Raw genomic sequence first — 115,343 nt, 5'->3', positions numbered from 1 at the left:
GACAACATATGGATCTTCTTATGCGATTCTTCGTGTAAACCTACCTGCTCAATCACTTTGTCAACCCGTTGCTTTATATTTGATAACCGATAAGTACTGGCAACGAACTGAAGAAATTCGCGAACATACATATCTGAATATAGAGGTGTATTTTCTGGCAGATAACCCAAGACCTTCTTCACTTCTATCGGTTGCTTTTGAGTGTCGAAGCCTGCAACTTCAGCCAACCCAGAGGTGGGTGATAAATAACAAGACAGCATTTTCATAGTGGTTGACTTTCCTGCCCCATTCGGCCCTAAAAACCCAAGGATTTTTCCGGGACTAGCCTCAAAACTGATAGAATCAACGGCTCGTTGTTTGCCGTATGTTTTTGATAGTCCGGTAACTTTAACACTCATACCCAAAAGTAAGTAAAACCTTGAAAATCCTTCAAATCGATACTTAAGTTAATTCAATTGATTTTTGCACACTTTTGGCTAAGTTTGCATCACTATGGCAAAAAACAATAACGACGAGCAATTTAAAAATGTTATTTCACACGCTAAAGAATACGGTTTTGTATTTCAAAGCAGCGAGATTTATGACGGACTAAGCGCTGTTTATGATTACGGACAGCTAGGCGCTGAATTAAAAAACAATATTAAATCTTATTGGTGGAAAGCCATGGTACAAATGCATGAAAACATTGTAGGAATTGATTCTGCAATCTTTATGCATCCAAAGATCTGGAAAGCGAGTGGCCATGTTGACGGTTTCAACGATCCAATGATCGACAATAAAGATTCTAAGAAACGTTACCGTGCAGATCAATTACTAGAAGATAAGATCGCACGATATGAAAAGGATGGTAAATCGGATAAAGCTGCAAAGCTCCAGGCAGACATGGATGACGCGCTTAAAGCAGATAACCTTCCTTTGTTGAAGACATTAATTGAAGAACACGAGATCGCTTGTCCGGTTAGCGGCACAAGGAACTGGACTGATGTTCGTCAATTCAACCTGATGTTCAGCACTCAGTTTGGCGCAATGGCGGAAGGTTCTGATGAAGTTTACCTTAGACCAGAAACCGCGCAGGGAATATTTGTTAACTTCCTTAATGTACAGAAGTCGGGAAGAATGAAAATTCCTTTTGGGATTGCCCAGATCGGTAAAGCCTTTAGGAACGAAGTGATTGCCCGTCAATTCATTATGCGTATGCGTGAATTCGAACAGATGGAAATGCAATTCTTTGTTCGCCCAGGTGAAGACCAGAAATGGTTTGCCTACTGGAAAGAGGCACGTTTGAAATGGCACCTTGCACTTGGCACATCACCAGAGAAATACCATTTCCATGATCACGTTAAATTGGCACATTATGCCAATGCTGCTACCGACATTGAATTTGAATTCCCATTTGGGTTTAAAGAAGTAGAAGGTATCCACAGCAGGACAGATTTTGATTTATCACAACATCAGGAGTTCTCTGGTAAGAAGATGCAGTATTTCGATGCTGAACTCAATGAGGATGGAAAACCATATGGTAATTACATTCCATATGTGATTGAAACATCGATTGGACTTGACCGGATGTTCCTTCTTACCATGATCAATGCTTTTGAAGAGCAGGATCTAAGTACAGATGAGAAACAAGACAGCAGGACGTTATTGAGACTACACCCATGCCTAGCACCTATAAAGGTCGCTATTTTCCCTCTGACCAAAAAAGATGGGTTACCGGAAAAAGCCCGTGAGATCATGAACAGCCTGAAACTGGACTTTAACTGCATCTATGAAGAAAAAGATGCAATTGGCAAACGATACCGGAGACAAGATGCGATTGGTACGCCGTTCTGCCTAACAATTGATCATCAAACACTGGAAGACAATACCGTAACCATTCGTCACCGCGATACCATGGAGCAACAACGAATAGAGATTAGCGAGCTGCAATCTTTGATTGAAAGCAAAACGAGCTGGAAGAACTTACTTCAATAATAAAAATGATTAAAGGTCTGAACGCTCAAAGGTTCAGACCTTTTACTTGCGTATCAAATGTTGGTCTGCTGTTTGTATTAAAACCTGCAGAAATACGTTATGCGCATATGAGATTAACAGATCTGATACTCCTTCTGGTCATTCCTTTTTTATCAACTCCAAATAGTATAGAAAAGTCCAGACCCCAGGAGACATGGACAAAAGAAGAGCTCAGAGCAGCAAACACCGCTGGAGATGCCAAATACCTTAGCGCTGAAGAGAAAGATATGGTGATCTATATGAATCTGGCAAGGATGGATGGAGAGAAATTCTTTAACACCTATTTTCAGGATTATCTGGAGCAACACAATAAGCAGATGACTAAGTACAGCAACTACAATGAGCTTAAGATCAGCAAAACTGATAAGTACTACCGGAGTTTGGAAGAGGATCTAAAAAAGGTAAAGGGAATGACTGCTCTTTGGCCGGATGAAGCGATGACCTGGGTTGCAAAACAACATGCTAAGGACATGAACAAGAATAATTACGCTACTCACAATTCTTTGGATGGTCGCACGGTAAAAGACCGGATTGGTAAAATGTACCCACGTAAGGCTTGTGGCGAAAACCTTGCTTTCGGGTACTCATCGGGATTAGCCAACATTTGTATGTTACTGTTGGACAGAGGGGTGCCAGATCTTGGACACAGACAAATTATACTTAATGACGACTATAAATTTAATTTCATTGGCGTAAGTATACAGCCGCATAAGGGATATAAATACTGCTCTGTTACGGATTTTGTGGCACTACCGAGATAATAATTTAGTACATTCGTAGTTTAACATCAAGAATGCGCAAAGCTTTATTAAGACTAATAGACTTTTTTTATCCTCCATTCTCACGCTGGTTAACACCACATACTTTTAGGTATTTAGTCTCTGGAGGATCGACGGTTGTCTCGGGAATCATTACTTATTACATTTGTTATAATTGGATTCTAAAACAAACGGATATACGAATTGACATCCCTTTTCTTCCTAACTTAATAACTGCACCTTCCGCAGCCTTAGCGATGGAGACAATCATTACCTTCTGTATTGGTTTCCTTTTAAATAAGTACCTGATCTTTACCTCTTCTGACTTAAAGGGCAGGGTTCAGTTGTTCAGATACGCTTCTGTTTGGGTTACTAACGTTTTATTAACACTTGCATTACTTAAACTTCTGCATGAAGGGCTGGGCATCTATCCTACCGTCGCCAAAACGATAATTTCACTCCTGCTTGCCGTATACAGTTACTTTTCCCAAAAATACTTCACATTTAGAGTGAAAAAATAAAAATCCTTATCTTGCTGAACTAACTAAATTATTACAGCATGAGCAACTTTAATGATTTCAATAATCCGCAAGTTGCCAATCTACCTAAACACCTGCGTCAATTTATTGTCGAACAGCAATACGAAAACTATACCCCTGTAGATCAGGCAGTATGGCGATATGTAATGCGCCAGAATTACAGTTATTTGAAACAGGTTGCTTACTATCCATATATTAAAGGCTTAAAGAGAGCCGGATTGAGCATTGAACACATCCCGCGTCTCCAAACCATGAATGACAATCTTGGAAAGATTGGTTGGGGAGCTGTTACCGTGGATGGCTTTATTCCACCTGCCGCATTTATGGAATATCAGGCTTATCGTGTTTTGGTGATTGCAGCAGATATCCGCCAAATCAATCACATCGCGTACACTCCTGCGCCTGACATTATACATGAATCCGCAGGTCATGCGCCAATAATTGCCGATAGCGATTACAACAATTACCTGAGTTATTTTGGTTCGATTGGTACAAAAGCCATGTTCTCTTCCAAAGATTTTGAATTATATGAAGCAATACGAACGCTTTCGATTTTAAAGGAAGCAGCAGGTACTTCAGAAGAAGAGATTAAAAAAGCCGAGCGACACCTTAAACGCGTTTCGGAGGATATGGGTGAACCTTCGGAAATGGCATTGCTGGGCAGATTACATTGGTGGACCGTCGAATATGGATTGATTGGGACCTTGGAAGAGCCCAAGATCTACGGCGCCGGTTTACTTTCCTCTATAGGGGAAAGTGCTTCCTGTATGCAGCCAAACGTCAAGAAGTTATGGTACAACAAATACACCGTAAATTACCCCTACGACATCACTAAAACACAGCCGCAGCTGTTTGTGACGGCTACCTTTCAAAATCTGATTGACGTTCTGGAGGAATTTGCTGAGACCATGGCATTCAGACGAGGAGGTTCAGAAGGATTAATTAAAGCCATCGAATGTAAGAACCCCGCAACAGCAGTTTACAGTTCTGGTCTGCAGGTCACAGGTACATTCACAGACCTTGGTTTGAATGCGGCAGACGAGCTCACTTATCTTAAGACGACCGGACCCTCTGCTCTTGCGCTAAACGGGAAGCAACTTGAAGGTCATGGCAAGACCTACCATAGCTCTGGGTTCTCATCGCCTGTGGGCAAGTTAAAAGACCAGGAGACCCCTTTAGAAGATTTTAACGAACAGGAATTGGCCGGGGTGGGCCTGATGATTGGCGAACGCACCGAGATCACTTTTGAAAGTGGAATTAAAGTGAAGGGCGTCGTTCAGCAGCTGCTCAAACATGATCAAAAGATCCTAATTATCACCTTTGAAGAATGTACAGTGCAGGAACAGAATGGAAACCTATTGTTCCTACCAGATTGGGGCACCTATGACATGGCAGTTGGCGAGCGCATCACATCCGTATTTAATGGAGCAGCAGATAAGGATGCTTATGAAGATATGCTCTACGTTAGTAATCAGCAGACAAGGCATATTGCCTACGACGCAAAAACTGTAGAATTGCATTGTATTTATGCCAAAATAAGAGCAATAAGGGAAGGTCTGGAAAACACATCCGAATTACCTGAGTTGTTTAGCACTGTCAAAAGTAACTACAGACAGGATTGGTTAGCCGCATTGGAAATATTGGAAATTCTACATCACAAAGATCTATTGCCGCTATTGAGAAGAGAGATCCGCAATTATTTGGAACTAAAGGCCGGTAATGAGAAAGACTATACAAAGTTAATTAATGACGGACTGCATGTTATTGCCAATCCGGTTAGCCAGTTAATTACGCTGGAGGATGAGCACTCAGATACGGTCGATTAAAGAAATACAGATGAATATAATAATTACAGGAGCAAGCAGCGGGATAGGTTTTGAAACCGCTTTAGAATTGACACTAGATACTCAAAATACGGTCGTTTGTATCGCAAGGACTGCTGAGAAATTGCGGAAGCTTTTGGAGATCGCCAAAGGGATTACACCAGACTGCACTTTGCTGCCGGTTGAGTTTGACATTGTGAACGACGATTACAACGCCTTAGTGCCCTTTCTGAAGGAGCGATTAGGAACAGTTGATATTTTAATAAATAATGCCGGTAGCCTGGTCAACAAACCTTTTCTGGAAACTTCAGCTGCAGATATGTGGCAGATGCTGGAGAGCAATGTTATGGGACATTTTAATATGATACAGCATGTGGTTCCATTAATGGGTTCCGGTAGTCACATTGTAAACATTGGAAGCATGGGTGGTTTCCAGGGGAGCGTTAAATTCTCCGGCTTATCTGCTTATTCTTCCAGCAAGTCGGCGTTACACACTTTAACGGAATGTCTGGCTCAGGAGCTGGTAGAAACCGGGATAAAAATTAATTGTCTGGCTCTTGGATCTGCACAAACTGAAATGTTGGAACTGGCCTTCCCTGGGTATCAGTCACCGGTTATGGCTTTCGAAATGGGTAAATATGTAGCTGATTTTGCCAGGACGGGGCACCGGTTTTTTAATGGAAAAACATTACCGGTAGCAGTATCCACACCCTAGAAGTTTTCCACATTTTTGTCAGTTCAATTATATTTTCAATACCTTGGACTAATTGATATGAAGAAAACATTAATTTTATTCAGTCTGATTGTTACTAGTTTGTCCGTGGCGAAGGCCCAGACCACTATACCAGTTCAGTATCAGGAGATGGTTAATAAGCTAATTCGTCAGCTCCCTGAAAAGAAAGAAAAACAGGAAGAAATCCTGACTACAACACCCAATAAACTTCTTGAATTTGCAAAGACTATGTTGGGTATTCGTTACCGAACCGCTTCAAGTAGCCCATCCAGAGGTTTTGATTGCTCAGGCTTTGTCAACTATGTATTTAGCAACTTTGGCTTTAAAGTACCAAGGTCATCAAGGGACTTTGCTGCCAGCGGTGAAACTAAGAAGCTTGAAGATGCAAGAATTGGTGACGTTATTCTTTTTACCGGCACCAATAGCAGCTCACGCACACCAGGCCATGTTGGCATCGTATATTCTATCGATGGAGATGAAGTAAAGTTCATTCACTCCTCTTCTGGCCGTGCTAAAGGAGTAACCATTACCAGCCTTGATGAAGGTTTTTACAAAAAGCGTTTCCTGAAAATTGTTAGCATTCTATAGCAGCAAAAACATTTAAAGCAATACAACTTTCAAAGCCAGTTCAAGTTCACCTGTTGTTAAGAAGTGTTTTGCCAGTTCATGTAACTCGCGCGTTCTGTTATCCGCGTCCCCGATTGTTGCATCAAGCACTTCCTTCACCTCAGGCCTGGTCATAACATCATCCACTTCATCTGCCGAAGGCAAAGCATCTACATTACCTAACATCCCAAGATCATTACCAGTTAATACCATAGAATTCCTTACCGCATGTGGTAAAGCATCAACTCCTATCCCTAACGTTGTCAGTGGTTTTGGAACCTTAAATAGATTATCTTTTGTTACCCTGCAGTACCAGTCACCGCCGAGTCTGGCCACCAGGTCAATCTTCTCCTGATCTATCTTGCCCTCCAGGTCCAGAATGTCTTCATGGATGTGAATGAGCTTAATTTCTGCCAACACCAGGTTTCCTGCACCGGGGTTATTACCAAGATTGATCACTTCGTTAACCACACATTCAAATTGTACAGGTGCCTCTGCAACCCGTGGGGGCTTTACTAATTGCGAAGGCAACATGGTGAAGCCAGACTTCTCAAACTCATTTACGCCTTTTGCATATTCGGTACTAGCAAGGCTCATCTGTTGAACCATGGAGTAATTGACTATATTGATCACACATTCTTTTACCTCCAAAACGTTCTCTAAGCTGTGCTTGGTAGTGTTATCCCTCACACGTCTCGCCGGAGAAAATATGCAAAGTGGCGGGTTAGTACTAAACATATTGAAAAAACTATAGGGACTTAAGTTCACCTGACCGTCCTTGCTTATAGTTGTTGCGAAACAAATAGGCCTCGGTGCAATTGCATACTGTAAATAGTTTTGCAGCTGAAGGGGACTAAGATCAGCAGTTTCAAGTGTTAACATCCTACTTCCTACTTCTTTAAGGCTAAAATTGAGAAGCTACTATCGGCTTTGTTGATGATGTTTGTAAGCACTCCTAAACCCGTGACTTCCATCTCAACGATGTCTCCTTCTTTCAACCATTGCGGATGGTAAGCAGGGTCATTTAACAGACCGGTTCCGTTAAGCTCCAGAAAGCAACCAGTACCAACAGTTCCAGACCCGATGACATCACCAGGTAAGATGTCAACTCCGTAGGCACAACGTTCAATGATCTCAGCGAAAGTCCAGTCCATATCAGCCATATTGCCCGAAGAGACGCTTATTCCATTCACGGAACAGGACATCTTCAGATCATAAGCTTTACCGATATGGCCATCTTTAGCGGTGGTTGCGTATTCTTCCAGTTCATCAGGCGTGACCAGCCAAGGGCCAAGAATTGTGGAGAAATCTTTCCCTTTAGCAGGACCGAGATTTAACAGCATTTCTTCTAACTGTAAGGTTCTTGCAGACATGTCGTTCATAATCATGTATCCTGCAATGTAATTATCTGCCTCAGCAGCAGTGATGTTTCGTCCCTTCTTGCCGATGACTACCGCAACTTCCAACTCAAAGTCTAGTTTTTGAAAGTGATCAGGCATACATTCCACATCCCCCGGCCCCTGAATCGCATTGTGATTTGTAAAATAAAAGACAGGATACTGGTCGAATTCCGGAATCATTTCTACTTTGCGATTTCGCCTGGCTGCTGCAACGTGCTGGCGAAAAGCGTATGCGTCGCGACAGGAAGTTGGATGCGGAACAGGCGCCATTATCTCAAAGAAGGCTTCTTCTTTCGGTTCGATCTCCTTCGACTTGATTTGGGAATCGATCTTTCTTGCCCTTTCCATTAAGACGTCTGAATCTTTTAAAAAGTCAGCCATATTATCTGGCAGTTGTTTGTCGCAGGAATTAAGATTGTAGATATGACCATGTACAAAGACACCCAGGTGCTCTGTATCCTCTGTTTTATAAGATACAAGTTTCATAATGAGTTAGATTTAGGTTGTTTCAAAGCTAGATAAATTTGTAACAAGAACCTATAATTCCTTGTTTGCTAGATTATTTACCTAAATTAGCAGTCGCAAGAAAGCATGACGCCATATAGCAACACATATCAAGATCAAATAGCGAGACAAGCCTTGTCTTCATTCAGGTATGCTATGCTGTCTAAGCTTATCTTTGCGCAATATTCCTTTCTTTAGCCAGTTTTTGGCCCTTTTATTAAAATGCTTTCCGCGTTTTAAAATACTCCCTGTTTTTTATTAGTTCAAAAAATAATTCACCTGCGCTTATGCCTATATATCATACGTTAGGATCCATACCTGCCAAGCGACATACGGTTTTTCGTAAACCAGACGGAAACCTGTATGCAGAGGAACTGGTATCCACAGAAGGGTTTTCTAGTTTGTATTCTTTGGTTTATCACTGCTATCCCCCAACAATTGTAAAATCCCTGGGAACGCCTTATTCTGTAGAACCCACAATTGCGCGGGAAAAGCATTTGAAGCATACGAGTCTTATCGGTTTTAACATCAAGCCGGAAGACGACTACTTAGAAAGCAGGAAACCAGTACTTGTAAATAGTGATCTACACATTTCTCTGGCAGCGCCCAGGAAGTCAATGACGGATTACTTCTACAAAAATAGCCAGGCCGATGAAGTGATCTTCATTCACAAAGGATCGGGCACACTTAAGACAGGCTTTGGTAACATCACGTTTAAATATGGCGACTATCTGGTGGTGCCAAGAGGTACGATCTATCAATTTACATTTGATAATGAGGACAACCGCCTGTTTATTATCGAAAGCTTTAGCCCTATCCGAACACCAAAACGTTACCGCAACCAATATGGTCAGCTCATGGAACATGCCCCCTATTGTGAGCGTGATATCCGCAGGCCCTCCGACTTGGAAACGCATGACGAGCAGGGAGACTTTAAAGTACTGATAAAGAAACAAGGCTTAATCTACCCATATACCTATGGTACCCATCCTTTTGATTTTATAGGCTGGGACGGATTTCACTATCCCTGGGCGTTTTCAATACATGATTTCGAACCCATCACTGGTAGGCTACATCAGCCACCTCCGGTACACCAGACTTTTGAAGGGCATAACTTCGTGATCTGCTCTTTCGTTCCACGCAAGTACGACTATCATCCATTGTCCATCCCGGCGCCTTATAACCATAGCAATGTGGACAGTGATGAGGTCCTTTATTATGTTGATGGAGATTTTATGAGCAGAAAGAGTGTGGTTAAAGGCCAGATTACCTTGCATCCCGGCGGTATTCCTCATGGCCCTCATCCAGGGTCTGTGGAAAAATCCATTGGAAAAGAAAGTACGGATGAATTAGCGGTGATGATAGATCCTTTCAAACCATTGATGTTAACCGACTACGCAGTTGCGATTGAAGATGAGTCTTATTACCAATCATGGTCTTAGCTCTGGTTAACATAAAAAATAAAACAAGCATAGTAAACTAACGATAAACATGAGTACACAAACATTTGCAGAGAAGATAAGTAAGGCTCCAGATTTCTTGCCTATTAATGGCACGGATTTTATTGAACTGTATGTAGGAAATGCAAAACAAGCTGCCCATTATTACAAAACTGCGTTTGGTTTTCAATCATTGGCATACTCGGGACCGGAGACCGGCGTTCGCGACAAGGCTTCCTATGTGTTGCAGCAAGGAAAGATCAGGCTTGTGCTTACCTCCGGTCTCAAGTCGGACGGTGTTATTACCGAGCATGCCAAGAAGCATGGAGATGGTGTAAAGGTGCTTGCGTTATGGGTCGATGATGCTTACAGTGCGTTTGAAGAAACTACGAAGCGGGGTGCAAAACCATATATTGAGCCCTACACTTTGACCGATGAAAATGGAGAAGTGAAAATCTCTGGAATTTATACCTATGGTGAGACGGTCCATATGTTCATTGAAAGAAAGAATTACAGGGGGGCTTTTTTACCAAGATACCAGCCTTGGATTTGTGATTATAACCCCGCTGAAAGCGGACTACTTTATATAGACCACTGTGTAGGAAATGTGGGATGGAACAGGATGGATGAAACAGTTAAATGGTATGAAGAAGTTATGGGTTTCGTAAATATTCTATCATTTGATGATAAACAGATTAACACAGAATACTCTGCATTGATGAGTAAGGTGATGAGTAACGGAAACGGCTTTTCGAAGTTTCCGATAAATGAGCCGGCAGAGGGTAAAAAGAAATCACAAATAGAAGAGTACCTGGAATATTATGAGGGCGAAGGGGTGCAACATATTGCGGTGGCGACGAAAGATATTTTGTCGACTGTAAAAAGCTTGAAAGCTCGAGGGGTTGAGTTTTTAAGTGCACCTCCGGAAGCTTATTACAACATGATGCCATTAAGAGTTGGCGAGATTGATGAAGAGATTGAGCAGCTTAAAGAATTAGGTATTTTGGTAGACTGCGACGAAGAGGGCTATCTATTACAAATATTTACAAAACCTGTCGAAGACAGGCCAACGCTATTTTTTGAGATCATCCAGCGGAAGGGTGCACAGTCTTTCGGAGCTGGAAATTTCAAAGCGCTGTTCGAATCGTTAGAACGCGAGCAAGAGTTAAGGGGTAATTTATAACCTCTTATTCATTTGAAAACTGGGGAGGGCAACTATTGGTTTAGCTGCCCTCTTTTTTATTACAAAAAAATGGTTATTTTAGAATTTGATCAGCTGAGACCGCGATGATAAATGTTACCGACCGAGTAAAACTTTTTCTACTACGTAGCAAGGAAGCATTTGCGTTATTTCAGAAGAATGATCCCCTTCGACTGGCGGGAGCTACCGCTTTCTTTGCCAACTTTGCTTTACCTCCGATCTTGTTGATTTTGATCAGATTGTTTGGGTTCTTTTTCGACAGAAGAATATTTGCAACAAGATTATTTGAACGGTTAGGCGGCATTCTTGATGAACGTAGTACCACTCAGATCAGGCAGACACTTAGAAACATCATAGGTATTGACCATAAATGGTACGCAACCTTGATCAGTTTTGTATTTTTCTTATTTGTAGCCACTACACTTTTTAATGTTATCAAGAATTCCATGGATCAGATTTGGTCTATAGGCATCAGTGATGAATCGGGATTCCTATTTAGGTTGAAATTACGTGCCCGATCAATGGTCATCATCTTGCTAGCGGGGATGCTTTTTTTAACAGGCTTCATGACTGATAGCATTCAGGCATTTATTGGCGGGTATATCAATAACAGCGTTCCAACTTTTGCCAGGATCTTCTTTATTGTATTAAATCAGCTATTATTCATATTGATCGTTACCACATGGTTTACGGTACTTTTCAGGTTTTTAACGAATGGTAGACCAAAATGGATTGCAGCTGTTAGAGGAGGATTGCTAACCGGTATTCTCTTTACTATTGGGAAATACATTTTGCGAATTATGCTGCCGCTGAGTGGAATAGGAAATATTTATGGTGCATCAGGATCAATTGTCCTGATTATGCTTTTTGTCTTTTATTCTTCCTTCATATTTTACTTCGGCGCTTGTTACGTTAAAGTATTAAGCGATTCGAGAGATACTCCTATTCGCCCTATCAAGGGAACTTATAATTACGAGATCAAAGAAATAGTTAAAGACGTTTAGGTTTTAGAGACACTATTATTATTAATAAAAAAGGCGAACCATATATGTTCGCCTTTTTTATTAATAATAATAGTAAAATTAGAAAAGTCTGTAGGCTAATCCAATCGTAAACAAACTCAGTTTTGTATCGTTGTAACCGTCTTTACCGATCTTAGACAAGCCTTGTTCGAATCTTACATCGATACCAAGCTTGCTCACATCTAAACCGGCACCAAATTGCCAAGCAAAATTCTGTCCTTTAAAGTCTCCAGCCAATGCGCTCCCTGCGGCAGTTTTAATGGTCTGCTCGTCATCCAATATGAAAGACACCACTGGACCAGTATTTAGCCTTAACCCAATACCCGCAGCTCCAATCTTGGTACCGATCAAGATTGGCACATCCAAGCTTGTAAACTTTACAGTATTCTCAGCACCTGCATCATTTTTTAAAGTGGTATTCTTTCCGCTCAGGTATAGCTCTGGTTGTAAGTGAATTCCCGCGGCACCGATACGTGTCCAAAGACCAACATAATAACCCGCGCGGTTATCACTGCTAAATGTATTTTCAGTACTTAGCTTAGACAGATTTGTCCCGGCCTTTAACCCGAACTGGAAGCTCGGCACGATCTGACTGAAACCAGTCAGTCCAGAGCATAGCAATATTGCTGATAGGATTAATTTTTTCATGTTGTAATGTTTTATATTATAAATATTAAGTGAAAATATGAATTTTAAATTTCAAAAGTAACTATCTGTTAATTTATATAACAAACCTAAAGCTACAACCAAGTGATGAGACATAAAAAAACCAGGATTAAAACCCTGGCCTTATAAAACTAGAAATGGAACTATTGCCCCGTGGCTTCATCGATCGCCTGTTGTTCCTTTAAAGCATCCACGTTGTTTTTCGATCCGAAATTATCTGTTTTCTCTGCGAAGTAGTCAAGGATACTTTTTATCGTGTCCAGGTTATCCGCTACCCTTTGGTGCATATCAGGCAAATCCTGGTCCAGCTTCTTGTCACTCAGTTCTATATTATCTACCTCAATCTTGCCAAGCTTTTGTATAATTGCTTGTTGTGAGTGTTGTAAGTCTTCTAATTCTCTTACAATCTTCTCCATGAGTTCAAACTTCTTTAAAGTATCCATATTCGTGTTTTTAGTTAGATTAATTTTATAGTTACGTCTTTAGTTGTCCAATTATCTTGCCAACATAGAATGAATAATAGAAAATGGCTTGATAAAGGTTGATAATGAAATGAAAAAAGCGAAATTTGGATAATACCTAAATAACTAATACTTTAGTTATTTACTATAGTCAACCTTATGAAAAAGATTATACTATTTATTTTTGCCTTTACATGTATTCAGACCCTGAGGCTACAGGCGCAAAGTACCTTAGACAATGCTAAACTTTTGGATCTATATCAGACCCAACGGTATACAGAGGCGGCAGCTTACCTGCTCACCGTCTACAAGGAAGACACTCAAGATCCAAAAGAATTGTCTCAATTGGCTTATGCAAATCTAATGGCCGCTAAACTTGGGGATGCAGAAAAAAGCTATCTTAAATTGTATGCGCAACAACCAACAAATCTTTCAACGCTGTTTAGTCTCGCTAATATTAGCATTAGAAGAGGGATTGATGAAAAGGCCAAAGGATATTACGAGGAGATTTTGAAGTTGGACAGCACAAATTTCAATGTCTATAAGCAGTTGGCTTACTTGAATAAGGGCGATATCAATACCGAAAAAATAAAATATCTACGTAAAGCGAATGCTTTGAATCCTACTGATGCAGATGTTGCCTTCAGCCTTTGTGAAATATATTTCAAGATGAACTTTTTTAGTGGAGCTGATAAGATTTTGCAGCCGGCCCTCGCAGCTGATAGCACTAACCTTCAACTGTTGAAGATGAAAATGCCCATTAGCATGGCCAATAAAAAGTATGATGAATCTATTTCAACCGGTTTCAAGCTGTTGAGTTTCGGAGATAGCTCGACGTTCGTACTTAACAATTTGGCTAAGTCCTATTTTCTTAAGCTCGACTACCAAAATGCATTGAAGTATTTCCTGATCATCAACGACAAATCGTTCGATAATGAGGGACTATACTATAATATCGGGTTAAGCTATCGTGGGATTAAAGACTATAAAAACGCCGCGCCGTACTTCGATAAAGCCATAAAGGAGGGGATTTCTAACAAAATCGCATCTTACTATGGGCTCTTAGGTGATTCTTTTGAAGAGATCAATAGAAATGAGGAGGCCAACTCGGCCTATAAGCGTGGGTTGCTTTTTGAAAACAATGGGAGTTTATTGTACAACATCGCCCTGGTGTATGAGACGAAACTGAATGATAAAAAGAATGCCGTTAATTATTATGAGCAATACTTGAAAAGCATTAATGCGAAGGAACACCCTAAGCTAGTCGTCTTCATAAAAAACAAGATTACTGAATTAAAAAAGTGATCAGCGCCTGCTCAAAAGGCGGATTAACGCTTGAACAGTTTCGCTACATACTTGCCAATGATATCGAACTCAAGGTTGACCACGTCATTTTGAAGTATATCCTGAAGGTTTGTATGTTCATGAGTGTACGGTATGATAAAAACAGAAAATTCATCGTCTGCAGAATTAACGACAGTTAAGCTAATTCCATTAACGCATATCGAACCTTTCTCCACCGTTACGTTACCAGGGCCCAGGTCATATTTGAACCTATATTCCCAGCTTCCATCAAGTTCCGCCCGTTTAATACAAACCGCTGTCTGGTCAACGTGACCCTGAACGATATGTCCATCCAAACGACCATTCATTTGCATACAACGCTCCAAATTAACTTTGCTGTTTAGCTTCCAGTTGCCGAGATCTGTTTTTCGCAGCGTCTCGTCAATCGCAGTAACGGTATGACTTCCATTTTCCATGGCAACTACTGTAAGACAAACTCCGTTATGAGCAACGCTTTGATCAATCTTCAATTCATCGCTGATGGCAGATTGGATGGTGAAACTAACGTTGGTACCCTCCCGGGTGATAGCTGAGATTTCTCCCAGGGTTTCTATAATTCCTGTAAACATATATGTTAAAACTTCAATCTGTTCTTTCTCCACTTACTTTCAGCCAAGGGATGAGCTACAGCAACATTACTTTTTGGCATTTTAAAAGCCATTAAGGCCACGATTGCAGCAATGATCGTTTCTTCAGGATCCTCAGAAACTGGCCTTTCCGCATTAAAATACTTACCTACAAAATGAGTGTCGAAGTCCCCGCTTCTAAAAGCTTTATGCTGCATCACAAATTTCCCGAAGTTAAGCGTGGTTTTGATACCGGTAATGTCATATTCATCAATCGCCCTGATCATTCTTTCAATCGCCTCCTCTCGGTTGCTGCCAAAAACAATTAGCTTGGAAATCATGGGATCGTAGTAAATAGGGATCTCCATTCCTTGTTCGAAGCCATCATCCACACGAACGCCATTTCCTTTAGGCGTTCTATAGGTTTCTAAAGTACCAATATCTGGTAAAAAGCCATTTTCAGGATCTTCAGCATAAACCCGAAGTTCAATGGCATGACCATTGATTTTCAAATCTTCCTGCTTAAAACTTAAAGCTTCTCCACGGGCTATCCTAATTTGTTCTTTAACCAGATCCAGTCCGGTGATTAATTCAGTTACAGGATGCTCAACCTGAAGTCTCGTATTCATTTCAAGAAAGAAGAAATCAAGATTTTCATCTAGTATAAATTCCACGGTCCCTGCCCCCACATAGTGAACTGACTTTGCTACTTCGACCGCACAAGCGCCCATCTCTGTCCGCATTTTAGCAGTAAGTATACTTGATGGTGCCTCTTCCACTACCTTTTGGTGTCTCCGTTGAATGGAGCACTCGCGTTCGAACAAGTGGACAATATTTCCATGGGTATCTCCAAGTATCTGGATCTCTATATGTCTGGGTGAGGAAACGAACCTTTCTATAAATACGGCGCCATCTCCGAAAGCTGAGACGGCTTCACTAACTGCCAGCTGCATCTGCTCTTCAAAATCTTCTTTTGTGTTTACAATGCGCATCCCTTTACCGCCCCCACCGGCTGCTGCCTTGATCAATATTGGAAAGCCGACTTCAATAGCACGCAATTTTGCTTCTGCGACATCCGAAATTGCCTCATCAGTTCCGGGAACCATAGGGATGTTATGTTTAAGAGCTGCTGCCTTGGCTGAAAGTTTATTACCCATGATTTCCATAGCCTCTGGAGTTGGGCCGATAAGTATCAGGCCAGCTTCTTTCACCATTCTTGCAAATTTCGCATTCTCAGAAAGGAAGCCATAACCCGGATGAATGGCTTCAGCACCCGTCAATCTGCAAGCCTCAATTATGTTTTCACCTACTAAATAGGATTGATTCGAAGGTGCAGGGCCGATGCAAACCGCTTCATCAGCATATCTGACATGTAGGGCCTCCCGATCAGCATCCGAATAAACGGCGACGGTACTAATTCCCATCTCTCGCGCAGAACGCATAATTCTTAATGCGATTTCACCCCGGTTGGCAATCAGGATTTTTCTCATCGGAGATTTTTTATTGTTTCTAAAGCAAAATCAATCATTTCGGCATCAATTCCAAGGTGGGTAACCATTCTAATTGTCTTTTTACTTGTTGTACCGCAAGCAATGCCTTTGGCCGCAAATTGCGCCACAATCTCATCAGCTGAATAATTCGGAGTGACTTCAAAGATGACAATATTTGTTTGAACAGGCATTACGGAAGCAACGTAGTTGGTCTCGCTTAAGGCTTGAGCGAGTAAAACTGCATGTTGATGGTCAAATTTCAGTCGGTCAACATGATTGTCCAGCGCATAAATACCTGCTGCTGCAAGATATCCTGCCTGCCTCATTCCCCCACCGAAAGCCTTTCTAATCTTAACTGCTCTTTTAATTGTTTCTTTAGATCCAAGCAAGACAGAGCCGACAGGAGCGCCGAGGCCTTTAGACAAACAAACGGAGATACCGTCGAAGTGTTTGCCATAGTTTTTAGCGCTGTCACCTGTAGCTGCCAATGCGTTAAAAATCCTGGCTCCGTCCAAATGAAGCTTTAATCCCTTTATATTACAAAGTGTATGTATTGGCTCTATCTGCGACAGGCTGTAACAAGATCCCCCACCTTTATTCACTGTGTTTTCTAATACAACAAGCGTTGAATTGGGATAGTGAATATTGTCGTCATTAATCTCCGGTTCAATAAGTTCAGGTGATAGAATCCCCCTGGGACCATTCAGTAGTCGAACGGATGCCAGAGAATGGTACGCAATTCCACCACCTTCATAACGGTATACGTGTGCAGACTGATCACATATGACTTCATCCATGGGCTCGGTGAAGCACTTTATTGCGATCTGGTTAGTCATTGTTCCTGAGGGACAAAACAGCCCTGCTTCCATACTGAACATATCCGAAAGCTTAGCCTCCAGTGCAGACACTGTTTCATCTTCTCCAAACACATCATCCCCTACTTTTGCAGTCATCATAGCCTCGAGCATTCCTGGTGTTGGCTTGGTTACTGTATCACTTCTAAAATCAACTTTTATGGCCATAAATTAATACTAAACACAAATATTCGTATTTTTTGTTTAAAGCTAGAGTCTCTAAAATAAAAACAGCGTAAATAGTTCTTTTTTTAAGCTGTGGATGCACTTATTCACCCTTTTTGTTTGTGTAAAAGGAAAGAGACAATTATTAATTTGGATTTTAAAATAACAAGTGTATTTTAGCTTAGTGTTTATTTAACAATATGGTAACACAAAAACGGCGAGCCATGCGTTCGAAACAGCCCTTTAAACACGATTAAACTTATAAAAACTTAAAACAACCAAAACTAAAAGACGACATTTATGAAAGAAAACCATGTTCAGGCAATAGGATTATTGACTTTTATTCAAAAATCTAAGTAAGATGATAGTTATTGCAGACGGTGGCTCTACCAAAACAAATTGGTGTTTAATTAACGAGGCGGGCAGAAAAATTCTATTTAACACAGAAGGTTATAATCCATACTTTTCGAGTGAAGAATACATTGTTGAATCTTTGAATAACTCTTTACCGGATCATCTGGAGAAAGAGAAACTTACTGAGGTTCATTACTATGGCGCAGGCTGTTCTACAGATGCGAAGCGTAAGATCGTTTACGACGCCATGAAACAAGTTTTTTCAAACGCAGATGTAAAAATTGGACACGATCTTTTGGCATCTTGCAGAGCTTTACTTGGCGACGAACCTGGTTTTGCAGCCATTCTAGGTACAGGCACAAACAGTTGCTTGTATGATGGCACCGAGATTAGCCTTAATATTGATTCCCTGGGATATTTCCTTGGTGATGAGGGTAGTGGTTGCTTTATCGGTAAAAGAATCCTTTCTGATTACATGAAAGGATATATGCCAAAAGGCTTAAGAGAAAGTTTTTATGATAATTTCGCATTAACTAACGAAGATATATTCGATAACATCTACAACAAACCACTTCCGAACCGTTTTTGTGCAGGCTTTAGTAAATTCTTGTACGACTTTAAAGACAGTTACGAAGACTATACGTACTCAACAATTGAATATGCATTTACTGCATTTTTCGAGAATCTTGTTGTTCATTATCCGAACTACAAAGACTATAAATTAAACTGTGTAGGTTCGGTGGGATATAGCTTTAGAGATATCTTAAGTGTTGTCGCTGACAAATATGAAATGGGTATTGGGAAGATCATCCGCTCTCCTATAGATGATCTTGTAAATTATCACTTGAATACATCAAAGAAATAAAAAGGATTTTTAATTCAAATGCCCCCAAACAGTTAGACACTGATCGGGGGCATTTTTTATGAGCCATAGTTCGGTTAGAAAGATATTTCTTTTCCAAATAACTTGGCATATCGCCTTTTGTCAAACTTATATAGTGTAGCAGCACGAAAGGATACACCTTGTTGCTTTTCTTCGAGATCTTTAAGTACTCCAAAGCTGAGCATCTTCTTCCGGAAGTTACGCTTGTCCAATTTCTTGTTTAAAATAACTTCGTAAACATTCTGTAATTGCGTAAGCGTGAATTTCTCAGGTAACAGTTCGAAAGCTATTGGTTGGTGTTTGATTCTCCTTTTAATCTTTTCAAGACCGGTTTCAAAGATCTTTTGATGATCAAATGCAAGTTTAGGCAGATCTTTTACATCTATCCAGTTGGCCTTTTTTGCATAAGTACTAATTGGTTTCACTGCCTTATCTCCTCCAAGCCTCAACAAAGCATAATAAGCGATGCTGACTACCCTACCTTGCGGGTGACGGTTAACATCACCAAAAGTATAATACTGTTCCATGTAGATGTTGCTCAAACCGGTAAGCTCATTTAATATCCTGGCAGCAGACTGATCCAAACTCTCGTTTTCGCCAACGATATTCCCCGGTAAAGCCCACCAGTCTTTAAATGGCTCTTGATTCCTTTCAATCAGCAAGATCTTCAATTCTCCTTCATCAAATCCAAAAACGACACAGTCAATGGAGAATGTGGAATTAAACTTTGGTAAAACTTCGCTCAAAATAGTTAGTATTTATAATTTATTAGTTCTCATTCTCAGACCTCTTTCCAATCTTACAAATATATACCGATTCTTCAGAATCAAATTATAGATTCGGTGAGAAAAATAGTAATATAATCCTGAAAAAGGTAAAATACATTTAATATCCTTGCCCGCTAATTACAAAAAAAATACACTTAAAATTACTTAGTGTAAATATTACACCTTATATTCGTATATAAATTATGAAGCCAAATATTAAAAATATTGCTGTACTTACTTCAGGCGGCGATGCTCCTGGAATGAACGCCTGCATCAGAGCGGTAGTTCGGACCGGAATATATAACGGAGTGAATATGTTTGGGGTTTTGCAAGGATACCAGGGACTAATAAATAACAATATTATCCCGATGGATGCAAGATCCGTTAGTAACACGATACACATGGGTGGCACCATTCTTAAAACTGCCCGCTGTTTAGAATTTAAAACAGACGAAGGAATGGAAACTGCCTTTAAAAACTTACAATCAAGAGATATAGATGGCTTAGTTGTAATTGGTGGTGATGGAACTTTCACAGGTGCTCAACGGTTTGGTCAGAAGTTCGGTGTTAGAGTGATGGGTGTTCCAGGAACTATAGACAACGACCTTTATGGATCTGACTTCACCTTAGGATACGACACCGCGATTAATACCGTTATTGAAGCAATAGACAAGATCAGAGATACGGCTGACTCACATGACAGGTTGTTCTTTATCGAAGTAATGGGCAGAGACTCCGGTTGTATTGCTTTAAGGAGTGGGATTGCAAGTGGTGCGGAAGCAGTTTTATTGCCCGAAAAAGAAACCGGCCTTGACGAATTGATCGCACAGTTGGAATCAGGAGCTTCAACTAAAAAATCCTCAAGTATCGTAATTGTATCTGAAGGAAATAAGCTTGGTGGAGCATATGACATCGCAAAGAAAGTTAAAGAGCGCTTTAATCATTATGATACAAAAGTGACTATATTAGGTCACCTTCAAAGAGGCGGTAGTCCAAGCAGCTTTGACAGAATATTAGGAAGCAGACTTGGGTTTGCGGCAGTAAATGAATTGTTAAAAGGTAATACCATGCAAATGGTTGGCCTGAGGGGTAACGAAGTCGTTACTACAGGAATTGAAGAAGCGTTGACAAGGCACTTTTTTAAATTAGAAAGTGATTTATTAGAAATGACAAAAGTATTGTCTATATAAATATTAATGATAGCAGTAGTATACAGCGGTTCGAAAACGGCTTTCTGGAAGATCGCCAGAGATGGAAAAACCATCGCTGACTGTACTATGCCCGGCATTAATCCATGCTTTAACGACCAGAAGGCTATTCTTCAGTTTTTAAACAAAAAAGCAACGCTGATTAATCACGCCGAAAGCATTAAAAAAATCTATGTTTTCGCTGCGGGTGCTTCTTCTAAAGAACGCAGAACCGAATTAGCAGAGACACTGGGCTTATTTTTTAAGAACAGCAAAATCAAAGTTAGGGACGACCTCTACGGAGCGGCAATTTCTGCCTGTTATAATACTAATGGTATAGTAGGTATTCTCGGAAGCGGTTCAAACTGTTCTTATTTTGATGGCAAAAAGTTAGAAAAGAACAACTTCGGACTAGGCTTCGTTCTGGGAGATGAAGGTTCTGCAAATTGTCTGGGAAAGATTGTTCTTAAAGACTTTATGCAAGGGAAATTGCCGAAAGATCTTCAAACAAAATTTGCTTTAAAATACAATCTAGACAGACCTCAAGTATTAGATAGAATTTACAAAAAGCCAATGGTACAACAGTTCCTGAGCTCCTTCTTTGACTTTTACCTTGACCATCGTGATCATCCATATATCGCTGCCATTTTAAACGCTGCGTTTGAGAATTATTTTAAAACTTACCTTTTGCCAACGTTAAAATTACACCCTGGCAATGCCATTCATTTTGTAGGCATTGTGGCAGGAAACTTTCAGGAAGAGCTTAGGGTGATCGCTCAGAAGCATGGACTGGAAATTACTTCGATTACAAAAGAACCTATATACAATCTATTAAATTACTATTCAAATTAACAAAATGAGCAAAATTGGAATCAACGGCTTTGGCCGTATCGGCAGACTGGTATTTAGAGCTGCTTTAAAAAGAGGATTAGATGTTGTTGCAATCAATGACTTAGTCGAGCCGGATTACATGGCTTATATGTTGAAATACGACACTACTCACGGTCGTTTTGATGGCACTATTGCTGTTGAAAACGGACATCTTGTTGTTAATGGTAAAACTATCCGTATTACTGCGGAAAGAGATCCTGCTAACTTGAAATGGGATGAAGTAGGTGTTGAAACGGTTATTGAATCAACTGGTTTATTCTTGACTCAAGTTGATGCTGAAAAACACATCACTGCGGGTGCTAAAAGAGTTGTTCTTTCTGCTCCGGCGAAAGATGATTCTATCCCTACCTATGTAATGGGTGTTAACCATGATAAATTAACTGCAGATCAAACTGTAGTATCTAACGCGTCATGTACTACAAACTGTTTAGCTCCAATTGCTAAAGTATTAAATGACAACTGGGGTATTGCTGAAGGTCTAATGAGTACAGTTCACGCAGTAACAGCAACACAAAAAACTGTTGATGGTCCGTCTGCAAAAGACTGGAGAGGTGGACGTGGTGGTTTCTCTAACATCATTCCTTCTGCAACAGGTGCTGCAAAAGCGGTTACTAAAGTTATTCCTGAATTAAAAGGAAAACTAACAGGTATGGCTTTCCGTGTCCCGGTAGCAGACGTTTCAGTAGTCGATCTAACAGTACGTTTAGAAAGACCTGCAACTTACCAACAAATTAAAGATGCCATGAAAGCTGCTTCAGAAGAAGGACCTTTGAAAGGTGTTCTAGGATATACTGAGGACGAAGTTGTTTCGTCTGACTTCATCGGAGATGATCATGCTTCAATTTTTGACGCAAATGCAGGTATTGCATTGAATGATAACTTCGTGAAAGTTGTTTCATGGTATGATAACGAATGGGGCTATTCATCAGCTTTAGCGAAATTCGTTGAATACTACGGAAACTTAAAATAAAACCCGTTCATACAGGTTTATATTTGGTTAGATAAAGGGATGTTCGTGGATACGACATCCCTTTTCAATTAACGGCTGTCGGTCAATGTCAAAGATTATCTGAGATGTTATCCAGCCAACGGCCATGGCAATATTAACATCGTTCTGTCAAGTCTACCTTTAGCCTGAACAAGAGCTTTTACATTTAGAGCTAATCTCTACGCCTTTTTCGCTTCAAAATCAAGGCTGTAACCAGCGACACAATAAGACCTACGGGCAAAATTTCCATGTAAGTGGTAAGCGCAACACCTATTGGCGTAGCATACCAGTCCTTAAAAGTTTCAATCTGACTGCGAACACCAGCCACTTCTGCCGGAGTCATTTGGCTTACTTTAGCGGGGCTTAACTGATAGGCAGCTAATTTTTCAATAAAATCCGGAAAGAAATTGTAATAGGCAACCATCCACCCGATAACGTAAAGAGTTGAGGCAATCAAAGCCATGTATAAGGACATCAGAAAAGCTCTCCCAAAGCTAATTATGCCACCATGATGCTTGTCCCGGTAATTCTTTACACCTACGAAAATGAGGGAGAATGACAACAGCATGGCGGTATAACCCAACAGCATACTACCATCAAAGGAATTTTTAGAATAACAATATGCGATAGAGAACGACATAAAAGTAGCTACGCATATCCCCGATATCAAGCCGTAGACCAATACATTTTTTTTCATAGTATTTTTGTTAATGTTTAGACAGCAAAAATGAGTAATAGCCACAGCATCGGGATCATACTTTCAGGTGATTTTGATCTAATAACGAATCACAACGCTAAAGTATTAGGGTATAATGTTCAGCCTTCTTGCAATTTCAACCGCTTGCGTACGTCGCTGTACATCTAGCTTTTGAAATATTTTAGACGAATGTGTTTTAACGGTATTTAAAGATATAAAAAGTCGCTCTGCAATTTGCAAATTACTCAGTCCATCCTCCATCAATTGTAAAACTTCTAACTCACGCTTACTAAGACAGAGTCTCGAAACCTCAGCTTCGTTTAATACGAAATGATCTGTTTTAATTAAGACCTGCTTTTCTACCACAACGGTAATGGTTTTAAGGCTGGTTAACTTGTTGGCCAACCAAATACCCAACCCGGTAAAAAGTATAGCAAGAGCACCTGCATACATCTCAACGGTGTGGTCAATAACCACCATCCTCCATTCCAGCCACTTCATCATAAGCAACAGTATAGCCAGGGATGTCCCATAAAGCAGAATAGATCGGTTTCGCACTAAAAACTTGAATGTCATTAAACCATTTAATTTTGTGTTTTAAAAATAGCAGAAAATAAGGAGGTTTAAAAATAAGTAAATTAATGCTTTACGTTATTTAATGATGCACAATTCATCAAAGATTATCAAGTAATGTACCTGCTACAATGTTGATAGATTTAAGTATTTCAAGGTAACGTCTAAGTACACGGAGTGATGCTCTTAGATTTCATAAAACGGTTTAAACACCACATCTTCAATGCTAACCTGCAGCTGTGAATCTTACACTGTATTACATTGGTTTTAGGTGTCAGCGTGAACCTGCCAAGCCCGTAACTTGAAGATGAAACAAAAGTTAGTATTATAAAATAGAACGTGTACTTGCTTACCCTAGCAATTTACCTTTAAGCTAATATTGAAGCAGCTAGTACAGCATAGAGAATGAAGTCTCCGAAAATGAAGCTATAAATCCAATTATTTAGACTGTAAAGCCAAGCACTTAAAACGGTGAAGAGAAAACTGGATTACTAAATCAAATATAAGGTAGGAGATTAATACGAATAACCTGAACACTGCTACTAGCAGTGTAATTAATAAGTCTCAGCACCCTTGACCAGTCGCTTATTAACGTATGCGGCGGCAACTATCATGGCCATACCAAACATTATGGACACATCAGCCAGATTGAAAACGCCTGTCTGAAAGATAACAAAGTCGATATGCAGAAAATCGGTAACTGAGCCAAACACAATTCTATCGTAAAGATTACCAATGCCACCGCCTATCACAAAAGCTGCTCCTATTATGGTTAATTGGGACAGCTTTGACTTGGTCATGATGAAATACAGTCCCATTAACAACACAATTGCTGGAAGAATAATTAATAACGTGAATTTAAAAAACTCCGGAAGCAAACTACCTAAACTTAAAAAAGCACCTGTATTCTCTACTTTCGTCAGGGTGATATTATCTATGTAGACTTTAATATTGTCATAATAACCAATTTCCTTCCGTACGATGTTCTTAGAAATCTGATCGCAACCTACGTTGCAGACTACAATCAGTAGAATTGCAAGCTTAGTAATGCCGGTACTCAATTTCATAGCAAAATTATTTTAGCTAAACTTAGCTAAAATAATTTAAAACTAATCTCCACTAAGCGTTAGGCTAGCTGGTCCTTAGGTTGGCAAACTGATAGCTCTCCGCCACCTGTGCTTTTTCCTTAATCTGAGTAAAAGCAACCTGCACATCATCTTGAAGCTGAGTGATTACGTTTCTGGCTTTGCTATAAGAACATTGATAAATATCATGTGCATTCTGCAATTTGCCAGCTTTAGTATGTTGCCTGCTAGTTTTGTAATTATGGAGTTCAGAGTGTACTGTTCGTTCCACTTTACCGATTTTTAGCGTTTTCGCTTCGAACAAAATTACCCAATCATCGAAGTTGGCATACTTTGCTAAAGCAGTATTCAAATCGTTAACACGACCTTTAGTATCGCCTGTACATGCAACTTTAATCAATTTCCCCTTTAGAGAACCAGCAATATATACAAAACCTACTTTATGTTCTACCAATGCTGCTGCAACTTTACCGGGATCGCACTGCGGACAAAATCCAGCGATGGTTCTTAAACGGTGTGTTGGTTCATTCTCGCACTCCTCAGTATTAACAGCTATAACAGCATCAACTTCAGACATTTGTGCTTTTAAATCATCTGACATCCCCTCGCCTTTGGCGTCAAATAATAGCTCGTAAGAGACTTTGTGTTTTTTAAAAAACTCTTGTTGCTCCTTCGTAAGCTGGTCTTTTGTAATCATTTTATAAAATTACACATATTTCTTGGGTTAAGGTTAATGTAGATGTAAGTATGAAGCTATTAGTAGCTAAGACTTGGCTTAAGTAATGGGAGTATCACCATTCAGACTTAGTCCACACCTTGTTCACACCAAACCCACAATAGGGTACCTTTTCGTGAACAATGTGTGTCTAAAGTGGGTTCAATGTGAGGACTGGCCTGCACTAGTACCTTATTCCATATCAGGTCTGCCTTATCCCCGACTGTTATTGCAATATATAATTTTATTATTAATTAACTTACTACATTGTACCTCAATTATTTAATTAATTATTAATCTTAAAAAAATGGGAAAAATTAAAAAAGGTATTCTTGGTGGAGTATCAGGAAAAGTAGGTGCCGTAGTTGGCGCGCATTGGAGAGGAATCGATTATTTACGAGGAATTCCGAAATTACAGACAAAGCCGAGAACGGAGGCACAACATGCCCAAGCTTCTAAGATGACGCTTTTGCGGGGCTTTTTATTAGGTATTGGAGACGTTGTAAAAAAATGTTTCCAAAATTTTACCGAATACACAGAAATGAATGCGGCGCTGTCTTATAACATGATCAATTCTATCGCTGGAGCCTATCCAAACTTCGAGGTAGATTTCCCTGAACTTGTTTATTCTAAGGGCGAGCTTCTCGGCTCCTGGAGTCCTAAAGCGATTTCAAAAGCGGCAAACCAGGTAACAGTAAGTTGGAAGAACAGACCGTTTTCCACCTTGAGCCTAGCGGATGACAGTGTAATAGTGATTATGTATTGCGTCAAAACCGAAGAATTTCACATTTTTGATGTAATCGGTACGCGTTCGGACAAATCGGTAACACTGGCTGTCCAAGAAGATGTGAGTGGCAATACTGTCCACTGTTATGTTAGTTTCTATTCTAAAACGCGTAAAGTGTCATCTACCAACGAATACATTGGTGAGATCCTTGTAAACTAGCCTCCTTAGTTGAAGTACATAAGGGGCAATAGGCGCCCCTTATGTTTAAACATTAGAATAAAAGGTTGCATTATACCAATTTATATGTAATTTAATTTCTATGAAAAAGCTTTTATACCTGGTTGTCATTGCCTTACTAGGGAGTTGCACAGCAAATGTCTCTGTAGACAAAGTTTACATGCCACATCTGATAAATCCAGGAGAGACTTTCAATGAGTATCCGTCAGAAAAAGACAGTGCCATCACATTCAATATTCATGAAGAAAAAGAAGGAAAGGCAGTGGGTGCAAATCCAAAGGTTTGGTATGATGTAAAGTTTGGAGATACGATCGTTAAGATCCAGCCGAACAAAGCAGACCCTAATTATACGAACGGAAAGTTTATTCGCGGTAAGTTTATGAATACTCAAAAGACATCGTTGTTGGTTCAAATTGCAGATGGTTTTGATTTGCGGGCAAAGTTTTATTTGATTGCATTAAGAAATCATCAGCTAAGTGTGACGGAACTACGACGGCCTACAAAGAAAGAAGGGGACTTAAATTTCATTGGTTTAATCCAACTTGGAAGCGAAGGCTATTTGATAAATAACGATTTTTTAGTTTCTCCGGTCACCTCCAAGGTGTATTTTTTAAAGCGGGAGCAGCCAGATGAGCGCATTCAAGGACAATATTTATTAAAATCTCCAGATAAGGCAACGCTGGTTTTCATGAGACCTTCTTCATTGTATCAGGTGAATTATCAAAACGATGAGTCTTTGACCGTACCTTTCAACTTTGATGCGACTGAACCTGGCTTATATATCTATATACAGGAGAATTATGTTTGGAAGTCCAGGAAACCCGGACTTAGCTTTCTAGTGGAAGACAAGAATACGCTTGCAACAAATTAAATACGCAGGCGATTTGATTTGGATATGTCAGCACATCAATTAACTTTGATAAAATAAATTATCAGTTTAATATTAACCCCTTAATCAAATATAAATTCAAATGAAAAATTTATTCTATGCTTTGGCCTTATCAGCCTTCCTTTTTAGCTGCAGCAGCAAACATGAATCAGTAATTGTTCCACGAGTTCTTACAGAAACGGAACGTTTCAATTCTTACCAGGAAGGAGATGCGCTATTTATAATGAAATACGGAACTGAAGATCGGGTTAAAGATGAAAAAGAGGGCCAGGGAGAATTTAACATAAAATTTAGAGATACTACTATTTATATACAAACGAACGCGTCTGATCCTGCAGCGAAAACAGACAAATTCGCTTTCGCTCAATATGTAAACACTCAAAAAACTACAATACTTGCACAGGCTGCAGGTAAAGAAGGTGCAACAGCGCCAGTTTACCTCATTAGTTTGAATGAAAATAAAGTTGAGGTCATCAGTCTTTCACGTCCATCAAAAGGTGCACAAGACAAGGAATACACTCAAGGCATGATTAAAGTAGGCAAAACCGGATACATTATTAACAACGATTACTTTGTAACTAATGTAAATGCAAAAGCATATGTACTAAAGAGACAAAATCCAGATGAGAGAATTCAAGGAACTTATTTTAACCTTTCTCAGGATAAGCAAACACTTGTATTCTTAACAGCTAATTCTTTATATCAGATCCATTACCCAACAAATCAGGTCAACACACAAGTATTGCCTGCAGATAAAAGTACAACTCCAGACCTGGCTTCAGTTTACATCGCATCCAATTATAAGTGGGTTGTTGATAACAAAATAGCTTTTCTTAGGAAAATTGGAGATAGTAACAAAGTGGTAGACATCTCTTCGTTCAAGTAAATTTAACACCGACGATTCGTATATTAGTTTTCGAAAACTAATATTCATGAAAATATCTCATAAGTTGCCGCTATTGGCAATGTTAGCAATTTTTGCCGCTTGTAACGAAAGCGGCAAAAATTCTTCTACTGCTATATCCGATTCCTCGACCAATGCTCTGCTTGTTAAAAGCGAGCTCCCATATCAAGCTCCTCCATTCGATAAAATTAAAGACAGTGATTTCAAACCGGCTTTTGAAGCGGGAATGAAGGAACACTTATCTGAAATTGACAAAATAGCTTCCAACCCAGAGGTGCCTTCATTCGAAAATACGCTCGTGGCGCTAGAAAGATCCGGCCAAACTTTAAGTCGCGTCAACAACGTATTTAATACGCTAACCGGGGCTAATACAAATGAAGGCTTGCAAAAGCTGCAGGAAGAGGTGGCACCTAAATTGGCTGCTCATCAAGACGCCATTTATTTAAACACAAAGCTTTTTACGCGCATAAAGGATATTTATACAAAAAAGTCCACCTTGAAACTAGATCCGGAGTCTGCTAAACTCATTGAATATTATTATCAAACTTTTGAATTAGCCGGCGCGAAACTAAGTGATTCAAATAAAACCAGTCTAAAAAAGCTAAACGAGCAGGAGGCATCACTAAATGCCAAATTCTCAAATCAATTGCTCGCAGCTGCTAAAGCCGGAGCAGTACTTATTTCGGATAAAGCTGAGCTGGCAGGAATGTCTGAAGGCGACATCAATGCTGCCGCACAAGCAGGCAAAGACAACAAACAAGATGGCAAATGGATGTTGAAGCTACAAAACACGACACAACAGCCATTGTTACAAAGCTTGAACAACCGTACTACCAGACAGAAATTATTCGACGCATCAATTAACCGCGCAGAGAGAGGTGATGCTAACGATACGAGACGAACAATTGCTGAGATCGCTAAAATCAGAGCGCAAAAAGCGAAATTGATGGGCTTCGCCAACTATGCGACCTGGAAACTTCAGGACCAAATGGCGAAAACTCCTGCAGCTGTTGAAACATTCTTCGCCAAGCTGGTTCCTTCCGCAACTGCCAGAGCGAATGCAGAAGCAGCAGACATCCAGTCTGTGATCAACCGTCAAAAGGGAAATTTCAAACTTGCGGCATATGACTGGGACCATTATGCTGAACAGGTTCGTAAAGAGAAGTATGACCTTGATGAAAAGGAGATAAAGCCTTATTTTGAATTAAATAGTGTATTAAAGGATGGTGTATTCTTTGCAGCAACCAAACTTTATGGCATTACTTTCAAGGAGCGCACCGATCTTCCGGTTTATCAAGAAGATGTGAAGGTGTTTGAGCTATTTGAAGAGGATGGAACGTCAATTGGGCTTTTTTACTGTGATTTCTTTAAAAGAGACAACAAATCTGGCGGTGCCTGGATGAGCAATTTAGTGGGCCAATCCGGCTTGTTTGGCACTAAACCAGTCATTTATAACGTGTGTAACTTTACCAAGCCGTCGAAGGGGGAGCCTGCGCTGATCAGCTTTGATGATGTAACTACCATGTTTCATGAATTTGGACATGCATTGCATGGTTTCTTTGCAAGTCAAAAATACCCGAGTCTATCTGGAACCAGCGTTGCAAGAGATTTCGTTGAGTTTCCTTCTCAATTTAATGAGCATTGGGCGATGGACCCTTTGATTTTCAAGAACTATGCGAAGCATTATAAAAGTGGCCAGTTGATGCCACAGGTTTTAGTCGACAAAATTAAAAAGGCCTCTGCATTCAATCAGGGGTACTCTCTAACAGAAACCTTGGCCGCAGCGGCGTTAGATATGCAATGGCATAAACTTACCGCAAATGATCCACTGCAAGACGTTAATAAATTTGAAACGGCTGCATTGGCTAAAACGGGGTTGGCATTGTCATATGTTCCGCCAAGATACAGGTCAAGTTATTTCCTGCACATTTGGGCTAACGGCTATGCAGCTGGTTACTATGCTTATTTATGGACAGAGATGCTCGACAATGACGCTTATTCATGGTTTGAAGAGAACGGTGGATTAAGCAGAGCTAACGGTCAGCGCTTTAGAGACATGATTTTGTCTAGGGGTAATACAGAAGATTATGGAAAGATGTTTAGTGATTTTAGAGGGCACGTACCTGACATTACGCCAATGCTAAAGAACAGGGGCTTGCCTACGAAGTAGGGAGTGTTGTCGAGATTTTAGTGTTTTGGCAAACCCATTGAAGTGGCATTGACGGGTCATATAACGCCATCCTGAATTTATTTCAGGACCTCGGCAAGCGATGCCACCCAGCCCGAGGTTGCGGCCTACGCCCCAAGGACGGGGTAGGATAACCTGTCATTGGTAAGCGGCAACTTTCCGGCTTCTCCCCCACCACTATTATGATGATCATGATCTGAATGATCCTTATGTGTGTGGCTCTCTTCAGGCCCGTTTAGGTCTGCATTGCTATTTTGCGTCATTTATTTCAAGCCAATGGCCATCAGGGTCTTTAAAATAGATCTGTTTTACACCGTCAACCCTGGTTGTAACAGTGCTCGCCTTACCCGGCCAGTCTTCATAATGGACTTTTCTAGCATTTAGATTTTTAACGAAATCCTCTACGGAAGCTACGCTAAAGCACAAGTGCTCATTCTTATCGTGCTCATTCCCTGTCTTTGCACCCTGGATAAGGTGCAGTTGACCCGCAGGACCGAGTGTAAACCAGGTATGGCGGTTGTCTTTAAAAGGCTCAGGAATTTCCTGGAGATTCAATACATCTTTGTAGAATTCAGTTGCCTTCTTAAGATCGGCTACATAAACAGCGATATGGTTTAAAACGGTTACCTGTTTCTTATTTTCGGTTTGAGCCATAGCTTTCTTAGCTGGAGACATAATTATTAGAATAAGGGCGATAAAGAATGCTTGTTTCATCATTAGTTTTAGGATTTCTTAAGCAAGATCGTCAAAATCCTCGGTATTTGACTTCTGTCATTATCATCAAAATATTCATCTAACGCAACCAGCTCAAGTCCGTGTTTCTTGCCGGCAATGATGAAGTCGGATACGTTATGATTGAAGCAGTCAACCACCTGCTGATCGCCTTCAACTGTATCGAATCTGGCTTTTGTGCCCGTATACTGTTTAAAGGGATGTAGTTCACCAATATATACGTACCCTCCCTGATTCAATGATTTACCAACTTCATTGAAAACATAGTCCAGGTTTTCAATGTGTTCCAGTATAAGACTGAAGGTCACTAAATCATATAAACCGTCTCTAAAGTTCCATTTACGAGTGATGTCGGCTTGTTTAAACTGCACCTTATTCGACGTAAACTTATCTTTAGCCCTTGCAAGCATCTGGTCCGACAAATCAACTGCTGTAATTTGCACTGCTTTATCAATCAACCACTCCGTATTTTTACCGGTACCACAACCAATCTCAAGCACCTTGTTAAATGACACCGTAGTTAATGATAGTTTAAGTGCAAGACCTTCCAGATCACGAGTTTTATTGTCGTTCGTATCGTATTGCGCCGCCCAGATATTGTAAGCTTGTTTCGTATTCATATTAACACAAACTTACATGATTTCGGCTATTACTTTAAAGAATTTTCCAGGAGTTTTAGTGACTATCCTCTAATTGCCTCCGTAATGAAGTAGACATTCAGGATCAAATAGGCAGCTAATAGCGTAAGAGACGAGATCCTATCAAATTTGTTAACTGAGCCAAGCTTCCCTCGCTTTATTAGTCTTAAGGAATAGGCAGTAGATATAATTACCACAAGTATGAATACGAGTGTTATTCCATGCAGGGTATCAACTAAAGTGAATGTTGTGGTCTCAGGCAACGAACCGTCGATGATATACTTGTTGCCAATAACAGCGAAAAGTGAGCCTACGCTAAGACCGAACCTGGAATCAATGCTGTCTGAGTGTATATAGAAGCACATAAATGCAATGAAGAATGCCACATACATCCCTAAAAACATCTTTCCAAAGATACCCAGCGCATCCCTGCTGATCCCAACACGAACTTTGAAATTGCTGTACTCAGTATGTGGGACTTTAATTGATGTATCTCCAAATGCCGTTTCATAAACCTTGGTACCTGTAGAGACCTTCAGGCTGTCTATATTCCAACCGCGAATGGTGAAACGCGGGTCATACTGTTTGCCTAAAGTGTCAGGCACAAATATCAGAGATTGAGAATCATATTGTGAGTTCTCAATAGATAAACGCAAGATCTGGTGATCAAAGGGGAAATTGTCTATCGACCATGAATCTTTCATCAGGCACTGGATTTTCATCAATAGATAAACTTCAGTACCAGTGCTATCAATCGTTGAAAAGGATTTGGTAACCGTTTTGGCTTGAGGAATCTCCAGGTTTTCTACAAAATCAAACTCTCTATTTTTATACTTAAGCCATAGCCAAAAGTCTACCGTATATTCCTTTTCTTTGAAATCGATATCATGAATACTTGTGACATAGATTCCGCTTCTAACAGTATCTGGCAAAGTCTCTTGCCCAAACAGGTTAGCGGCGAAACAAATGACTTGCAACACGAACAACAGGGAGAATACTTTAAGTTTTTTCAAGAGAATAGCAGTGCTTTAGACAATACTATAAAGATATGAAAATAACTCCAAGCCAGCTACCCTTTGAAAGCCTCAGAAACAAGTTGATAGGATCTTAGCTTGGCCTCATGATCGTAAATATGTGAACTGGCCATTACTTCATTAACTTGCGTCTGGTCTAAAAACCGTTGAAGGTCTTCCTGTATAGTCGCTTTGCTTCCAATAAATGTACAGGCAAGCATTTGGTTGGCCTGAGCTTCTTCATAAACATCCCATACCTCATCCATGTTATCAACTGGCGGCTGTAACAGCATGCGCTTGCCGGTTACAATACCTCTAAACAACTGGAATAAGGATGTGGCCAGTTTATTCGCCTCAGCATCGGTATCTGCAGCTACAACGTTTACACAAGCAATAACATAGGGCTCAGATAACTGTGCGGAAGGTTTGAAGTTATTGCGGTAAATCTCTATTGCCGTCAAGAATTGCGCAGGTGCGAAGTGACTGGCAAACGCATAAGGCAAGCCAAGCGCCGCCGCAAGATGTGCGCTGTCAGTACTGGATCCCAGGATCCAGATCGGTATCTCCAAGCCCTCGCCTGGAATTGCTCTAACACTACTTTTAGCATTCTCAGCAGAAAAGTACTGCTTTAATTTTAATACATCCTTAGGGAAGTCGTTCGCTGCGTTGAATCTTTCGCCTCTGATGGCCATTGCTGTAACCTGGTCAGTTCCAGGTGCTCTTCCTAAGCCCAGGTCAATACGTCCGGGAAATAAAGATTCCAAGGTGCCGAATTGCTCCGCGATCACTAAGGGGGAGTGATTAGGAAGCATAATGCCCCCAGATCCTACCCTGATCGTTTTAGTACCACCGGCGATATGTCCGATGACTACTGACGTGGCAGAGCTGGCAACGCTGATCATGTTGTGGTGCTCTGCTAACCAATACCTATTGAAACCCCAGTTTTCTACATGCTGTGCAAGGATTAAACTGTTTTTAAATGTATCTGCTGGTGTTTTGCCTTCGATAACAGTGGCAAGATCTAATACTGAATATGGTGTGTTGCTAAGAAGTGCTTTCATGTTACAATTATGAAAGCAAAATTACAGCCTATTTGTGCGAAACCGCTTTTATGGAAAGGATATGACTTTAAATACACTTTTTCCTATCTTGGCAATCCCAAACCAAATAGAATGAGATTTATAGTTCGTCTTCTCTTAGTTAATCTTCTAACAATAACAACTTTTTTTGATGTTAACGCACAGGCGCAAAAAGCAGTTATCCCAGGAGACTTTGCAGACCCATCCGTTATCAGAAAAGGAAATCAGTATTTTGCTGTAGGAACTTCCTCTGAGTGGGCACCTCATTTTCCCATTTATACCTCTTCGAATTTAAAAGACTGGAAACAAACTGGTTATGTATTCGATAAGGCACCTGAGTGGACATCAGGTTCGTTTTGGGCCCCTGAGTATTACTTTCATAACAATACTTACTTCATCTATTATACAGCCAGACGTAAAAAAGACAATGTATCTTACATTGGCGTCGCTACCTCTACCTATCCTGACCGCGGTTTTAAAGACCATGGGGCGATCATTGAATATGGTAAGGAGGCAATAGATGCCTTTGTATACAATGAGAACGGACAGCTGTACATTACTTTCAAAGCCTACGGCCTTGATGACCGTCCAATCGAAATCCTAGGCAGCAAGCTTTCTGCTGATGGTCTTAAACTGGAGGGTGAGCCCTTCACCTTGTTTAAGGATGATAAAAAGATCGGCCTGGAAGGACAAAGCATAATTAAGAAAGATGGCTTCTACTACTTATTCTATTCTGCTGGCAACTGCTGTGGAATCCAGTGCGATTATAATGTGAGGGTTGCGCGGTCGAAAGATTTTAAAGGCCCTTATGTTGATTTTGACAAGAACCCGATCCTACAGGAGAATGCCGATTGGAAGTGTTCAGGTCACGGAACATTTGTTAATACTCCGGCAGGAAAGACATTTTATTTATACCATTCTTATCATAAGACAACAACCGTTTATACTGGTAGACAGGGAATGCTGGCAGAGCTAACCTGGCCTGTTGCTGCTGGTTGGCCTGTGTTCAAAGCGGCCAGTGCTACCTCCGGAACTGATGCAAACAGCAATGTAAACGATGACTTCTCTGCTTCGAAACCATCTCTAGCGTGGCAATGGGATTTCCGTAACTCTAGTCCTGTTTTAACGCAGAGCGCTGGAAATTTACTGATCTCTGGAAGCACTAAAGCGAGCAATAATTCTGGAATCGCAATCACGAGGCGTCCAGTTTCAAACAGTTTTGAAATGGTTACTACCCTTGTTAATGAAAACGCCGCTCAGAAAGGCTTAGTTTTTTACGGCGATGCAAACGCTTCCATCGGTGTTGGTGTAGTTGGTTACAAAGTTGAATTCTGGAAAGTTCAGGACAACAAGCGTTCGGTGATCTCTGATGCTACAATTTTAGCTAACGCTATGGTATCACTGAAACTGACAGTACAGGCGGATCTTAGCTGTAAGGTATTTTATAGAACCGGTAATGCGCCATGGAAAGAACTGGCAGGTCCCGAAACACCTAAAGTCAGTTTCTTGACACAATGGGACAGAAGCCCCCGTATTGGTTTAAACTTTAAGGGAGGAGAAGATCAGAACGCTGTTTTCTCGGACTTTATGATATCCTATAAGTAGCTCAGGTACCAGAAGAGCCATTTTTGCAGCTGACGATCAGCTTTTTTGCGCTGGTGGAATTTACGTTATCAGCCGGGATCTTTTGCAACCACGCTATAGCAGCTGCCTTATTGCCTTCTTTGATGAAACTTAATGCAACGTAGTAAGCCGCATCAAACTTGAACCTTGTTTCGCCTTTATGAAGATTCATAAATATCGTTCTTGCTTCATATTCCTTTCCCGTTTCCACGAGGGTGATGGCAAAATAATAAGACAATGATGGATTTAGCGGATTGAGCATATATTCTTTCTGCAACAATTTCCTTGCTTTTTCGTAATGACCATCATTAAATAATTCGGCACCTTTCGCAATGTTTTCTTGCGCATCAGAACCTGGTGGAGGAAGCGGCATTGTTCTGCTTATCGCATATTCTTTATACAAATCAGAGGACCAGGGCGACCAGATCAGCAGGCCAAGCTGCAATAGTATCCCGCAAATAATGAAGTACTTGAGATATGGGTGTAAAAAAGTTTTTTTTGTAGTTGGAGGTGGTGTCGACAAAACTGGCTCAGCCGTTATGTTCAATGAGCGCTTTGAACTTCTATAGTCTTCCAATGCCTGTCTGAGTTCAGCGTTATCCTTGATTTTAGATTCAAATGAAATCATTTCCTGCATTTCCATATTCCCTTCCAGGTAACGCGCAACGGCTAGGGTATGTTCTTGTTTCATTCGAAAAAACGGATTACTTTCCTTGTTTTAATATCACTGCAGCCAAAGGAGGAATATTGAGCGAAATAGAATATTCTCTGCCATTGCATTCTTGATTTTCGGGAAGCAACAAACCTTTGATCAGCTTGCCACTGCCAAAAAACTCTTCCGCGTCTGTATTAAAAATCTCTTTCCATTTCGCTTTAAAAGGTAAACCAATCCTGTAATTCTCCCTGTAAACAGGTGTCAAGTTTAAGATCACAATCAAAGTGTCTTTAGCTTTTGTGCCTTTTCGTTGATAAACAAATATGGAATGCTGGGTATCGTCTGCATTAATCCATTCGAAACCCTCATGAGAAAAGCTATGTTCAAAAAGCGCTGGCTCAGACTTATAAAGCTTGTTTATTGCCCTCACCGTAGTTTGCATACCGAGGTGTGGCGGATGTTGCAAGAGATGCCAATCCAGTGAATTTTTAAAATCCCACTCGTGAGTCTGCGCAAATTCATTTCCCATGAACAACAGTTTTGTACCTGGTTGTGTGAACATATAAGCATATAGAACGCGAAGGTTTGCAAACTTCTGCCATTCATCTCCTGGCATTTTATAGATCATAGACGACTTACCGTGCACTACTTCATCATGCGAGAAAGGAAGCATGAAGTTTTCGCTGAATGCGTAGGTAATACTAAATGTAAGCTGATGATGGTGGTGCTTTCTATTTAAAGGATCATTCTTGAAATATTTCAAAGTATCGTTCATCCAGCCCATCATCCACTTCATACCAAAACCAAGGCCTCCTGCATGCACGGGATGAGTGACACCGGGGTAGGTACTACTCTCCTCGGCAATGGTATGTACGCCTTCAAAACTGCCATAAACAGCTTCGTTCATGTCCCTAAGAAACTCTATTGCGCCCAGGTTTTCTCTACCACCATGTATGTTCGTTCCGGCATCGCCAGCTTTCCTGGAAAAGTCATAGTATAGCATAGATGCTACGGCGTCTACCCTTAAACCATCCACATGAAATTGATCAAACCAATAAATCGCATTACTAATTAAGAAAGAACGGACTTCATTTCGGTCGTAGTTAAAGATGTATGACTTCCAGTCGGGGTGAAAGCCCTTTCTCATATCGGCATGCTCATATAAATGAGTTCCGTCAAAATTGTAAAGGCCGTGCGCATCGCCGGGAAAGTGAGATGGCACCCAGTCGAGGATTACTGCTATATCATGTTTGTGTAGCGCTTCAATAAGAAACATTAACTCCTCAGGAGTGCCGTGTCTAGAGCTAGCGGCAAAGTAACCGGTGATTTGGTAACCCCATGATGGATAGTAAGGATATTCCATCACAGGCATAAATTCTACGTGAGTAAAGCCCATATCCAAAATATAGGGCACTAAGCTTACAGCAATCTCTTTGTAGGTCAGCACACGCTTAGGATCGCTAGGATCACGCTGCCATGAACCTAAGTGGAGTTCATAAACAGACATCGGTTTGTTTAAAGCATTTAGCTTCGGCCGTTTCTTCAGCCAGGGCTTATCCTTCCAAACGTAGTTACTATCCCAAACCATCGACGCAGTTTGTGGAGGAAGTTCCCAGCGTTTAGCATAGGGATCACCTTTTTCCAGTTCTTCTCCGTTGAAACCTTTGATGGCATATTTATAGACAGCACCCTTCCTGACACCCGCTATAAAGCCTTCCCATATTCCAGAATCATCCACCCTCTTGTTCAGATAATGGGCATTCTTATCCCAGTTGTTAAAATCACCCACCACGTTTACTTCCTGAGCATTCGGAGCCCATACGGAAAAATAGGTCCCTTCTACACCTCCCACCTTAATCAGATGGGAACCGAATTTCTCATATAACCGAAAGTGCTTTCCTGAGATAAATAATGCAACATCAAATTCACTAAACAGGCTATGGGCAAGCACTTTCATTAGTTGTATATTTTTATAATTATAAAGTTCTTATTGGATTTGAATCGTAAGCTACCACGATCATCTAACGTGAAATCTGTTATTTCTTTATCATCAACAGTGACTTTATTTGCCTTAAACGGCATGCCAATAATGTTGTAATTATAAAGTTCATAATTTGGTGTATACAAGCCTGCCTGGCTTTGTTCTATCACCAAATTGGTTTCTGATCCTTTTACCGTAAACTTTTTCTCCGAATAGATATCCTGCTCATAAGCAAAGGTGTCACCATGATCCTCGTATAAAAACGAATTGACTTCGTAGTCTGAAAAGTATACGTTCAACATCACTTCGTCAACCTCCTTCTCACCTACATATTGCATCACCGGATACTCTGGAATTACAGAACCGGCTCTAACAAATAATGGCATATGGTCAAGCGCTGCCGCGATATTGTATTCATTTTCTCCAGTGAGCACCTCGTGGGTCCAGAAGTTAACCCACGTTCCTTTTGGCAGATACACCATGCGCGAGGTCGCTCCTTGCTCCAAAACCGGGCAAACCAATATCTTATCTCCGAAGGTGAATTCATCCTGACGGAAGCTGTTACTGATATCTTCCTGCTCCAGCATTACCAATGGTCTGAGGATAGGGAACCCATAACGGTGGTGCTCCCAGAATACCGAATACAGATAAGGCATTAAGCGGTATCGCAGCTCTATATAGGTTCTGTTGATACTTGTAAATGGCTCTCCGAAGCTCCAAGGTTCACGCTCAGAAGTATCTCCTGCAGAGTGCGCTCTCATAAACGGAGAGAAAGTACCCAGTTGTATCCATCTGGTAAATAATTCAGCATCTGGTTCTCCGCTAAATCCACCGATATCAGTACCAACAAACGGAACACCAGAGATGGACATCCGCTGACATTGTATGTTTCCAAGTTTGAGGTGCTCCCAGGTAGCTACATTATCTCCTGTCCACACACATCCATAGCGCTGCATACCAGAGTATCCGGCACGAGTAATCGTAAATGGACGTTTGTTACGCATTAATTTCTTAAGACCGTCGTAAGTGGAGCGGACCATCTGCATACCGTAGACATTGTGTGCCTTACGGTGAGAACCTCTAAAACCATCGTAATTGTGCCTAACGTCGTTAGGGAACGTTCCAGAACCGAATACTGCCGGCTCGTTCATATCATTCCATACCCCCGCAACGCCAATTTCTACCAGCTCTTTGTAAAGATTTCCCCACCATTCCCGGACGGCTGGATTAGTGAAATCCGGAAACTGGCACCTGCCTGGCCACACATGACCTTCCATAAAATAATCATCACTCCGGCGACAGAAAAAGTTATTCTCTTTTCCTTCCTTAAATACCCAATAGTTATCGTCGACCTTAATTCCCGGGTCAATCATCACCACGGTCTTAAAGCCATCGTTCGCTAACTCCTTGATCATTCGCTTAGGATCAGGGAAGTGCGTTTTATTCCAGGTAAAACAGCGGTAACCATCCATATAATCGATATCAAGATAGATGGCATCGCAAGGAATGTTTCTTGACCTGAAGCCTTCAGCGATCTCTTTTACTTTTTTCTCAGGATAATAGCTCCAGCGACATTGATGATATCCCAATGCCCATTTCGGCGGCATAGGGTGTGTACCGGTTAAGGTTTGATAACGCTTAACCACGTCCATCATGTGCGGTCCGTGTATGTAATAATATTGTAGCTCCCCGCCATCAGCCCAGAAGCTCGTTTTTCCATTGTCCTCTTTTGCAAAGTCGAAGTAAGAGCGGAATGTATTGTCGAAAAATATACCGTAAGCAGCCTTATCATGAACACCAGTATAGAATGGGATAGTCCGGTATAATGGGTCCTGTTCCCAACCGAAAGAATAGGCATCTGTATTCCAGTTCTGGAACTGACGGCCACGTAAATTCATATTCCCTGACTTATCTCCAAGTCCGAAGAAATTTTCTTCTTGCTGGCATTTCTTAGTTGCGTAAACATAATAACCGCCAAAGTCTGCGTTTTCTTCCCAGTGCATTGCAACAGCATCTTCGCTCATGACCATTTCACTTAGGTTATCAACGAATGAGATGTGGAAATCTGCTTTCCGGATTTTGCAGGTAATGGTATTAGTAGACACGGCGTAGCTGTCTTCCAGCTCTTCCAGTTTAAAAGTTGTTACTTTCTGATCTACGACAGGTACTGCATAAGAAAATTCATCCAGGAAAACACTATGTGGTGCCAAACGGACCCTTATGATCTCATCACTGACTACCCTCACTTCTACTCTTGCCCTACCGTCTCCAAAAAAGAACTTATTGCCATCTGCGACAACCGTTTCGACACTGCCGAGGTACTCCTTTACAATCGGCTTTAAATCGGTAACCGGATTGTTTAAATGTTGAACAACTTCGTCCGCTGCCTCCTGCTTATTTGTTATCGTATTATTGTCTTTATTATGATCTGTGATCTCTTCCATGAAAATCTCTTAAGTGTATATCTCTTTTGGATTGCCTAATTCGTATCTAAAGTGTTAAAATTTCCAGTAATACCAAAGGAATATCGAAAGATTAACCTTTTTATACAAGAAAGGCCCTGACGATTGCGCCAGAGCCTTTCAATATCATTTAATCAACCTAAGGGTTGAAAGTGAGGCCAACGTAATACAGTGCCCCTACAGAAGGGTTACCGTAAGAAGTATAGTAGTATTTGTTAAGTATGTTCGATCCACCTAGCTTAAGCATTGTTTTAACTGAAGGTATTTTCAGGTTGATCTGAGCATCCACTGTTCCAAAGGCAGGAACGTCTCCAGAAGAGAAGGAAGAGTTCCAATAGAAAGCATCTTGCCAGCGGTAGTTAACATTGAAACCTACATTTTTAACAATCTCGCTATTACCTAATCCAAGGTTATAACGCACTGTAGGTGTATTAAAATCATTGATGTAAGTTGTAGGCAGATCACCGATCTCATTGTAGGAAACGTTACCGCTTAAATTGTAGTTCGAGATTCTGTAGTCCAGTCCAAATGCAGCACCATATGAGGTTACTTCACCCTCAGCGTTTACGGGAACACCGAATTTTGGAAAATCAGTACCGTTTCGTTGGTAAACGTCAACTGCAGTAATGAAGTTTTTGTACTTGTTATAATAACCATAAGCATCGATCAACAGATTGCCTCCCAGCAAACCTTTGTATCCGATCTCATAAGCTTGTACACTTTCGGGTTTTACTCCTTCAGGATCAAATTTATATTGTTGTAATAGCGCAAAATTAGGCGTACCGGTGGCAACCGAAGATTGGAAAGCTCTGTAACTTACATCAGTAAATGCAATGTTATCAGTCAATAAGCCATACTTATTCAAACTGCCGGGCAAACCACCAATTAAACGCTGGCGACCGCCGGCAACTGATAAGTCAATGTATTGGTTTTGTGTTGTCGGATTACGGTAACCTGTTTGATAGGAAACGCGAATGTTGTTATTAGGAGCTACTGTAAACACACCAGTTACTCTTGGAGTAAAGCGACCTTTAAAGTTGTCGTTCTTGTCATACCTCCCTGCAACGGTTAATTTCAATTTGTCCTCAAACAACTTTTTGCCTACCTGCGCAAAAGCGCCGTATTCTCTGATGTTGATTTCGTTATTTAAATCATCGAAGATGGTACCGCCTGACCTTAATTGATACAATCGGTAAGATCCTCCAACTTGAAAATCTACGACATTATTTAGAGCGTTTGAGAAGTTATACAATCCTTCATAATGATAAAGGTTGGTTTTATCATCGAATTTAGCACCTGCGCCAGAAGAAATAGTACTGTTAATGATACCATTTTTCACATTCTCGAATTGAGGAGTACCTGGTACCAGGCGACCTTGATCCGCAAAACCGCGAGCAGTGTTGTGTGAAGTCGCCTCATCAGCACCTTGCGCACGCGCATTAGAATAAGCCAATGCATACTGAGCAAACCAACCCGATGTAGGGTTATTAGCAGGACCAGCACTCGGGCGATAGGCCTCGTTTATGAATGAGCCAAGGATAGACGAGATATACGAATCACCTGAACGTTCTTGAGTAGTATAGCCTCTTACGAAGAAGTCTTCGCCTTTCAGCTCTAGTTTGTATTGTCCGATACTAAAGTTCTTTAAAGAGTAACGATCGGAACCGGTGTAAACCGAAGTTCCCGTTCCCCAGCTTGCGTGAGCGATTGCTTCTATGGTAGAAGTGAGTTTGTAGTGCATCGCACCAGATGCTTTCAAAGATTGTGTATCATAGTCAACCAGATTCACTTCATTGTAACCTGTTCTTGATACATCTTGAGAAGGCGTAGTTCCTTTCGCCAAGCTGTACAGAACTGGAAGATAAGGAAGTGCAGGGCGCAAATTTGGGTTTCCACCAACAATAGCTGCCAGTTGAGGGTAAGTGGCACCCGATCCGATCAACTGGTTAAACGCTGCGAAGCCAGCAGGCGAGGCTGTAGCAAACCCGCTCGCAAGACCTAATGCTACCGTTCTTAGATTGATATTTGTCTCATCGCCGTAAACGTTTACACCGTCGTAATTAGGATCTGTTTGTCTGTTACCAGCTTTGAACGTGCGCGCATTCCTATCAAAGTTATCGTAGTTGCTTGCTTGCCAATCTTTAGCTTGTAGGAACGAGAAGGTTCCTTTTATAGCAAATCTGTTGTTCCAGGCTTTAGCCATACGAACGTCGAATTGTTTATACTCCTGATTCCCCGTGTTGTCATCATTTACATGATTGATCCCTGTTTTAACCTGGAAGCTTGCACCCTGATAGGCAAATGGGTTTTTAGAGTTCATTAGCATTGTCCCATTAATACCTCCGGCACCATATAACGCAGAGGATGCACCTGGTAACAGTTCCACATTATCTACATCAAGATCATTTAAACCTATAATATTCCCAACGGAAAAATTCAAGCCAGGAGCCTGGTTGTCCATTCCGTCAACATACTGGTTAAAACGAGTATTTCCATTGGAGTTGAAGCCCCTTGTATTTACTGATTTAAAAGTCAAACTTTGAGCACTTACCTCCACACCTTTCATGTTAGTTAAGGCATCATAGAAGGACGGTACAGGGAGTTCCCTTAACGTAGCCTGGCCCATTCGCTCGATCGAAACAGGTGATTCCAGAATCCGTTCAGGAGTACGCGAAGCAGATACAACTACCTCCTGCCCCAGAATGGTAGCAGACTCCAACTGGAAGTCTACATTTGAAGCGCTACCACTAACCTCTTTCTCAATTTGAGTAAAACCAACGTAGGTGATGACGAGTGTAAAAGGAGTTTTTTCTGTCGTTGTTAGTGCGTATCTGCCTTGATTATTAGTAGCAGTACCTGTCACTTTACCCTTGACAGTTATGCCTACGCCAGGCATCGGTAAATTCGTGGCTTTGTCCCTGACTGTTCCACTTATTGTTACACTTTGTGCTTGTGCTATTACCATTGTAAAACACAAAAATAGAAGCGTAAAAAAGGCTTTGGTAAACGTTTTTATCATACCGGATGAATATAAATGGTTAATTAAATTCTAAATCTAAAACAAATAATCAATTATGCAAATTGACTAACGCTTATTATTATTTACATGGATTCAAAATATTTAAAAACTATAAGTTTTATAGTAAATTGCAAGACCGAATTCCTTACCTACTGATCTTGGCAAAGCACTTAATTTAGCAACAATGAATAAAATAAAAGCCATCATAACCATTGTAATACCTGTTTTATTAGCCTTTTCTCTCAATACTAAGTTCGGTGATGCGCCTCCTCTCCTAAAGTTTCTAAACCCCTTTTCAGGATTCTGGCAAAATGCCGAAAGACTTACTGCCCACAAGAACAGTCAAGTTGTCTTAAAGGATACCAGGCAAGACGTTCAAATTGCTTTTGACGACCGCATGATCCCACATGTCTTTGCAAAGAATGATCATGATCTATATTATGCACAAGGGTACATTACCGCTATGCATCGACTTTGGCAAATGGATTTCCAAACGAGATATGCTGCGGGAAGACTATCTGAGGTTGTCGGTAAGAAAGCAATCGAACTGGATCGTTATCAACGTCGGATGGGGATGGTTTATGGCGCAGAAAATTCTTTGAAAGGGATGATGGCTGATCCCCAGTCTAAAGAAATGGTACTTGCTTACACGGCAGGTATTAATGCATACATCCATTCTCTATCGGCTTCAAAACTTCCGTTAGAATACAAGCTCCTGGATTTCAAGCCAGAAGACTGGACTCCAATCAAATGTGCCTTACTATTAAAACAGATGTCGGCTGTTCTTGCCATGGGTTCGAATGAATTCTACATGACCAACATCAGAAAGAAATTTGGTACTGAGGTACTTAAGGATCTATTTCCAGACTACCCTTTTAAGGAGGACCCGATTATCCCGGCAGGAACAAAATGGGACTTCAACCCGCTGCCTATCCCACAAGCGCCGCAGCCATTCGCAGAAGAGACCGTTAAAAATGTTATAACCAAAGAACTTGAGGAAGGTATCGGTAGCAACAACTGGGCCTTGTCTGGTCAAAAAACTGCTTCTGGTTCTCCAATATTGGCTAATGACCCACATCTGGATCTGTCACTTCCGTCTATCTGGTACCAGATCCAGCTTAATGCACCGGGAATAAACGCTTATGGCGTTTCGCTGCCGGGTGCCCCGGGGATCGTTATCGGATTCAACCAGAACACCGCCTGGGGCGTCACAAACGTAGCTGCTGACGTTTTGGATTTCTATCAAATAAAATTCAAAGACAATTCTCATAAAAGCTATTGGTATAACAACAAATGGAATGATACTAAAGTACGTTATGAGAAGATTGTTGTGCGAGGTGGTGGAACAGAGACAGACACCGTATTCTATACCCATCACGGCCCGGTAGTTTACACCCAAAAACCGGAGAATTTTAGCAAGTCTACGAACGTGCCAACAGGCAACGCGCTTCGCTGGATTGCACATGATGAGTCGAATGAGTTAAAAACGTTTTACCTCATGAATAGGGGAAAAAACTATGCAGATTACCGCAAAGCACTGACCTATTATTCCGCACCAGCCCAGAACTTCATCTTTGCTTCTTCAGAAAATGATATCGCCATTACCGCAAATGGTCGTCTCCCGTTAAAGTACAAAGACCAGGGTAAGTTCATATTAGATGGCACAGATCCTAAAACCGACTGGCAGGGATGGATACCAGCGGCTCAAAATCCAACGGTAAAAAACCCTCCAAGACAATTCGTAAGCTCAGCTAACCAATCCTCTACTAATCAGAGCTATCCCTATTATATCAATTGGGAGTTTGCCCCTTACGAACGTGGGAAACGCATTAACGACCGCCTTACCGCAATGAAAGGCGCAACAGCAGATAGTATCAGGTTAATGCAAACCGACAACTACAGCATCTTTGCTCAAAACGTGGTATCCACTTTCGTAGCCAACGTAAACAAGGCAAGCCTAAATGCAACCGAACAAGAAGCGCTGTCCAAAGTGGCAGACTGGAATAAATATTATGATGCTGAATCAATTGGAGCTAGTGTTTTCGACCTTTGGAATAAAAGGCTAATATTTAGTATCTGGGATGATGAATTTACAGTAGAGAACGTGCCTATGCGTTATCCTTCGAGAGACAGGACACTTCATTTGATATTGAATGAACCCAAGTCGCGCTGGATTGACAACGTTAACACTTCAGCTAAGGAGACGCTTAGCGATTTGGTTAATGAATCCTTTAAGTGGGCTTGCAACAGTCTCGAAGAAACGTATGGACCGATTGGTAAATCCTGGGAATGGGCAAATGTTAAGCATACAAACGTACCTCACCTGGCTAAAATACCGGGTTTCGGATCTAAGAGCTTATTAACTGGCGGTGGTAAAATGACTATAAATGCTCAGAGTGAAACAAATGGACCCTCATGGCGAATGGTTATTGAATTAGGCAAGACACCGAAAGGTCATGGTGTGTTTCCGGGTGGACAATCAGGCAATCCCGGTAGTAAGTACTACGACAATATGATTGATACCTGGGCAAATGGCGAGCTATATGATCTGTATTTTATGCAAAGCCCGGATGACCCCTCCGCTAAAATAATCTCAAACCTTAAGATTTCTAAAAAATAGTAATATGGTATTCCTCGTAGTCATCATCGCAGCGTTCTTATTGCAATTGGTTTTACCTTGGTGGGTAATCGTCCTCATCTCCTTCGCAACTTGCGGTTTAATCGGTAAAACAGGCAAAATATCCTTGTGGTCACCTTTCTTTGCAATCTTATTATTATGGACAGCAATGGCGCTATATAAGAGTATTCCCAATGAACACTTACTGGCTTCACGGGTTGGCGAAATGCTCCGCGTAAAAGCCTGGTGGCTGGTGCTGGTTTTAAGTGCAGTATTGGGTGCATTTGTAGCAGGTGTAAGCGGGTTCTGTGGCTACCATTTTAGAAAAGCCGTACTTAGCAACAAATCGACTTCCTAATTACAAGTTGTTACGTATTTTTGCAAGGTGAACGAGTTAGCAGATCAAGTATTTTCGATTTTAGACAATGAAGACTTTGAAAGGGTTGGCCTGGCAGTCTTTCGCCATCAAGCCGAGCACTGTGCAGTATACCGGGATTATATCAGGAATTTGCGCATTGAACCTTCCAGTATCGGGTCGTTAAAACAAGTGCCCTATCTTCCCATAGCCTTTTTTAAGTCGCACGACGTTTTAAGCGACCTGTCTTCAACGCCTCAGATCACCTTTAGTAGCTCAGGAACCACAGGGATGTCCCAAAGCAAACACTTTGTCACAGACGTTGCAATTTATGAGCAAAGCTTTAAAAATGCTTTTGAGCTATTCTACGGTCCCGTTTCCGAGATATGCATCTTAGCATTGTTACCCTCCTACCTGGAACGTGACGGCTCATCGCTAATTTACATGATTGACGAACTGATAAAAGATAGCGGCCATCCTCAAAGTGGTTACTTCTTGCACAATCATGATGATTTAAAAAACAACTTGGAAGCGCTGCAACAAGCGGGTCAGAAAACGCTCCTTATTGGGGTAACCTATGCGCTGCTTGACTTCGTGGAGAGTTACCATCTAAATTTTCCTGAGTTAATTGTTATGGAAACCGGCGGCATGAAAGGCAAACGCAAAGAAATGGTTCGCGAAGAGCTCCATGAGATATTAACGACAGGCTTCGGCGTTACTGCAATTCATAGTGAGTATGGCATGACCGAGCTGCTTTCGCAAGGTTACTCCAAAGGAGAGGGCATCTTCAATTGTCCACCCTGGATGAAGATCACCTTAAGGGATACAAATGATCCTTTATCAGCAGCCGAAAAGCACAAAACCGGCGGCATAAACGTCATCGACCTGGCAAATATCAACTCCTGTTCCTTCATTGCAACTCAAGACCTTGGCCGGGTGTATCCAGATGGGTCCTTTGAAGTGCTCGGCCGGTTTGATAACGCTGACATTCGTGGCTGCAACCTGCTGATCAGCTAAACTGCAATAATTAAATAGTAATTTTTCTTGCCTTTCTGAGCAATAATAAATTTATCATTCAGTAAACTCGCGGAAGTAATCACATCCGAAGGACTAGCAAGCTTTTCTCTATTGATCGAAACACCACCTGCCTGAATCAGCTTTTTAGCCTCCCCTTTCGACGCGAACACTGCCGACTTCTCGGCAAGCAGTGTGGCTGCATCTAAGCCTTCAGCCAATTCAGCTGTAGCAACTTCAAACTGAGGAATACCTTCAAAGATCTCTAAAACCTGCTCATCATTTAAGGTCTTAAAGAAATCCAAAGAGCCGTTGCCAAATAAAAACTCTGAAGTTTTAATAGCTGTCTGTAAAGCTTCTTCAGAATGTGTTCTTACCGTTATATCTTCTGCCAGTGCTTTCTGTAAACTGCGCTGATGTGGTGCTTCATTGTGCATAGCCTCCAACGCTTCTATTTCTTGCTGACTCTTTAATGTAAATATTCTGATCCATTTTTTAGTATCATCATCTGAGGCATTCAACCAGAATTGGTAGAATTTGTAAGGAGAAGTTTTGACCGCATCAAGCCATACTGCACCGCTTTCAGTCTTACCGAACTTGGTGCCGTCTGCTTTCTTGATCAATTGAGTAGTAAGGGCGTAGGCTGTTCCAGCATCCTTTCTTCTAATCAACTCTGTGCCGGTAACAATGTTTCCCCACTGGTCAGAGCCGCCCATCTGGATTAGGCATTTGTGGTGTTTCCATAAGTAATAGAAGTCATAACCTTGTATCAACTGATAGCAAAACTCAGTAAAGGATAAACCAGAATCACCTTCCAGCCTCTTTTTAACACTGTCCTTAGCCATCATGTAATTTACTGTGATGTGCTTACCAATGTCACGGATAAAGGTGAAAAGAGTCATGTCCTTAAACCAGTCAGCATTATTGATCATAACGGCTCCGTTACCGGCATCCTCAAACGTTAAAAACCTGCTGAGTTGTTTTCTTAGCTCGTTCAGATTATGCTCCACCATTTCTTCAGTTTGCAGGTTTCGTTCTGCTGATTTCCCGGAGGGATCACCAACCATACCAGTCGCACCACCAACCAAAGCAAAAGGCTTATGCCCTGCTCTTTGGAAGTGAATTAAAGTCATAATCTGAGTAAGGTGACCAACATGTAGAGAGTCTGCTGTGGGATCAAATCCAATATACCCGGCTGTCATGCCTTCGTTCAATTTATCTTCTGTTCCAGGCATAATATCCTGCAACATACCGCGCCAGCGTAGCTCTTCAACAAAATTAGTCATTGTATTTACTTTTCGCCAAATATAGGAAAAGCATCCTTAACCAATAAAAATCGCTACTTTTAAATAATGAATTTCCTTTCCCATTACTATTTTGAGCGGGATACCACCGATGTTAATGTGATAATTGGAGTGGTGTTGCCCGATTTTGTCAAGAACGCGGAAAAGAACTATAACCTCTATCCGGCTAAAGAAATTCATTCCTTTAAAGGTGATCAAAATCAAGTCAGTTTACATAAAGGCTGGGAAAGACACGTTAAAGTGGATGCCTTATTTCACTCTTCAGCTTTCTTTACTGAACAAACACAGATCCTAAAACAGCTGCTCCTTCCTGCAATGAAAGGCAGTGTAGTAAAACCATTCTTTCTTGCCCACATTGGGGTGGAGTTGGTATTAGACCATTTACTACTAATAAATGAGGACATCAACGTCGAGAATTTTTATAATGCCCTGGCAGCATCGGATAAAGTTGCCCTGGACCAATTTCTTAAAAATTGCGGCCTGACAAACACTACCAATTTCTTCAATTTTCTGAATAACTTCATTTCAGGAAAATACCTGTTCAGCTATCAGAAGATAGAAAACATCGCGTATGCCCTTAACAGAATTTGTATGCGCGTTTGGGAAGATCCCTTTTCCAGGGAACAATTAGATCAGATCACGATACAACTGGAAATCTACAAAGAGCTCCTCTCGACTTCTTATTTATCGATTTTCAATGAGATCGACCCACAACTAAAATAACCCTTAATTTGTATCTTCGCGCTATGTCATTATCCGTTGTAAAAGAGAAAATGGATGCCTTGGTTGCTGAGCTCAACCAACATACCTACAACTATTATGTGTTGGCAATGCCCACCATCGCAGATTATGAATTCGATAAGAAACTCGCTGAGCTCAATCAGCTGGAGATAGAGAACCCTGATCTGGCAGATCCAAACTCTCCAACACAAAAAGTAGGCGGTGACATCACCAAGAGCTTCATTACCGTTCAGCACCGCTGGCCAATGTTGTCACTAGGGAATACTTATAACGAACAGGATCTAAGAGACTTTGATGAACGGGTAAGGAAGTCAATTGGAGACGATTTTCAATATGTATGTGAACTGAAGTTCGACGGACTCTCTATAAGCTTAACGTATGAAGATTCCAAACTAGTCAGGGCTGTAACCCGTGGTGACGGCAGCAAAGGTGACGATGTTACCACAAACGTAAAGACAATAAATAACATTCCGCACCGGTTAAAACTTGATAGTGTTCCTCCCCTGTTTGAAATCCGTGGCGAAATACTGATGCATCGTGCCGCCTTTGAAAAACTAAATAAAGAGCGTGAAGAACTGGGCGAGGTTCAGTATGCTAACCCAAGGAACTTTGCTGCAGGGACCGTTAAAATGCAAGACTCAAAAGAAGTAGCCAAGCGTCCATTAGATTGCTTTCTTTATTCTTTAAACACAGACAAGAATTATTTTAAAACACATTGGGAAAGTTTAGAATCCCTTGCAGACTGGGGCTTTCACATCTCTAAAGACGCTAAGTTAGTAAATGGGCTTGATGATGTTTTAGAATTTATAGCCTATTGGTCAGAACATCGGTTCAAGTTAAGCTATGACATCGATGGCATTGTAATCAAAGTAAATAGCTATGCCCAACAGCAGGAGCTTGGCTTTACCGCCAAATCTCCAAGATGGGCAATTTCTTATAAGTACAAAGCTCAACAGGTAGAAACAGTGCTGGAAAAGGTGACCTATCAGGTCGGTCGCACAGGTGCAGTAACTCCTGTGGCCAATCTTAAGCCGGTTTTTTTGGCAGGTACTACCGTTAAACGCGCAACCTTGCACAATGCTAATGAGATTCTAAGGCTTGATCTGCACGAGGGGGATAGTGTTTTCGTAGAGAAAGGCGGTGAGATCATTCCGAAGATCATTAATGTTAATCTGGACAAGCGTATCGCCGGTGCCGCAAAAGTAATGTACCTGACCCATTGTCCGGAATGCGGCACTAAACTACTTAGAAAAGAAGGTGAAGTTGCCTTTTATTGTCTCAATGATGAAGGTTGCGGCCCACAGATCGTAGGTAAGATCCAGCACTTCATTGGTAGGAAAGCAATGAATATCGACGGATTAGGAGATGAGACTATCGAAGCCTTTTACCAAAGAGGGCTGGTCAGACATATCAGTGATTTATATACATTAAAGGATAGATCAAACGAGTTAAAGCAAATTGAACGTTTTGGAGACCGTTCTATAGAGAACATGCTAAATGGCATTGAGAGGTCTAAAGAAATGCCCTTCGAAAAGGTCTTATTTGGCCTGGGCATCCGGTACGTAGGTGAAACAGTCGCACGGAAACTTGCTTACGGTGCTAAAAACATAGATGTCCTGATCAACGCTTCGCTCGAAGACTTGATCGCTATTGAAGAGATCGGTGTTAAAATCGCGGAAAGCATTGTGGAATACTTCTCTAAACAAGAACATCTGGAACAAATTGTCAGGTTGAAATCTTACGGATTGCAGTTTATAGTTGCAGAAAACGAAATGACCCTCCAAAGTGATAAATTAACTGGAAAAACATTTGTAATTTCGGGCGTTTTTGAAAATTACAGTAGAGAAGAGTTGAAAGATCTGATCGAAAGCAATGGTGGAAAGATTTTGAGTGGTATATCCGCTAAATTGAACTACCTGCTCGCCGGTGATAACATGGGACCATCGAAATTGGAAAAGGCCAAAAAACTAAATGTACCGCTGATAACAGCGGATGATTTATTGGAGATGTTGAAATAATAAAATAAAATGAACAAATTTCATGGAACGGGTGTAGCGTTGGTTACCCCATTTAAGGCAGATGGATCGGTAGATTTTGACGGGTTGAGCAATCTGATCAACTATCTTGTCGACGGGAAAGTAGAGTACCTGATATCCCTTGGTACTACAGGAGAAGCGTCAACCCTTAATAAGGATGAAAAGAAAAAGATTTGGGAGTTTACAGCAGAAATAAACAACGGCCGCTTACCATTAGTAGCCGGCATTGGCGGTAATGATACGCTTGCGGTTGCTAAAGAAATAAAGGAATTTGACATCACCGGCTATGACGCGATTCTTTCTGCAAGCCCATACTACAACAAGCCAACACAAGAGGGTATCTATCAACATTATAAGTATTTAAGCGAGTCTTCAGAACTTCCACTATTTCTTTATAACGTACCTGGAAGAACTGGTAGCAACATGACTTCTGATACGACCTGCAGATTGGCAACCGATTGCAAGAACATTATTGGGATGAAAGAAGCATCAGGTAGCTTTGATCAGTTTAATCAAATTATGCGGGACAAGCCTAAAGATTTCCTGTTGATCTCTGGCGATGACCCGGTAGCATTGCCTATGATCTCACTGGGAGCTGTAGGGGTAATTTCCGTGATCGGGAATGCCTTACCAAAGCAACTGTCTGATATGGTCCGTCTTTGTCTTCAGGGAGATTATAACGCAGCTTTGCCCTTGCACCTCAACCTAATTGAATTCACAAGGCTTATGTTTTTAGAAGGCAACCCGGCAGGTGCTAAAGCAGCATTAAAACACTTTGGAGTGTGCGAAGACCATTTGAGACTACCGTTGGTAAAAGTCTCAGCGCAGCTTTCAAGCGAAATTATAACGGAATGTAATAGAATAAAAAACTAATATACTTTTAAAGAAAAAAGGCGGCCTGATACTCAGACCGCCTTTTTTTTATGCTTATTCGACAGGAAACTGGTTGTGTCTATAGTATCCGTTTTGAAGTTTCTCAGAAACCTCAGTAAAGGCATCTAACGTGCGTTGTACATCTTCTAAAGTATGCATGGCTGTAGGTATTAGTCTTAACTCAATTAGCCCCTTAGGGATAACGGGATAAACAACAATGGAACAGAAGATACTGTAATTCTCTCTTAAGTCCATAGTCAATGCGGTTGCCTCCAATAGTTCCCCTTTTAAGAACACAGGTGTAACCATCGTATTTGTCATACCGATATCGAAGCCCCGTTCCTTTAATCCGGTCTGGAGGGTAGTCGCTATCATCCACAGTTTTTCTCTTAACTCCGGATTGTTCTTTAGCAATTCTAAGCGCTTCAGCAAGCCAATAACCATCGGCATAGGCAATGCCTTTGCGAAGGTCTGTGAACGCATATTGTAACGGAAGAAATTGGTGATTTCTACACTTGACGCAACAAATGCACCAATGCCTGCCATGGATTTTGCAAACGTTCCAAAATAAACATCCACACCCTCAATGCAGTTCTGCTCTTCATGCGTACCAGCACCGGTCGGACCCATTGTTCCAAAACCATGTGCATCATCTATCAGAATCCTGAAATTAAATTCGTTTTTAAGATCGATCAGTTCTTTTATTTTTCCCTGCGCACCTGACATTCCAAATACACCCTCAGTAATCAATAGAATACCTCCACCACTTTGCTCAACTAATTTGGTGGCTCTCTGCAGCTGCTTGCGCGCACTGTCAATATCATTGTGCTGGTAAACAAAACGCTTACCCATATGTAAACGCAGTCCGTCAATGATACAAGCATGAGACTCGCCATCATACACGATCACATCGTTTCTATCTACCAGACTGTCTATAATAGATACCATTCCCTGATAACCGAAGTTTAAAAGGAAGGCATCCGGTTTACCGACAAAAGCGGCAAGTTCCTGTTCCAGTTGCTCATGGTATTTAGAGTTTCCAGACATCATTCTGGCCCCCATTGGATAGGCCATTCCAAATTCCGTAGCTCCGCGGGCATCAGCTTCTCTGACCTCAGGATGATTTGCCAGTCCCAAATAATTATTTAAGCTCCAAACCAAATGTTCTTTACCCCTGAACTGCATGTGTGGGGCTATTTCACCCTCCAATTTCGGAAATGAGAAGTATCCATGTGACCACTTGTGGTGCTGCCCGATTGGGCCCATATGCTTCGCTATCTTTTCAAAAATATCCAATGTTCTAGTATTAAGTTTTAATGCGACAAATTTAAGGTTAATATGTCTGATAACCAATAGTTACAAAAAAGCCTTAGCAGATCTTGCTAAGGCTTTTTATTTTGAACCGCTGGGGTTTAGTCAACGTTATCGTGAAGAAAGGAGTTGTTTGGTCTGATCTCAGTCGATCCGTCTTCGTCATTGCTTAAAGTGAACCTGGACACCTGAGATTCTGAAGAATGAGGTACCTGTTGCAAATTCATTTGCTTTCTCTTATAGGCAGGCTCATTTTCCAACTCCTGCAATCCATTGCTCGTACGCAACTTCATACTTAAGTCCTTTAAACGAAGTATCCGTTCCTTAGATTTTTTAAGCTGATCTTCGATAGACTCATCGCTTTTGTCATCGTCTTCTCCTACTTCTGCAAGTTCCTCCTCATGCGGCTTTGCGTCATTGTTAAATACCGCTGCCGGAGTTTCAAATACAAAGTTGGTTTCCGCTACCTTCACCTCGAATTCAAAGCCCGCATCTGCAGGTGATTCTGCAAGGGAAGGTTCTTCTTCGATTAAGGTATGCTTAACAAATTTGTTTTCCTGCTCCTCATTTGCCTTGCTCTTACTTCCACCGTACAAGTCTCCAAAAAGATCAGACTGTTTCGTTTCATCTTTGAGCTTCATCACCGGCTCCATACTGTTGACAGTTTCTGTCTTAGGCGCCATAAAAGAGTTAACAGGTTCAACTGCTCTCACTAATGGGGCTTCCTCAGGAGTTAACAAAGAAATCTTTTTAACGTTTTTCTTGTCTTCCTCGCGTTGCTCTAAAGTTTGGAAACCAGTGGCTATGATGGTTACAGAAAGCTTATCTTCCAGGCTTTCGTCAATACAGTTACCCCAGATCAGGTCTGCCGATAACCCAGCTTTTTCCTGTATGTAATCAGTAATTATGGTCACTTCGTCCATCGTTACTTCGCGTAAACCTGAACTAATGTTCAACAGGATGTAGCGGGCTCCTTCAATCTCATTGTCTTTCAACAACGGAGAAGCTAATGCTCCTTCTACCGCATTCAAGGCGCGATTTTCACCGTCACAGGCAAAGCTGCCCATGATAGATACACCACTGTCTTTCATTACCGTACGTACATCTTTAAAATCCACGTTGATGTATCCAGGAACTGTAATGATCTCTGCAATACCTTTGGCTGCAGTTGTTAAAATATCATCTGCCTGCGCAAATGCTGAACCCAAAGTAAGGTTACCAAAGATCTCTCTTAAGCGATCGTTGGAGATCACCAAATAAGAATCGACGTATTTCTTTAACTCATCCAAACCGTCATTTGCCTGCATCTTACGTCTTTTACCTTCAAAGGCAAAGGGCGTAGTAATAATGGCCACAGTTAAAATATCCAACTCCTTTGCCGCCTTAGCGATAATCGGACTCGCACCTGTTCCAGTACCACCACCCATTCCTGCTGTGATAAACAGCATTTTTGTAGTGCTGCCAAGCATTTGCTTGATGTCATCTATATTTTCAATAGCTGAGTTTTTACCAACTTCCGGAATAGATCCTGCACCCATGCCTTCTGTTAAGCTTGCGCCCAACTGCACTTTATTAGGAATCGGACTAAACTCTAGCGCCTGAGCATCAGTATTACAGATGATGAAATCAACACCTGTAATTCCCTGACGGTACATATGGTTTACCGCATTACCTCCACCGCCACCAACACCAATTACTTTGATGATTGACGACTTATCTTTTAACATTTCGAACTGCATATCTTTATGAATCAGTTATTTAAAAATTAGTTTTACCTGTTCATCCACCTATGTAATATTAACAATTATTAACAGGCCTTTTCCACAACTGTTAATAATGTGGAAAAGTCGTGATTTGTTGACAAATATTATGGCTTAATATAATCCTCATCACTCACGCTCATGTCGTCTTTGATGAAATCTTTCGTCTTAGCTAATAATTTATCAAATAAGCCACCACCCGGGCGCTTAATCTTCTCTTTATCTTTTGGTCGTTCTACAAAAACACCCGGTTGCTTCATTTCTTCCACCAACTCTTCCGCTTTCTGAATTCCTTTTATCAGTAACCCAACACTAGTCGCATACATCGGGCTCTTCAAATCGTCATAAATGGTTTTAGGCATGTCCTCGTACTTCGATAAATGCTCATTTGGATAACCAACCCTGCAATCTAACCCGGTTACATATTCTACCAACTGCGACAAGTGCTTCAACAAGGCACCGCCACCTGTGATGACTACTCCACCAATCAGTTTCTTTTCGTAGCCTGAAGATTTGATCTCATAATAAACATGCTCAATGATTTCTTCCATACGGGCCTGGATCACAAAGGCGAGGTTTTTTACAGAGATCTCTTTTGGCTCTCTTCCTCTCAATCCAGGAACACAAATGATCTCATTCTCCTTATTTTCTTCTGCCAATGCAGATCCGAACCTCGTTTTTAGTAACTCTGCCTGGTTACGCATTACAGAGCAACCTTCTCTGATATCTTCTGTAACGCTGTTACCACCAAAAGGGATCACTGCGGTATGGCGGATAATACCTTCATGGAAAATTGCAATATCAGTAGTACCACCACCTATATCTACCAAAGCAATACCAGCTTCTTTTTCCTCATCACTCAACACCGATTCTGAAGAAGCCAATGGCTCTAATATCAATTCCTGAGTTTGTAACCCTGCATGGGTCACACACCTCATAATGTTTTTTACCGCCGTCACCTGACCAGAAATAATATGGAAGTTCGCTTCTAACCGAACACCAGCCATTCCAATCGGATCTTTTATCCCAGGCTCATTGTCAATTGTGAACTCCTGAGGTAATACGTGGATGATTTCTTCTCCCGGCGGCATAACCAGTTTGAACATATCATCAATTAATTTATCTATATCTTTTTTGCCAATCTCATTATTTAATTCTCTTCTGGTCAGGATGCCTCTGTGTTGCAAGCTTTTGATGTGCTGACCAGCAATTCCTACGTTAACAACGCGGATCTCAACGTTAGATTGCCCACTGGCAACCTCTACTGCTTGTGAAATCCCCTGCACTGTCTTTTGGATGTTCGAAACTACCCCACGGGTAACTCCCGCAGATTCGGCTTTACCTATGCCCAATACTTCGATCTTCCCATGCTGCGTCCTCCGTCCAACGATTACGCAAATTTTGGTTGTACCAATATCCAAGCCTACTACTATTGGAGATTGTACAGATGGTTTTTCTTTGCCCATAACGGTAATATTTTGTTGAGTGTATATTATTTGTTTTTCCTGGTATTTGTCTTTGTTTTTTCTTCCTCTGCCGTGATCTGCTTTCTGATGTCCTCACGAATAATGGAGTCAATCGGAATCGGCTTCTTCACAGCGCTGTCGGCCGCATCTTTCTTAATTTGCGCCCGCAATGCTACAGAGTCAATGATATTCTTTTCACACACAATTTGATTGGTGTACTTAATGTTAATGGTTTTGTAAGTGTCCCATCCCACTTTTGGCATTGCCTGCTTATAAAAGGCAAGCAGGTTGTTCATTTTTACATCCAGAGAATCCGCTGTCCCTAAGATAATCTTCTGGATCCCTACCCTTGGAATCAGCTCAATATCATTTCTGTCGTTCACATACAGCTGTTCAATCTGGGCGTCCCAGATGGTATCAGTCTTAATATACAAGGCAGTCTTATATAGATCTGCGGCAAGCTTGGTAATTAACGTGTCTACTTTACCACTAAAATGTTCCATGATCCTGCCGTTTGCCACCAATACATTAGCAGTAAAATTGCCTGATACCGGCATCTTTAATCCATCTCTGTCAATGTAATAATCCTGGTCATTTGAATTTATGACTCTCAATATTGGCTGACGTTGCTGTATTTCGATGTGAATCACCCCATCCATATCCGCGTAAACGGTCGCAAAAGCGATGTATGGATTGGCCTTGATGCTCTTCTCAATTTCTTCCAGGTTGATGCCCTCTAGTTGGCGGCCAATCAAATTACCCTGACTCTGTCTCAATATGGCATCGATCTCTTCCCGCTCTATAAAATTATCAGCCCCCGGTATCAGGATCTTGATATCCTTGCAGGTAACCGTTTTCTGCTTGGCCCCCACAAAACTCATCAATACGACTGTTCCGCTCAGACAAAGCACCCAGGCGAAAACCTTGAACACTAATTTCCAGTTGATCCGCTTAAGCATGACTAAACAATTTTTTAAGTGGTTGAACTAATGTGTCAATATCGCCCGCCCCTACGGTAACCAGTAGTTCTGGTCTTTTATCTGCTACTGCATCTAATATTTGCGATTTCGTGTAAATGGCTTTTTCATCAAGGGTAATCTTACCTAGTAAAAAGTTGGAATCAATTCCGGTTAAAGGCTGTTCCCTGGCAGGATAAATCTCCAACAACAAAAGCTCATCTACACTGCTTAATACCTCCGCAAATCCATCTGCAAAATCACGAGTCCGCGTAAACAAATGAGGCTGGAAAATCACCGTCAGCTTCTTCGCCGGGTACAGTTCCCTTATCGCATCAAAGCAGGCCCTCAGTTCTTCAGGATGATGTGCATAATCGTCTACGTAAACTACTTCGGGAGTGTTCACGACATACTCAAAACGTCTTTTCACACCTTTGAAACTTGCGATCGCCTTCTTGATCAAATCACTAGCGATGCCCAACTCCAAGGCAACAACAATTGCAGCCACTGCATTTTCAATATTATGTCTACCGGGAAGCAGTAGTTCTAAGTCGCTGATCGAGTGTTTGCCATCCGAATAATCAAAAAGGAAACGTGCATGTTCCACCCTTATGTTAAAAGCGCTGATGCCAGGTATATTGTTTATTCCGTAACTAATTCCAGCATCCATCGGCAGCCCTGCTTTCACAAATAACGAACCGCTTTCCTTCAGCTGACCGGCAAACATTCTAAAAGATTCATGCAGCTGTGCCTCATCGCCATAAATATCCAGGTGATCAGCATCCATAGAAGTGATAACCGCGATATCCGGGTTTAAAGTTAAAAAGGACCGGTCATATTCATCTGCCTCAACAACCACCACATTATTGTTTCCAAGTATAAAGTTACTCTCGAAATTAGTGGCAATACCACCAAGGAAAGCAGTACAGCCAAAACCCGTATCTGTTAAAAGATGCGCAATAATAGAAGAGGTAGTCGTTTTGCCGTGAGTACCCGCAACAGCGATACAAAACTGACCTCTGCTTATAATCCCAAGCACTTCAGACCTTTTCTTCAATGCAAAGCCCTGGTCCTGGAAGTAATTTAAAATCTTTGAATCCTTAGGTATGGCAGGCGTATATACAACCAGGAGCTCTACGTCATCAGCCTGCAAATTCTCAGGAAGCGTACTTAACTCATCCAGATAAGAAATGGCCATACCCTCCTCTTCAAGAAGAGCAGTCAGATTAGTTTTCGTTTTATCGTAGCCAGATACCGCACATCCTCTGTTCAGAAAATAACGGGCAATAGCACTCATTCCAATTCCGCCAATGCCCACAAAGTATACTGTTTTGATTGCTTCCAGTTTCATCATCTCTGTTGCCCCCTTTCTGCCAGTGCCAGTACTTCCAAAGCGATCAGGTCATCCGCATCAGGCAGTCCCATTTTACCAATGTTTTCCGCCAGCTTGCGCATCCTGTTCTCATCTTTCAGCAATAACAAGGCTTCGCTTAGCAACGTATCTTCCGCAGAGCGATCGTTAATCAACAATGCAGCATTATATTTTACTAAGGCCATTGCGTTCTTTGTTTGGTGGTCTTCGGCAACGTTCGGTGAAGGCACCAGGATCACTGGTTTTTTAATCAGGCACAATTCCGCTATGGTGCCTGCACCTGCCCTCGAGATAATAAGGTCCGCAGCAGCATAGGCCATGTCCATCTTATTTAAAAACTCAAGTATCCTCACATTAGGGTGAAAATCGACACCAAGACGTTCAATAATTCCTTTATAATAGAACTTCCCTGTTTGCCAGATCACCTGTACATCCGCAGCGATGAGGTCCAAAAGGTGTTTCTCTACACTTTTATTCAACGTTCCAGCACCAAGACTACCACCTGTTACCAGAATAATCTTTTTTAAAGGATCAAGGCCCAGCATCTCTGCACCATGGTGATGCTTGTTTATGATATCGACCACGTCTTTGCGGACAGGGTTTCCGGTTTTTAATAAAGTATACGAAGGGAAGAACTGATCCATATCATCGAAAGCAACACAAACTTTAGCTGCCTTCTTGCCCAACCATTTATTCGTAAGTCCCGCGTAGGAGTTTTGCTCCTGAATCAGGTATGGAATACTTTTTAAAGAAGCTGCAAAAAGAATCGGTCCTGAAGCATAACCTCCAACACCTACAACCACGTCAGGTTTAAAATCACGGATCAGTTGTAAAGCTTTTTGTACGCTTCCAAGAACTTTAAATGGTAAACCCAGGTTCTTTACAATGGAACCCCGTTGAATTCCGCTGATGTTCAAGCCTACAATTTTATATCCGGCAGCAGGAACTTTCTCCATCTCCATTCTGCCAGTCGCACCAACAAATAATAGCTCACAGTCGGGCCTCATGCGCCTCAACGCATTCGCTATGGATATTGCCGGAAATATATGTCCGCCAGTACCGCCTCCTGAAATAATTATTCTTGCTGCTCCCATATCCTTTACGCCATTGCAGGGATCTCACCTACAATTATTTTTTTACTTCCGTACTCTTCTACATCTTTACTTACACTCAGGATGATCCCAAAAGCAATACTTGTAAAGAGCAGGGAGGTACCGCCCATACTTACCAGCGGTAATGGAACCCCGGTAACCGGTCCCAGTCCGACCGCTACTGCCATGTTTGCAAAGGCCTGTATCGTCAGACTAAAGCTTAACCCTGCGGCCAGCAGGGCCCCAAATGCCTTGGGTGCCTTGGTCACAATCCGCACACATCGGTACAGCAAGGTGACATAAAGCATCACCATTACTAAAGCGCCAAACGTGCCATATTCTTCCACTATAATTGCAAAGATAAAATCTGAATAAGGATGCGGTAAGAAATTCCTTTGTGTGCTGTTTCCTGGCCCTTTTCCAAAAGCTCCACCGGTAGCCAGAGCTATCTTTGACTGATCCGCCTGATACGTTTTATCAGAGTTCTGCAACTCCGGATGTAAATAGGAGTTTACCCTCGATTTATAAGTAGCAGACCGGGGGCCAAAGAACACAATAAACAGCAACAAGACCCCGCCTCCAGCGCAAACCATCATAATTTGCTTAATACTTATTCGTCCTATGATCAGCAATAAGATGCTTACACCAAAGAGCATTAACCCGGTTGACAAGTTGGCCCAGGCAATCAAGGCAACTACCGCACATACAGAGCCCATTATGGGTAAAAAGGCCTCTTTCACATCTTTAATATTCTCCTGCTTGCGGGTCAGCATCCTTGCCAAAAAGGTAATCAGCGCTAGCTTCGCCAAATCGGAGGTCTGAAAGGTCAAGCCGATCACTGGAATTTTAACCCACCTGGAAGCATCGTTAATGTGCTCCCCAAACGCTGCAGTATACAAAAGCAAAGGTATGGTGATGATCATCAGGATCTTTGAAATCCCTGCGTAATACTTATAATCCAGTAAATGCGCCACATAGATCATGGCAATACCAATAATTACAAAGATCACGTGTTTATACAATAAGTACTTTTCCACAGCCATCCCCTTGTTGTACGCAATTGTGCCGGTAGCACTGTAAACAGTGAGAATAGAAATCATAGACAACAGGATAATGATCAGCCAGATCCAGCGGTCACCTCTTGTCTTATCCAGAATGGTACTGATAGCGATCATATTATAATTCTTTTACGGCAGCCTTAAATTGGTTACCCCTGTCTTCGTAATTCTTAAATAAGTCAAAGCTTGCACAAGCTGGTGATAACAATACCGTATCTCCTTTTTTCGCAAGGTGGTAAGCAACCTGCACGGCTTCATGGGCAGAGAAAGTGTTCACTATGATCTCCACATCATCCTCAAAAGCCTCGTGAATGCGCTTGTTGTCTTTACCCAAACATACGATCGCCTTAACCTTCTGATGCACCATATCTTTCAGCATCTCGTAGTCGTTGCCCTTGTCAACGCCACCCATGATCAAAACCACACCGTTGCTTACGCTTTCCAATGCATACCAGGTAGAGTTTACGTTGGTAGCCTTAGAATCATTAATGTAATTCACACCCGAGATCTTCGCTACGTGCTCCAGTCTATGCTCGATATTCTTGAAATCCCCCATGCTCTCCCGAATGGTAGCATTGCGAATTTCCAGTACTTTGGCAACTATGCCCGAAGCCATAGAGTTGTAAATGTTGTGCTTGCCCTGTAAGGCTAACTCTGATATCGACATGGTTAATGGCTCGTTTTGGTTTATATTGATCTGTATGTTGTCGTTCTCTAAATAGGCACCGTTCTCAATCTTCTTACGGATAGAAAAAGGATAAGCCTTTGCATTGATTCTGTTCTTCTTCAGCATCTTTATCGTTTCTTCATCGTCGGCACAGTAGATGAAAACATCATTGGCCGACTGGTTCCTTGTGATGCGCATCTTTGAGGCCGCATAGTTGCCCAGCTTGTAATCGTACCTGTCTAAATGATCAGGCGTAATATTTAACAGCACGGCGATGTCTGCCTTGAACTCATGCATATCATCCAGCATAAAACTGGAGAGTTCCAGCACATACCATTCAAAATCTGCAGTAGCCACCTGTGCGGCGAAGCTATTTCCAACATTGCCCGCCAAGCCTACATTCAAACCCGCATTCTTCAAAATGTGGTAAGTCAGCATCGTTGTGGTCGTTTTACCGTTCGACCCGGTAATACATACCGTTTTTGCATTGGTATATCTTTTTGCAAACTCGATCTCCGAAATCACCGGGATCTGCTTTTGCTTGATCTCCTTGATAATCGGAACCGTATCGGGAATCCCCGGGCTCTTGATCACTTCGATTGCTTCCAAAATAAGCGATGACGTATGTTGCTGCTCTTCGAAAGGGATATGCAAAGCTTCCAGCTGACTTTTATATTGACCAGGAATAACGCCGAAATCAGATACAAACACGTCAAAGCCCTGCTTCTGCGCCAGCATTGCCGCACCCACACCGCTTTCACCGGCACCTAAAACAACGATCTTCCCTTTATCTAGCATTATCTGAGTTTTAAAGTGATGAGGGTAATGATAGCCAGCAAGACTCCAATGATCCAGAACCTGGTTACAATTTTCGCCTCATGAAAGCCTTTCTTCTGATAATGGTGGTGCAATGGCGCCATCAAAAACACGCGCCTGCCTTCGCCTGTCCGTTTCTTCGTGTATTTAAAATAACCAACCTGGATCATCACGGAAACATTCTCGACAAGGAACACCCCGCAAAGAATAGGAATTAGCAACTCCTTGCGGATCAAAATCGCAAAAACGGCGATGATCCCACCAATAGCTAAACTTCCGGTATCGCCCATAAAAACCTGGGCCGGATAAGAATTGTACCAAAGGAAACCGACACAGGCACCCACAAATGCTCCAGCAAAGATCATCAGCTCGCCGGAGTTCGGGATATACATGATGTTCAGGTAATCGGCGATAACCGTGTTACCACTTACATAAGCCAAAATGCCAAGCGTCAGCCCAATAATTGCAGAGGTACCCGTAGCAAGACCGTCAATCCCATCCGTAATGTTTGCACCGTTTGACACCGCGGTAACAATAACGATCACAAACAGCATGAACACAAACAACGCATATTTCTCATAACCAGGACCTAAAAACTTAAGGACTTTGGCGTAGTCAAACTCATTGTTTTTGTAAAACGGAAAGTTGGTTAGGGTAGACTTCACGTCCTGGGTATAGTAGAAGCTCTCTCCTTTTTGACGCAATACCATGGGTGCGGCGGCTTTGGTCGGACTAACTTCATCAACCGTTTGCCTTACTACTATATTAGGATTCGAATACATGGTCCAGCCAATGATGATCGCTAAACCAACCTGTCCGACTACTTTAAACCTGCCTGCTAAACCTTCCTTGTTTTTCTTAAATACTTTAATGTAATCATCAACAAAACCGATGACGCCCATCCATACTGTGGTAACGATCATCAGGATCACGTAAATGTTCGTGAGGTTGGCCAACAGTAAAGTAGGGATCAGGATTCCCAACAGAATCATAATACCACCCATTGTAGGCGTACCTTGCTTTTGCATTTGTCCTTCTAAACCGAGATTTCTTACCGGCTCACCCACCTGCATCCGCTGCAGATAGTTGATGATGCTCCTACCGAAAACAGTAGTAATCAGCAAGGAGATAATAATAGCCAGAGAGGTTCTGAAGGTGATGTACTGAAACAACCTTAATCCGGGAAAATCATAATTCTGATTCAAATACTCGAATAGATAATATAGCATTAGTTGATTAAGTTAAATTGTTCCAATAAAATCTCCTTATCATCGAAATGATGCCTAACCCCATTTACCTCCTGGTATTTCTCGTGCCCTTTTCCTGCGACTATAATAATGTCTCCCGGTTTTGCCAGGTGACAAGCAGTCTTGATCGCTTCCTTTCTATCTGTGATACTCAATGTTTTTCTTTTGTTTGTTGGTGACACTCCTTGCTCCATTTCCTGGATGATCGTTTGCGGATCTTCCGTTCTTGGGTTATCAGACGTTAATATCACCTTATCGCTCCAGTCACAAGCCACCTGAGCCATGATCGGACGTTTTGTTTTGTCCCGGTCGCCGCCACAGCCGATCACCGTGATCACCTGCTCGTTACCCTTGCGGATATTCTGAACCGTACTCAATACATTTTGAACAGCATCCGGCGTATGCGCATAATCCACAATCCCGATCACGCCATTTTTAGAGCTCACATATTCAAACCTGCCCTCTGCCCCATCCAGGCGACTTAAAGTCGTCAGTACCGTCAATTGATCCTGACCAAGTAATAAGGCAGTGCCATAAGCGGCCAGTAAATTATAGGCATTAAATGAGCCCACCAGTTTAAAAAACACTTCTATCCCGTCTACATCGAGGTGGAGACCATTGAAACTGTTTTCTATAACGGTAGCCTTGTAATCTGCCAGTTGCTTTAAAGCATATGTTTTTTTAGTTGCTTTTGAATTCTGCAGCATGACCATGCCGTTCTTATCATCGGCATTGGTTAAAGCAAAGGCCGTTTTAGGCAGCATATCAAAGAAGCCCCTTTTCGCGCGGATATAGTTATCGAATGTCCCATGAAAATCAAGGTGATCATGAGTGATGTTAGAGAAGACGCCGCCAACAAAAGTAATTCCCTCAATCCGGTGCTGAACTACCGCATGAGAGCTCACTTCCATAAAGCAATACCCGCAACCTTCAGCTACCATTCTATCCAACAGTTCATTCAGCGCCAAAGGATTTGGTGTAGTATGCGTAGCAGTAATGACCTCGTCGTTGATCTGATTCTGAACTGTGGAGATCAAACCAACCTTATAGCCCAACTCCATAAACAATTTAAACAATAGCGTAGCGATGGTCGTCTTTCCATTGGTACCGGTAATACCGACCAGCTGAATCTTAGCGGATGGATTGCCATGAAAGTTCGAAGCCATTACACCAAGCGCAGCAGACGGATCTGCTACCTGGATATAAGTAAGGCCATCCACCCTATCTTCAGGTAAGTGCTCACAAATGATCACTTCTGCACCCGCTGCTATGGTTGTCGCAATGTAGCCATGGCCATCGACAAGCGTCCCTTTGATTGCAAAGAAAACCGAGCCTGCCACCACCTTCCGGGAGTCAAATACAAGCGCAGCCACTTCCCTGTTGGTGGTCCCAACGAGTTCCTTGATTGCTACGCCATATAATACTTCCTGTAATTGCATCTTATTGTAATTCTATAATTAAAGCGTGGCCTTTACCTATTCTGGAGCCCGCAGCAATGGATTGCGCCACTACCTTTCCGCTTCCCTTAACTTTCGTTCTCAGACCGGCATTTCCAGCAAGGAAAAGCGCATCTTTCAGCCCCATGCCTTTGATATCCGGCATGAGCCCTTTTACCGTATTAAATTCCTCATAAGCCACCCCGTTGTTCGTATCCAGCTTCGCAGTTTTTGAAGCATAAAGGGCCTTAATTCCTAAAGCACTGTACACCTTTTTCACCTGCTTGGTCGGACCGATCTTCGCTTCCGGGTTAACTGTATTCCCTACCAGATGAGTGGAGATCTTGTTGTACATCTGCGCATCACTGGCGTAGATCCTGTCGGCAATTTCTCTAAATGGCGGACCAGCTACCAATGCAGCATAGTACTCCCCTTTAGGATCATTGATCACGACGATCAACGAATATTTAGGATTATCTGCCGGAAAATACCCGCAGAAAGAACTTTGGTATTGTCTTTTCGCCCTATAACCGTTTTTGCCGTCTGCCACCTGTGCAGTACCTGTTTTACCTGCGATAGGATAGAATTTAGAAGCGAGGCTTTTTCCGGTACCATTGGTAAAGACACCTTCCAACATGGCTTGCATCTTTTTAATCGTTTTCGGGGAAGCGATCTGATCATTGATCACCCTTGCCTGAAACTGCTTGATTGGATTGCCCAGCTTGCGAATTTCTTTCACGAATATAGGAGCCACATACTTGCCGTCTTTAGCGATTGCGTTGTAAAACGAAAGCATTTTCAAAGGCGTAAGTAACATCTCATAACCATAAGCCATTTGCGCCAGTGTCTGATTTTTATTCCAGCTCTTATTCTTAGGATTCTTAATCACCGGTTGAGCCTCACCAGGAATCTGCAACTCCAGTTTCTCGTTCAGGTGCCAGTCGTACAAATGATCTGTAAACTTCGCCGGATCATTTCTATAATGCGTGTTCACCATCTGGGCGATAGCTGCGTTGGACGATTCTTCAAAAGCCCTTTTAACGGTAACCACACCAATACTTCCGTGGGAATCTTTGATGAGTTTACCTGGAACTTTGTAGTTTCCTGTTCCAATCATAGAGTTGGTATCTACCATTTCGTCTTCCAGCAGCGCCATATAAGATGCCACTTTAAAAGTAGAACCCGGATCCTGGTTACCTGCAATTGCATAGTTGAAGGTTTCCTTATATTCTCCTTTAGCCACTTTCGTGTAATTGGCAATAGCCCTGATCTCTCCGGTTTTCACTTCCATTAAAATAACGGCACCATGATGCGCATCACTGGCAATCAACTGTTTCTCCAACGCTGACTGCGCAAGATCCTGCATGTTGATGTCAATGGTAGAAATGATATCGGCACCCTCTTGAGGTGCAATTTCAGCTTCGTCATTAATTGGCATCCAAACCCCACCGGCGATCCTTTGCATCAGGCGTTTACCTGATTCCCCGTTGATGTATTGTCCGTATGCCCCTTCCAGACCAACCCCGTTCGCTACGTTTTCATTCTTGTAACCAATGGTACGGGCCGCAAGAAATTTAAATGGCCTGATCCTTTTGTTTTGTTGAACGGCGATCAAACCACCGGTATGCTTTCCAATATTATATAATGGGAATGCGCGAACCGCTTTCAGGTCCTGATACCCTACTTTACGTTTAATCAACAGGTAACGTTCTCTATCCCGTCTGGCAGAACGCAGGTAACGGGAATAGGCTTTCGCACTTTTGTCCTTGAAATAATCAGACATCGCCAATCCCAAAGAATCTACCTTTGAATTGAACACCTTGTCATCGGCAATTCCACCTGCATACGTATCCATGCGCAGTTCGTACTCTGGTATAGACGTTGCCAGCAGACTACCGTCTACCGAGTAAATATTTCCTCTGGCAGCTTCTACAGTGACGTACTTTGTAGAGAGACTATCGGCCATGGCACGCCATTTTTGTCCCTCTACAAATTGCACATCACCAAGCCTAACTAATACTGCCACGGCAAACAGCACGATCAGTCCAAAGGAAAGGTAAACCCTTAATATTATGTTCTGTCTAATGTTCATTTCTGCTGACTACAATTTTATTTGGTGGTTCAGTTAATTCTTTAATTCCCAGCGTATCTACTTTTTTGGCTACTTCCGTCAGTTTACTCTTAAACATCAGGTCGGCCTTTAGCGATTTATACTCCCAACTCAATTCTTTTACTTCTTTGTTCAATTTATCAATGTTGCGGATGTTCTTCACTGCCATGTGACTATTGGCGATGTATAACATGCATAACACGGAGATGAAGATCAGGAAAGGCAATGCCTCCGTTGCTGCTTCTTTACTCACTACCCCATCTGTCAAAAACTTCCGAAAAATATTATCCTTCTCCGGCGATTTCCTTTTAGGCTTGGGCTCCAGCTCCTCTGGAAGCTCTTCCTCTTCTATATCTCCTCTAAACCGGTTACTCATAATCTTTCCCCAATTCTAAGTTTCGCACTTCTGGACCTGCTGTTCCTAAGCAGTTCCTCTTCATCAGCAATGACCGCCTTACGGGTGATGACTTTGAAAGGCTTTTCCTCGTTGCCGAAGAAATCTTTCTCCACCTCACCACGAAATTTTCCTTTGGCCAGGTAGCTTTTAACCGGCCTGTCTTCCAGCGAATGGTAAGACATGACGACTAACCTTCCACCCGGTTTTAAAACATCGGCGGTTTGCAACAAGAAATTCTCGAGCACCTCGATCTCCGCGTTCACTTCAATGCGAAGTGCCTGGAAGACCTGGGCCATATATTTATTCTCTTTTCCTTTAGGGATCTGAGCTTCAATTACTTTTTTAAAATCTGAAAGCGTTACGATTGGCTTTTCGACGCGACCAGTGGCCACTGCTTTAGCGAGCGACCTGGCATTCTTAACTTCCCCGTAGATGCCGAAGATCTTGTGCAGCTTATCTTCCGCATAGGTATTCAATACCTCAGCGGCAGTTAACTTACCTTGCTTATCCATCCGCATGTCCAGCGCCGATTCAAACCTGGTAGAGAAACCACGTTCCGGCTCATTGAACTGGTGAGAGGAAACGCCAAGATCAGCAAGAATACCGTCTACCGTTTTGTAACCCAATAAGCGCAAGTTGTTTTTCATAAAAGCGAAGTTCTGATCTACGAAATGAAAGCGTGGGTCTTCGATCACATTGCGTTGCGCATCAGGATCCTGGTCAAAGGCGATCAAAACGCCGTCTTTGCCCAGATGCTTCAGGATTTCGCGGGAGTGACCACCTCCACCGAACGTCACATCCACATAAACCCCGTTGGGTTTGATGTCCAATCCGTTGATGCATTCTTGTAATAATACAGGGACGTGGTAATTATTCTCCATTTGGCCTCCTGTTCTTGTTGCCTAAAAGCTCTTCCGCCAGGTTGGCGAAATCGGCTGGCTCTTTATCAAATTGCGCTTCATAGGCAGCTTTCGACCAGATCTCGATCTTATCGAACTGGCAGGCCAGCACTACTTCTGCATTCACCTCGATACCTACCGACTCCATTAGAGAGTTGGGCAGATTGACACGACCAGTAGCATCCAGAGGAAGATCTGATGCGCCGCGGGTGAAATAGCGAATAAATTCTCTTGTTTTTTGTTCGTATTGGTTGAGGGTGGAAAGGTCTTCGACGATCGTTTCCCAGACTTTCCGAGGATAGATGGTGAGGTGTTGCTCAAATCCACGTTTGATGATAAGTCCCTCTTTGTCAACGTTAGGCAATTGCTTAATTAGCTTGGAAGGCACCATCAAGCGGCCTTTCGCATCTAATTTACAATCAAACTCTCCTAACAACTGAACCATAATATAATATGCGCTTTTTATCTAGTGTAAAAATAGATACTTCTACCACTTTTTACCACATCCTACCACAAAAAGTTTTCAACATATTATTTTGCGTATACCATGCGCCTTAGCGACCCTTTAGAGGCCGAAAACCCGGTGGTAAACAAAACAGGCGTTCCGGTATAAAGGGAACGCCTGCTCTAAAAGTTCATCTGAGGGCTAGTCGTTAATCGCCTTAACCCCAGGCAATTCCTTGCCTTCCATATATTCGAGCAATGCACCACCACCGGTAGAAACATAACTTACCTGATCTTCTAAACCGAATTTTGCGATCGCCGCGGCAGAGTCGCCGCCACCGATTAAAGAGAAGGCATTATTGTCTTGAGTAGCCGCTACAACTGCGTCTGCGATTGCACGCGTTCCCTGCTCAAAATTAGCCATTTCAAACACGCCCATTGGACCATTCCATAACAGCGTTTTTGATTCTTTGATCACCTTAGAAAACAGCTCGATAGACTTCGGACCGATATCAAGACCCATCCAATCTGCTGGGATCTGACCAGAGTCGACCGTATCTTTTTGCGCATCGTTATTGAAATCATCTGCGATCACCGTATCGAGTGGAAGCAATAAGTTTACCCCTTTAGCTTTAGCTTTATCCAGCAATTCGAGGCAAAGCGCCATTCTATCTGCTTCCAATAAAGAAGTACCTATTTCACCACCCTGAGCTTTAGCGAAAGTATAAGCCATACCCCCACCGATGATCAGGTTATCGACTTTATCCAGGAGGCTTTCGATCAATAAGATCTTATCAGAAACCTTGGCGCCACCCATGATGGCAGTAAAAGGTTTTTCAGCACCATGATTTACTTTTTCGGCATTTTTAAGCTCTTCGGCCATCAGGTAACCGAAGTATTTATCATTAGGGAAGAATTCTGCTACGATAGCTGTAGAGGCATGAGCACGGTGAGCGGTACCGAAGGCATCATTCACATAGATATCACCAAGCTTCGCCAATTTACCAGCGAAATCTTTGTCGCCTTTCTCTTCTTCTTTGTAGAAGCGAAGGTTTTCCAGCAACAACACTTCACCTGGAGCAAGCGCAGCTGCAGCAGATTCAGCTTCCTCACCGATACAATCGGCAGAGAACTTAACTTCTACATTCAGCATTTTTGAAAGATCAGCTAAGATGTGTTTCAAAGAATACTTGTCTTCCGGACCACCTTTTGGTCGGCCGAGGTGTGACATTAAGATCACGGAGCCACCATCTTTTAAGATTTTATTGATGGTAGGCAATGCGGCGCGCATGCGTTTATCATCGGTAATATTAAACTCCTTATCCAGGGGTACATTAAAATCGACCCTGATCAGGGCTTTTTTATCTTTGAAATTACAATCGTCTACTGTTCTCATTATTTTTGAAGTAAAAGGTTATCTTAAAGTTTTGATCATGTTAAAGTGCATGCCTATCCCTAGAATTTCAAACTCTTCGGAGGCGATGCGGAAGCCTAATTTCTCATAAAAGCCTACTGCGCCAACACGGGCGTTGCACCAAATATAAGAAGCATTCTGAGAACTGAGCTCGCTCAGCGCAAAATTTATGATGGCTGCCCCCTGGCCCTGGCCCCTGTAATCAGGATGAGTGGCCATACCCCGGAGGCGGACTCCGCCGACCGGTTGATCGGGGTAATCCTCCCAAAAGAAGGTAGCTATGGAGGTGACTTCCGCTCCGGTATAGAAGCCGAGGTGAAAACCATCTTCATTGGCATCTGTGGGGAAGATGCATCTCTGCAATTCGATCCCATTTCTGAGGACCTTACTTCTAAGGGGCAGTGTTTGTGCTGCGGAGATGTACTTAACCATTTTGTTGATCTATCTTTTGAACAAGGTCGGCCAATCTTGCGGAGTAGCCGAATTCATTATCGTACCAGCCTACTACTTTGACCATATCACCTACGATGGAAGTTAGCTGTGCATCAAATATACAAGAATGCGGGTTATCCAGAATATCTACGGAGACGATTGGATCTTCCGTGTATTCGAGGATGGTGCTCATTTCATTGTCGGCCGCCTTTTTAAAAGCTGCGTTGATGGCTTCTATGGAAGTTTGCGTTTTGAGGAGGCAGGTGAAATCTGTGAGGGAGCCATTGAGGACCGGAACCCTGATCCCGGCCCCACCCAGTTTATTGTCAAGTTGCGGGAATATGCGGGTGATCGCTTTCGCCGCGCCAGTACTGGTTGGAATAATGGAAGCAGAAGCGGCTCTGGCTCTGCGAAGATCTTTATGTGGGGCATCGTGCAGGTTCTGATCACCAGTCATGGAGTGTATGGTGGTGATGTATCCTTCAAGCACACCCCAATTGTCGTCGAGAATTTTTACCATTGGTGCAACATTATTGGTGGTACAGGAAGCGTTGGAAAGGATGGCTGATTTCAAATCAATATCTGCATCATTGACACCGAGCACCACGATGGGCACATCCTTATCCGGAGAAGGTGCAGAGATGATGACCTGTTTTGCACCGGCGAGGAGGTGTAGTTCAGCGCCGGACCGTGTGATGTACTTACCGGTAGATTCGATGACCAGATCAATATCTAATTCTTTCCAGGGAAGCGCTGCGGGATTGGGCTGTCTGAATACCCGGATGGACTTACCATTGATGAGCAGGTGATCATTTGCGAAGGAAACCTGACCTTTAAAACCACGGTGCACCGTATCATATTTAAAGAGGTGAGCAAGAGTAGCGGGATCACCGAGGTCGTTTATGGCGACAACATTTATGTTTCGTTCGAGGGCTGTGCGTAAGAATATACGACCGATCCGACCAAAACCATTTATTGCGACGTTCATTATTTTTCTATATTCAAGTACTGTTGAATGCAAAAGTACCGATAATCAGAGACTATATTTTATGCCAAACTCTAATAAAATTCTCAAGCTAAAAAACGAATCATATGTTAGCTCAAACAAAATAAGCCTGCCCCAATAATGGTGAGCAGGCTTGTAAACAGAGACACTAAGTTTAATTGATTTGGATCCAAGATTGTTAATCTCTTTCAAACATTTAATGGATCCAATTTGAATAATAACGTATTGTCTGCTTCTTCCTCAGCTTTCTATATACGCCATCTCCCTCTCTGGACCCTAAAGCGTTCGTGTTGCCTTCTATCGTTGTCAGCCAGTCATTTCGGATAGACTCTACGATTCCACAGTGTCCGACCCTTTTAAGATTAGGAAAATAAATTCCAAAGATCATTCCAGGCTCTGGTTCTTTCGAACGTTTTGAATGCGGGAATAGCGCGGGGCTCCATGCTGATTTGGGAAGTTTGTAGCCAGCCTTATTATAAACCCAACTTACGAACGCCGCGCACCAGGGCGCTCCTTTTTCGAAACCCACATAAGCAAGATAAGCTTCAACACGTATACCACTGTTTGCATTATTTGTTTCCCTGACCCCGATTTCTTCTCGGGCGTACTTGATAATTCTTCCATAACCATTTTCGTTTTTTCTTATAAAACTGCTACCAAACACCCAACTCCCGCTAAAAGAAGTAACGCATAAGAAGCATAATAGAAGCCTATTTGTTGCCATACTGCCATAGTATTAAATTGTGAAACCATATTTCCAATAATTGGTAATCCTACTGATTTGAGTGCCTTTATAAAGAGCCAACCACTTAATCCCACCATTCCTATAAAGCATATTAAGCTTAAGACAATCAATATTAATATGCTGGGGTCCACATAACCAGTTGTCTGATCACTAGTGAACAGTAACATTTGTACTAAGGGCCATGCTAATATCAAAATAATGAGTACCAACACTGGCTTCAAAAGTTCAATTATTTGCTTCTCTCGTATTCCATTAGCTATTGTTTTCATTTTTTTTCAGTTTAAAATTTGTTTACTTTTTTGTTAAAGAAAGATTGGCCTTTTAGACCATCCGAAACGTTCTTTTCTTTTGTCTCAAAGGCCAATCTAAATTGTTAGAGCAGAGTTATCGATCTAAATTCGCTTCTTGAAACGACATCCTCTTCATGATTCATGAATGAAATCCAAACATGAAGTAGCTCAGTACTCATCGAAGCTGGAACGCTTAATGTGTACGCTAATGCGCCTCTGGTAACTGGAGCAATTAGTTCTAAGAACTCACCAACCACTGGGCAAAAAGCAAAAATGATCAACTTGTCAGTAACATTATGCTTTCCTGAACCAACGTTAGCATCCCAGGTAAGCTCGACTTCAGCACTTGCTATGGCTGACATTACCCAGTTGCGGGCTCCAAGTAATGGTCCCTTGCTTAGCTGCACTCGTGAGTAGTCGAGCGCAAAGTTGGGTGAGACTCCTGTGATCGCATCGTCCAATACTTGCTTTACAGCGGAGTTCATAGATGAACCAGTAGTCTGGTAAGCTTGATAACCAATTTGGATGACGTTGAGTGCATTGCTCAACCACCTTGTTACTAATCCGAATTTTAGCCTTTGATTCAATTGTAAAATTGTCGGCTGTTTTGTTGATTTTGACGGACGCATTGAGAAAACATTTTTCCCTTTTCTTCTGCGTCCAACGTTGTTACCTGTTCTCCCGATTAAATCGTAGTAAGGTCCACCCATTAAAAATCCCATGATCTTCTTTTTTAAGTTAAATTATTTTGTTGTTTAAAGCACTAGTTAACCATCCGGCCGGTAAGGTGTTTCCAATTGCTGAATCAAACGTAATGACAATTACTTAACTATTTGTTGATCAGTTATTTATGATATATTTTGATAGGATTTGATAGTTTTTGATCTATTAAAAGAATGCTTTTTACAGGTTATAAAGTAGACTTTGCATAAAACCACTTCTTCCCAATCTTTTTGCATTTGAATGTCCCATCAGTTCTTCTTCTAAATAGAGTCATATCGCCTATATGAAGTAGAGCTTTGACTTCTACTCCATCTAACCAAACATCTTGCTTAGAAACATCCAGGGAGCTTGGGTTCACTTCAGAAGATTCAAGTATCCGAGTCAATAGCAACTCAATTCGTAATAGAACATCTTTCATACGTATCGTTTAAGGAATTTCAATAATCGAAAGTACATGTGAACCGCCTAATCTTTTTAAAAATGCATGCCTCAAAATTACCAACGATAAAATTAAATTCATGAACGATAAAACCATTAATCGTCAATTAAAAAGAATTACCATAAATAATGACTAACCTTACAATCCCAATGACCAAATACAACGCACTCAATACCTTAAGCGGGACCTTCTTAATATTAAACAACGTGTTGAGACTTCTATTCTCAATACCGGTGGCTTTTGCCTTGGTAATGCATGCAGAGACTATTGAGCTTACAGCTTTGGTTCAATTGAAAGGGTTTATGCCCGCAATGATTGCTACTTCTTTAGCTTCATTCATCGTTTTACAATATGTTCACATTCAAAATAAGACTTTAAATAAAGCATACCCTTGGGAAAAGTCTTATAAGGAAAGACTAACAAAGCAATTTTCGCAGTGCATTTTAGCTCCAATAGTAATAGCATTCCTATCCGCTACAATATACTACGGTAGGTATCGCATCGTAATTTCCGACACTGCCTGGTTCACTCATTATTTCATGCCAATTGCACTACTTATATTTGTGCTTAACTTATTGTATGTGGCTAAAGATGCTTTTTTTTTAATCATTAAACCACAGCCTGACTTCGCTTCTGAACTGCGTATCGACAAAAACGCTGACGAAGTTAAAACGATAGTTAAATATGTGAAGTTACCACTTACTTCTAAAATTAAGAACTTTCGAGAAATATGCTTTATCAAGAGTTTCCAAGGAACTCGCATCGCATACACGAAAAGTGGAGATCAATTTGAATGGCCACACCCTATTTGTGACTCCTTGTCTCATTTAGAAGTTGGGAAATACCTGGAAATAAATAGAAGAGAGATCATTGAGAAAAACAACATTGATGACATTACAGAAAATAAACGAATCTTTTTACTCACCTTGAGACATCCAGCAGGGATTGTAGTAAGGGTAAGTCAAAGACATTCTGACGATTACAGGCTTATCTTCCAACACTTGAAGAAGAAGATCGAGATAGCAAACTCAAAAAAGACTGCAACTAAATGAGTGCAAAGATTCGGCTACGAAATATTTATTGTTGATACAAACCAATAATCCATTCTCAATTAATAACGTTATCATTAAACATCAATTATGAAAAATATCGTAATACTGACTGGCTCTGGTATTAGTGTAGAAAGCGGCTTAGAAACGTTTAGAGGTGTCGATAGTTTATGGGAGGGCTATAACTTGTTAGATGTAGCTACCCTTGATGGCTGGAAAAGAAATCCAGGGCTAGTTCAGGAGTTTTACAACTTACAAAGAGGTAAGGTATTGAAGGCAGTGCCTAACCTGGCACATTTAGCTTTAGTTCACCTGGAACGCGCTTTCAATGTGCATATAATAACACAGAATGTAGATGATCTCCATGAACGAGCCGGTTCCAAAAATGTATTGCACCTTCATGGTGAAATTACTAAAGCACAATCTGATGTCGACCCCTCATTAACATACAATATTATTGGTTCTGAAATTACTTCTAATGACAAGTGCATTCATGGAATGAGTCTTCGACCTAACGTTGTTTGGTTCGGCGAATCGGTGTCAAATATGAACTATGCAATATCACTGTGTAGCAGCGCAGATATATTTGCTGTCGTTGGAACTAGTTTAATGGTAATGCCTGCGGCAAGTTTAGTTGATGAAGTACCTTTATATGCACAAAAATTTATCATAGACCCCGACCCTAGTATAGACTACTTTAACTCTATTAAGATTAACAAAACCGCTTCTTTAGGTGTAGAGGAGCTGGTCAAGTATTTGGTGAAATAAGCGACACGTCGCTTGAAATTTTTATGTGTCCACAACTTCGATATAATTCTTAGAATGACCTTCGTTTTCTGAGACATTTATTTCCTTTTTGCTGCGCCAATTTTTATGCATTATTATTTAACAAATGTCTTCTTTGGCGGCTCACTGGCACACTCATCTTATTATCCATAACGAGATATCCTCCGTCTGCTTTTTTAAATGACTCTATCCGATTCTTATTGATCAGCCATGATTGATGAGTTCGTAGAAATCCATAAATGGATAGGATCTGTTCATAGTCAGAAATTGATTTGGATACTATAATTGGCGCAGTTTCATTAGAAATATAGAAGCTGGTGTAGCTATTATCTGCATTACAACATACAATGTTTTCGATAAGTACATAGCGGATCTCATTCTGGTCAGCTAAGGCAATTCGTTTTTGTAAATTATTTCTTTGATGATCGTAAGATTGTAAAAGCATATCAATCTCACCAACGGACGTCTTTCTTTTATGGTTTATTTTATATACAGCTGCAATTAGTTCCTCCGGAATTATTGGCTTTAGTAGATAGTCTGTAGCGGAAAACTTTATGGCTTGTATACCATACTGATCATGCGCAGTTACGAAAATGATGTGAAAGTTATCTATTTGGAGTTGCTTCAAAAGATCAAAACCTGTTTCTTGTTTCATCTTAATATCCAGAAATAAAATATCAACTATCTGGCTATTTAGTAATTCCAATCCATCCTTGACCGAATTTGCAGTGCCAGAAATTGTAAGGTCCGGGCAATATCTTCGGATTATTGTAGACAAAGCTTCAACTGCGACTTGTTCATCGTCCACAATAAAGCAAGTGAGATTTTTCATAGTAACCAATTGTTTAGAGTAAAGGTAGCAACTGTGCCCATTTCCATTTCTACATAAGAGACATCCAGAAAAATTAACATATTTTGAAGCTTTTCGTTATAAATTGAAAGGCGTTTCCTGGTAAGCGAAAGACCGTGACCCTCCGATACTTCACTTGAATACCAAACTGAATCACCGTTGTCTATCGCCCTAATAACTAATGCATTATCTAACCTATTGACGGTAATTTTTATCATTGAAGCATGATGGTTACTACCAAATCCATGACGGATACTGTTTTCCAATATTGGCTGTAAAAGCAAGGGTGGGATGTCAATTAGGTCAGGGTCAAGATCAGGACTAATAGTTATGGTATATTGAAAAGCTAATCGTTGCTGCTCAAGTTGAAGGTAATCTTCTTCCATTTTAAGTTCTTCTTTTAAGGAAATAAATTCTTTCCTACCGCTGTCCATCACATCACGCATAAATTTAGCTACGCTACCAATATAAGCATTAGAGATATCTGGATTATTACTTCCGATAGTACCCTGAATAGCATTAAGCGTATTAAATAGAAAATGAGGATTTAATTGGCCACTAAGTAATGCAAGGTAAGTTTCGGTTTCAATATTTTTCTTAGTGAGGGCCGCTAATTTCTTCTTATTCCTCCGTTCCCTAATGTTAAATCCTATTACGATAATAGCTAAGATTATAATGGAAATGAATGATAGCTGAAACCATGGAAACTTAAATGGGCGCTTATTTACTTGAACTTCTATTGAGTGGATTGTTTCGGGTTGGCTCTGGTAACGAAGAAATATTCTTTGTCTTTTTCCATCCTTCATAGTACTTGGAAGCACCAGGAATATACCAGTTCTTGGATCTCTTGTTTTTATAGACTTCCATTCCAAGGGGTTATTCCCAAATGAATATTCTAATACCTCATTTTCCTGGAGGTTCGTAAATCTTAAAATCCCGAGTGAATTGTATTCTTTTATAAATGTGGTAGAAGAGTCTCCCTTGAAAGCTTTGAATGTGTCAATATTAAGGTTCAAAATATTTTGAAGACTGTGACCTAAATCATCATTTGTTAAAGGAATTTGATAGTAGATAAAATCTGAAGCTTTATCAACGGGACGAAAGATTGCTATTTTCCTAATGATTTCCTTTGTCTCTATCGTTCTGACAGTGATGCTTAACAAATCATCAACCTTTAGCTCAAAACTTCCGGCATGGAAGGTTTGTTCCCAAGGCGCAATAGTAGACGGATCGTCACTCCCAATTCCAAAGATGGTATAATCCTGTATTTCTTTTAGAGTGCGAATTCGTTCCCAGTTTCTGATAACACTATTATTTTGTCTAATCTCAAATTCAAGTTGTTTATAGGGTATGCCCTTAAAATTCCTTAGAAGTTGAAAGTATTTTCCATCTTTTATAAGATAGTTTGGAAGAAAAGTTATGCCAACTTTCGCATTTGATATTACATGGATATTTGTGTAGTTATTATCTGTTCCATACCGGGTTGGAAATTGGTTTTTAGATAAACGGCCGGATGCATGTTCTACGCCAGTAAGTATATAACTAAAATCAAGTTCAGCATTCAAGGCAAAATCTACCGGACAGTTATCGCAAATTTTACCATTGATATTTTTTTTGACTAGGACGGAATTAAATGGAAGTGATAGCGGTCTTTTGTTTGATACGTTTGGTTGAGCATTCGATAAGTCACCAACCAAACAAATTATGATTATCAAGAAAAACATATTTTTTAATGCATGAACTATGTTTTCCATATAGGGATTTAAATATTTTTTGCGGTTTATATTGTATAGCATTTAAAATGATAAATTAATCTGATGTTAGATTGATTTTGTCAATTCAACATTAATAAGTTGCTCTAATCTTGTCTCTATATCATCGTTAAAACCTAACTCCACAAGTTTAATCTTTCCATCCTTTCCTACAATTATTATTGTTGGGTACGCATAAAGTTTATAGTCTTTCGCAAGGTTAGCTGCTTTGTAGTATTGTGGAAAAGTAATTTGTTTTTTCTTTAAGAAAGCCTTTATCTCTTGAGAAGATGTATCTATTAGATTCACACCAATTACAGCAACATTCTGTTTGGCAAATTTTTCATGTAATTTCTGAATTTTGGGAGTCAATATTCTACAAGGCATGCAGGACATATACCAGAAATCTAATAATAATACTTTTCCTTTAAGATTGTTAAGCGTTACAATTTTACTATTGTCAAGGTTAACAGCTGAAAACATTGGAGCAGCAGAATTAATTTTAAGACTATCTGCCTCTTTTTCTTTTGTTACTACTGTTATCGAATCAAAAAAGCTAGTGACTTCCTTAGGCGCTTTAGCCAATTCTTCTATTCTAAAAGCAAAGTCATATATATCAATAGCCTGTCTTTTATTTTGGATTGTCTCACTATATTTTGTTCGACGCATCGGAAGTAACGTACTTTTATTAATCCAATGCCTGTCATAAGACTTCACATCCTGTACCTCATCTGTTTTGAAATCCCTTTTGATCCGAACCTCATCAATAACATAAAATTCTGCCAACGAAGTATCTTGAACAAATTTTAATGATGCCACGTTCTTAGAGCTAAAGCTTGAACGATCGTTGCCTAAAAGATTATATATGCTGTATTTGGCTATTTCATGCTCGCTCCAGTTAGTTGAATAGCTGAGTGAGAGGCTTTTCACTTCACGCTTAAACAATGTATCCGCTTGGATTAGCCATCGAGCTTTGTCTTCGAATGATAAGTACCAGTATGCATTCTTTTTTATTAATCCATTGATGGTTGTCTGTTCGGTTATCATCGGGTTTGGTGCCCTTAACATCGTGTCCTTGAATATTAAATTGTACTTAACGATATTTAAGTTGGCGATTTTATCAAAAGACTTTTGCATAATGGCTAGCGCATTTTTGTCGATTTCTTGTCCGAAGCAGTAATTAGCAGTTAAAATTAGCAATAGGCAGACCGTCAGGTTTTTCATATGAGTTTGTTTGTAACAAATATGGAAAACAGGTAATCGTCTTTATCATCAATATTTGAATCTGGTATTATTCTTCTTGAATCTGGTACTTGTGGAAACAATGAAAGTAACTTTACTTCACAGCGACTGCAGCTTTCAAATCTTAGATCGTAACTATGCGTAGGGGACGTATACCTTCGTTTAGTGAAATAATTGTTTTCTCTTTGCCGTACTTGATATGTAGGTTTAACAGCTAAAAGAGAAAAGGAAAGCGGTCGAAATACTATAATAGTACAGCTTTACTAAATTAATAATTTATAAGCTTCGTTTTGTGAGACCATGTACTTTTTGCCGTTCTAAGCGTTCAAATTATACAGCTAAAAGAAAAATAATATTGGATGGGGGACCATACCTTCGTTTTTGAGATAAGATGCTTAGATTACTAGTGATCTAAATATATAAAGATATAAAATATATTAACGACTTATTCGAAGTTACAATAACAGCTAAAAAACAGGTTGTTACCCTCCTTTCTTGAGACAAAATCCTGCCTTCCTAATCGCGGTTGACTAAATAATAAATATCAAGATATAAATATATAATGATATTAATATATCCCTTATGGATCTATTAAATTACAGCTAATAGAAAAATTGACATTGAATAGCTTCGTTTTATTAGACAACTACCTATTTTTGCCGTGATTTAAGATAGCTAAAAAAGTAAAGAACACATTTTTGTCTTTTGAGGCAATGTACACTTCTTACTTGCCTGATCTCGTTGCCTTTAACATTTTAATAGATTTGTTTTCTACTAATTTTCGGTATTCTTCAGTTTCTACTCCATAAATAGATACTTTTCCTTCCTCATTACAATGGATCCTGAAGCCATAAGTTTTGGCTAATGGAGAAGCCCGAAAACATGGTTGGCCTTTAGAGAAAAATAGTTCTTTAGCTTGATTTATCTCTTGCTCGAGCAAATCGTTTCTTTCTACAAAGACTTTAAAAAATATCTCATCTGATGTGAATGCATAAGGGTGACCAGTAATTAAATCGTATTGACGTTCCGCAATTGTTCGATTTGCTTTTGAGGGCGGCCTTGTCCCACAGTTTGCTTTTGAGTCTTGCGAAACTTCAATAAAAGTATCGTAGTAGTTTGTGGAGTAAACTTTCATATTTAAAAATAACAAAATTGTCGGAAAGAATGGAGAATGCATTTACTTCGACACCCCTTCGTTTTTTAAGACAAATGCCTATCCTCAACCTCCCAATCCTATCTTTTTAAAAGACCTTTTTTTGATAATGTATACTCTCAAAACTTAGGTGCAACCCTGCCCTCATAAGTCTTTAAGGGCTTTTCCAAGAAATGCAATAACGCTCGTGTCGCTTGGCGATGGTGCGCTTGTCGTTTTAAGAATGCCTTTTTTGTCTATAAGCGCATACCGTGGAAATCCCTGCCTAACACCAAAATAGGCATCAAAATATGGTAAATCAGTATCTTCTGCTTTAAGATTTACGCCATCAATTCTGTGGACATTTACCGCATTTAGCCACTGGCTCTTTGAATCATAAAAATCCAAATAAAGAAACACGATATCAGTGCCTTCAAACTTTTTTCTCAATTTAACAGCAGAGGGCATTTCTTCAAGACATGCTTTACACCAGCTTCCCCAAAAATCTACATAAACGAGTTTCCCTAAAAATTCCTCAATCTTGACTTCCTGTCCTGATATGTTTTTCAGCGTGAAGCTGACTTTTTTATTTTGCCTAAATTCTTTTTCAAACCACTTTGTGTCACTTAGTTTGGTGTACGAAGAGTTAGGGTAATCCAATTTAAAGTTTTTTCTAAGTTCTTCCAGAAGGGTTTTGTCGTCAAAGTACTTTATCAAGAACAGCGTAAGTTCTCCTTTTATCACCTCCAGTGTCCGAGGTCTCTCGGATAACACTGAATCCAGAAAAAATATCTCTTTTTTGATCAACAGGGATCTATCTGAGGTTTCCAAAGGGTAACTTTTCTTTACCGTAAATTCAGCATAGTCCAATAGGGCACTCATATATGCCTTTTGGCTTGGGTCATCTTCAAGGATATGAAAATCGCTCCAAAAGTTATAATAGTCCGGTGGTAATGCTTCAGGGATCATTGATTGTAGTAAAGGAAACTGGTTTTTCGCATATATGGTGCTATTAAGGATTTCACCTTCCATTCTTTGAATAAACCTTTCAGATAATCGATTTTGTTTACCTTCTTTTATTAGTTCCAGACGTTCATTCTGAAAGGCATTCCATTTAGAGATATAAGCACTAATCTGGTTTGGTTTATATGCAAGCGCATTTGGAATCAAATAAGGTTGCATAAACTTTGAATCAAACATAAACTTGTTTTCACCGGCAAGGCTCCCACTAAAACTCAATCCAGAGTCTGTGGCAGAAATTATTAATTCACCATTATCAATCCAAATTCTGAAAAAAGTCTTGCCAATATACAGGATCGCCTCTCCTGATTTTGATACTTTGAACACAGATACAAATTTTCCATCCTTGTCAATAATGCCTTGGTCAAGTAACTCCCCATGGTGTTCATTTAGTGCAGATTCGTTGTTGTTAATATGGAAATTAGCGCCTTTAAAAGAAGTCATGTTTCCAGTGATATTACAATCCGCATAGATATTTAAGTTACTTCCTAGGAATAGTACAAGCAATATGGCTTTAGATAGAATATTCTTCATATCAAATTCGGAGCTTAGTCTTTAAAAATACAAAAAGGTTTTTAAATGCTTACTTGTAGGAAAAATAAGAATTTGAAAACGCTCCGCCAAGTCGTTATCATAAGAGGTCAAACGTGTAAATCCGGTTCTATATTTGGCGGTTCATCAAATGGTTTACCAGGTCATTGCTGTAAGAACTAGTCGCATTAGGAAGATTATAGTTAACCCTCGTTTTCTTAAAGACCTCTTGTCTCTTTGCCGTACTTAATGCCATAAAAATTTACAGCTAAAAGAATAGGATTGATTCCTTCGTTTTATGAGATTTCCTTTGATACTAAAATAAACTTTCGTTGTATAACAATAATCAAGCTTTAAACGCTATAGTAAGCGAGAGAGCGTTAATTTAGATAGGAGGGACTATGATCACAGATCACGGTCCCTCTTTCTTTACTTCTTATGAGTAGACAAAGCTCACTAATAATGTGTATATGAAAAAATTCATCTTAATGTTTTCCATTGGTATACTATTTGGCCTAAGCGCATCAGCACAGCTTAAGGATACTGTAGAAAGTAAGGTTTTTACTGGTAATGAAAATTTAAAGGCTGGAACAGTAATCTCGGAGAAGGCATTTAGGAAATTTGCCGGAACATGGGTATATAGCAATAATGAAACACAGCTCATTCTAGAATTAAAAATCAGTTTTACAGCAACTACACAGATGATATATTCATTTGAAACATTATCAGGAGGTTACAAATTAGAAAAAAATGGCAAAACTATAATAGATGCACTTGCGACTTCTTCCATTTATGCACAAGCAGATAGAAGTAACGAAAATAAAATCATACTCAACATCAGCGATAATCGTGTAAGCTTCCCTAAAAGCTGACCATTTAAAAGTAGAATTCTCGACCAAGCGTAGCGCGGGCGATAAAAAGAATTTTTAACTTTAAATGTGTAATATGAAAAAGTCAAGATTTACGGAGACTCAGATTGTCAAAGCAATCAAGGAACATGAAAATGGTAGGAATGTTAATGAGCTATGCCGTGATTTAGGTGTAAGCACTGCATCCTTCTACAAGTGGCGTCAGCGTTATGGTGGTCTGGAAGTTAACGAACTGAAAAGGATAAAGGAGCTGGAAGATGAAAACGCCCGGCTTAAAAAAATGTATGCAAATCTGAGTCTGGTACATGAAACTTTTAAAGAAGCTGTAGAAAAAAAGCGTTAACGTCTGATGAAAAACGCGGGCTGGTGGAAGAAATGGTCAAGAAAATCAGCCATCGTCAGGCGTGTTTATGTGTAAACGTTCCTCGAAGTAGTTGTTTCTATATTCATAAGCAGAAAGATGATGATGAGATTATTGATGAGCTGAAAGTGCTCGTTGAAAAGCATGCTGTTATTGGGTTTTGGAAATGTTACCACAGATTGAGACGCAAAGGCTTTCTTTGGAATCATAAACGGGTATACAGGGTTTATACTGCTATGAAATTGAATATAAGACGGCGAGCAAGAAAACGACTTCCCGCCAGAGTAAAACAAATTCTGTCTACTCCTGAAGCCATCAACCAGGTATGGTCAATCGATTTTATGAGCGACAGCTTATGGGACGGAAGGAAATTTCGAGTACTGAACATAGTAGATGATTATAACAGGGAAATCTTGTGCATCGAGCCTGATCTGTCGTTACCAGCTCATAGGGTTGTAAGAGCATTGGAAGCGTTAGAGCAGTATAGAGGTCTACCAAGCATGATTAGAGTCGACAACGGTCCAGAATTCATTTCAGATAAGCTAGGGGATTGGTGTAATGAGAAAAAGATTACCTTGATATTTATTCAACCCGGTAAACCAACTCAAAATGCATATGTGGAACGATTTAACGGGAGTATGCGTAGGGAATTATTGAATGCTTACATATTCAGAACACTGGACGAAGTAAGAGAAAAAGCTGAAGAATGGATGTATGATTACAATAATCATAGGCCACACAAAGCACTAGGCTTTAAAACGCCAGCTGATTTGTTGCTAGATATTAGCAGCTAAATTCTACTTTTGAATGGTCTGATTTTACGGGAAGCTTACAATCGCACTTACAAGAATACTCCGTTTGAAGCGGTATTAACTGATAATAATACGCTTGTAGTTTCTGAAAGTTCGATTAAAGGAGAAGGAATTAGAAAAGATCCAAAATTAGATTTCTTTAAAAATCTAAGATTAGCCCGTAAAAAAGCTTGAGATAGCCTTCCTTTTTTAAGACAATATTACAGATGAAAGTTGCTCTAAGCTAATTCCAATAATTGCTTGGGTATCCAACTATTAGTATATTGGCGCATGGCAAACTTGTCGTTCCAGGAAAAGAAAATTATTAAAGACAACCTTGTCCAGGCCGGGTATGTTCTTAACTTTTCAAACCCTAGCTTTAACGATTTCATATACGATGTAACCGGAATGAACGCTGATGACCCGAAGTATTCAGAGAACAACTCAGGATCAAAAGGGCAACGTTTACTTAAGTTTATTGAACTTGAATCAGATTATACTGTTGGACTTTTGCTCAAAGCTCTGTTTGAAGAATTGGTTGATTTCAATAAGCAACAAGGTAAATTAAGAGATTCTAATTATTACAGCTTGTATACTAAAATCTTTGACCGTCTAATAAGTGGCGGAAATGTTCTTGAACATATTGACGCCATCCAGGCTACAAATGAAGACAAAGACTTCCATTCACTAGCGAAACTCATACGAGAGAGTATAGAAAAAAACGAGCCAGAAGCTGCGCTCGACAGATTACACACCTACACAATTAAGTTCCTGAAAGAACTTTGTGACCTTCATAAAATTACTTTAACTAAGGGGGAAACGGTTAACGCGCTGTTTGGGAAATATATAAAAGCCATCAGAGAAAAGGGCTTTCTAGAATCTGCAATGGCAGAAAAGATAGTGCAATTTAGTTTCCAAATTATGGATGCTTTTAATGACATCCGTAATAATAGAAGTTATGCGCATGATAACCAAATTCTAAATTATGATGAAAGTGTTCTGATATTCAGTAACATTTCCTCCATGGTTAAGTTTATTCAAGCAATGGAAGCAAAGAATAAGAGCAAGAAAGTTGAAGAAGCAGATTTGGACTGGGGGCAATTCTAATTTCATTCGTCTTGTAAGACACTTCTTTTCTCTAGGGCGTAGTTGATGCTGCATATTTACAGCTAAAGAAAAATGCAGGGGCCATTCCTTCGTTTTTTGAGACAAGATCTAGCATTGCTACCCAAAGTAGCCTATCATAAAACCACCGTGGCTGTTGCACAATGGCTACATTTCTTAAACATCGATTTATCAGATCATTTATTCAGGCTTTAGGACAACTGATACTGATTAACTGAAAATGCTAATAAGTACCGCTGAAAGGTGTCTATAATGACTTTTAGAAAGGTGCTAGAAGTCTTTCTTCTTCCTTTTTTCAGGTACTTCTTCAAATTGAAGGCAATTGCCGCCATCAGCATGACTTTATGGGCACCGGCTTTACCAAGTACCCCTATTTTTCTTAAACCATAGTACTGAGTCAAACTTCCAAAGACAGGTTCCACTGTACTTTGCCGGAGTTTCTTCATCTGTCTTCCTCGTTCACTTTTTTGTCTGCTGTAAGCCCTCAAATACTGCTCGTCATAAACCGTCCTGGTGATCTTTCTGCATGGTATATTTGGTACACAGGTAGATTTCATGGGGCAAACTTTGCAATCCTTGGATGCTGCATAGTAGTTTTTCAATACAGTACCATCCTTGTTCGTATGAAATCCCGTGAATGGTAAAGGCTTGTTCATTGGACAACTGTATTCATCCTTTTCCTTGTTGTAAGGAAAGCCTTCAATTTCAGGTTTATACATGCCAAATACGGGTATCCATCCGGTAACATTTCTTTGTTCAAGAAACTTGTAATTGAAGCCGTTAGAATAACCTGCATCTGCAATCAGGTCCGTCATTGATAGTTCGTTTTTCTTTAATCGGTTTTGCAACTGCATTCCAATGCTAGGGAGATACTGGCTGTCTCTGCCATCGGCGAAGTCTGCCTGAATATGCGAGATTACACCTTCTGCTGTATCCACTGCCATACTGCAGTGGTAGTTCAGTTTTCTGGCTTTGCCAGGCTTTACTGATATACGGGCATCCGGATCATGTGGATTGTAATGTGTTTTGTTGCTAAGTAACTGTGCTTTTTCGTGTGATGCCCCGGGTGCCCCAACTGGATTATCAAGCAGGTTTTGATGGCGTTTTTTAACCCGACTTAACTCGTGCTCCGGCGCAGTTATTTGCACTGAGCTAGGTGGATCATTATTCTTTTTAACTTCCTGATTTTCTTCCTCTACTTTTTTCAAGTGGTTATTAATAGAGATTACTGGTGTTTTCAATTCCACGCTTTCCATTGATGCGTTTGCTTTAACGGGCGCTGAATCTACCGCCTGAGTATGACCGGAAACCATTCCACTGTTTACACAAAGGGTAAATACCTTGTTGAATAATGTTTCGAACAGTGAGGCCGGGTAAAGCTGCCTTGTCCTGCTAATTGTTGAATGCCAGGGTAAGTCTTCGTCTATATCAAATCCAAGAAAATATAACACGTCCATTCGCATGGAGCAATGCTCCACAAGTTTACGGTCAGAGGTAATGTTCTCCAGATAGCCTGTTAGCAGAAGCTTAAAAAAGACCACTGGGTCAATTGACGGGTTTCCGGTCTTGCCATAAAGTTCTTTAGTGTCTTTATATAAAAAGCTCAGATCAAGCGTTTCGCGGAGTTTGCGGTACAGGTTTCCCTTGGGAACCCGGCTCGAGAGCTGGAAGCTGGTGAACAGCTTTTCGGTATAGTCCTTCTGCCTTGCATGCCTTTAATTTACGCATTCTGGCAATTTTATAAAAGCAGAATTTTACATTTATTGGAGTTGTGCAACAGCCACCACCATTTTTTGATAAGAATGAGGGAAGCTGTATGTAGAATTATCTAGCCTTCTTCGTGTTGAACTGAACAGTATATTCTTTAAGCGGGTATCCAGTTTTGGACTTAAATCCTTTACCAGTAATTACAAAATTATAATCTTTGTCTGGCACTAAGGCAAGCTTAACTTTGAAAGATTTTCGATCCTCGCTGAAGCCAATAATACTAGTAAGTGGGAAGTGATCTTTACCTCCTTTACCAAAAGTGATAGATTTTCCTTCTCCCATCGTTTGAGAAAAATTGAATGTTAATTCAGTTAAAGTTGTATCCACGTCAGTTTTTAAATTAATGTCGGGTGAGAGGTTTACAACAGAGGGTTTCAGGGCTTCAAAATCTTTAAGCAATTCGGTTGGGTTCAAAGGCTTGTCATAATATTTAGAAGCCGTCAAAAAATCGTTCAAAAGCTGCAAATTCTGGTAGTTCAGCTCAATAATATCTTTTATGGCCTTTCTCTTATCTGGCTGGTTTTTGTAGTAAGATTGGCAAATAGCATATCCCATAAAGTAACCTAAGTCGGCATGTGGTGCATTAGAGCCATTATACAACCAATTAGACGTTTCAGTACTGAACATTTCTAGTTTGAACAATTCCCTTAATCGGGCTTCATGTTGTCTTCCATACACAGTATAAGCACTGCTATCTATTTTTCCGGTTACTACTTCGCTAATAAAGTCTGCAGAACCCTCTCTGATACTCTGGGCAAGTAAAGTCTGTCCTTTTGGTTGTTGTTGAGTATGAACGTACTCGTGAACATTTACGCTAACTAAATTGGCTCCCTGCTGATTTTTAAAAACATTTTTTAACCAATCGCTTAATTCTGCAGCATCAGTTGTTTGGTCGGCTGTCGCAATTTCGGCTCCCACCAAAACCATATCATTTGTTGTTGTGCCACCAGACCGCAATCCTCCAATAGTGAAATACATCTTAGCAGGACGTAATTCTGGATAAAGTTTTCTAAATTGATTAATGCTTACTTCAATGCGCTTAGCATCCCTTTTAGCTTGCAAAGTGTTTTTTCTTATGCTAGTCCAAAACTTAGGATATTTATTTATAATGTGAACCCAAAGTTCTGCGTCATAATCACGCGCCTTCATAAAAGCTTGTAGTCCTTCAGATCCTTTATCTATATATAGCTTTTGCATATAATTTCTCTGAATGGCTGTGTCAATAGTGGTCTTTACACTATCATAGGCTATCCAAAAACGGTCGATATCCGATGTGTAAATTAGTGATGTCTGGATGTGTTGTGATTTAGTCAAAAGCGGAAATAAAAGGGCGAAAACTAAAAGATATAAATGCTTCATGTAATAAATTTACGGGTTTGACGAGATAATAAAAATTTTAGTTACGTGCTAAATGACCTTTCCTGAATAGGAATTATAATAATATGTCCCTAAGTATTTGAAAAGAATGAAACTGTCCTGGCTTTTCAAAATTTGATCTACCGTAATTTACTAAAAGAATCTGCAGCCACCCAACCGAAGTAAATTGGAACTTTATCATTATTCCCTCCTTTAAAAAGACGCTTGGCGGAACTGACTTTCATTGAAGCTTTACGGCAAATAATGTCGGTTTGTGCGGCAAGTCGTGCTTGCGCCAAAACTATATCCTCCATTATTCCACGGTATTTATAAAAAGAACAAACGTATACAAACCTTTATTTTAACTTGGCACTATATCAAAAGACATTAAGTAGACATGATTCTTAAGCACCTACTACTAGTTCTATTTATTCTTTCAATCCAAGCGAGCATAGCACAGGAAAAAACATCATCCCTTGGTTTTAAAAAATCTCTTTCCGAGGATCTGTCTCCTCTTATTGCCGGAAAACTGACCATCAATATGAAAGCGGGCACTATTCAGGCAAATTTAAAGCTTTCTAACTTGCCAGCACTTGATACAGCTTTCAGAATACGTCTACATCATGGCATGAACATCAAATTTATGGAGGACAGTGTCGGTTTCGTTAGATTCAACAGCAAATCATTAGGAGATGTAATGGATTATAGGCCATATCGTAGTCAAAGCTATCTTGTTTCACCTAGGACAATCCGAGTTAGCTATACTGGTGCTTTTCCAATTTATACAGACACCATGAACTTGGTGGACTATAAATCCATTATTGCATTTAATGGTGAAACCTTAAGAGCTACCGAGGAGAGCAAGTGGTATCCAGTAATATATGATACCAAACATGACCGGGAAATAGAGAAACTTAGCTATAATATTAGCGTAGACTGTCAGGATTGTAAGACGATATACATCAACGGAACTTCAGCCAAACCTGGTCCTTCTGCAAATTTTAAAAGCACAACACCGAGGGCTTTGCTCCTTTTCATGGGGAATTATAGTAAGCAGGAATTTCCCGGGAGTGATTTTCTGAATGCCAAAATGCAAGATGATATTGCTGCTGCGTTCGACCATCAAATAACCGGGATAAAAACTTTCTATGAAAAAAAATTAAAGGTTCCGTATAAAGAAAAAATTATATTTTTAGAACATAAAGCTATTCAGACTTATGGACCTAATCAATCCTGGGGCTTTGTAACTTTCCCAACCATTGCAGTGGCAGGTCTACCATTTAGCAAAACTATAGATCCAAAAACAGGAAAGTTGAATCATTTTGTAAGGTTCTCATTTTACGCACATGAACTGGCCCATTATTACTTTGGCGCTGTCTTCGTGCCTAATTCAACGCTTAGAGACTTTTTCATTGAATCGACAGCAGAATATCTTTCCATGAAAGCAGCAGAACATGAATATGGCAAAGATTCAACTAGAAGTTCTATAAAGTTTAAAAAAGGGCTGCTTGCAGAAAACAAGATCATTCCCTTATCTCAGTTTACTGATAAAGACGAAATGGATGATGCGTATCGATATGCTTATGGACCATTGGTGCTTTTAGCTCTTGAAAAAAGAGTAGGTGAAGAGAAAACATTCCGGGTTTTACAAAATGCCTTGAAAAACAAAGACCAGAACTCTAATTATGCCTTTCTCACAAATATTGTTAAAGAAGCAGGAATTCCTTTATCTGTCTGGAGGGAATTTGAAGCAAATGTTGTCAACGAAATCAATCCTGCTAAAGCATTCCGAAATCTATAGGCTACAATTCATTATTCCCTCCATTTTTAAGAGGGTATCATTAATTAGCCTGTACAGCTTTACTGCAAAAAGAGAAATCTTCGCTTTTGAGACAATTCCTAGCTTGTGCCTGGTCCTTGTATCCTCCATTATTTCACCCTTTAATGATAATCTAAAATTCAGATGCAACTTTATAATCTCAAACTTCGTCTTCTATAAAAATTGTCAGATGGTATATAAAATTACAATCTCTTTTCTACTTGTTTTATGTTTTAATTATGCCTTAGCTCAAAATAAAGATAATTGCCATTGCTCAATAGTTTTAAAGGAAATTATACTCGATATCGAAAATAATTATCCTGGTTACCAGGCAAAATTGAAGGTATACAATGAGAGAGAATACAAGAAGTTGAAAACTAAAGCTATTGAACAAGCATCTACCAATGCAGATCGCGAAAAATGCTTTTATATAATTGAGGGCTATATTCGGTTTTTTAACGATAACCATATTATTTTTACTGATCGGAAGACACAACCTAAACAGGTGCTAAACAAAAAGAATTTGGTTAACGATACCTCCGATCAACTGATTGGTATTTGGCGAAGGAGTAGTGACTCTCTGAGGGTAAAGATTGTAAAGGAATCGAAAGAAAGTACTTCATCTACATACAAAGGTTATATTGTAGAACCCACTGGCAGAATTGGAAATATTCATTTTGAACTCATTGGAAACGAACATGAGTTTAGGGTTCGGAAATACAACAGCTGGTTAACTACCGACTTACTAAGAGGACGAAGGTTAAGAAACCTACTAATTGAACCAGATGGGATTTGGCAGAAAACAGCTTATAAAACAGATGATTTGCATATCAAAACTTCATCATATCCTAATAATTCGAAATTTACTTATAAGCCGATAACGGACAATATTTACTATTTAGGAATACCAGCATTTAAGGTGGATGCTACAGAATTTGACTCGATAATAGTAAATCAAGTCATCCCTCAGGTGAATGCGAACAAAGTTAAAAATTTGATTATAGACCTACGGAATAATGTTGGCGGAAATAGTTCATTTTTGTCTCTAATGAGACTTGTCTACGAAAAACCCTTTTCATTACCAGGCGATTTTTTATATTCGACCGCAGATCTGATAAAAGATTATCAGACCTCTACGAGCCCATATCGTCAATCTATGTTACCTAAATTAGTAGCAAACATTGGAAATTTCGTGCAAAGAGACTCTCTTAAGATGGCCCTCAAAGAAAGCTATCAGTATCCTGCAACCATTAGCATAATTGTAAATGAAAACACAGCAAGCAGTTCAGAGTATTTTTTGAAACTTGCTAAACATAGCATGAAAGTAAGAGTGTATGGAAGGCACACAGCGGGTACGCTGGATTATAGCGAATTGTTCAAACCGGAAAAACTTCCATGTCCGGACTATTTTTTTATGCGTCCTACTACGAAATCATATTGGACAGATACAAATCCCATAGATAATACTGGTATCAAGCCTGATGTAGATCTGAGTTCTTATCCAGACAATGCATGGATAGATATTATAGTTGATAAATATATCAGTAAATAGATTCATAATCCTGGTTATCTGATTAGGCTTAATATGATTTACCATTATTCCCTCCTTTTCTTAGAGACTTATTTTCTCTTTGCGGTACTTAATACGCTTAGAATTTACAGCTAAAAAGAAAGACAGGGAAAGGATAACTTCGTTTTTTAACGATCTTAATTTTTTCTTTAATCTAAATTTTGAAATGGATCACAAAGTTCTATTTGTTTATTTCAACATCTAATTTTGCATTTTTCACGTGAGCTAAATGGTGTTCACAATGCCAAGCATAAATACCAATGTTAATTTTTAATGAAACTAGTTCACCGGTTTCAGGATGTTCGAATTGTCTTTCGAGATCTTCATCTGAGAGGCTATTAAGTAAGTGTACCCACCTTTCGTGTAATCCTTCCAAAATCTTTAAGGAACTTTCGACATGAAATATTTTTGTGTCGGATAATTCTGCCCAAAGATCTTCGAGATATGGTTTAATGACTGGTATTTGTTCCGTTAACGCAAGCTTAAACCTTATTAAGCTGTTCATATGACTGTCAGCGCAATGATTTACAATTTGGCGGACCGACCAACCATTTGGGCGGTATTGTTTCTCAAATTCATTTTCTGTCAAGTTGTGGACTTCGCTTCTCAACTTCTTCGGAAAGTCTTCAATGATACTAATCCACTCCTGAAGAATGATTTTATCAATATGTGTTGGTTTTTTAAATTTTCCTAGTGGATATTTAAGTTTGTCGATGTTTTCCATATTTGCATAAGATAGTTAAGCAGGTACAGATAAGAATTAGGCTTTTAAGATTCTTTTCCATAATACCACCTGTTAAAATCTTCCTTTTTTAAGACAAATACTTTCAGTGCTTAGTGTAATATTTCTTAGACAACCCTTTTTCTAGGCCGTTTTGTTTTTGGCGGATTTAAATCTTTTGGTTTGCTTGAATTTTTATTAAAAACTACTTTATCCAATTTAGGTTTTTCCTCTACTATTTTGAAAATAAGAGTGTTACGCTTAAACAATTCTCCGCTAAGAGACATAATAACATTTTTTGCCGCTTCGTGGTCTTTCATTTCTAAAAATGCATAGCCTTTACATTGTTCTTTAAGCTTATCTCTAATCACTTTAATTGATTGTACTTCACCGTAGATAGCTATGAGTTGCACAAGATCTAGTTCTTTAACTTCAGGGGGTAATCCTCCAACAAACAATTTTATCATTTATAAAATATCGAGACTCAAATATAAATGTGAGAGTAATAAATTACCAAATCTAAGATCAGCTTAAATTAAGCCTCTATATCTTCCTTATTGAGATAGTTATTTTCTCTTTGCCGTACTTGATGCTTTAGATCTATAGCTAAATGAACGAAGGCGGTCGAAATACTATAATCGTGTAGCTTATGTATGCCTTTATTCCCAAAGTTTAAGTTAAGTTTTCTAATATACTTGTTCTCTTTTTGTTGTCGTAAATCCGTTTAGAATTTACAGCTAAAAGAAAAATTGCGATCTAGATTGATTACTTCGTTTTGTGATGCTGCTTAGTTATGCAACAGTAACATAAAATGCAAGCAGATGGTCAGTGAACATTCGCCATGTTCGTCGAGAAATAGCAGGCGTTGGTCTAGGGGTTATTCATGCTGGTATATTACAAGGTTTTTTCGTGCAACGTTTCGGTGCTGATGGCGTCTTAATAACAGAAAACGAAATAAAATCTTAAAAATAGAAAGACATGAAAACGCTAACAAAAACATTATTCGCAGCAGCATTAACAGCTTTAGTATTAACTTCATCAGCAATGACAACTTTTGCAACAGAACAAGTTGCAACAGAATTGGCAGCACCTTCAGCCGAAGGTTTTAATAAAATATGGATAAGTGGTAATGTAAAGGTCGTTTTGACTCAGGGTGACAAGCCAAGCGTAATAGGGACCACCAATTATGATTCAACCCAGACAACCGTGTTGAGCAAAGGGCAAACGCTTTATATCAATTCAACGGAATCGGCCCAGGTAACCCTTAACATCACTGTTAAGGATTTGCAAAGGGTAGAGGCATACGGACAATCCGTAGTAGTGACAAGCAATAACTTTGATGTTAAAAATCTTCAATTGTTCTTGAATCAAAGCGCAACTGCCAAAATCAAAACAACAGTTGGAAGTTTATATACAGTAGTAAAAGATAATGCAGTACTGAAACTAAAGGGTACTGCTGATAAAAGTACCATGGTAGCAAGCAACATAAAAAATGTAAAGTTGGGTGACTTTGCAAGTTTAAGATCAGAATCATATGTTTCTGAAGCCATGATGGCTGACCAAATTGCGCTTAGTAGTTTATCGAAATAGTAGTATTAGTAAGGGTGATTTCAAGAAGCATCAGTTTAATTACTGATGCTTTTTTCATTATAGCAATTCCGTATACATACCCGTAATATCATATAACTAGAATTTCACCTGAAAACTATTACCTCCATTTTATTGGTTCAAATAAATAGCATTCGTGGCTAACTGACGTTATATCTTCGTTTTATGAGAGAATGTTTTCTCATTACCGTAATTGATGCTTTAGATCACAGTTAAAGAAAAAATAGCAAGTTGATACCTTGGTTTCTGGTATACACGCCATGTCAGCTTGTTCTAGCTTTAAGTTATCGTTTTGTTAAATTGCTTGGGATTTCAATGATATTATTTGTTCGTTTATATATTTGCGTCTTTTGTGGGTTTACAATATGGTTAAAATATTTATAGGCGGATTTCCTTTGAACATCCAGGAGATTGAGCTTGCTCAACTAGTATCTATTTATGGCGAAGTATTAACTGTTAAAATAGTAAGAGATAAAATCACTGGTCTATGCAAAGGATATGGATTTATCGAAATGACTAGCCTGGAAGGTGCTAAAAATGCCATAGAAGCGTTAAATGGGAATCAGATGGGGAAGAGAGCACTGTTTCTAAATCTAGTTACTGATTTAGCAATTAATTCAGAAATCAAAAAAGGTTCAAAGCTAAGCTCACCTTTATCAGTGATTAAGGTCGAAACTGGATCTGTAAAACGAAAAAGGCCCAGAATCATTTCTAATCATTAGGTTATAAGGTAATATCTTTAAATCTTCGTGGTCTTAAAACCTTACTTAGTTTTAATTAATTGGATGCTATAATACCACTGAGTAAGAAACAGATTTGTTCATATTAAGTTAACACAGTTGAAGAAACTTGCTGAAAAGCAGATTGTTAATTAATTATGTGGGAAATCATACTTATGGTTATTGGAGGGCTTGGACTTTTCCTGTTTGCCATTAACAACCTTTCAGATACGCTTAAATACCTGCTGGGAGATAAGGCAAAAAAGTGGCTTGGTTTTTTTACCAAAAACATATTTACCGCAATATTAACAGGTGTTGTCATCACTACTATTTTGGATTCGTCTTCTGCAGTAATTATCATGACTATTGTACTTGTAAATGCCGGGGCGCTTATTTCAGACAATCAATGGGCATTGTAATGGGAGCAAATATTGGGACAACATTTTCCAGTCAGCTCATTGCGCTGGATATTGGACAATATTCTCCGATTCCCATTTTCCTGGGATTAGTACTCAGCCTGTTTGCCAAAAGCAAAAGGATTTCAGATACAGGTAGGGTTATCCTTTATTTTGGTATCTTATTTTTTGGCCTTTACACCATGGAACGTGCTGTAGAACCACTTCGCGATCATCCTGGATTCCTATCATGGATGGAGAAATTGGACAATCCTCTGCGAGGTACTGCAATTGGTGCTTTAGTTACCTTAGTTATCCAATCTTCTTCAGCAACTGTTGGAATGGTTATCACATTAGCTAAAAAAGGATTAATTACCCTTGGCGGGGGTATTGCCGTGATGATAGGTGCTGAATTAGGTACCTGTTCAGATACTTTGCTGGCAACAATCCGCTCTGACAGGCAAGCCCTGAAGACAGGAATCTTTCACCTTTTGTTTAATATTGTTTCCATTGCTATTGGTCTGGCCATTTTCCCTGTTTACACTTCATTTATTGAACAGATTTCCGGTAATGCAGCAATCGAGCAAAAAATTGCAAATGCACATATGATCTTTAATACTGCAGGCGTATTAATATTTATTCCTTTAGTGCCTTTTATAGAACGATTGTTGAATCGACTGTTTCCGGTAAAAGAGAAAACTCAATTGGCGAATTCCTGAACATAGCTGATTTGTATATAGGTATATTAAAGTCAATACATTACTTTCTTAAAAGAAAAGAATTTAGGGCGTTGACTTCGCTGAATCATTATTGTTTTTATAATACGTCTCGAGTTCTTTTAACCGTTTTATCTGAGATGGTCTTGGATTTATGAAGGTACGGACTTTCTTAACCAGTGCGAAAGCATCCTGGTAACTCAGACCAGTCTTTAGTAGGTAGGCGATAGTCATTGTAGGTCCCCGGCCAAGTCCCTGGCGACAATGAATGTATATTTTGCCACCATTAGCAATTTCATGATCAGCAAAGTCAGCCCCTTCAGTTAACACGCTTAGTTCAGGCGGAGTATTATCAATAGTGGGAAGGTGCAGATACTTGAATCCTTCGTATTGAGCTTCGCTATAGACTGAATGCTCTCTCATATTGATAATGGCAGTAATACCGAGCGCCTTCATCCTGCGTAGACCCATTAATGTGTATTGACTTCCCAAAAATAAATTTGCAGTGATCTGGCTTCGCTTTAAGGTGGGCATTCCCCGGAATGCACGGTAGACATTATCCCAGATTTTATGGCAAAAAATAGTGAGCAGTGTGATCAGGCTTTTTATTCTTGCAACCATCTAAATTTTAGTTTTAGGGGTTAAGATCTTAATTGCAGATGGAAGCACACTTATCTTCAGTTCACTTCCCTGTTCTTCATGATCATCACAAATAAAGCGCTGCTGCTGGTCCGTCATAATTATAACTTCCCGGCACTTGTAATGTAGCAAAGCCTCGGTCTCCGTTTGAAGTAGTGTACTGCTAGCTATTTTAAACATTGACAACAAACTGGTATCTTTCATTAGTAGCACATCTAAGAAACCATCGCTGATACTGATGTCCGGCTGTAAAGCATAGTCTCCAATACCAATATTCCCGGAATTGGTTACTGTCAGTGACACTCCACTTTGTTCAATCACGTCCCCATCGATTACCATTCTGTAATTAATTGGATCTGCATTGGCCACAGTCTTCATTGCTGTAATTCCATAGGCGAGCTGCCCTACTTTCTCTTTTAGTTCCCGGTTAGCGTCAAGCACCATATCTGCCATAATACCCAGGTTCACTCGGAGTAAAAAAGGAGTACCATTGACCAGGCCCATGTCAATATCTCTGCATTGATAGGCGCCCTCTTTAAGGATATTTAGCGCTTGGGTACTGTCCAGCGGAATACCAAGTTCTTTTGCCATCACATTTGCTGTTCCTCCAGGAAGAATTCCCATAAGCATATCAGTTCCCTGCAAAACAGCAGCCACTTCAGTTACAGTGCCGTCTCCACCATAAACAATTACCACATCTGTTTTACCGATCAATGCAGCTGCTATTTCACTTGCGCTACGGTTGCGTGTTGTCACTTCAACTTCCCAATGATTATCAAACTGTTCCATTGCTGTATTAATTAGCGAAAGGATTGGTTCCTGTTTTCCTGAAGCAGGATTGATAATAAATGTAATGTGTTTAATTTCCATAACTGAACGGGTAGTTTGCAACTATGAAACAAAAAAGAAGGTCTTAGATCGAGTATAATAGGTTATGATTATGTTAACTTTAAAAACCAGTTATTATTTATTACTGTGCCTATAGGAGCAATTAAAATCTGTTTTCGGCGGGTTTTAATTATCAAATCATATAAGCGGCCTCCCTATTCTATTTCACAATGTTGTCTTAATTGTTTGGGGCCCTGAGGCCAGATAAAAGCTGTCGATTGTTTCTTCCAACCCATACTTTTATAAAATTGATCCGCGCCCGGTGCAGCACTAAGATTAACAAAATGATAATTTATTAGTAGGCTATTTAAAGTCATCACTATATGCTTTCCTAGGCCTTGATTTTGGAAATCAGGATCAACTACAATGTCGGCTAACATCGCATAGTAACGACCATCTCCAACCACCCTTCCAAATCCGATAATCATATAATTATGATAAATGAATATAGTATGGGTGCTGATACTGAACGCCTTTGCTATTTCATCTACCAATCTGTGTTTCCAGTTTATCTTAACAAAAAGTAGTAGAACTCGATCCCAGTCAATAGTAGATAAATCCGGGTTCACAATACTTTTATAATTAATAGATTTGATCAGATTCATTTCTAAGGTTTCATTTTTAGCAAAAGCCAATTTGCGAACAAATGTTTAAAAAATCTTAAATAGTAACGCCGAATTCAGTGTCAGGCTTGTTAATAAAAATCAAGTAAAAGATTGCTTGTTAACTTAATGATAACTTGATGCTAAAATAATGTTATGTAATTTTACGCATGCAAATTTCAGCGTATGTTATATATGAATTATTAGTCAGTTTGAATGAGCTTGACCCACAGGTTGGATCATATGAATCTTACGAAAAAATCAAAGGAGGTGTTCTGGTTTATTCATCTGGAGGGATACTTATAGTGCCCGAGTATTTACTTGAACAACAGTTCAGAAGTCCTGAGTCAGTTAACTTCAAGGAGCTTACAACAGTTTTGGCCTCGTTTAGCGTGCATTCATAAGTTGTTATTTATCTTTCCAAGAGTAACATTCTTTTAACTTCATCTTTTAGCACCTCCAGTGATATTACTAATTGAACTTTGTTGCAATTTGACCCTTACTTAATCTATTGTTTAAATGCGATGACCAGTTTTGTATTGGTAAAGAATTACCATAAGTAGAGTTCCAGTTGGTGGTATAAGGAAGTTCGACTCTTTCCTCTACGACAAACCTGGTCATCTGGTTTTATATTTGGTTTAGTAAGGGGAACATCTGGATAGAGTTCCCTATTCTATCTTAAATAGCCAAAATATGGAACATAAGTACAACAATAATCACCTGTTTATATTTCATTTTAAATCAAATCATCACAAATAGCAGACTGGCTATCTTTATACTTTATTAGTATTTAATTCTATTAGAATGACTTCAATATTAAAGTGTAGTTTGATTGAGTGTCGGCGATTGACTAGCATTCACCTGGTAGGTTGTTACTTTATCATTCTCATCAACCTCAACTATTCTATAGCCTCGATAGCTGGTACCCCAGTTACCTCCTATATGTGAATCAAAAAAGTGTGGAAGTTTGCCGGTGTAGAAAACGGCATCTAAGTTATGGTCATGGCCATGAAATACTGCTTTCACATTCGGATAATCATGCAATAGTTGTACTGTTTGTGGCGAATCAACAAAAGCACTCTCTGCAACCCAAAGATGTGGTGGGATATGTAAGACTACGAAAACTGTTTTTAGAGCGGTGAACTTGTCAAGTTCTTTTTTTAGAAAATCAATATTTGGGGCAAGATACTCCCCTGCTGAATTTGATGTATTAGCCAACACAAAACCTACTCCATTCTTCTCCATTGAAAAGTTGTCTTCATAACCGAAGACTGATTTCCAGGTTGCCGTATCTGTATGATCATGGTTTCCTGGAATTGCATAAAACGGAACGTTTAAATGATCATAATAGTTATTTTTGACTTCCAAAAGTAAATCCGGACGATCATGGACCAGATCACCATTAATAATCACAAAATTAAGTGGAATACTACTATGCGCCTCATTTAACCACTTTATAATATTCGCATGGTCTTTTTTATAATCTGTACCTCGCTGACCATAGTGTCCATCAGATGCAATTGCAAACCTCAACTTTAGTTTCCGTGCTGATTGGGGTAAATTGTTATGATCGAATTGGGATAATCCAAAGACAGTATTTGAGGTCCCTGCAAGTAGTAATGTTGTAATAGTGCTTTTTATAAATAATCTGCGGTCAGACATATAAAGTAGAAGAAGTAATTAAAACCAATACTAAGCTTAAAACACCTGGAATAATAGCAATTAGCATAATCTTATATTAAATTATTCATCGATCGTTAAAAATGAATTGGTCTTTGGTGTCAAAGCTAGAAAAAGGATCCTTTCATTCTATTGTTTATATAAGGCAGTTTCTAACACTATCTGATTTAATCTCCTCTTAACATTTACCGAATTACTTTTGTAAAAAGATTTATAGATATGGCAGCGTTTGCGGATGATAGGGATTTCGATCTGATATTTAAATCATTATATGAAAAGTGTAACGATGCAGTCTATAAAAATATATTCAAGCTGGTTAAAGATGAACAGGTGACTGAAGATCTGTTTCAAGAGGTTTTTATTTCTCTTCATCAAAGTCTGCCGACTCTTGACCCTTCAAGATCAATAGAAGGATGGCTTTTTGTTGTAAGTTATCATAAGGCATTGGCGCATTTAAAAGCAAAAGTCAAAACATCTATCACCTATATAGAAAATTATGATGATTACCTCTCCTTAGATTCATCTTATGAAGAGAGTACCACAACACTGGAAGACCAATCTGCAATTTTATCTGAAGCGGTGGATTGTTTATCATCCCGAAAAAGACAGGCATTTACCTTAATTCGCTATGAGAACAAGTCTTTAGATGAAGCAGCTAGTATAATGGGGCTAAGCAGAAAATCCGTAGATGATTATTTAAAGCAGGCTACCAATGATATAAAAAGCATTATTAAACGTCAGTCAATATATACAGTACATAGTTTACTGCTAGTTATCCTTTCAAATCTTTAGTTGCCCTGACTGATTAGTTAATATAAACTTAACTTTTACTTTATCACTAAAGGGAGCTTTTAGCCTATTTACAAATGATAAGAAGATGGAAGAGTTAATCGATAAATTTTGGCAGGGCAAATGTTCGTTGGAAGAGCGAAAGTTTTTATTACAAAACCTGGAAGATCCTTCCCAATTAGAAAGAGATGCATTAAATAAGTATAACACTATAGTTTCGGATCCTAAGGGTAAGGATTATGTATACTATAATGACTTGTTTCTAAGAATAAAGGGTCAGATTGAAGTTGGTCATGAACAGGGTAAACCAAAATATTTGTACCGTCTTTATTCTTTGACGGCTGCAGCTATAGTTGTCATCACCAGTACTTTTTTATTCTTTGGCCAAAAGAAGGAATCTACTCAAAAAATCAATCATTCAGTAACCTTAATAAATAAGGTCATTACCGAAAGCAACACGACCTTAACTGATAAATCCATATTGTTAAAAGATGGGTCTATAGTTAAAATAAGGCCAGGAAGTTCTATTTCCTATACCAGCACTTATAACCTTAAGGAAAGGAACCTAACCCTGTTGAAGGGCGAAGCCTATTTTAAAGTTATAAAGCAAAAGAACAAACCCTTCACAGTTAACTCCAGTGATGTGCTAACGACAGCTCTTGGTACTACGTTTACCATAAGCAAAACTGCCTTAAATAAAGTGGAGATTAAGCTTTTAGAAGGAAAAGTTGTGGTCAGATCCGTGCGTAAAAAGAAGCAGTATTTTATCGATACTTATCTTATTCCCGGACAAACGTTAGTTGCGAATCTGGACTATGGAAGGTTCGTCCTAAAAAATACTATAAATAAGGCTGTCACAGTTCCGAAAGTGCCTGCAAGAATCAAGAAGAAATACCCCGACCTCATTTTTGAAAAAGAATTATTGAGCAATGTATTTCAAAGTCTTGAACAACGTTACAATGTCCATATCGAATATATAATAGATCCGGATAGTAGCCTCTCTTTTACCGGATCAGTTAAATCAGGAGAATCTTTAAACGATATTTTGTCCACCATTTGTGCACTGAATAATTTAAGTTATGCCAAAGAGAGCAATCAGATAATCATTAGTAAAAAATAATCGTAAACCTTAATTAAAATTGAAACTACTTAAAATGGTAATGGAACCCTTATGCTTAAAAATCAAACAACTGACATGAAGAAATCAATAATTAACCGGACATTCCAGGTATGCTGTGTAGCCTTGATGATGTTGATATCTAATTACACATTCGCCCAAACAGCACCTATATTAAGAGGCGTGGTATTGGATGAAGCTGGTAAGAAAATAGAAAATGTTACAGTGAATCTAACAAATCGTGCTGATAAAAAAATACTTAACATAGCTACAAATGCCGAAGGCATGTTTGTGTTTACAGATCTTACAACAAATGAAGTGTATGATCTGTCATTTAGCCATTCTGGGTATGAAAAGTATACTATTAATAATTATCTGATTAAGCCGAATGACAATAATTCGTTACTTATAAGACTGAAAGACGAGTCTAATTCATTAAACGAGGTCGTTGTTGTAGGATACGGCTCGCAGCGGAAATGAGATCTTACAGGCGCTGTCTCTTCTGTCCAAGCTAGTGAGTTCGAAAATCAACCGGCGATAAACGTACAATCCGTATTACAGGGGCGAGTTGCTGGGGTAGCCATCAATACAAATTCCGGCTCCCCCGGAGCACCCTTAAAAGTAAGGATTAGAGGTGCAAATTCAATAAATGCAGGGAATGATCCACTATACGTAGTAGATGGAGTGGCATTAAGCAGTGTTGGTATTCAGGATTTAAACGTGAATGATATCGAATCTATTGATGTCTTAAAAGATGCATCTGCAACTGCGATATATGGGTCAAGAGGAGCCAACGGAATTATTATTATCACGACAAAAAAAGGAAGAAGCGGGAAAACTGTTGTTAATTTTAACTCATTTACAGGATTTAGCAAACTTGCGAAAAGATATGACTTGCTGGATGGGCCAGCCTATGCAAGGCAGGCAAATACAATAGCAGGAGCAGTTGTATTTAAAGATCCAGACAATGCAGTTACAACCGATTGGCAGGATCTGATTTTTAAGACGACAACACTTCAAAATTATCAACTATCCATCTCTGATGGGAGTGAAAAGATAAAATATTTCATTTCGGGGAATTACATTGATCAGCCAGGAATTGTAGTAAACAGCAATTATAAGAAATATGCGCTAAGATCTAATTTAACCGGCAAATTAGGGAATAAGACAGAGGCAACACTGAATCTGTTCGTTTCTCGCGCTAATGCAAAAAACAACGGTAATCTTTCCAAAGGCAATTCAGTTTCAGGTTCTTTAGCGTGGGGTCCGGCGGAGACTCCCTACGACGAAAATCAAGTATACCGTCGGAATTCAGTTTCATCTATATGGGCAAACCCTTTAATGACAGTGTTAGAGCAGGATAATCGAAGCTTTTTGACTTCAGCACTATTTAACGGGTCGCTAAAACATGATTTTACAGATTGGCTGAACCTGACTGTTAATTTAGGCCTTGACTTAAATTCTTTGAAAAGCGCGTATTTAAATAATGACTGGATAGTACCTAATAATGCTGGATCCGGTCAGTCACTTTCAGAAAACTATACCTTTCAAAACAGTAACGTTTTAACCTTTCAAAAGACGTTTAATGAAGTCCATCACCTAAAAGCAATGGCTATTGTTGAGGCAACTTCTAATTCTTCAAATACCTTTACTGCAAGAGGATCGGGGCTAACTACAGTAACTACTGGGTATAACAATCTGGGTTTAAATACTTCGCAGTCTATAAGTTCAGGATATGCAAATTGGGCAATTTTATCATATGTTGGCAGGTTAGATTATTCGTTTAATGATAAATTTCTTTTAAATGCAACCTACCGTGCAGACGGGTCTTCAAAATTTCAAAATCATAAATGGGGTTACTTTCCTTCTATTGGTGCCGGTTATAAGATTTCAGAGGAAGGTTTTATTAAAGATATAAAGGCAATTGATGAATTGAAAATCCGGGGAAGCTGGGGTAGAACAGGGAATCAGAGCATAAACCCATATAGCAGTCTGGGATTGTTATCAGGATTGCAGTACTCTTTTGGAACACCTACGCTATATCAGGGGTATACTCTGGGGAATCCAAAGGCTGATCTTAAATGGGAGACGACGGATCAATATGATTTAGGTGCTGATCTTTCCATGTATAATGGAAGAGTTAATCTTTCTTTGGATGTTTACAGCAAGAAAACAAAAGATTTATTACTGCAAGTGCCCGTAGCATCATATGACGGGGGTGGTATAGTATTTAAGAATATTGGAACGGTTTCTAACAAAGGGTTTGAAGCTACTCTGGAAGTGACCCCGCTTAAGAATAGTTCTTTCGAGTGGCGTACAGCTTTTACAGCTTCGTTAAATAAAAGTAAGGTATTAAGCCTGGGAAGGGATTCTATCATTTACCGACCGATCATAGGTGGGGGAATAGTGAATACTAATATTCAGGTCGTTAAAGTAGGGCAGCCATTAAGTACGTTCTATTTGATACCATGGACAGGAGTCTATCAGCAGGATGATCCTAGACTAGGTTATAAAGCAGGCGATAACAGTTATACTGATATTAGCGGAAATAATTCTGTTGGCTATGAGGACAGAGTGGTTGCTGGAACAGCTACCCCAACTTTTACTTTCGGATTCAATAACACATTAAGCTATAAAAAACTTGATGTCAACATATTTTTCCAGGGAGCAACAGGTAATAAGATTTTTAATGGAGTTTATGCCTCGAATGCGGCTCCTACCAGTGAGATTAAGTACCCAACCATCCAGGAGTCATCCAATTATTGGACGGTCTCAAACCCCACTGCAAAATGGGCAAATCCTGCAAGCAAAACAAACAGGAATTTTGTAGAATCTACACGTTACCTGCAGGACGGGGCCTATTTAAGGTTAAAAAATCTTGCATTTTCTTATTTAATAAGTAAAAGCTTTAATAAAATAGCTGATATAAAAATCAGTTTAATTGGACAGAATTTACTAACCGTTACCAAATATAAGGGATACGATCCTGAGTTGTCTTCTTCAGATATAGCAAGAGATGCTGATGGAGGAATGGATTTCGGCGCATATCCTTTAACAAGAACATTCTCACTTGGTATTAATGCAACCTTTTAATCACATATACAATGAAAAAATACATCTTAATATTCATCGCAATTGTATCCTTAGCTTCCTGTAAGAAATTTTTAGATGAAACACCTAAAGCGGATCTTACATCCGAAAATTTTTATAAAACAGATAATGATCTAGAATTAGCCAGCATTGCTCAGTATAACCAGATTAACAATGCTTTTAATGGCGGACCGGGTTACGGACCAGTGTGGGGGGCAGATGATATTATGACTACCCGTAATGGAAATAAGATTACTTATGCAGATTTTGATACTTTTCAGGCGAACTCTTCCAACGATAAAATGGTGTGGTGGGGAACTTTTTACGGAGTTATTAAATCAAGCAATGGGATTTTAAATAACTATATGGGTAGCGATATCTCCACTGAGAAGAAAAAAGCCGAAGTCGCTGGACAAGCGCATTTTTTAAGGGCGCTAAGTTATTTCTTTTTAACCCGCGTCTGGGGTGAGATCCCTTTAATCCTGGATAACAATATCGGTTATGAAAAGAAGAAATCTGGGCCGGCAGAAATATATGCTCAAATACTTTCTGATCTAGAGAAAGCAGAGGCTATGTTGCCTGACCAGTGGGCAGACAAAAGGAGACAAAATGGGGTTGACCTGGCACCTACAAAAGGATCAGCAAAAGCACTATTAGCCTCAGTCTATTTAACTATGGCAGGATGGCCTTTAAAGCAAACTGATAAATATGCACTTGCTGCTGCAAAGGCAAAGGAAGTAATAGATAACAAGGCCAAATGGGGGTATGACTTGCTGCCAAATTTCGCAGATTTATGGACGATGGCTAATCGCTATAATAAGGAAACCGTGTTTGGCTGTTATTATAATGTGAATACTGCAACAGTACTTGGGGAAAATTCAAACAGGTTATGTATTACGTTTGCTCCAGAAGATGAAGGAGGATTTGGTGTAGGTTATGGAGAGATCAATTTCTTTAATAACTTCCCTGCAGGACCTCGTAAAGATGCCACTTATCAGTATAATTATTTTCTAAATAATAACCCAGCAAATGTAGTTGACTATACGCAGACGCTAAGAAAACACCCATGCTTTATAAAGCAAAGAGATGGAGAAAATTACGTTTGGGCAACACATACAATAAAGGGGTCAAATAGCAGATCAGTGGCTGTTATAAGATATGCCGATGTCTTGTTAACATATGCTGAAGCAAAGGCTATGTCAGGCGTACTGGATCAAAGTGCTTATGATGCAGTGAACATGGTTAGAAAAAGAGCTGGTTTAGGTAATCTGGCGATAGGATTGTCTAAGGAAGACTTTAGAGATCTTGTAATTGCGGAAAGAGGTTGGGAATTTGCAGGTGCTGAACCTGCAGCCAGATGGTTTGACCTTTTAAGAACTGAAACAGTAGCGAAAGCAAATAGTAACAGGAACGCTATAGAAGAACCTTTTAAAGGGATACCTAACGATCTGACACATGCATTTTACTGGGCACCAATTCCTGCTAATGACCAGCAGCTCAATCCAAATCTGTAAATAGTAAAAAGCTATAAAATTGATTATTGTAAAGGGACATTGGTCACAGATCAAAGTCCCTTTATAAATAGAGGTTTTTTTATTATGATAAATCAGTTTGTAGCAAAGATTGTTTATTTATTCCATTCCTCAAGACAAGTTTTATCTGGGTAGGTAAACTAAATATGATATTAAGGTATCAATATATATTGATATAAGGATATCCTATAGTAAGGTTTATAGATAACACGTAAATGAAATGAACATTTAATAGTTTCATTTGTGATACTATGTTTCTTTTTACCTTTTTGGTCTACTCTCGTTCACGAGATAATTTATTTTAACTTTAAATGCTATAATAGATGCGATAGGCTACAAAATTATATGTACCAATAAGGTCATTAGCCATTGGTAAAACCAGAAAAGACATAAGTAATAGTAGGTAAGAAAGTTGTATTAGATATGCGTTTTATAAAAGAGAAATTAGCAGGAATGATTATAATGTTTATAGTCATTGTTTTGAGTTCCAACACTTCTGTACAGGGACAAAGCAGTAGAAATACCAAGGCTGCTTCGGGATTTGAGCAGGCAGATAAAGAACTAAATCAGGTTTACAAGCAGATATTAAAAAATTATGCAGGTCAGCCGCTTTTTATATCAAAGCTAAAGATTGCACAACGTCTTTGGATACAATTAAGAGACGCAGAAATGGGGGCTAAATTTCCTAAAGCCGGCACTTACGGGTCAGTGCAACCGATGTGTGAAGAGGAATACCTTGCACAGTTGACTCGGGAACGTGTTAAGTTTCTAAGAATCTGGTTAACAGGAATACAAGAAGGTGATGTTTGCAGTGGATCTGTTAAAATCAAGTAAGAATTCACATTATATCATCAAATCTAAACTAAGTACTATTATATCAACAACAATCATTACAGCTATGATAATTGGCATTTTCGCAATAAACTAGGTTCATTATCACTGATTAAAGATATAAATGTATAGTGATATTAATATATCCGTGACCAATTATTAGAAATTCCATAAACAGCTAAAAGAAAAGCAGGTTAGTTACCTTCGGTTTGTAAGATACTTTTTTTGTTTTTTGCCGTAACAAATGCTGAAGATATACAGGTATCCCCTTATCTACCATGCGATCCTATAAATTAATACCCACTTAAGCTAAAATATTTAGATAGATAAAGCTATGAACAAGCAAGAATTGAAACAAAAGTTAGATAGTCTTGGTATTTATCCAGGGTTTCACTCGTTAGACGGTGACCTTTTACCTGATTGTATAGTCCTAACTCACAACTATAATCATTGGGAAGTATTCTATTTTGATGAAAGGGGAAACCAAAACAATAGAAAAAACTTTCTCTCAGAAAGCGATGCTTGTAATTATGTTTATAAGCACTTTCAAAAGCAGAAAGAAATTGAAACAAGTACAGGGTATAAATAGATACTTTACATACCATTTACAAGGTATGCGCATAATTTGAGTTGGTTCTTCTTGCCGCATCACTTCTAGATCAGCTTAAAGATAAATTATAGAGAAGGCATACCTTCGTTTTTTAAGATACCTAACCGGGCTTACAGTCATATTGATTAATGTTAAACAATGTTAAATTGTATGCTTCCTTCTATGGCGATTTTCCATTAAGTCTAGTTTTCAGTATATTAGAAGTCTAAGATTGTATTATGAAATCGGCATTATTTATTTTGGTTTTACTTATTCAAGTGTTTTTTTCAATAGCGCAAGTGAAACCTGTTGATGATGGTAAAAGCTTTAAGTCCTACACTTATTCTTTAAATGAGAATAGACGATTAGCTGGCGATCATAAAAACTATGTCGAGGGAATTAGGCTGATTAAAGAATGGTTGACTAAGTATGATAAAGTTTCGAAGGAAACTAAGGATACCGTCAAAGATTTTCATGCGGAGATGTACTATAACCTAGCCTGCTATCAAAATTTGACGGGTGAAACAGGTGAAGCACTTACTGCCTTCGATAATTGCGTGAAATCTGGATACAGCAATTATTACAACACCATACAAGACACAGATCTAAAAAGTCTTCATGGTAACAAGCGCTTCGAAAATGCCCTTATAAGTATTCGGGAAAGGGGAGACATGAATTATATATTAAAAACCTCACCCCCATATGACAATGGTAAAGTAACGGCTTTGCCCCCCTTTATTTATGAGTCTCCAGATTCAAAGGAGCTTGTGGACTTAAAGGTTAAATTCAATTTGGATTCAGTAGCAGGCAACGGTGACGAGATCAGCAAAATAAAGAGATTATTATTTTGGGCTTACAGTATAGTGCCCCATCAAAACGGTGACAATCCACCTTCTAGAAATGCAAATGATATAATTGAGGCTTGCAAACGCGACAACCGGGGGGTGAACTGTCGAATGAAAGCGACCATTTTAAAAGATGCTTTCCACGCGGAGGGATTTAAATCCAGAATGATTACTTGCATGCCAAAAGATACTGCTGACACTGATTGCCATGTGATAAACGTTGTGTGGTCTAAAACACTCAATAAATGGCTATGGATGGATCCAACATTTAATGCATATGTGAGTGATAACAAGGGTGAATTATTAAGTGTTGAAGAAGTAAGAACTCACTTAATCAGAAATTCGGAACTCCTTTTAAATAAAGATGCATTGAAAAACAAAGAATTTTATCTTGACTTTTACATGTCAAAGAATCTTTATTGGTTGCGCTGCCCTGTTAATAGTGTTTGGGATGTGGAGACCTATTCAGAGAATAATACCGTGGTTAAGTATGTTAATCTATATCCTGGTCGATTTAATACAGTTAACTCATCTCGGAAAACTTCGAGTGATACGAAGGTTTTTGAAATTACCAATCCAAATTATTTCTGGCAGAAGCCTCTTGATAACCAATTCTAGTTAAATCAATTCTTCGTTTTTTGAGACTGGGCCCTTTTCTAGCTAGACGAAGAAGAGGCTGGGTTAAAGATTATTTTCTCTTTCTGTTTTAAAGTTTAAAATTATGCCTCTCAACATATTTCCAACTTTAGGGAGAGATACACGTTATTTACGTCCAAATAGATACGATTTATTCTTATGCTTTATAAATCAAAAACGTTCAACTGAATACGCCTGGCAATGAACACCCCAAAAATATCACGGTCAGGAAATCCAGCCTCAATAACTTCTTTATAAGCTTTAAAATGTGAACCTGCGGTCAACACATCATCAAAAAGCATTATGACAGGTTTGACATTCTTAACGTATAATGGGTCAAAGCTGCAGTTTGCCTTAATCTCATCTATAGTATAACGCGGACGGCCTTGTTCCTCTAATGTATGTGTTGCGTCTACACTCTCATTCACCATTATCAGGTCTCGAATATCCGCATCTTTGCCGTGGCAAGCAACGTTGAGAATTCGGTTTAACCGATTATCATATAGAGGATCGCTTTTTGTTTTTGATGGAGGTATAGGCACTATAGTCGTTTCATTAAAATCAACAATCCCAGATAAAATCTTTCTGAAAATTTGTCCTAGCTTATACATGTCCTGCAGCTTGTACTGCCATTCTGTGGTACCTTTTTTGTCAAGTTTCTTTTTGATATTGCTGATCATACTGTTCTCAGGACTATAGTTATATCCGGCTCGCGCTGTATAATTCATCAAGTAGTGGCATTCATCTTCAATAGTCAAATGCGAATGTTCACGTCTAGTGGTCTCATCAATGAGGTATAATGAATAGCTCATTTTCTCACTCCAAGTACCTTGACGATGTCGGCATATTCCTTAACTCTATGAGCGCCCATGCTTTCATATTTCGCCGGCCAGGTGATTTTGTTATTCAAAAAGCAACTTTCTAAAATAAATAATTGTCTGCCTTGATCAATGGCAGCTTTGGCTTGAATCAGCGTGCCCGATGTTTCACCCGCCTCTATAATAATGGTAGCCTCGGTAAGAGCTGACATCGTTTTATTACGTTCAGGAAAAAATAAACGATTGCCATTTATCCCTTGCTGTGTATACCTGTAAAATGGAACCTGGCTTATCAATAGATGTTGTTGCGCGATGAAATTTTGCAAACTCGCGTTCTGCTTAGGATAAAACTCATTCAGAGGCGTACCTATCACAGCAATAGTTCTTCCCTTTTGCTCAATCACAGTGGTATGTGCAGCGGTGTCAATGCCCTGCGCCAATCCCGAGACAATTGTAAAGTCATCGGCAACAAGCAACTTTGTCAATTTTTTAGCTCTAGCAATCCCTTCCTCAGAAGGCTTCCGCGAACCCACTATAGCAACAGACCTCGTATTTAGGTAGTCAATATCACCGCTATAATACAGTATTTGCACAGGTTCTTTTGCATCTTTGAGTCGAGAAGGGTAATCAAAGGTATTGTTGATTAGTAGATTAGTGTTGTAAGCAACATCACTATTAAGTACCAATTTTTTTATGGTTGGCAACAGTTCGTGAATTGCATCTGCATTTACAAAGTCCGACGGTTTACTGCCGGGTACTTTGCTAAAAAGTTCCGACAAACTTTTAAAACTCGCTTTCCGATTTGTCCATAGTGACTCGTAGGCTGCAATTTCTTTTAAAGGTGAGATAGAATTTCTTCTATTTTTTTCGGCTATCATAATTTGGGTATGAGATCTATTAATAAACGCTGCATAGCTCGTATTAGTTCAAATAATAAAAGTTTTAGTCGCATCTGAAAAGCGTAGAGACAAAAATACTAAAAATTTTAGCAATAAGGTATTGAGAGCTAAACTAGATAATTAAATTTAAACTTTCATGATCAAAACTGTCTACATCAAATCAAAGTTCGTTTTGTTAGATACTTGTTTCTATTTTGCCGTAACTGATGCTGAAGATATACAGCAAAAAAAAATGCAGAGGCCATTCCGTCCTTTAATGAGACACTCAAGTTCTCTCTGGTGGGTACCGTTAATAAGTAATAAAAATTGCTAAAAATAATTAGCGTGAACAATAAATCAAAGTTTTAAACGCTATAGTATGTGAAAGCGTTAATTTAGATAAGAGGGACTAAGATCAAAGATCTATATAGCCTCGTTAATGACGGAGTGAGTTTTCTTTTCAATAAGATTTGTTAACGGTTTTAATAAGTTCCTGTAAAAATTTTTAGTGTCGTCTTTTAGAATAGACGTTCTGACCATACTTTCATATCTGTCTTTTTTAATTCCTAGACCCTCAATTATTTCTTTAATGATACCAGTTTCCCTGATAGGGTACCTACTAATCAGTCCATTAATATCACCATTTGCAACAAGTTTATCAAATTTGGATGTTTCTTCTTGAAGAAGCTTTGCTAAATCTATCTCTACATTATGTTTGGCTGCTCCGCTGGCAATGTCGTTATGATCGGGAAGATTGGTCATTGCCATTAACCGGGCCTGTTTTTCACAAAGTCTAGCACACATTCGGGTTCTATGAATATTAATTGAGTTAATTACCTTTGCTGTAGCCTTTTCATATATAATATTCTCATCTTCACCTGATACTATTGAAAGAGCAGATGCTACTCTTTTAATAGTATCTGTGTGGTAATATAAGGATTCAACAGAATAACATTGTGTTGCAGCAATTCCTTTAGAATTGAGTGCACTTATTTGACTGTCAGTTCTGTCGTCGGCGTCTACCAGCCCATAGGCTGATATCCAGTGCAGGTCTGAAGTCTTTCTGATTCCAGTTACAGCTTTCTCTACTGAACTACTGTCATTCATAGATATTACACTGACTTCCGGATATATTAATTGATAGATTTGTTTATCAAGACTTTTGTTATCTCCTTCTACAAATAGCATCTTTTGTTTTGCACCTAGGATATCTAACTTGATGTTATCAGGGATTAAACTAGTATCTTCAATTAGATCTATATTCCAACTTTTGATAGTGTTACCTTGCCATTCGCAACCTCTAACTAGTAAAACGCTTGCGCTAGTCTGGTCTACGGGCAACGTTATATCATGAGTAGAAATAACAAAAGAACAATCAGGTCTTTTTTGAAATAATGATGTTAATAGCGGCGAAATAATTGATCGATGAAGGTGCCTTTCTGGTTCATCAATAATGAATATGGTGCCTGCTGGTGCAGTCATTATGTCTGCGCATATTAATAGGGCATTGCGCTCACCGTCTGAAAGTTTTGCGACACTATAAGGAGCTGATCCGTTTTTTGAAGCAAAAAGTAAGTCTCCTTGTTCTAGTTTTATTTTTACATTAATATTTGAAGCAGACAATAGTTCATTTATAGAATTAATAGCCCCTTGATTACTAGAGAGTTCTGCAACTAAATTTAAATCTCCCGAATCAGCCGCTTCTGCTATGGTTCTTGATCTTTGATTTTCTGCGGATACTAAATCAAAAATCGATATATCAGTACGTTGTACCGAGTAGTCATCCTTATACCTTGATTCAGGCGTATTATCTGCATTTTTAATATATCCTTCATTCAAGACTTTTTGACTTGATGTCACTGCTATACCATTAGAAGTGAACCATCCTTGACGATGTGCAATGATTCTTTTAGCAACCTCTTTATATTGCATATATAGGTTTTGCATCAATGTTGATTTTCCAACACCATTTGCTCCTAGAACGAATAGAGGCTTATTGTTTGTCACCTTGATTTGCTGTTCGCCACCTTCAGTAATGACTTTAAGTGTGAATATAGGGTCACTCATTTTGTAATAATATTTAAGTTATTGTGAATATAATCATATCCGATATAATTCTACAACACGTTAGCCGTTTGGTAAATTATCCACTATTCATAATTTGGCACGCTTATCGACTTAGTACTAAGATAAAATGCTTACGTTTTATAATATAAGTCTCATATATAGCTTTTTACTTAACTCTCACTATTTTTAAAGCTCGGTGAACCGTTTGTTTGAATTTATAGTCAAATACTATTTCATCATTTTCCTGTTCTCTGGGTGTTTCTTCTATCTGTTCCATGACTGTTAGCCTTAATTTGTTGTTATAGGTAGCTCTTAACCAATATAAGGTGGGGTTTTAAACTTTGAAATCGGTTAACAAATGAATCTTCGTTTTCTGAGACAGGATCTTTCTTTGTTCTGATATAGTAGCCTTATCACGACTGATATAAAGGTATAAATGTATAATGATATCAATATATCCCTAACTAATTATTGGAAATTGCAAAACAGCTAAAAGAAAAACAGTTAGTTACCTTTGATTTTCTGAGACAGTTTTTACTATTTACAGTATTGGTACTTTATATAATACTCCAGATAGAGAATAGTAGATGATGGGAGTAATAGCCATGGTTTTCCTTTCAGATGCCTAATGTTCTATGCCGCCACCCAGCCATAGGCCTGTTGCATGCCATATCTCGTAATAATATAACCACACAGAGATCCAGGGTACAATAGTTTCTGAAATTAGGTCTTTTGGTGTCCATTCTCTCGCTTTTGGATAATAAAGGCACAATGATCCATTATCATATGTATGCCTGATTTTGCCGTTAGCCACACGTGGTTTTAGTTGCCCGTTTAACACCCTGATGACAGGGGCCCAGTCCTGTTGATATGTAATTCTAACGCTATATAAGGCGCTCAGCGGAGTTGGCTGAATTACTGATTTTGCAGTGAAGCCATTTGCCTGTACCTGGGCTTTCCAGGCAGGCAGGTTCCGTTTGAAATCGAGGTACTGTTGCATAGCTGTGAGGTTCTTTGTGCCTTTAAAATCAGCTGCCATAAAAGTTGTTTGGTTTAACGATTGTTGATGCAGCGCTAACGCCGGTTATCAAACCGCTAATTTTTGCAACTCCCAACTGATTACTGCTACGTGCCTTCATAATATAGTCCGACTGTTCCACAAGAGAATTTGTACTGGTAGTTTCACCAAACATCTCTTTAAGAATATCGACTGTGCCGTGTATACCTTTCGTACTCTTAATCTTGTCCCATAGCTTCTTGAAATCCGCCATAAA

107 protein-coding genes and 2 pseudogenes (2 of these 109 cut by a window edge) are annotated in these 115,343 nt (G+C 39.9%); 45 read left to right on the top strand and 64 right to left on the bottom strand.

Going from position 1 to position 115,343, the window contains the following annotated elements:
• On the bottom strand, positions 1-398 hold the 5' portion of the coding sequence (locus tag WKF66_RS10635) for an ATP-binding cassette domain-containing protein (protein WP_489674427.1). 310 nt of this gene lie to the left of the window's left edge; 398 of the gene's 708 nt are visible here — the first part of the coding sequence; it begins with the start codon at positions 396-398; the stop codon falls past the left edge of the window.
• Between the two features lie 94 nt (positions 399-492).
• On the opposite strand from WKF66_RS10635, the gene WKF66_RS10630 reads away from it, so the two are divergent.
• Genes WKF66_RS10630 through WKF66_RS10605 form a run of 6 tightly spaced genes read left to right on the top strand, consistent with a single transcriptional unit; the run spans position 493 to position 6,454 of the window.
• The gene (locus tag WKF66_RS10630; protein ID WP_489674426.1) at positions 493-1,974 is read left to right on the top strand and encodes a glycine--tRNA ligase; all 1,482 of its coding nucleotides are present in this window, start codon (positions 493-495) and stop codon (positions 1,972-1,974) included.
• Positions 1,975-1,979: 5 nt separating this feature from the next.
• The gene (locus WKF66_RS10625) at positions 1,980-2,774 is read left to right on the top strand and encodes a CAP domain-containing protein (RefSeq protein WP_489674425.1); all 795 of its coding nucleotides are present in this window, start codon (positions 1,980-1,982) and stop codon (positions 2,772-2,774) included.
• Positions 2,775-2,806: 32 nt separating this feature from the next.
• Positions 2,807-3,292 (top strand): GtrA family protein, encoded by a 486-nt coding sequence (locus WKF66_RS10620; RefSeq protein WP_489674424.1) that lies wholly within the window; start codon positions 2,807-2,809, stop codon positions 3,290-3,292.
• Between the two features lie 38 nt (positions 3,293-3,330).
• Entirely contained in the window at positions 3,331-5,136 is a 1,806-nt protein-coding gene (locus WKF66_RS10615; RefSeq protein ID WP_489674423.1) for an aromatic amino acid hydroxylase, read from the top strand.
• Positions 5,137-5,146: 10 nt separating this feature from the next.
• Entirely contained in the window at positions 5,147-5,848 is a 702-nt protein-coding gene (locus WKF66_RS10610; RefSeq protein WP_489674422.1) for an SDR family oxidoreductase, read from the top strand.
• Positions 5,849-5,905: 57 nt separating this feature from the next.
• Entirely contained in the window at positions 5,906-6,454 is a 549-nt protein-coding gene (locus WKF66_RS10605) for a C40 family peptidase (RefSeq protein WP_489674421.1), read from the top strand.
• 12 nt (positions 6,455-6,466) lie between these two features.
• Here WKF66_RS10605 and WKF66_RS10600 read toward each other — a convergent pair whose 3' ends face one another.
• Positions 6,467-7,354, bottom strand: coding sequence for a flavin reductase family protein (locus WKF66_RS10600; RefSeq protein ID WP_489674420.1), 888 nt, complete (start codon positions 7,352-7,354; stop codon positions 6,467-6,469).
• 8 nt (positions 7,355-7,362) lie between these two features.
• Positions 7,363-8,358, bottom strand: coding sequence for a fumarylacetoacetate hydrolase family protein (locus WKF66_RS10595; protein WP_489674419.1), 996 nt, complete (start codon positions 8,356-8,358; stop codon positions 7,363-7,365).
• Positions 8,359-8,663: 305 nt separating this feature from the next.
• On the opposite strand from WKF66_RS10595, the gene WKF66_RS10590 reads away from it, so the two are divergent.
• The 3 genes from WKF66_RS10590 (at position 8,664) to WKF66_RS10580 (ending at position 12,020) form a co-directional block, all read left to right on the top strand.
• On the top strand, positions 8,664-9,818 hold the full coding sequence (locus tag WKF66_RS10590; RefSeq protein ID WP_489674418.1) for a homogentisate 1,2-dioxygenase: 1,155 nt from the start codon (positions 8,664-8,666) through the stop codon (positions 9,816-9,818).
• A 49-nt stretch (positions 9,819-9,867) separates the two neighbouring features.
• Positions 9,868-10,998, top strand: coding sequence for a 4-hydroxyphenylpyruvate dioxygenase (gene hppD / locus WKF66_RS10585; protein ID WP_489674417.1), 1,131 nt, complete (start codon positions 9,868-9,870; stop codon positions 10,996-10,998).
• Between the two features lie 104 nt (positions 10,999-11,102).
• Positions 11,103-12,020 (top strand): YihY/virulence factor BrkB family protein, encoded by a 918-nt coding sequence (locus tag WKF66_RS10580; protein WP_489674416.1) that lies wholly within the window; start codon positions 11,103-11,105, stop codon positions 12,018-12,020.
• A gap of 78 nt (positions 12,021-12,098) precedes the next feature.
• Here the strand turns inward: WKF66_RS10580 and WKF66_RS10575 are convergent, their stop codons facing one another.
• Both WKF66_RS10575 and WKF66_RS10570 read right to left on the bottom strand, forming a co-directional pair.
• Positions 12,099-12,686, bottom strand: a complete 588-nt coding sequence (locus tag WKF66_RS10575; RefSeq protein ID WP_489674415.1) for a porin family protein — start codon at positions 12,684-12,686, stop codon at positions 12,099-12,101.
• Positions 12,687-12,847: 161 nt separating this feature from the next.
• Complete coding sequence (locus tag WKF66_RS10570) at positions 12,848-13,147, bottom strand: hypothetical protein (RefSeq protein WP_489674414.1); 300 nt, start codon at positions 13,145-13,147, stop codon at positions 12,848-12,850.
• Between the two features lie 177 nt (positions 13,148-13,324).
• Here WKF66_RS10570 and WKF66_RS10565 point away from each other — a divergent pair, with 177 nt between their 5' ends.
• Positions 13,325-14,470, top strand: a complete 1,146-nt coding sequence (locus tag WKF66_RS10565; RefSeq protein WP_489674413.1) for a tetratricopeptide repeat protein — start codon at positions 13,325-13,327, stop codon at positions 14,468-14,470.
• Positions 14,471-14,493: 23 nt separating this feature from the next.
• Here the strand turns inward: WKF66_RS10565 and WKF66_RS10560 are convergent, their stop codons facing one another.
• Genes WKF66_RS10560 through WKF66_RS10550 form a run of 3 tightly spaced genes read right to left on the bottom strand, consistent with a single transcriptional unit; the run spans position 14,494 to position 17,587 of the window.
• Positions 14,494-15,078 (bottom strand): riboflavin synthase, encoded by a 585-nt coding sequence (locus WKF66_RS10560; RefSeq protein ID WP_489674412.1) that lies wholly within the window; start codon positions 15,076-15,078, stop codon positions 14,494-14,496.
• 5 nt (positions 15,079-15,083) lie between these two features.
• A complete protein-coding gene (gene accC / locus WKF66_RS10555) occupies positions 15,084-16,565 on the bottom strand; it encodes an acetyl-CoA carboxylase biotin carboxylase subunit (RefSeq protein ID WP_489674411.1) in 1,482 nt (493 codons plus the stop codon).
• Positions 16,562-17,587: a threonine aldolase family protein gene (locus tag WKF66_RS10550; RefSeq protein WP_489674410.1), complete on the bottom strand. Its 1,026-nt coding sequence runs from the start codon at positions 17,585-17,587 to the stop codon at positions 16,562-16,564. Before WKF66_RS10550 ends, accC begins: the two co-directional genes overlap by 4 nt.
• A gap of 358 nt (positions 17,588-17,945) precedes the next feature.
• On the opposite strand from WKF66_RS10550, the gene WKF66_RS10545 reads away from it, so the two are divergent.
• Positions 17,946-18,803, top strand: a complete 858-nt coding sequence (locus tag WKF66_RS10545; RefSeq protein WP_489674409.1) for an N-acetylglucosamine kinase — start codon at positions 17,946-17,948, stop codon at positions 18,801-18,803.
• Positions 18,804-18,877: 74 nt separating this feature from the next.
• On the opposite strand, the gene WKF66_RS10540 is transcribed toward WKF66_RS10545, so the two are convergent.
• On the bottom strand, positions 18,878-19,567 hold the full coding sequence (locus tag WKF66_RS10540) for an NUDIX hydrolase (RefSeq protein ID WP_489674408.1): 690 nt from the start codon (positions 19,565-19,567) through the stop codon (positions 18,878-18,880).
• A gap of 224 nt (positions 19,568-19,791) precedes the next feature.
• Between WKF66_RS10540 and pfkA the strand changes: the two genes are divergently transcribed.
• From pfkA to gap (WKF66_RS10525), 3 genes are read left to right on the top strand one after another with little or no spacing between them, the layout of a single operon-like run.
• Entirely contained in the window at positions 19,792-20,778 is a 987-nt protein-coding gene (gene pfkA / locus WKF66_RS10535) for a 6-phosphofructokinase (protein ID WP_489674407.1), read from the top strand.
• Between the two features lie 6 nt (positions 20,779-20,784).
• Entirely contained in the window at positions 20,785-21,627 is an 843-nt protein-coding gene (locus WKF66_RS10530; protein WP_489674406.1) for a hypothetical protein, read from the top strand.
• A gap of 4 nt (positions 21,628-21,631) precedes the next feature.
• Positions 21,632-22,636, top strand: coding sequence for a type I glyceraldehyde-3-phosphate dehydrogenase (gene gap, locus WKF66_RS10525; RefSeq protein ID WP_489674405.1), 1,005 nt, complete (start codon positions 21,632-21,634; stop codon positions 22,634-22,636).
• A 190-nt stretch (positions 22,637-22,826) separates the two neighbouring features.
• On the opposite strand, the gene WKF66_RS10520 is transcribed toward gap (WKF66_RS10525), so the two are convergent.
• From WKF66_RS10520 to WKF66_RS10505, 4 genes are all read right to left on the bottom strand, one after another.
• Complete coding sequence (locus tag WKF66_RS10520) at positions 22,827-23,351, bottom strand: DUF4199 domain-containing protein (protein WP_489674404.1); 525 nt, start codon at positions 23,349-23,351, stop codon at positions 22,827-22,829.
• A 105-nt stretch (positions 23,352-23,456) separates the two neighbouring features.
• Positions 23,457-23,927, bottom strand: coding sequence for a response regulator transcription factor (locus tag WKF66_RS10515; protein ID WP_489674403.1), 471 nt, complete (start codon positions 23,925-23,927; stop codon positions 23,457-23,459).
• 551 nt (positions 23,928-24,478) lie between these two features.
• A complete protein-coding gene (gene lspA, locus WKF66_RS10510; protein WP_489674402.1) occupies positions 24,479-24,991 on the bottom strand; it encodes a signal peptidase II in 513 nt (170 codons plus the stop codon).
• 64 nt (positions 24,992-25,055) lie between these two features.
• Positions 25,056-25,706 carry a GIY-YIG nuclease family protein gene (locus tag WKF66_RS10505; RefSeq protein ID WP_489674401.1) on the bottom strand — a complete coding sequence of 217 codons (651 nt, stop codon included), beginning with the start codon at positions 25,704-25,706 and terminating at the stop codon, positions 25,056-25,058.
• Between the two features lie 325 nt (positions 25,707-26,031).
• On the opposite strand from WKF66_RS10505, the gene WKF66_RS10500 reads away from it, so the two are divergent.
• The 4 genes from WKF66_RS10500 to dcp all read left to right on the top strand — a co-directional run bounded on the left by WKF66_RS10500 (position 26,032) and on the right by dcp (position 30,651).
• On the top strand, positions 26,032-26,670 hold the full coding sequence (locus WKF66_RS10500) for a DUF6266 family protein (RefSeq protein WP_489674400.1): 639 nt from the start codon (positions 26,032-26,034) through the stop codon (positions 26,668-26,670).
• A 100-nt stretch (positions 26,671-26,770) separates the two neighbouring features.
• Entirely contained in the window at positions 26,771-27,559 is a 789-nt protein-coding gene (locus tag WKF66_RS10495) for a hypothetical protein (protein ID WP_489674399.1), read from the top strand.
• Between the two features lie 100 nt (positions 27,560-27,659).
• The gene (locus tag WKF66_RS10490) at positions 27,660-28,463 is read left to right on the top strand and encodes a hypothetical protein (protein ID WP_489674398.1); all 804 of its coding nucleotides are present in this window, start codon (positions 27,660-27,662) and stop codon (positions 28,461-28,463) included.
• Between the two features lie 46 nt (positions 28,464-28,509).
• A complete protein-coding gene (dcp, locus tag WKF66_RS10485; RefSeq protein WP_489674397.1) occupies positions 28,510-30,651 on the top strand; it encodes a peptidyl-dipeptidase Dcp in 2,142 nt (713 codons plus the stop codon).
• A gap of 125 nt (positions 30,652-30,776) precedes the next feature.
• Here dcp and WKF66_RS10480 read toward each other — a convergent pair whose 3' ends face one another.
• The 5 genes from WKF66_RS10480 to WKF66_RS10460 form a co-directional block, all read right to left on the bottom strand.
• Positions 30,777-30,932, bottom strand: a complete 156-nt coding sequence (locus tag WKF66_RS10480; RefSeq protein WP_489674396.1) for a hypothetical protein — start codon at positions 30,930-30,932, stop codon at positions 30,777-30,779.
• Entirely contained in the window at positions 30,919-31,386 is a 468-nt protein-coding gene (locus WKF66_RS10475) for a VOC family protein (protein ID WP_489674395.1), read from the bottom strand. The genes WKF66_RS10480 and WKF66_RS10475 overlap by 14 nt, the downstream gene beginning before the upstream one ends.
• A 5-nt stretch (positions 31,387-31,391) precedes the next feature.
• Positions 31,392-32,021, bottom strand: coding sequence for a class I SAM-dependent methyltransferase (locus tag WKF66_RS10470; RefSeq protein ID WP_489674394.1), 630 nt, complete (start codon positions 32,019-32,021; stop codon positions 31,392-31,394).
• Positions 32,022-32,083: 62 nt separating this feature from the next.
• The gene (locus WKF66_RS10465) at positions 32,084-33,052 is read right to left on the bottom strand and encodes a ligand-gated ion channel (protein ID WP_489674393.1); all 969 of its coding nucleotides are present in this window, start codon (positions 33,050-33,052) and stop codon (positions 32,084-32,086) included.
• A 56-nt stretch (positions 33,053-33,108) separates the two neighbouring features.
• Positions 33,109-34,113, bottom strand: coding sequence for an LLM class flavin-dependent oxidoreductase (locus WKF66_RS10460; protein WP_489674392.1), 1,005 nt, complete (start codon positions 34,111-34,113; stop codon positions 33,109-33,111).
• Positions 34,114-34,224: 111 nt separating this feature from the next.
• On the opposite strand from WKF66_RS10460, the gene WKF66_RS10455 reads away from it, so the two are divergent.
• On the top strand, positions 34,225-35,736 hold the full coding sequence (locus WKF66_RS10455) for a family 43 glycosylhydrolase (protein ID WP_489674391.1): 1,512 nt from the start codon (positions 34,225-34,227) through the stop codon (positions 35,734-35,736).
• 1 nt (position 35,737) lies between these two features.
• Here WKF66_RS10455 and WKF66_RS10450 read toward each other — a convergent pair whose 3' ends face one another.
• The 4 genes from WKF66_RS10450 to WKF66_RS10435 all read right to left on the bottom strand — a co-directional run bounded on the left by WKF66_RS10450 (position 35,738) and on the right by WKF66_RS10435 (position 43,817).
• Entirely contained in the window at positions 35,738-36,445 is a 708-nt protein-coding gene (locus WKF66_RS10450) for a tetratricopeptide repeat protein (RefSeq protein WP_489674390.1), read from the bottom strand.
• Positions 36,446-36,458: 13 nt separating this feature from the next.
• The gene (gene glgB / locus WKF66_RS10445; RefSeq protein ID WP_489674389.1) at positions 36,459-38,366 is read right to left on the bottom strand and encodes a 1,4-alpha-glucan branching protein GlgB; all 1,908 of its coding nucleotides are present in this window, start codon (positions 38,364-38,366) and stop codon (positions 36,459-36,461) included.
• Positions 38,366-40,834: a glycoside hydrolase family 31 protein gene (locus tag WKF66_RS10440; RefSeq protein WP_489674388.1), complete on the bottom strand. Its 2,469-nt coding sequence runs from the start codon at positions 40,832-40,834 to the stop codon at positions 38,366-38,368. The genes glgB and WKF66_RS10440 overlap by 1 nt, the downstream gene beginning before the upstream one ends.
• 157 nt (positions 40,835-40,991) lie before the next feature.
• Positions 40,992-43,817: a TonB-dependent receptor gene (locus WKF66_RS10435; RefSeq protein WP_489674387.1), complete on the bottom strand. Its 2,826-nt coding sequence runs from the start codon at positions 43,815-43,817 to the stop codon at positions 40,992-40,994.
• A 238-nt stretch (positions 43,818-44,055) separates the two neighbouring features.
• Between WKF66_RS10435 and WKF66_RS10430 the strand changes: the two genes are divergently transcribed.
• Genes WKF66_RS10430 through WKF66_RS10420 form a run of 3 tightly spaced genes read left to right on the top strand, consistent with a single transcriptional unit; the run spans position 44,056 to position 47,860 of the window.
• The gene (locus tag WKF66_RS10430; protein ID WP_489674386.1) at positions 44,056-46,491 is read left to right on the top strand and encodes a penicillin acylase family protein; all 2,436 of its coding nucleotides are present in this window, start codon (positions 44,056-44,058) and stop codon (positions 46,489-46,491) included.
• Between the two features lie 4 nt (positions 46,492-46,495).
• Complete coding sequence (locus tag WKF66_RS10425; RefSeq protein WP_489674385.1) at positions 46,496-46,846, top strand: hypothetical protein; 351 nt, start codon at positions 46,496-46,498, stop codon at positions 46,844-46,846.
• 27 nt (positions 46,847-46,873) lie between these two features.
• Positions 46,874-47,860, top strand: coding sequence for a LuxE/PaaK family acyltransferase (locus WKF66_RS10420; protein ID WP_489674384.1), 987 nt, complete (start codon positions 46,874-46,876; stop codon positions 47,858-47,860).
• Here the strand turns inward: WKF66_RS10420 and tyrS are convergent.
• Positions 47,857-49,143, bottom strand: a complete 1,287-nt coding sequence (tyrS, locus tag WKF66_RS10415) for a tyrosine--tRNA ligase (RefSeq protein WP_489674383.1) — start codon at positions 49,141-49,143, stop codon at positions 47,857-47,859. The genes WKF66_RS10420 and tyrS overlap by 4 nt on opposite strands.
• A 66-nt stretch (positions 49,144-49,209) precedes the next feature.
• On the opposite strand from tyrS, the gene WKF66_RS10410 reads away from it, so the two are divergent.
• Genes WKF66_RS10410 through dapA form a run of 3 tightly spaced genes read left to right on the top strand, consistent with a single transcriptional unit; the run spans position 49,210 to position 52,811 of the window.
• The gene (locus tag WKF66_RS10410; protein ID WP_489674382.1) at positions 49,210-49,884 is read left to right on the top strand and encodes an ACP phosphodiesterase; all 675 of its coding nucleotides are present in this window, start codon (positions 49,210-49,212) and stop codon (positions 49,882-49,884) included.
• Between the two features lie 23 nt (positions 49,885-49,907).
• Complete coding sequence (gene ligA, locus WKF66_RS10405; protein ID WP_489674381.1) at positions 49,908-51,920, top strand: NAD-dependent DNA ligase LigA; 2,013 nt, start codon at positions 49,908-49,910, stop codon at positions 51,918-51,920.
• A gap of 9 nt (positions 51,921-51,929) precedes the next feature.
• Positions 51,930-52,811 carry a 4-hydroxy-tetrahydrodipicolinate synthase gene (gene dapA, locus WKF66_RS10400; RefSeq protein WP_489674380.1) on the top strand — a complete coding sequence of 294 codons (882 nt, stop codon included), beginning with the start codon at positions 51,930-51,932 and terminating at the stop codon, positions 52,809-52,811.
• Positions 52,812-52,865: 54 nt separating this feature from the next.
• On the opposite strand, the gene WKF66_RS10395 is transcribed toward dapA, so the two are convergent.
• The 21 genes from WKF66_RS10395 to WKF66_RS10295 form a co-directional block, all read right to left on the bottom strand.
• Entirely contained in the window at positions 52,866-54,107 is a 1,242-nt protein-coding gene (locus WKF66_RS10395; RefSeq protein ID WP_489674379.1) for an aminotransferase class I/II-fold pyridoxal phosphate-dependent enzyme, read from the bottom strand.
• A 116-nt stretch (positions 54,108-54,223) separates the two neighbouring features.
• Positions 54,224-55,861 (bottom strand): cell division protein FtsZ, encoded by a 1,638-nt coding sequence (ftsZ, locus tag WKF66_RS10390; protein ID WP_489674378.1) that lies wholly within the window; start codon positions 55,859-55,861, stop codon positions 54,224-54,226.
• A 128-nt stretch (positions 55,862-55,989) separates the two neighbouring features.
• A complete protein-coding gene (ftsA, locus tag WKF66_RS10385) occupies positions 55,990-57,348 on the bottom strand; it encodes a cell division protein FtsA (protein WP_489674377.1) in 1,359 nt (452 codons plus the stop codon).
• 26 nt (positions 57,349-57,374) lie between these two features.
• On the bottom strand, positions 57,375-58,307 hold the full coding sequence (locus WKF66_RS10380; RefSeq protein WP_489674376.1) for a cell division protein FtsQ/DivIB: 933 nt from the start codon (positions 58,305-58,307) through the stop codon (positions 57,375-57,377).
• The gene (gene murC / locus WKF66_RS10375; RefSeq protein WP_489674916.1) at positions 58,300-59,655 is read right to left on the bottom strand and encodes a UDP-N-acetylmuramate--L-alanine ligase; all 1,356 of its coding nucleotides are present in this window, start codon (positions 59,653-59,655) and stop codon (positions 58,300-58,302) included. Before murC ends, WKF66_RS10380 begins: the two co-directional genes overlap by 8 nt.
• Complete coding sequence (murG, locus tag WKF66_RS10370; protein WP_489674375.1) at positions 59,655-60,770, bottom strand: undecaprenyldiphospho-muramoylpentapeptide beta-N-acetylglucosaminyltransferase; 1,116 nt, start codon at positions 60,768-60,770, stop codon at positions 59,655-59,657. The genes murC and murG overlap by 1 nt, the downstream gene beginning before the upstream one ends.
• Positions 60,771-60,775: 5 nt before the next feature.
• Positions 60,776-61,942, bottom strand: a complete 1,167-nt coding sequence (locus WKF66_RS10365) for an FtsW/RodA/SpoVE family cell cycle protein (protein WP_489674374.1) — start codon at positions 61,940-61,942, stop codon at positions 60,776-60,778.
• Position 61,943: 1 nt separating this feature from the next.
• A complete protein-coding gene (gene murD / locus WKF66_RS10360) occupies positions 61,944-63,290 on the bottom strand; it encodes a UDP-N-acetylmuramoyl-L-alanine--D-glutamate ligase (protein WP_489674373.1) in 1,347 nt (448 codons plus the stop codon).
• The gene (mraY, locus tag WKF66_RS10355; RefSeq protein ID WP_489674372.1) at positions 63,290-64,537 is read right to left on the bottom strand and encodes a phospho-N-acetylmuramoyl-pentapeptide-transferase; all 1,248 of its coding nucleotides are present in this window, start codon (positions 64,535-64,537) and stop codon (positions 63,290-63,292) included. The genes murD and mraY overlap by 1 nt, the downstream gene beginning before the upstream one ends.
• Positions 64,537-65,994, bottom strand: coding sequence for a UDP-N-acetylmuramoyl-L-alanyl-D-glutamate--2,6-diaminopimelate ligase (locus WKF66_RS10350; protein WP_489674371.1), 1,458 nt, complete (start codon positions 65,992-65,994; stop codon positions 64,537-64,539). The genes mraY and WKF66_RS10350 overlap by 1 nt, the downstream gene beginning before the upstream one ends.
• Before the next feature lies 1 nt (position 65,995).
• Positions 65,996-68,083: a penicillin-binding protein gene (locus WKF66_RS10345; protein WP_489674370.1), complete on the bottom strand. Its 2,088-nt coding sequence runs from the start codon at positions 68,081-68,083 to the stop codon at positions 65,996-65,998.
• Positions 68,073-68,477, bottom strand: a complete 405-nt coding sequence (locus tag WKF66_RS10340) for an FtsL-like putative cell division protein (RefSeq protein WP_489674369.1) — start codon at positions 68,475-68,477, stop codon at positions 68,073-68,075. Before WKF66_RS10340 ends, WKF66_RS10345 begins: the two co-directional genes overlap by 11 nt.
• Complete coding sequence (rsmH, locus tag WKF66_RS10335) at positions 68,474-69,379, bottom strand: 16S rRNA (cytosine(1402)-N(4))-methyltransferase RsmH (RefSeq protein ID WP_489674368.1); 906 nt, start codon at positions 69,377-69,379, stop codon at positions 68,474-68,476. Before rsmH ends, WKF66_RS10340 begins: the two co-directional genes overlap by 4 nt.
• A complete protein-coding gene (mraZ, locus tag WKF66_RS10330; RefSeq protein WP_489674367.1) occupies positions 69,369-69,842 on the bottom strand; it encodes a division/cell wall cluster transcriptional repressor MraZ in 474 nt (157 codons plus the stop codon). Before mraZ ends, rsmH begins: the two co-directional genes overlap by 11 nt.
• Positions 69,843-70,043: 201 nt before the next feature.
• Positions 70,044-71,237: a phosphoglycerate kinase gene (locus tag WKF66_RS10325; protein WP_489674366.1), complete on the bottom strand. Its 1,194-nt coding sequence runs from the start codon at positions 71,235-71,237 to the stop codon at positions 70,044-70,046.
• An 18-nt stretch (positions 71,238-71,255) separates the two neighbouring features.
• Positions 71,256-71,687: a GNAT family N-acetyltransferase gene (locus WKF66_RS10320; RefSeq protein ID WP_489674365.1), complete on the bottom strand. Its 432-nt coding sequence runs from the start codon at positions 71,685-71,687 to the stop codon at positions 71,256-71,258.
• Positions 71,680-72,675 (bottom strand): type I glyceraldehyde-3-phosphate dehydrogenase, encoded by a 996-nt coding sequence (gene gap, locus WKF66_RS10315; protein WP_489674364.1) that lies wholly within the window; start codon positions 72,673-72,675, stop codon positions 71,680-71,682. Before gap (WKF66_RS10315) ends, WKF66_RS10320 begins: the two co-directional genes overlap by 8 nt.
• Positions 72,676-72,889: 214 nt before the next feature.
• A complete protein-coding gene (locus tag WKF66_RS10310) occupies positions 72,890-73,357 on the bottom strand; it encodes a CHAP domain-containing protein (protein WP_489674363.1) in 468 nt (155 codons plus the stop codon).
• Positions 73,336-73,707 (bottom strand): hypothetical protein, encoded by a 372-nt coding sequence (locus tag WKF66_RS10305; RefSeq protein WP_489674362.1) that lies wholly within the window; start codon positions 73,705-73,707, stop codon positions 73,336-73,338. Before WKF66_RS10305 ends, WKF66_RS10310 begins: the two co-directional genes overlap by 22 nt.
• Before the next feature lie 104 nt (positions 73,708-73,811).
• The gene (locus WKF66_RS10300; protein WP_489674361.1) at positions 73,812-74,450 is read right to left on the bottom strand and encodes a DUF6266 family protein; all 639 of its coding nucleotides are present in this window, start codon (positions 74,448-74,450) and stop codon (positions 73,812-73,814) included.
• A 188-nt stretch (positions 74,451-74,638) separates the two neighbouring features.
• Positions 74,639-74,869, bottom strand: coding sequence for a hypothetical protein (locus tag WKF66_RS10295; RefSeq protein WP_489674360.1), 231 nt, complete (start codon positions 74,867-74,869; stop codon positions 74,639-74,641).
• 149 nt (positions 74,870-75,018) lie between these two features.
• Here WKF66_RS10295 and WKF66_RS10290 point away from each other — a divergent pair, with 149 nt between their 5' ends.
• A complete protein-coding gene (locus tag WKF66_RS10290) occupies positions 75,019-75,942 on the top strand; it encodes a hypothetical protein (RefSeq protein ID WP_489674359.1) in 924 nt (307 codons plus the stop codon).
• An 87-nt stretch (positions 75,943-76,029) separates the two neighbouring features.
• Complete coding sequence (locus tag WKF66_RS10285) at positions 76,030-76,707, top strand: Sir2 family NAD-dependent protein deacetylase (protein WP_489674358.1); 678 nt, start codon at positions 76,030-76,032, stop codon at positions 76,705-76,707.
• 103 nt (positions 76,708-76,810) lie between these two features.
• Here the strand turns inward: WKF66_RS10285 and WKF66_RS10280 are convergent, their stop codons facing one another.
• From WKF66_RS10280 to WKF66_RS10260, 5 genes are all read right to left on the bottom strand, one after another.
• A complete protein-coding gene (locus WKF66_RS10280; protein WP_489674357.1) occupies positions 76,811-77,557 on the bottom strand; it encodes a LytR/AlgR family response regulator transcription factor in 747 nt (248 codons plus the stop codon).
• Positions 77,554-79,329 carry a sensor histidine kinase gene (locus WKF66_RS10275; protein ID WP_489674356.1) on the bottom strand — a complete coding sequence of 592 codons (1,776 nt, stop codon included), beginning with the start codon at positions 79,327-79,329 and terminating at the stop codon, positions 77,554-77,556. Before WKF66_RS10275 ends, WKF66_RS10280 begins: the two co-directional genes overlap by 4 nt.
• A gap of 66 nt (positions 79,330-79,395) precedes the next feature.
• Positions 79,396-80,550 carry a TlpA family protein disulfide reductase gene (locus WKF66_RS10270; protein WP_489674355.1) on the bottom strand — a complete coding sequence of 385 codons (1,155 nt, stop codon included), beginning with the start codon at positions 80,548-80,550 and terminating at the stop codon, positions 79,396-79,398.
• Positions 80,551-81,292: 742 nt separating this feature from the next.
• A complete protein-coding gene (locus tag WKF66_RS10265; RefSeq protein WP_489674354.1) occupies positions 81,293-81,703 on the bottom strand; it encodes a DUF6157 family protein in 411 nt (136 codons plus the stop codon).
• A gap of 162 nt (positions 81,704-81,865) precedes the next feature.
• Positions 81,866-83,254 (bottom strand): TlpA family protein disulfide reductase, encoded by a 1,389-nt coding sequence (locus WKF66_RS10260; RefSeq protein ID WP_489674353.1) that lies wholly within the window; start codon positions 83,252-83,254, stop codon positions 81,866-81,868.
• A 467-nt stretch (positions 83,255-83,721) separates the two neighbouring features.
• On the opposite strand from WKF66_RS10260, the gene WKF66_RS10255 reads away from it, so the two are divergent.
• The 4 genes from WKF66_RS10255 (at position 83,722) to WKF66_RS10240 (ending at position 86,379) form a co-directional block, all read left to right on the top strand.
• The gene (locus WKF66_RS10255) at positions 83,722-84,123 is read left to right on the top strand and encodes a DUF6705 family protein (protein ID WP_489674352.1); all 402 of its coding nucleotides are present in this window, start codon (positions 83,722-83,724) and stop codon (positions 84,121-84,123) included.
• Between the two features lie 73 nt (positions 84,124-84,196).
• A protein-coding gene (locus WKF66_RS10250; RefSeq protein ID WP_489672741.1) for an IS3 family transposase occupies positions 84,197-85,275 on the top strand; the annotation gives its coding sequence in 2 pieces (ribosomal slippage) (positions 84,197-84,458 and positions 84,458-85,275; 1,080 coding nt in all).
• A 9-nt stretch (positions 85,276-85,284) separates the two neighbouring features.
• Entirely contained in the window at positions 85,285-85,467 is a 183-nt protein-coding gene (locus WKF66_RS10245; RefSeq protein ID WP_489674351.1) for a hypothetical protein, read from the top strand.
• Between the two features lie 96 nt (positions 85,468-85,563).
• A complete protein-coding gene (locus WKF66_RS10240) occupies positions 85,564-86,379 on the top strand; it encodes an abortive infection family protein (protein WP_489674350.1) in 816 nt (271 codons plus the stop codon).
• A 209-nt stretch (positions 86,380-86,588) separates the two neighbouring features.
• On the opposite strand, the pseudogene WKF66_RS10235 reads toward WKF66_RS10240, so the two are convergent.
• From WKF66_RS10235 to WKF66_RS10225, 3 genes and pseudogenes are all read right to left on the bottom strand, one after another.
• Positions 86,589-88,085: pseudogene (locus WKF66_RS10235) on the bottom strand (IS1182 family transposase); the annotation flags it as partial.
• A 136-nt stretch (positions 88,086-88,221) separates the two neighbouring features.
• Positions 88,222-89,523 (bottom strand): DUF2268 domain-containing putative Zn-dependent protease, encoded by a 1,302-nt coding sequence (locus tag WKF66_RS10230; RefSeq protein ID WP_489674349.1) that lies wholly within the window; start codon positions 89,521-89,523, stop codon positions 88,222-88,224.
• Between the two features lie 137 nt (positions 89,524-89,660).
• Complete coding sequence (locus WKF66_RS10225; protein WP_489674348.1) at positions 89,661-89,834, bottom strand: hypothetical protein; 174 nt, start codon at positions 89,832-89,834, stop codon at positions 89,661-89,663.
• 83 nt (positions 89,835-89,917) lie between these two features.
• Here WKF66_RS10225 and WKF66_RS10220 point away from each other — a divergent pair, with 83 nt between their 5' ends.
• Positions 89,918-91,321, top strand: a complete 1,404-nt coding sequence (locus WKF66_RS10220; protein ID WP_489674347.1) for a M1 family aminopeptidase — start codon at positions 89,918-89,920, stop codon at positions 91,319-91,321.
• 208 nt (positions 91,322-91,529) lie between these two features.
• Positions 91,530-92,891 (top strand): S41 family peptidase, encoded by a 1,362-nt coding sequence (locus WKF66_RS10215; RefSeq protein ID WP_489674346.1) that lies wholly within the window; start codon positions 91,530-91,532, stop codon positions 92,889-92,891.
• 199 nt (positions 92,892-93,090) lie between these two features.
• On the opposite strand, the gene WKF66_RS10210 is transcribed toward WKF66_RS10215, so the two are convergent.
• Positions 93,091-93,633, bottom strand: a complete 543-nt coding sequence (locus WKF66_RS10210) for a YfiT family bacillithiol transferase (protein WP_489674345.1) — start codon at positions 93,631-93,633, stop codon at positions 93,091-93,093.
• 125 nt (positions 93,634-93,758) lie between these two features.
• On the bottom strand, positions 93,759-94,097 hold the full coding sequence (locus tag WKF66_RS10205) for an RNA recognition motif domain-containing protein (RefSeq protein WP_489674344.1): 339 nt from the start codon (positions 94,095-94,097) through the stop codon (positions 93,759-93,761).
• Positions 94,098-94,608: 511 nt separating this feature from the next.
• On the opposite strand from WKF66_RS10205, the gene WKF66_RS10200 reads away from it, so the two are divergent.
• The 4 genes from WKF66_RS10200 to WKF66_RS10185 all read left to right on the top strand — a co-directional run bounded on the left by WKF66_RS10200 (position 94,609) and on the right by WKF66_RS10185 (position 97,071).
• On the top strand, positions 94,609-95,220 hold the full coding sequence (locus WKF66_RS10200; protein WP_489674343.1) for a GIN domain-containing protein: 612 nt from the start codon (positions 94,609-94,611) through the stop codon (positions 95,218-95,220).
• 383 nt (positions 95,221-95,603) lie between these two features.
• A complete protein-coding gene (locus tag WKF66_RS10195) occupies positions 95,604-95,960 on the top strand; it encodes an RNA recognition motif domain-containing protein (RefSeq protein ID WP_489674342.1) in 357 nt (118 codons plus the stop codon).
• A gap of 155 nt (positions 95,961-96,115) precedes the next feature.
• Positions 96,116-96,376 (top strand): Na/Pi symporter, encoded by a 261-nt coding sequence (locus tag WKF66_RS10190; protein ID WP_489674341.1) that lies wholly within the window; start codon positions 96,116-96,118, stop codon positions 96,374-96,376.
• The gene (locus WKF66_RS10185) at positions 96,376-97,071 is read left to right on the top strand and encodes a Na/Pi cotransporter family protein (RefSeq protein ID WP_489674340.1); all 696 of its coding nucleotides are present in this window, start codon (positions 96,376-96,378) and stop codon (positions 97,069-97,071) included. The genes WKF66_RS10190 and WKF66_RS10185 overlap by 1 nt, the downstream gene beginning before the upstream one ends.
• 63 nt (positions 97,072-97,134) lie before the next feature.
• On the opposite strand, the gene WKF66_RS10180 is transcribed toward WKF66_RS10185, so the two are convergent.
• The 5 genes from WKF66_RS10180 to WKF66_RS10160 all read right to left on the bottom strand — a co-directional run bounded on the left by WKF66_RS10180 (position 97,135) and on the right by WKF66_RS10160 (position 100,859).
• The gene (locus WKF66_RS10180; RefSeq protein ID WP_489674339.1) at positions 97,135-97,689 is read right to left on the bottom strand and encodes a dual specificity protein phosphatase family protein; all 555 of its coding nucleotides are present in this window, start codon (positions 97,687-97,689) and stop codon (positions 97,135-97,137) included.
• Positions 97,690-98,577 (bottom strand): diacylglycerol/lipid kinase family protein, encoded by an 888-nt coding sequence (locus WKF66_RS10175; protein ID WP_489674338.1) that lies wholly within the window; start codon positions 98,575-98,577, stop codon positions 97,690-97,692.
• A 173-nt stretch (positions 98,578-98,750) separates the two neighbouring features.
• A complete protein-coding gene (locus WKF66_RS10170) occupies positions 98,751-99,230 on the bottom strand; it encodes a GNAT family N-acetyltransferase (protein ID WP_489674337.1) in 480 nt (159 codons plus the stop codon).
• A 438-nt stretch (positions 99,231-99,668) separates the two neighbouring features.
• Positions 99,669-99,818 carry a hypothetical protein gene (locus WKF66_RS10165; protein ID WP_489674336.1) on the bottom strand — a complete coding sequence of 50 codons (150 nt, stop codon included), beginning with the start codon at positions 99,816-99,818 and terminating at the stop codon, positions 99,669-99,671.
• Between the two features lie 195 nt (positions 99,819-100,013).
• Positions 100,014-100,859: a metallophosphoesterase family protein gene (locus tag WKF66_RS10160; RefSeq protein ID WP_489674335.1), complete on the bottom strand. Its 846-nt coding sequence runs from the start codon at positions 100,857-100,859 to the stop codon at positions 100,014-100,016.
• A 237-nt stretch (positions 100,860-101,096) separates the two neighbouring features.
• On the opposite strand from WKF66_RS10160, the gene WKF66_RS10155 reads away from it, so the two are divergent.
• From WKF66_RS10155 to WKF66_RS10120, 8 genes and pseudogenes are all read left to right on the top strand, one after another.
• Complete coding sequence (locus tag WKF66_RS10155) at positions 101,097-101,669, top strand: RNA polymerase sigma factor (RefSeq protein WP_489674334.1); 573 nt, start codon at positions 101,097-101,099, stop codon at positions 101,667-101,669.
• A gap of 85 nt (positions 101,670-101,754) precedes the next feature.
• A complete protein-coding gene (locus WKF66_RS10150; protein ID WP_489674333.1) occupies positions 101,755-102,786 on the top strand; it encodes a FecR family protein in 1,032 nt (343 codons plus the stop codon).
• Positions 102,787-102,861: 75 nt separating this feature from the next.
• Complete coding sequence (locus tag WKF66_RS10145) at positions 102,862-103,263, top strand: carboxypeptidase-like regulatory domain-containing protein (protein ID WP_489674332.1); 402 nt, start codon at positions 102,862-102,864, stop codon at positions 103,261-103,263.
• Positions 103,264-103,275: 12 nt separating this feature from the next.
• Positions 103,276-105,876: pseudogene (locus tag WKF66_RS10140) on the top strand (SusC/RagA family TonB-linked outer membrane protein); the annotation flags it as partial.
• Positions 105,877-105,887: 11 nt separating this feature from the next.
• Positions 105,888-107,387, top strand: coding sequence for a RagB/SusD family nutrient uptake outer membrane protein (locus WKF66_RS10135; RefSeq protein ID WP_489674331.1), 1,500 nt, complete (start codon positions 105,888-105,890; stop codon positions 107,385-107,387).
• A 441-nt stretch (positions 107,388-107,828) separates the two neighbouring features.
• Positions 107,829-108,239, top strand: coding sequence for a lysozyme inhibitor LprI family protein (locus WKF66_RS10130; protein WP_489674330.1), 411 nt, complete (start codon positions 107,829-107,831; stop codon positions 108,237-108,239).
• 331 nt (positions 108,240-108,570) lie between these two features.
• Entirely contained in the window at positions 108,571-108,825 is a 255-nt protein-coding gene (locus WKF66_RS10125; RefSeq protein ID WP_489674329.1) for a hypothetical protein, read from the top strand.
• A gap of 239 nt (positions 108,826-109,064) precedes the next feature.
• Complete coding sequence (locus WKF66_RS10120; protein WP_489674328.1) at positions 109,065-110,288, top strand: TPR end-of-group domain-containing protein; 1,224 nt, start codon at positions 109,065-109,067, stop codon at positions 110,286-110,288.
• Between the two features lie 182 nt (positions 110,289-110,470).
• Here WKF66_RS10120 and WKF66_RS10115 read toward each other — a convergent pair whose 3' ends face one another.
• The 5 genes from WKF66_RS10115 to WKF66_RS10095 form a co-directional block, all read right to left on the bottom strand.
• A complete protein-coding gene (locus tag WKF66_RS10115) occupies positions 110,471-111,118 on the bottom strand; it encodes a hypothetical protein (protein WP_489674327.1) in 648 nt (215 codons plus the stop codon).
• Positions 111,115-112,002, bottom strand: a complete 888-nt coding sequence (locus WKF66_RS10110) for a DNA-processing protein DprA (protein WP_489674326.1) — start codon at positions 112,000-112,002, stop codon at positions 111,115-111,117. Before WKF66_RS10110 ends, WKF66_RS10115 begins: the two co-directional genes overlap by 4 nt.
• A 423-nt stretch (positions 112,003-112,425) precedes the next feature.
• The gene (locus WKF66_RS10105) at positions 112,426-114,069 is read right to left on the bottom strand and encodes an AAA family ATPase (protein ID WP_489674325.1); all 1,644 of its coding nucleotides are present in this window, start codon (positions 114,067-114,069) and stop codon (positions 112,426-112,428) included.
• 625 nt (positions 114,070-114,694) lie between these two features.
• Positions 114,695-115,108 (bottom strand): type II CBASS E2 protein, encoded by a 414-nt coding sequence (locus WKF66_RS10100; RefSeq protein ID WP_489674324.1) that lies wholly within the window; start codon positions 115,106-115,108, stop codon positions 114,695-114,697.
• Positions 115,098-115,343, bottom strand: partial view of a nucleotidyltransferase domain-containing protein gene (locus WKF66_RS10095; RefSeq protein WP_489674323.1) — the end only. The gene runs 897 nt beyond the window's last position; the window shows 246 of its 1,143 coding nt (coding positions 898-1,143); its start codon lies beyond the right edge, outside the window; it ends in the stop codon at positions 115,098-115,100. Before WKF66_RS10095 ends, WKF66_RS10100 begins: the two co-directional genes overlap by 11 nt.

Origin of the sequence: Pedobacter sp., assembly GCF_037719805.1 — a bacterium.
In the GTDB taxonomy this organism is placed as follows: Bacteria; Bacteroidota; Bacteroidia; order Sphingobacteriales; family Sphingobacteriaceae; genus Pedobacter.
Note: the sequence above shows the minus strand (reverse complement) of the source record. Positions and strands in the feature narration are given on the sequence as shown.

What these genes read in the sequence shown, in the direction of transcription:
- WKF66_RS10620 (WP_489674424.1), top strand. Translation starts at nt 2,807, where the DNA reads ATGCGCAAAGCTTTATTAAGACTAATAGACTTTTTTTATCCTCCATTC.
- WKF66_RS10500 (WP_489674400.1), top strand. Translation starts at nt 26,032, where the DNA reads ATGGGAAAAATTAAAAAAGGTATTCTTGGTGGAGTATCAGGAAAAGTA.
- WKF66_RS10630 (WP_489674426.1), top strand. Translation starts at nt 493, where the DNA reads ATGGCAAAAAACAATAACGACGAGCAATTTAAAAATGTTATTTCACAC.
- WKF66_RS10190 (WP_489674341.1), top strand. Translation starts at nt 96,116, where the DNA reads ATGTGGGAAATCATACTTATGGTTATTGGAGGGCTTGGACTTTTCCTG.
- WKF66_RS10590 (WP_489674418.1), top strand. Translation starts at nt 8,664, where the DNA reads ATGCCTATATATCATACGTTAGGATCCATACCTGCCAAGCGACATACG.
- WKF66_RS10260 (WP_489674353.1), bottom strand. Translation starts at nt 83,254, where the DNA reads ATGAAGAATATTCTATCTAAAGCCATATTGCTTGTACTATTCCTAGGA.
- WKF66_RS10530 (WP_489674406.1), top strand. Translation starts at nt 20,785, where the DNA reads ATGATAGCAGTAGTATACAGCGGTTCGAAAACGGCTTTCTGGAAGATC.
- WKF66_RS10295 (WP_489674360.1), bottom strand. Translation starts at nt 74,869, where the DNA reads ATGAAAGATGTTCTATTACGAATTGAGTTGCTATTGACTCGGATACTT.
- murD (WP_489674373.1), bottom strand. Translation starts at nt 63,290, where the DNA reads ATGCTAGATAAAGGGAAGATCGTTGTTTTAGGTGCCGGTGAAAGCGGT.
- WKF66_RS10470 (WP_489674394.1), bottom strand. Translation starts at nt 32,021, where the DNA reads ATGAATACGAAACAAGCTTACAATATCTGGGCGGCGCAATACGATACG.
- WKF66_RS10580 (WP_489674416.1), top strand. Translation starts at nt 11,103, where the DNA reads ATGATAAATGTTACCGACCGAGTAAAACTTTTTCTACTACGTAGCAAG.
- WKF66_RS10320 (WP_489674365.1), bottom strand. Translation starts at nt 71,687, where the DNA reads ATGGTTAAGTACATCTCCGCAGCACAAACACTGCCCCTTAGAAGTAAG.
- WKF66_RS10460 (WP_489674392.1), bottom strand. Translation starts at nt 34,113, where the DNA reads ATGAAAGCACTTCTTAGCAACACACCATATTCAGTATTAGATCTTGCC.
- WKF66_RS10605 (WP_489674421.1), top strand. Translation starts at nt 5,906, where the DNA reads ATGAAGAAAACATTAATTTTATTCAGTCTGATTGTTACTAGTTTGTCC.
- WKF66_RS10435 (WP_489674387.1), bottom strand. Translation starts at nt 43,817, where the DNA reads ATGGTAATAGCACAAGCACAAAGTGTAACAATAAGTGGAACAGTCAGG.
- WKF66_RS10135 (WP_489674331.1), top strand. Translation starts at nt 105,888, where the DNA reads ATGAAAAAATACATCTTAATATTCATCGCAATTGTATCCTTAGCTTCC.
- WKF66_RS10105 (WP_489674325.1), bottom strand. Translation starts at nt 114,069, where the DNA reads ATGAGTGACCCTATATTCACACTTAAAGTCATTACTGAAGGTGGCGAA.
- WKF66_RS10520 (WP_489674404.1), bottom strand. Translation starts at nt 23,351, where the DNA reads ATGAAAAAAAATGTATTGGTCTACGGCTTGATATCGGGGATATGCGTA.
- WKF66_RS10550 (WP_489674410.1), bottom strand. Translation starts at nt 17,587, where the DNA reads ATGGCCATAAAAGTTGATTTTAGAAGTGATACAGTAACCAAGCCAACA.
- WKF66_RS10220 (WP_489674347.1), top strand. Translation starts at nt 89,918, where the DNA reads ATGATTCTTAAGCACCTACTACTAGTTCTATTTATTCTTTCAATCCAA.
- murG (WP_489674375.1), bottom strand. Translation starts at nt 60,770, where the DNA reads ATGGGAGCAGCAAGAATAATTATTTCAGGAGGCGGTACTGGCGGACAT.
- WKF66_RS10195 (WP_489674342.1), top strand. Translation starts at nt 95,604, where the DNA reads ATGGTTAAAATATTTATAGGCGGATTTCCTTTGAACATCCAGGAGATT.
- WKF66_RS10215 (WP_489674346.1), top strand. Translation starts at nt 91,530, where the DNA reads ATGGTATATAAAATTACAATCTCTTTTCTACTTGTTTTATGTTTTAAT.
- WKF66_RS10490 (WP_489674398.1), top strand. Translation starts at nt 27,660, where the DNA reads ATGAAAAATTTATTCTATGCTTTGGCCTTATCAGCCTTCCTTTTTAGC.
- WKF66_RS10275 (WP_489674356.1), bottom strand. Translation starts at nt 79,329, where the DNA reads ATGGAAAACATAGTTCATGCATTAAAAAATATGTTTTTCTTGATAATC.
- WKF66_RS10155 (WP_489674334.1), top strand. Translation starts at nt 101,097, where the DNA reads ATGGCAGCGTTTGCGGATGATAGGGATTTCGATCTGATATTTAAATCA.
- WKF66_RS10145 (WP_489674332.1), top strand. Translation starts at nt 102,862, where the DNA reads ATGAAGAAATCAATAATTAACCGGACATTCCAGGTATGCTGTGTAGCC.
- WKF66_RS10110 (WP_489674326.1), bottom strand. Translation starts at nt 112,002, where the DNA reads ATGATAGCCGAAAAAAATAGAAGAAATTCTATCTCACCTTTAAAAGAA.
- WKF66_RS10600 (WP_489674420.1), bottom strand. Translation starts at nt 7,354, where the DNA reads ATGTTAACACTTGAAACTGCTGATCTTAGTCCCCTTCAGCTGCAAAAC.
- WKF66_RS10240 (WP_489674350.1), top strand. Translation starts at nt 85,564, where the DNA reads ATGGCAAACTTGTCGTTCCAGGAAAAGAAAATTATTAAAGACAACCTT.
- WKF66_RS10115 (WP_489674327.1), bottom strand. Translation starts at nt 111,118, where the DNA reads ATGAGCTATTCATTATACCTCATTGATGAGACCACTAGACGTGAACAT.
- WKF66_RS10340 (WP_489674369.1), bottom strand. Translation starts at nt 68,477, where the DNA reads ATGAGTAACCGGTTTAGAGGAGATATAGAAGAGGAAGAGCTTCCAGAG.
- WKF66_RS10495 (WP_489674399.1), top strand. Translation starts at nt 26,771, where the DNA reads ATGAAAAAGCTTTTATACCTGGTTGTCATTGCCTTACTAGGGAGTTGC.
- WKF66_RS10610 (WP_489674422.1), top strand. Translation starts at nt 5,147, where the DNA reads ATGAATATAATAATTACAGGAGCAAGCAGCGGGATAGGTTTTGAAACC.
- dcp (WP_489674397.1), top strand. Translation starts at nt 28,510, where the DNA reads ATGAAAATATCTCATAAGTTGCCGCTATTGGCAATGTTAGCAATTTTT.
- WKF66_RS10565 (WP_489674413.1), top strand. Translation starts at nt 13,325, where the DNA reads ATGAAAAAGATTATACTATTTATTTTTGCCTTTACATGTATTCAGACC.
- WKF66_RS10350 (WP_489674371.1), bottom strand. Translation starts at nt 65,994, where the DNA reads ATGCAATTACAGGAAGTATTATATGGCGTAGCAATCAAGGAACTCGTT.
- WKF66_RS10270 (WP_489674355.1), bottom strand. Translation starts at nt 80,550, where the DNA reads ATGAAAAACCTGACGGTCTGCCTATTGCTAATTTTAACTGCTAATTAC.
- WKF66_RS10165 (WP_489674336.1), bottom strand. Translation starts at nt 99,818, where the DNA reads ATGACCAGGTTTGTCGTAGAGGAAAGAGTCGAACTTCCTTATACCACC.
- WKF66_RS10180 (WP_489674339.1), bottom strand. Translation starts at nt 97,689, where the DNA reads ATGGTTGCAAGAATAAAAAGCCTGATCACACTGCTCACTATTTTTTGC.
- WKF66_RS10625 (WP_489674425.1), top strand. Translation starts at nt 1,980, where the DNA reads ATGATTAAAGGTCTGAACGCTCAAAGGTTCAGACCTTTTACTTGCGTA.
- rsmH (WP_489674368.1), bottom strand. Translation starts at nt 69,379, where the DNA reads ATGGAGAATAATTACCACGTCCCTGTATTATTACAAGAATGCATCAAC.
- WKF66_RS10205 (WP_489674344.1), bottom strand. Translation starts at nt 94,097, where the DNA reads ATGATAAAATTGTTTGTTGGAGGATTACCCCCTGAAGTTAAAGAACTA.
- ftsZ (WP_489674378.1), bottom strand. Translation starts at nt 55,861, where the DNA reads ATGCAGTTCGAAATGTTAAAAGATAAGTCGTCAATCATCAAAGTAATT.
- WKF66_RS10410 (WP_489674382.1), top strand. Translation starts at nt 49,210, where the DNA reads ATGAATTTCCTTTCCCATTACTATTTTGAGCGGGATACCACCGATGTT.
- WKF66_RS10160 (WP_489674335.1), bottom strand. Translation starts at nt 100,859, where the DNA reads ATGTCTGACCGCAGATTATTTATAAAAAGCACTATTACAACATTACTA.
- hppD (WP_489674417.1), top strand. Translation starts at nt 9,868, where the DNA reads ATGAGTACACAAACATTTGCAGAGAAGATAAGTAAGGCTCCAGATTTC.
- WKF66_RS10545 (WP_489674409.1), top strand. Translation starts at nt 17,946, where the DNA reads ATGATAGTTATTGCAGACGGTGGCTCTACCAAAACAAATTGGTGTTTA.
- tyrS (WP_489674383.1), bottom strand. Translation starts at nt 49,143, where the DNA reads ATGACTAATTTTGTTGAAGAGCTACGCTGGCGCGGTATGTTGCAGGAT.
- WKF66_RS10130 (WP_489674330.1), top strand. Translation starts at nt 107,829, where the DNA reads ATGCGTTTTATAAAAGAGAAATTAGCAGGAATGATTATAATGTTTATA.
- WKF66_RS10255 (WP_489674352.1), top strand. Translation starts at nt 83,722, where the DNA reads ATGAAAAAATTCATCTTAATGTTTTCCATTGGTATACTATTTGGCCTA.
- WKF66_RS10425 (WP_489674385.1), top strand. Translation starts at nt 46,496, where the DNA reads ATGGTATTCCTCGTAGTCATCATCGCAGCGTTCTTATTGCAATTGGTT.
- murC (WP_489674916.1), bottom strand. Translation starts at nt 59,655, where the DNA reads ATGAAACTGGAAGCAATCAAAACAGTATACTTTGTGGGCATTGGCGGA.
- WKF66_RS10570 (WP_489674414.1), bottom strand. Translation starts at nt 13,147, where the DNA reads ATGGATACTTTAAAGAAGTTTGAACTCATGGAGAAGATTGTAAGAGAA.
- WKF66_RS10285 (WP_489674358.1), top strand. Translation starts at nt 76,030, where the DNA reads ATGAAAAATATCGTAATACTGACTGGCTCTGGTATTAGTGTAGAAAGC.
- WKF66_RS10575 (WP_489674415.1), bottom strand. Translation starts at nt 12,686, where the DNA reads ATGAAAAAATTAATCCTATCAGCAATATTGCTATGCTCTGGACTGACT.
- WKF66_RS10440 (WP_489674388.1), bottom strand. Translation starts at nt 40,834, where the DNA reads ATGGAAGAGATCACAGATCATAATAAAGACAATAATACGATAACAAAT.
- WKF66_RS10475 (WP_489674395.1), bottom strand. Translation starts at nt 31,386, where the DNA reads ATGATGAAACAAGCATTCTTTATCGCCCTTATTCTAATAATTATGTCT.
- lspA (WP_489674402.1), bottom strand. Translation starts at nt 24,991, where the DNA reads ATGAAATTGAGTACCGGCATTACTAAGCTTGCAATTCTACTGATTGTA.
- WKF66_RS10345 (WP_489674370.1), bottom strand. Translation starts at nt 68,083, where the DNA reads ATGAACATTAGACAGAACATAATATTAAGGGTTTACCTTTCCTTTGGA.
- WKF66_RS10120 (WP_489674328.1), top strand. Translation starts at nt 109,065, where the DNA reads ATGAAATCGGCATTATTTATTTTGGTTTTACTTATTCAAGTGTTTTTT.
- glgB (WP_489674389.1), bottom strand. Translation starts at nt 38,366, where the DNA reads ATGAAAGTGCTTGCCCATAGCCTGTTTAGTGAATTTGATGTTGCATTA.
- WKF66_RS10305 (WP_489674362.1), bottom strand. Translation starts at nt 73,707, where the DNA reads ATGAAAACAATAGCTAATGGAATACGAGAGAAGCAAATAATTGAACTT.
- mraY (WP_489674372.1), bottom strand. Translation starts at nt 64,537, where the DNA reads ATGCTATATTATCTATTCGAGTATTTGAATCAGAATTATGATTTTCCC.
- WKF66_RS10150 (WP_489674333.1), top strand. Translation starts at nt 101,755, where the DNA reads ATGGAAGAGTTAATCGATAAATTTTGGCAGGGCAAATGTTCGTTGGAA.
- WKF66_RS10515 (WP_489674403.1), bottom strand. Translation starts at nt 23,927, where the DNA reads ATGACATTCAAGTTTTTAGTGCGAAACCGATCTATTCTGCTTTATGGG.
- WKF66_RS10300 (WP_489674361.1), bottom strand. Translation starts at nt 74,450, where the DNA reads ATGGGATTTTTAATGGGTGGACCTTACTACGATTTAATCGGGAGAACA.
- WKF66_RS10125 (WP_489674329.1), top strand. Translation starts at nt 108,571, where the DNA reads ATGAACAAGCAAGAATTGAAACAAAAGTTAGATAGTCTTGGTATTTAT.
- WKF66_RS10230 (WP_489674349.1), bottom strand. Translation starts at nt 89,523, where the DNA reads ATGAAGCATTTATATCTTTTAGTTTTCGCCCTTTTATTTCCGCTTTTG.
- WKF66_RS10290 (WP_489674359.1), top strand. Translation starts at nt 75,019, where the DNA reads ATGACTAACCTTACAATCCCAATGACCAAATACAACGCACTCAATACC.
- WKF66_RS10265 (WP_489674354.1), bottom strand. Translation starts at nt 81,703, where the DNA reads ATGAAAGTTTACTCCACAAACTACTACGATACTTTTATTGAAGTTTCG.
- WKF66_RS10365 (WP_489674374.1), bottom strand. Translation starts at nt 61,942, where the DNA reads ATGATCGCTATCAGTACCATTCTGGATAAGACAAGAGGTGACCGCTGG.
- WKF66_RS10430 (WP_489674386.1), top strand. Translation starts at nt 44,056, where the DNA reads ATGAATAAAATAAAAGCCATCATAACCATTGTAATACCTGTTTTATTA.
- WKF66_RS10175 (WP_489674338.1), bottom strand. Translation starts at nt 98,577, where the DNA reads ATGGAAATTAAACACATTACATTTATTATCAATCCTGCTTCAGGAAAA.
- dapA (WP_489674380.1), top strand. Translation starts at nt 51,930, where the DNA reads ATGAACAAATTTCATGGAACGGGTGTAGCGTTGGTTACCCCATTTAAG.
- WKF66_RS10480 (WP_489674396.1), bottom strand. Translation starts at nt 30,932, where the DNA reads ATGACGCAAAATAGCAATGCAGACCTAAACGGGCCTGAAGAGAGCCAC.
- WKF66_RS10615 (WP_489674423.1), top strand. Translation starts at nt 3,331, where the DNA reads ATGAGCAACTTTAATGATTTCAATAATCCGCAAGTTGCCAATCTACCT.
- WKF66_RS10280 (WP_489674357.1), bottom strand. Translation starts at nt 77,557, where the DNA reads ATGAAAAATCTCACTTGCTTTATTGTGGACGATGAACAAGTCGCAGTT.
- gap (WP_489674405.1), top strand. Translation starts at nt 21,632, where the DNA reads ATGAGCAAAATTGGAATCAACGGCTTTGGCCGTATCGGCAGACTGGTA.
- gap (WP_489674364.1), bottom strand. Translation starts at nt 72,675, where the DNA reads ATGAACGTCGCAATAAATGGTTTTGGTCGGATCGGTCGTATATTCTTA.
- WKF66_RS10450 (WP_489674390.1), bottom strand. Translation starts at nt 36,445, where the DNA reads ATGAAACAAGAACATACCCTAGCCGTTGCGCGTTACCTGGAAGGGAAT.
- WKF66_RS10325 (WP_489674366.1), bottom strand. Translation starts at nt 71,237, where the DNA reads ATGAGAACAGTAGACGATTGTAATTTCAAAGATAAAAAAGCCCTGATC.
- ligA (WP_489674381.1), top strand. Translation starts at nt 49,908, where the DNA reads ATGTCATTATCCGTTGTAAAAGAGAAAATGGATGCCTTGGTTGCTGAG.
- pfkA (WP_489674407.1), top strand. Translation starts at nt 19,792, where the DNA reads ATGAAGCCAAATATTAAAAATATTGCTGTACTTACTTCAGGCGGCGAT.
- WKF66_RS10225 (WP_489674348.1), bottom strand. Translation starts at nt 89,834, where the DNA reads ATGGAGGATATAGTTTTGGCGCAAGCACGACTTGCCGCACAAACCGAC.
- WKF66_RS10200 (WP_489674343.1), top strand. Translation starts at nt 94,609, where the DNA reads ATGAAAACGCTAACAAAAACATTATTCGCAGCAGCATTAACAGCTTTA.
- accC (WP_489674411.1), bottom strand. Translation starts at nt 16,565, where the DNA reads ATGAGAAAAATCCTGATTGCCAACCGGGGTGAAATCGCATTAAGAATT.
- WKF66_RS10380 (WP_489674376.1), bottom strand. Translation starts at nt 58,307, where the DNA reads ATGCTTAAGCGGATCAACTGGAAATTAGTGTTCAAGGTTTTCGCCTGG.
- WKF66_RS10455 (WP_489674391.1), top strand. Translation starts at nt 34,225, where the DNA reads ATGAGATTTATAGTTCGTCTTCTCTTAGTTAATCTTCTAACAATAACA.
- WKF66_RS10505 (WP_489674401.1), bottom strand. Translation starts at nt 25,706, where the DNA reads ATGATTACAAAAGACCAGCTTACGAAGGAGCAACAAGAGTTTTTTAAA.
- WKF66_RS10210 (WP_489674345.1), bottom strand. Translation starts at nt 93,633, where the DNA reads ATGGAAAACATCGACAAACTTAAATATCCACTAGGAAAATTTAAAAAA.
- WKF66_RS10185 (WP_489674340.1), top strand. Translation starts at nt 96,376, where the DNA reads ATGGGAGCAAATATTGGGACAACATTTTCCAGTCAGCTCATTGCGCTG.
- ftsA (WP_489674377.1), bottom strand. Translation starts at nt 57,348, where the DNA reads ATGGGCAAAGAAAAACCATCTGTACAATCTCCAATAGTAGTAGGCTTG.
- mraZ (WP_489674367.1), bottom strand. Translation starts at nt 69,842, where the DNA reads ATGGTTCAGTTGTTAGGAGAGTTTGATTGTAAATTAGATGCGAAAGGC.
- WKF66_RS10100 (WP_489674324.1), bottom strand. Translation starts at nt 115,108, where the DNA reads ATGGCAGCTGATTTTAAAGGCACAAAGAACCTCACAGCTATGCAACAG.
- WKF66_RS10560 (WP_489674412.1), bottom strand. Translation starts at nt 15,078, where the DNA reads ATGTTTACAGGAATTATAGAAACCCTGGGAGAAATCTCAGCTATCACC.
- WKF66_RS10595 (WP_489674419.1), bottom strand. Translation starts at nt 8,358, where the DNA reads ATGAAACTTGTATCTTATAAAACAGAGGATACAGAGCACCTGGGTGTC.